This is a genomic window from Streptomyces qinglanensis, assembly GCF_900111245.1.
Taxonomy (GTDB): domain Bacteria; phylum Actinomycetota; class Actinomycetes; order Streptomycetales; family Streptomycetaceae; genus Streptomyces; species Streptomyces qinglanensis.
The window spans coordinates 228,701-341,269 of sequence record NZ_FOGO01000008.1 but is presented as its reverse complement, the minus strand read 5'-3'; the positions used below and the strand labels follow the sequence as shown (position 1 = coordinate 341,269).

Genomic DNA, 112,569 nt, shown 5'->3' with positions numbered 1-112,569 from the left:
GAGCCATTGGACGGTGAGCGTATGATGCGAGTCGGGCTGTACGGCGATGATTTCCGGTGAGGCCGCCTTCGTGTCCATCGGGCCGTCCTTGGTGATTTTCCAACCCTTGTCCGGGAGTGTTCTGCGGAGGTTGTCCATCGCTTCGTCGAAGGTGCCCTTCTTCAGCTCGAAGACACTCCAGGGATGGTTGACCACGTAGTACGTCTCGAAGTCGGGGTCAACTTTCCGGCAGACGTGGGCAGCTGCGCTTGGCTCGGTCACCTGTCCTCGCACCCCCATCCAGTCCAGCACACGGCTGGAGATCCCGTTGACCTCGCCCTCGGCCTTGGGCACGGCCTGTACCTCGGGCTCGTAGCCCAGGACATCCTTCGCCCGGTTCTGCTGTCGGCTCATGCTTGCCGCACCGGAGCCCGACCCTGATTCCTCCATGCTCACCCAGACTGTCGCCAACGCTATGAGGCCCACTATGGGCAAGGCCCACAAAGCTTCTCGCCGGATTCGGCTTCCTGTTGTTCGTGTCACTCGTTCTCCCCGAAGCGCGGCACCAGCAGATCGACGTTGTCATAGTGGCCGACCGCTACATTCGCCATGCTGTTCAGGCTCTTGGAGGGCTCTCCGCCCTGCTGGTCCCAGTAGCTGCTGTGGCCGAACAGCGATGAGGCGTGGTCGCCGGGGTCCATGCGGTTCGCGCCGAAGGGTGGATCATTGGGGATCTTGCCGCTGTCACCGAGGCCCATCAGTCGGCCTCCCTCGCGGACGGCGGTGTCGTCCACCGCAGGCGCGGCAACGGACCAGACGTGCTCGGGGCCGACTCCCAGCTCTTTTGCCTCCTTGACCTGCATACCGGGGCTGCCCTGGACCATGATGTCATCGGCTGGTAGGCCGCCGTGTTCCTTGGTGGCCTGACCGACGACGGTGCTGCCGTAGGAGTGCCCGGAAACGGTGGTGTGACTGGCGTCGGCACCGCCCTGGGCTGTTTCGGCGCCTTGCACGAATCTCTGGAGCGCTGGTGCCCCGTCTTCGGCCCATTTACTGGTGTTGCCGGTATTCGGCACGTATTGAGGAATATCGTCGGGTGGGTCGTAGTCGAACCACGTGATGGTTGACACCGACTGGTTGGGTTCTGCCTTGTGACTGGCTGCCCAGAGCGCGTCCATGCTGTTGAGCGTGCCGCCGATGTTTCCCATGTTCGTGGTGGTGCCGGGTACGTGTACCACGGTGTGCTTCGCCTCGTCGGGGTTGCCGTTGGCGAGGATGACTTTGCCGTCGCCTTCGCCCTTGGCGTCGAATCCCAGTAGGTACGCTTGGGGGAGCCCCTTTTTGCCGCTCTTGTCGAAGCGCGCCTGGATCGCGTCTATCCCTTTGAGCTCGTTGTTGAGCGCCTTTTTGCGGTCTCCGTACTTCTCGTTCCACTTCCGCCAGTCAGCGCTTGTGGTCCAGACGTCACCGACGCGAGTGTGTTTCTCGGGTTCCTTCGGGATGGCGGAAAGTTGGTTTTCAAGGGTGCCCTTTGTCTCGGCGAGCTTCATACGGTTCGCTTCGTCACGGGCATCGGATGGGAGGCCGTCCAGGGAGCCGACGGCATTGGGCCGCAGCGCGATGTAGCTGTCCTTGTCGTCCTGGCTCAGTCCGTCCCACCATGACTTGTTGTCCTTCGGGCTGCCGTCCTTCGGCGGGGACGGCAGGTCCGCGCCGATTTCGTCGGCGGCTTTCCGGGAGGCGGCCGTATCCTTCTTGGTATCGGCCCAGTCGGTGTTCGAGACGTTGAGATCATCGTCGGCCTTGAGCCTGCGCAGGACGGGTGCGTAAGTCTGGTCCGCTTTGGTGGCGGCGTGTACGGCGGCAGCGATGTCATCGGCTATTTCCTGGGCCTTGACGGCTTTGGGATTGTCCGAGTGGTACTTGGCCTGGCGGTCCAGGGCCTCCAACTGCTTATCGGCACTGCCGCTGAGCCCGGCTCCATGCGCGGACTTGCCGGTGGCGGTGCCTCCTTCGGGCCGCTTGCCGTCGCCATCCTTCTCTCCGGCGGCCGGGTAGGTGACCGACCCGTCCGGGTTGACCTTGACTCCCTCGGTCTCGGCACTGGCCAGGGCGTCCTTGAGTTTCTTCCTGGCGTCTTCCAGGGCTTCCTTGAGGAACTGGATATTGGTGCGGATCAGCCCGCACTGTGCCTGGGCGTAGTGGAAGTTTCCCGAGAGTTTGCCGACCTGGCGGGTGGCAGCCTGGGCCGCCGCGCCGCTGAGATACTCCCTCATCTTGAAGGCTACTTTGTCGTTGAGCTTGTCCTTGGCGTGGCTGCCCATGTCGGATGCAGCGCGGTAGCCGTCGACGAGCTTGTCCAGATCGGCGGGTTCGAGCGCGGCGAGCGTCTGGTACTTCACCGCTCGCTCCCTTTGTGGTCCTTCGGTCCGCGCCCCTCGGTGTCCTTGTATCTGTCGTTGAGTTTCGTGAAGGCGTCCCTGCGCGCCTGGTCGTTCTTGTAGTGGTCGCTGCCTGCCTTTGTCAGTCGATCGGCGAGCGTGTTGCAGCGCCCGCTGACCTTTCCGAGGTACTCCTTCCAGGAGGTGTGCAGGTCGCCGAGAACGGAGCCGCACTCGAAGTCGTCGGCCTCCAGACCCTTGCCAGGCGGGTGCATCTTGGAGCGTGCCTTGCCGATGCTCTCCTTGAGGGATGAGACGCCGCTCGAGGCGTTGTTCCAACTCTTCTTGTCGGACTTGATGCCCTCGCCGCCCCAGGGATCTTCCCCGCCGCCCGTGGAGGAGGCCAGTTGAAGACCGGTGTCGTCCGGTGAGGAGCGTGGCGCTCCGATGACGTCATAGATGCTGGAATGCGTGTGTGCCATGGCCCCTCCTGTTCTCCTGCCCCCGTGTGCACTGCGGCCCCTAAAATGAGTGCGTTGGGCCACAGAGTGAGTATATTTGAGAGGTTTCGTGCCAGAATCACAGCCCCGATCCGGAAGAAACTGACGCTGGGTTCCCACTCGGCATCTGTCAGATCGCCCGCGAGATGTCCACATCAACAGCCTGAGCGCGGAGCGGCCCCCGGTCGGGGCCAGGTTAGTTGCCGTCTCCCGCGCGGAACGGGAGGGTCAGCCAGGGGCTTTCGGGGTCGGTGGTCAGGACGCGGTGGGCGGTCAGCATCTCCTCGTACCACGACCCGAACTCCTCCTCGTCGAAGTGCAGGCAGCGGCCGAGGACGTACCCGGCGGAGAAGTCCTCCCAGGAGCGGTAGCCGACCGCGCTGACCCGTCCGGCGCGCAGGACGGCGTCCTCGGCCTCCGGCAGTGTGCAGAAGCGGGACGCCAGGCCGAAGCGGGCCATGTTGGCGGCGCGGCCGTAGTCCCAGGCCGCGGCCGAGCGCACGAAGCGCCCCTCGGGCAGCAGCCCGTCGGCGCGGAACCGGGACTCGTACCGGGTGATGCGGCCGATCAGCCGCTTCACCCCGTCGATCTGCCACTCCACCTCCTCCTCGCTGGGGCCCTCGGTCCGGGTCACCCCGTCCGGGGTCAGCTCGATGGTGGCTGTGGCGATCCGCTTGCGCAGCACCCGTTCCGCCGCCTGCCGCCAGTGCGCGGGCTCCACCTGCCCGCCGAAGTCCTGGGCCAGACTGTGCCGTAGACCGAGAGTGAACTCCCACACCGGGCTGCTCATCTCGTTGGTCAGCAGCTCCTCCTGGTACTGCTGCCACTTCTCCCGTGTGGTGACGCCCCACCAGCGGTCGAGCGCCCGCCGCTCGTCGGTGTAGCCGTGTCCGTGGCCGAGCGAGTTCCAGTAGACGCCGTTGTTCACCGACAGCAGGGCGCCGCAGGCGAGTCCGCGGGCGACGGGCCCGGAGCGCGGGCCGCCCAGCCACAGCGTGCGGAGCGTCCCGTGTGCGCAGACGTGGTCGACCCGGTCTGCGTGCTGCTTCCACAGTGCGCACAACGACCGGCTGGCCGGGAAGTACGCCTCGCAGGGCGAGCCGGGATTGACGGCCAGCCACTGCGGGTCCTGAGCCGACCAGTCGCGGGCGTAGTCGCCGAGGGTCTCGGAGATGAAGACCGGGTCCTCGACCGGCGCCGGGAGCATGGCCTCCGTGTACACGGCCGCACACCAGCTCTGCACCTCCGCGCGCCAGACCGGTTGCATCCGGGCCGGGAGGTGCCCGGGGTTGGCGTCCAGCCACGGCCGGGAAGCGAGCCGGTAGAGGTACTGGCCCGCCAGCACATCCAGATAGCCCGCCCAGTCGTGCCGGCACTTGGCCTCGTACAACCGCTGCTCCACCACGCTGGGAGCCTCCGGCCACGCGGGCGCCGCCGAGCCCGCTCCCGCCGCTGCTGCCGCGCTCGCTCCCGCTGCTCCCGCGGCCTCCTCGGCCGCCCCCCGCTTCCACATCTGTCGCCCTCGCACTCAGTTGTCGCCGTCGCCCGCGTCCTGTTCGCCGTCCCACCCTGCCCGACGGCTCAGCGGGGGTGGTCGAACGGCCGGCATCACCACGTAGGCGGACCAGCGGACTCCTCCACAGACGGTGACCCCCCTTCCCTGCCTTCCAAGGATGGTGGCGCCCGCCTGGCCTCCGGATACGCACCATGCGGATGGGGCGGCGGCAGGGGCACGGGCGGACCGCTGCGGCATGGGTGTGTGACCTCCGGCGACTCGCTGAACGAGGGGCTGTGCGCTCACTCGGACCGAGAACGACCGAAAGTGACCATCGAGTCAACACACGGTCAGATGATCAGGGTAGCGCTGCGTGCGGGAGCGCATGCGCCCAGGGCGCGGGACGTGCGTGTGACGGTAGTCTCCGCTGGTAGGACATCGCTTCTTGTAGCGGACTGCGGTGCGGGACCGTGAGCGATGCGGCGCAGCCGGATGCTCTGTCAGCGGGGCATGCGCCGTCCCAGCTCCTGTGCCTTCCCGCGGAGGCCCGCGGCCCAGGCTGTGCCTTCCCCGGGGGCGGACATCCCCGTCACGGTGGAGACCTGCACGTCTTCGAAGGGGGCTTCCGGGGCGGCTCCGTGCCGCGCCCAGTCCACCTTGATCGCGGCTCGTTCCGCCAGAACGAGCACTGCGGCAGTGAAGCCTTCGCAGAGCGCGAGCCAGATCGAATGGCTCGTCTTGCGATGCTGTGCCAGGAGGGCGTTGACGAAGGTCTCGAAGGTGTCGGGGCTGATCTGACACTCGTCGTTCACCATCGGCCCGATGCCCGACGGGAGTTCCAGTTCCGCTTCGAAGACCGCTACCTGGCGCTGGAACATGCGAGAGACCCCATTGGACGGATTCCACAGCGTCTCGTCGCCGATGTCGAAGTACTGACTCATCTCGGTGCCTTTCAGCCGGTGAGGACACGGCCCTCCCGACTCGACGGCTTGGCATCTCGACGGCTTGGTATTCCGTACCCGCCGATCCGCCGTGGTCGTGCTCCCGACGGGGCTCAGAACAGCAAGCGGACGACCGGTATCACCACGTAGACGAAGGCCAGCAGGCTTCCCACCGCTGCCGCGATCACCCGTCCCCGCGTGATCCTTCCCCTGCCTGCGCCCGCCGAGCGGGGCGGTGCCCAACCGGCCCCGGGATGGGCCCCGTATGGATTGGGCGGTGCGGCGGGGAGTCGCGGGGGCCGCTGGGCCATGGGGCGGTGACCTCCGGGGGGCTGGTGGGTCGGGAGGGACGCTGCTGCTGCGCTCGTCCGACCGACGGTGTGCACCGGGTGCCCCCGGTCGGCGGATCCGTCGGGCCGTCGGGTGCGTCGGCTCGGTCTGATCGCCAGGTCGCCAGGTCATCAGGCTGCCATGCGGTCGGATCTTCAGGATAGCGGTCTGCGCGGGCCCTTCGCGCTTCGGCCGCCGCACCACGAGGACGTTCCCGGTGCGTCGGCGTCGGCTGTCGCGGCCGGCCGCCCGGGCTCCCGGGCTCCCGGGCTCCCGGTACGGTCAGGCCGGGGCGTTCCGGGCGCGGAGGCGGCGGAGCATGCGCGGGTCGGTGAAGCCGACCTCGTGCGCGGCGGTGTCGGTGGTGGCTCCGTGGGCGAGGAGGTGCTCGGCGCGTTCGAGGCGCAGGGTCTGCTGGTAGCGCAGCGGGGTCAGGCCGCCGGTGGCGCGGGTGAACAGGCGGGTCAGGGTGCGGGCGCTGACCCCCGCGTCGGCGGCCAGCCGGTCCAGGGTGAGGGGTTCGGCGAACCGGGTGTCGATGAGGTCCTGAACGCGGTGCACGGTGTCGTCGAGGTGCGAGCGGTACCGCAGGACGGCGCTGGCCTGCGGCTCGTCGCCGTTGCGGCGGGCGTAGACAACCATGCTCCGCGCCACCTGCGCGGCGAGCGCGGGGCCGTGCCGTACGGACAGCAGGTGCAGGGACAGATCGATGCCGCTGGCGATCCCGGCCGAGGTGACGACCCGGTCGTCCGTGGTGAACAGGACGTCGCGGACCACCGTGGTGTGGGGGAAGCGGCGGGCGAGTTCGTCCTGGAGTTCGTGGTGCGTGGTGCAGCGGCGGCCGTCCAGCAGCCCCGCCTCGCCCAGCGCCTGCGCCCCGGAGCAGACGCTCGCCACGGTGCCGCCGCCTGCGTGGTGCGCGGCGATGCGGGCGAGCGTCCCGTCGCCGAAGGGAGGCGGGCCGCGGCGCGCGGAGTGCCAGCCCGGCACCACGAGCAGGTCGTCCCGGCCCAGGTCCGGGGGCCATGCGGTCTCGGCACCCAGCGGCAGGCCCTGCGCGCTGTGGATCAGCTCCCGTTCGCCGACGTAGTCGAGCCGGTAGGGCCGGCCGAGCCCCGCCGCGGTGCTGAAGACCTGGGCGGGGCCGGCGAGGTCGAGCAGGTGGACGCCCGGAGCGAGGAGGAGGACGACGCGGGTCACGCGGAGGATGCTGCCAGGTGTGCGGGGTCCCCCTCCACCGGACCGGCCGCCGCTCCGGTGCCCGGCCCTTCATCCGGTCCTTCATCCGGTCCGGCATCCGGTCCTGCATCCGTTCCGGCCGCGAGGCCGGTCTCCCGCTCGGCCTCCAGTTCGGCGACGGTGGTGATCCGCGCGAAGCGGTCGCGCAGTACCGCCACCGTCCGTTCGACGACGGCCTCGGCGCTCAGGCCGCCCACGGGGTTGGTGGTGGTGGCGTCCACGGCGAAGGAGACCCGGTAGCCGAGGTCGCTCGCGACCCGGGTGGTGGTCTCGACGCACTGTTCGGTGCGGATGCCGCAGACGACGAGCTCGGTGACGCCCGAGCTGGTCAGCACCTGCTGCAGCGGTGTGGTGGTGAACGCGTTGTGCGCGGTCTTGTGCAGTACGGGTTCGCCGGCGGACGGCTGGTCGAGTTCGGACATCAGCCGCACATGGCCCTGCTCCGGGTCGAAGACGTTGCCGCTGCCGGGTTCGGTGTGCAGTACCCAGATCACCTGGTCCCCGGCGGCGCGGGCGAGCCGGACGAGCCTGTTCACCGGCTCGGTGATGTCCGGATCGGCGAGGGTGGTCCAGATGGCGGTGCGGGCCCGGAAGGACTCCTGGACGTCGATGACAAGCAGCGCTCTGTTCATGCCGACAGTCTGGGCGGCGTCGGGACGCCGCTGACAGGCACGATCGGGGCCGGTGGCGGAACGATCCGGTCACCTCCCGGCCGCGGGTGCCTTCCCGTCTCCGGTTCTCCGCCTGCCGCTCCGCCTCCACTTCGCCCTGGCATTCCCGCCGTTGCCGGTCCGGACCTATTGCCCCCCGCGTATGCCCGCCCGTAGCCTCTCGCGCAGTTGTGCAGAGCGAAACGCACGTTGCACATGTTGCAACTCGGCATGCTTGGGGGTCTCGTCGTGACGGTCGTCAAGGGCAGACAGCACAGGAACGGGCGACGCCTTCTCGCCCCACTCATGGCACTCGGGATGGCGGCCGCGGCGGTCGCCGGATGCGCACCCGGCACCTCCGGCGGCGAGGGCGGCGGGGACGAGAAGAGCGGGACGGTCCGCGTCTGGCTCTTCCGCGAAGTCGGCAACAAGCCCAAGGAGAAGGTCGTCCGGAAGGTGGTCGACCGGTTCGAGAAGCAGCACGAGGGCGTGCGGGTCGCGGTGCAGTACATCCCCGTCGACAGCCGGGCGGAGAAGATCAAAGGCGCCTTCAACGACCCCGACTCGGCGCCGGACGTCATCGAGTACGGCAACACCGACACCGCCGGATACGTCGCCGACGGCGGACTGGCCGACATCAGTGCCGAGTTCGCGGAGTGGGACGCCGCCGACGACCTCGATCCGACCGCCGAGAAGTCCGTCACCGTGGAGGGCAAGCAGTACGGCGCGCCGCTCTTCGTCGGGGTCCGCGCCCTCTACTACCGCACCGACGTCTTCGAGGACCTGGGCCTGAAGCCGCCCCGCACGCTGGACGAACTGACCCGCACGGCGAAGAAGATCCACGCGGAGCGCGAGGACATGTACGGCATCGCCGTCGGCGGCGCCTACACCTACGGTGCCATGCCCTTCATCTGGGCGCACGGCGGCGCGCTGGCGAAGAAGGACGGCGAGGGGGAGTTCCGGGCGGCCGTCGACAGCCCCGAGGCGCGCAAGGGCATCGCCGCCTACGCCGCCCTCTTCGGCGACGGGAACTGCCCCGCGGCCAAGTGCGCCGCCATGGGCGGCAACGACACGGTGGAGGCGTTCGCGGGCGGCAAGGCCGCCATGGCCATCGGCGGCGACTTCAACCGGCAGGCCATGGAGGACGGCGCGGCCGCGGGGAAGTACGCCGTCGTCCCGCTGCCCGGCACCGAGAAGGGCAGCGTCGCGCCCGCCTTCGCCGGCGGCAACAACCTCGGCGTCCTCAAGAGCACCCGGCACCGCAGCCTCGCCGTCGACCTGACGGAGCAACTGGCGGGCAAGCGCACCCAGGAGCGGCTGTTCGACGCCATGGGCTTCCTGCCGACCTTCGCCGACACCCGCAAGAAGGTCGCGGCGCGGGAGCCGTTCGTCGGGCCGTTCGTGGCGACCCTGGAGGCCGGTACCGAGTTCGTGCCCGTCAGCCCGGCGTGGGGCAGGATCGACGCCTCGCAGATCCTGCCCGGGATGTTCCAGCGGATCGTCAGCGGCAAACAGGACGTCGCCGCCGCCGCGGCCGACGCGGCCGGGAAGATGGACGAGGCGTTCCACCGGTGAGCGTCCGGCACCGCACGTCCGCCCGCGCCCCCGCCCGGAACGGCGCACCCACCTCCGCCCGGGAACGCGCGCCCGCCCGGGATCGCGCTCCTGCCCGGGATCGCGCGCCCGCCCGCGTCCGGCCGCTGCGGCACCCCGGCTGGACGCCCTGGCTCTATCTCGCGCCCGCGCTCGTGGTGCTGGCCGGGCTGCTCGTCTACCCCGTCTACCAGCTCGGGCTGATCTCCGTACTGGAGTACACCCAGGCGCAGGTCAGCGGCGGGGAGCCGACCAGCTTCCAGGGGCTGGCGAACTACGCCGAACTGCTGGGCGACGCGCAGTTCTGGGACGTGCTGCTGGCCACGGTGGTGTTCGCGGGCTGCTGCGTGCTGGGCACCGTGGCGGTCGGCTGCGGGTTGGCCGTGCTGCTCACCCGGATCCGGGCGCTGCCCCGGCTGCTGCTGATGCTCGCGGCCCTCGGCGCCTGGGCCACCCCCGCGATCACCGGTTCCACCGTGTGGGTGTTCCTCTTCGACCCCGACTTCGGCCCCGTCAACCGGATGCTCGGACTGGGCGACCACTCCTGGACGTACGGGCGGTACAGCGCGTTCACGCTCGTCCTCCTGGAGGTCGTGTGGTGCTCGTTCCCGCTGGTGATGGTGGTGACGTACGCGGGCATCCGGGCCGTGCCCGGAGAGGTGCTGGAGGCCGCCGCACTGGACGGCGCCGGGGTGTGGCGGACCTGGCGCAGCGTGCTGGCGCCGATGCTGCGCCCGGTACTGATTGTGGTGACCATCCAGTCGGTCATCTGGGACTTCAAGGTCTTCACCCAGATCTATGTGATGACCGACGGAGGCGGTATCGCCGGGCAGAACCTGGTGCTGAACGTCTATGCCTACCAAAAGGCTTTCGCCTCGGCCGAGTACAGCCTCGGCTCGGCAATCGGCGTCGTCATGCTGCTGATTCTGCTCGCGGTCACGCTGGTCTATCTGAAGTTGCTCCGCAGGAACGGGGAGGAGATATGAGCACGAGACCGGGAGCACGCCCCCGGGTGCGGCGGCCGTGGCGTTCCGTGGCCGACGGCGCCGCCGTGCTCATCGCCGCCGCGGTCGCTTTCCCGCTGTACTGGATGGTGCTCTCCGCGTTCAAACCGGCCGGGGAGATCCGCTCCGACCGGCCCGTTCCCTGGACCCTCTCGCCATCCCTCGACGCGTTCCGCCGGGTCTTCGCACAGGAGGATTTCGGTCGCTATTTCCTCAACAGCCTGCTGGTGGCGGGCACGGTGGTGGTCGCCTCGGCCCTGCTCGCCTTCCTCGCCGCCACCGCCGTCGCCCGCTTCCGGTTCCGGCTCCGCACCACGCTGCTCATCCTCATCCTCACCGCGCAGATGGTGCCGGTCGAAGCGCTGACGATTCCGCTGTTCTTCCTCATGCGGGACATCGGAGCGCTCAACACCCTCCTCTCCCTCGTCCTCCCGCACCTGGCCTTCTCGCTGCCGTTCGCCATCTGGATGCTGCGCGGATTCGTGAAGGCCGTCCCCGAGGCCCTGGAGGAGCAGGCGTTCATCGACGGAGCCAGCCGGACGCGCTTTCTGTGGCAGATACTCTTCCCGCTCGTCCTGCCCGGACTGGTCGCCACGAGCGTCTTCTCCTTCATCTCCACCTGGAACGACTTCCTCTTCGCCAAGTCGTTCATCATCAGCGCGACGGAGAACTCCACCCTGCCGATGGCGCTGCTCGTCTTCTTCGACACCGAAACCCCCGACTGGGGCGGGGTGATGGCCGCCTCCACGGTGATGACCGTGCCCGTGCTCGTCTTTTTCGTCTGCGTGCACCGCCGCCTGGTCTCCGGGCTCGGCGGGGCTGTGAAATAGGGAGGACCGAACATGTCGGCCACAGGCTGGACGGGGCTCGTCCCGCGGGCGCGCGAGGTGCGGCAGGACGGCGGCCCGCCCTTCGTGTGGGGGAGCGGCACCGCGCTTGTCGCCGACCCCGGGGCGCGGGGCGCCGCCCGATGGCTGCGCGGCCTCGCCGCTCTCCCCTGGCGCGAGGGGCCCGGAACGCCGGAGGCCCCCGGGAACCCGGAGCACCCCGGGCACCCAGAGCACCCAGAGCACCCAGAGCACCCAGAGAACACTGTCGAGTTGCGCATCGATCCCGGGCGCGCCCCCGAGTCCTACCGGCTGCACGTCACCGCCGACCGGGTGCTCGTGGCGGGCGGGGACGCCGCCGGGGTGTTCCGCGGGGTGCAGACCCTGCGCCAACTGCTGCCGCCCGCGGCGTTCCGCCGGGCCGCGACCGCCGGTTCCTGGGAGGTGCCGGCCGGCGCGGCCGAGGACGCGCCGCGGTTCGGCTGGCGCGGGCTGCTGCTCGACACGGCCCGGCACTTCCTGCCCAAGGACGGCGTACTGCGCACCCTCGACCTGCTCGCCCTGCACAAACTGAACGTCCTGCACCTCCACCTGACCGACGACCAGGGCTGGCGGATGGAGATCCGCCGCCACCCCCGGCTGACCGAGGTCGGCGGCTGGCGCTCCCGCACCCGCGTCGGTCACCGCGCCTCCCCGCTGTGGGACGAACGCCCGCACGGCGGCCACTACACCCAGGACGACCTGCGCGAGATCGTCGCGTACGCGGCGGAGCGGCACATCACCGTCGTGCCCGAGATCGAACTGCCCGGACATTCGCAGGCCGCCATCGCGGCATACCCGGAACTCGGCTCGGCCGACGGCGGCGCGCAGGTGTGGACCGACTGGGGCGTCAGCCCGCACCTGCTGGCTCCCACGGACGAGGTGCTGCGCTTCTACGAACAGGTGCTGGAGGAGGTGCTGGAGGTCTTCCCGTCCCCGTTCGTGCACATCGGCGGGGACGAGACGCCCAAGGACCAGTGGCGGGATTCGGCCGTCGCGCAGGAGCGCATCGCCCGCGAGGGGCTGCGCGACGAGGACGCCCTGCAGGCGTGGATGGTGCGGCACTTCGACCGCTGGCTCGCCGAACGCGGCCGCCGGATGACCGGTTGGGACGAGATCCTCCAGGGCGGCACGCTGCAGGACGGGCTCACCCCGGGAGCGGTCGTCTCCTCCTGGCGGGGGTACGAGGGGGGCGTGGCCGCGGCGCGCGCCGGCCACGATGTGGTGATGTGCCCCGAGCGCGAGCTGTACCTCGACCGGAGGCAGGCGCCGGGGGAGGACGAGCCGGTGCCGCTGGGGTACGTGTCCACGCTGCGCGACGTGTACGAGGTGCAGCCGGTGCCCCCCGAACTGGAGCGGGAGGGGCATGCGGAGCGGGTGCTGGGAGTACAGGCCAACATGTGGACCGAGTGCGCCGAGAGCACCCAGCGGCTGGACTACCAGATGTTCCCGCGGCTCGCCGCCCTCGCCGAGCTCGCCTGGTCGGGACCGGGCCACCCCTACGAGGACTTCGCGGCGCGCCTGGCGGACGCGCACCTCGCCCGCCTCGACGCCTGCGGGGTCGCCTACCGGCCCGCCGCCGGGCCCCGGCCCTGGCAGCGGCGGCCGGGGATTCCGGGGCGTCCCCTGGAGTGAACAGGCCCCCCGGAGCCCCCCTTTCCCCGGCCATTCCCCGACTTTTCACCGGCAGCACGGGGCAAACGGTGCGAAAGGGCCCATCCCCGGCCCTCGTGTCAGGCGCGGGCCGAGATGTGCCAGAGTTGCCTCGTCCGGGCTGTGAGCACGTACCGTACGGCAGTGCAGCCGGGAGCCCGGTATGTCGGGGAAGGGGCAGCAGGTTGAGCACGCACGTACGGCATGCACCAGACGGCGAACGAGCCGCGCAGGCTGTGCCCCCTGCTGTCATGCTGCCCGCCACCCTGGAGGAGGCCGTCTCGGCGCTCTCCGCGGTACCCGCCGCCGTACCGGTCGCCGGGGGCACCGACCTGATGGCCGACGTCAACTCCGGCCACCTCCGCCCCGCCGCACTGGTCGGCCTCGGCCGGATCAGCGAGATCCGCGGCTGGTCCTACCAGGACGGCCACGCCGTGCTCGGTGCCGGACTCACCCACGCGCGCATGGGACGCCCCGACTTCGCCGCGCTCATCCCCGCGCTCGCCGCCGCGGCCCGGGCCGCCGGACCCCCGCAGATCCGGAACGCGGGGACGCTCGGCGGCAACATCGTCAGCGCCTCGCCCACCGGGGACGCGCTGCCCGTGCTGGCCGCGCTGGAGGCCACCCTCTCCATCGCGGGCCCGGACGGCGCACACCGCGAGCTGCCGGTCAGCCATCTGCTCGCCGGAATGGACATCCTCCGGCCCAGCGAGATCGTCGGCTATGTGAAGGTGCCGCTGCTGCACGCCCCGCAGACCTTCCTCAAGGCCACCAGCCGCACCGGACCGAGCCGCGCGCTGGCCTCCGTCGCCGTCGTCCTCGACCCGATGCGGCGCGGCGTGCGGTGCGCCGTGGGTGCCGTCGCACCGATGCCGCTGCGGCCGCTGGAGGCCGAGCAGTGGATCGCGACCCTCATCGACTGGGACGGCGACCGCTCGCTGGCCCCCGAGGCGCTGACCGCCTTCGGCGAGTACGTCGCGATGGCCTGCATCCCCGACCCGCTTCCGGCGGGCCCCGAGGAGAACCCGGGGCCGCCCCCCCAGCTTCCGCCCGCGGCGCTGCACTTGCGGCGTACCGTGGCGACACTGGCCCGGCGGGGACTCGGGAGGGCTCTCGCATGAGCGGCACACCACAGGCACCACACGGCAACGGGAACGGACACCGGAACGGGGGCGCGGGACCGCACGCGGGTGCGGAGCCGCACGGACATGTGAACGCGCACACGGACACGGACGAGTACGGCAACGGCGCGGGCGGCGCCGCACAGTACGGCGGCGATCCCTGGGCCGCGCAGGGCGCCGCACCCGACCCCTACGCCCAGCAGGCGGAAGACGGGCAGCACGTGCCCAGGAACTGGGGCGGCGGCGAGTACGACGCGGACGCCACCGCGTTCGTGCAGCTTCCCAGCGGCGGCTTCGGCGAACTCGCGGAGGGTGCGCCGCTGGCCGCACCCGGCACCGGGCAGGGCGGCTACACCCCGCCGCCCATCGACCCCTCGTACCACCCCGCGGACGGCGGAGCCCCGGACCCCGGCGCCGATCCGGCCGCCGGGGACCACTGGGTGCTGCCGTTCGCGCCCGGGAGCGGTGAGCCGGGCACCGCAGGACCGGGACCGCAGGGACCCGGCGGCGTCGACGGCCAGCAGCCCGCGCAGTACGCCCCCGCACCCGGGCCCGGCCCGGCCGGCGGGCCCGGCCCCTACCCGCAGGACGTGCCGCACCCGCCCGCGGCCGACGGCTCGGCGGGGCTCGGCCAGGGCGCGGCCGCCGCGCTCGCGGGCTCGCACGAGGCCCGTACCGGCCGCCGCCCCCTGGGCCCGGGCGTGACACCCGCCGCGGCGCCGGACGGCAACCCGGCGCCGACCGCGCCCGGTTCCCCGGACCCCGGTGCGTCCGCGCCCGGCCCGCACGCTCCCGCGGCCTCCGCGTCCGCGGCTCCGGAGGCACCCGCTCCCGCCTGGACGCCCTCCTCGCCGGCCTCGGCCCCGCGCTGGGACTCGGCGGCGCCCGCCCCCGGGCACGCGCCGCACCCGGACGTCCCCGGGCCGCCCCCCGCGCCCGAACCGGGCGGCGCCGACCGCCCCTTCCCGGGTGCGCCGGACGCTTCCGCGCCCGCCTACCGGTTCCCCAGCACCCCCACCGCGGACGGGGCCGCCGGGACGCCCGTCGCGGAGCCGCGGCACCCCGGCGACCCGGACGCCGCGGCACCCGCCCCGCCGGAGCACCCGCAGCAGCCCGAGGCGCAGCCCGGCACGGTCGGACAGCCTGCCGCCGACCCCGGGATCGTCGCCGCCGAACCGCCCGCACCGCCCGCCGCGCCGGAGCACCACGCGGACGCCGAGGTGACCTCGCTGGCCGAGGCCGCCCCGGCACCGGTGCCCGCGCAGCGGACCGCCGCCCCGCAACCGGCCGACGCCGATCCGGCGGACGCCGGGGACTCCGCCGCGGCCGCGGAGCCCTCGGGCACCGACCCGGCAGACGGCTCCGCAGGCGCCGCGTCCGACAGCGGCCCGGAACCGGTCCACCCGCCCGGGGCCAGCACCCAGGCGGCGCCAGGGGACAGCACTCCGCAGGCGCCCGGGGACGGCACCGCCCCCGTGGCCGGGGAGGAAGCGGCGCCGGTCCCCGAGACCGTCGAGACCGAGGACGAGCACCCGCACGTCTCGTACGAGCTGCGGGTCAACGGGGTCGACCGCCCCGTCGCCAGCGCCTGGATCGGCGAGTCGCTGCTGTACGTGCTGCGCGAGCGGCTGGGCCTCGCCGGAGCCAAGGACGGCTGCTCGCAAGGGGAGTGCGGAGCCTGCTCGGTGCAGGTGGACGGGCGGCTGGTGGCCGCCTGCCTGGTGCCCGCCGCCACCGCCGCCGGGAGCGAGGTCCGCACCGTCGAGGGGCTGTCGGTCGACGGCGCTCCGTCGGACGTGCAGTGCGCGCTCGCCGAGAGCGGCTCCGTGCAGTGCGGGTTCTGCGTACCCGGACTCGCGATGACGGTGCACGACCTGCTGGAGGGCAACCACGCGCCCACCGACCTGGAGACCCGCAAGGCGATCAGCGGCAATCTGTGCCGCTGCTCGGGGTACCGGGGCGTGGTGGACGCCGTCCGCACCGTCGTGGAGCAGCGCGCGGCCCAGGCCGAACACGAGGCTACGGAGGCGCATCCGGCCCCCGAGGCGCACCCGGCCACCGGCGGGCAGCCGCACGCCCCCGGCCCCGACCCGCAGGGCGGCTACGACGCCGCCGGGTACGGGCAGCAGCCCGGCACCTACGAGCAGGATGCCTGGGCGGGCGGCTACCAGCAGGGCGGCTACGAGCAGGGCGGCCACGAGCAGGGCGGCCACGGCCCCGAGGCACACCCGGCGCCCCCCGGCACCGAGGACTACGGCACCGACGGCTACGGCACCGCGGACTACGGCACCGCGGACTACGGCGCCGCGGGCTACGGCACCGACGGCTACAGCGGCGCGCCCGGCCACGGGGCCGACCCGGCAGCCCCCGCATACCCGGGCCCGCCCGAGACCCCCGGCACCCACGACAACGGCACGTGGGACGAGGGCGGCTACGGCACCCACATCCCGCACCAGAGCCGGTACCCCGGGAACGGCGGCGCGTCCTGATGCCCCCGGCCCCCGCGGCAGCGTCCCCCACACCCGGGTGCACCGCGTACGCACCCTGCACAGAAAGGCGGCGGCATGACGGAAACGGCTGACGGGCACACCGGCGCCGGAGGCGCCGCCCCGCTGCCGGGCGCCCGCGGTGAACCCGACCCGCACGGCCTGGGCGTCTCCGTTCTCCCCACCGACTCCTATGCCAAGGCGCAGGGCACCTTCCCCTACGCCGCGGACCTGTGGGCCGAGGGACTGCTGTGGGCCGCGGTGCACCGCTCGCCGCACCCGCACGCGCGGATCGTCTCCATCGACACCGCAGAAGCCGCCAAGATGCCCGGCGTGCTGGCCGTCATCACCCACGAGGACGTCCCCGGCGACTCCGCGCACGGACGCAGGATCGCCGACCAGCCCGCATTCGCCCGCGACGTGGTCCGCTACTTCGGCGAGCCGATCGCCGCCGTCGCCGCCGACCACCCGGACACGGCACGGCTGGCCGCCGCGGCCATCGCCGTCGAGTACGAGGTGCAGGAAGCCGTCACCGACCCGGAGAAGGCGTTCGAATCCGAACCGCTCCACCCCGACGGCAACCTGCTGCGGCACATCCCGCTGCGCTACGGCGACCCCGAAGCCACCGGCGACGTGGTCGTCGAGGGCCTCTACCGGATCGGCCGCCAGGACCCGGCGCCGATCGGGGCCGAGGCCGCGCTGGCCGTACCGCGCCCGGACGGCGGCGTGGAGATCTACACCGCCTCCACCGACCCGCACACCGACCGCGACCTGGCAGCCGCCTGCTTCGGACTCCCGCCCGAACAAGTCAAGATCGTCGTCACCGGGGTGCCCGGCTCCATGGGCGACCGCGAGGACGCGGCCCTCCAGATCCCGCTGGGACTGCTGGCGATGCGCACCGGCTGCCCCGTCAAGATCGCGCTCACCCGCGAGGAGTCCTTCCTCGGCCACGCCCACCGCCACCCCACCCTGCTGCGCTACCGCCACCACGCGGACAACGCGGGCAACCTGGTCAAGGTCGAGGCGCAGATCCTGCTGGACGGCGGCGCCTACGCGGACACCTCGTCCGACGCGCTGGCCGCCGCCGTCTCCTTCGCCTGCGGGCCCTACGTCGTCCCGCACGCCGTGATCGACGGCTGGGTCGTCCGCACCAACAACCCGCCCTCCGGCCATGTGCGCGGCGAAGGCGCCCTCCAGGTGTGCGCCGCCTACGAGGGCCAGATGGACAAACTCGCCGAACGGCTCGGCCTCGACCCCGTCGAGGTACGCAGGCGCAACGCCATGGCCACCGGCGACCTGCTGCCCACCGGCCAGACCGTCACCTGCCCGGCGCCCGTCGCCGAACTCCTCACCGCCGTCCACGAGGCGCCGCTGCCGCCGCTGCCCAAGGACGCCCCCGAAGAGGACTGGCTGCTGCCCGGCGGCCCCGAAGGCGCCGGCGACCCCTCGGCCGTGCGGCGCGGCGTGGGCTACGCGCTCGGCATGGTCCACATGCTCGGCGCCGAGGGCACCGACGAAGTCTCCACCGCCACCGTCAAAGTCAGCGGCCCCGTCGCCACCGTGATGTGCGCCGCCGTCGAATCCGGCCAGGGCTTCGACACCCTCGCCCGGCAGATCGTCCAGGAGACCCTCGGCATCGAAGAGGTGCACGTCGCCTCCGTCGACACCGACCAGCCGCCGTCCGGCGCCAGCGGCCGCGGCCGGCACACCTGGGTGTCCGGCGGCGCGGTGGAACGGGCCGCGAAAATGGTCCGCACCCAGCTCCTGCAGCCCCTCGCCGCGAAGTTCGGCATGTCCACCGAACTGCTCACCATCTCCGAGGGGAAGATCACCTCCTACGACGGCGTGCTCTCCACGACAGTCGCCGAAGCACTGGAGGGCAAGGAACTGTGGGCCACCGCGCAGTGCCGCCCCCACCCCACCGAGCCGCTCGACGAATGGGGCCAGGGCGACGCCTTCGTCGGACTGGCCTTCGCCGCCGTGCGCGCCGTCGTCGACGTCGACATCGAACTCGGCTCCGTACGCGTCGTCGAGGTCGCACTCGCCCAGGACGTCGGCGCGGTCCTCAACCCCCGCCAGCTACGGGCCCGCCTCGAAGCCGGCATCACCCAGGGCATCGGCACCGCCCTCACCGAACACCTGCGAGTCGCCAAAGGCGTCGTGCGGCACGCCGACTTCACCGCCTACGCCCTGCCGACGGCGCTGGACGCGCCGGACATCCGCATCGTCAAGCTCGTCGAGGAACGGGATGTGGTGGCGCCGTTCGGGGCGAAGGCCGCGTCGTCCGCGCCGGTCGTCACCACGCCGTCCGCGGTTGCGGCGGCGGTGCGGGCTGCGACGGGGCGGCCCGTCAATCGGATGCCGATCCGCCCGCAGGCCGCGGTCAGCTCCTCCTGACCCGGGCGCCCCCTTGCGGGGGCGCCGCCTCCTCCCCCCTTCGCTGGGTGCCCCCATCTGTTGTTCGCCTCGGTGCGGCTTCGTTGTCGGGGGCTTCGCCCCCGAGCCCCCGTTGTCCTCGCCGGACGGGCGTTGGGGCGGCTCCGCCCCCCAACAGCCCCCCGCTAGTGGGCTTCGCCCCCTAGGACCCCCAGCCGCATCCATGTGAGCCCCTTGCGGACCTTGCTCCGGGTCTTTTCTTTGGTCCGTTGGGTGCGGGAAGTGTCCTGATGCCGTCCGTCACAGCACAAGAGCGCTCCCGCAGTCGAGAGTCCTCCGGCGGTTGCCGGATGCGGGAGGGGGAGGGAGAAGTGTTGGTGCCTGGGGGTTTCTAAGGGGGCGGAGCCCACTTAGCGGGGGGCCGTTGGGGGGCAGCGCCCCCCGACACGACCGCTCGGCGGCAGCCGGGAACGACGGGGGCGTGCCCCCACAACGCAACGCACCCCGCGAAGGGGATAGCCGAAAACGCCAGGAGGCGTGCCCCCCACAAGCACCGCACCCCGCGGAGGGGTACTGCCCCCGCGAAGACGCCCCCCGCGGAGGGAGTCGTAGGGGGGTCAGGTGGTGAGGAGGACGCCGCCGTAGGACGCACCGGCGACGACGACCCAGGCGCAGAGTCCGAGCCCGGCGACTCGGGCTCCGGTGCGGGTCAGCGACGGCAGATGCACCGCACTGCCGAGTCCGAACAGCGCGGCGGCCAGCAGGATCTCCTGCGCGGTGGCGGCGCCGTCGAGCACGGCGCCGGGCAGCCACGCAGTGGTCCGCAGGGCCACCATGCCCAGAAAGCCCAGCACGAACAGCGGCACCAGGGGAGGGCGCCGGCCCTGCGGTGGGCGGTCGGCTCCGTGGCGTTGTCGTACGGCGAGGACCATGGCCGCGACGAGGGGCGCCAGCATCAGCACGCGGAGGAGTTTGACGAGGACGGCCTCGTTCAGGGCCTGCGGGCCGCCGGTCTGGGCGGTGGCGACGACCTGGCCGACGTCGTGGACACCGGCGCCGACCCAGCGTCCGAACTGCGCGGCGTCCAGCCCCAGGGGCCCGTGGAGGAGGGGCAGCACGAGGATGGCGAGGGTGCCGCACAGGGTGACCAGCGCGACCGAGGTGGCGACGTCCTCCTCCTCGCTGCCCCGCACCTCGCTGACGGCCCCGATCGCGGAGGCCCCGCAGATGGAGTAGCCGGTGGCGACGAGTACGGGCTGGTCGCCGGGGAGTCCGAGCCTGCGCCCGAGCCAGACGGTGCCGAAGAAGGTGGCGACGACGACGCAGGCGACCATCGCGACGGTGGCCCAGCCCAATTCGAGCACGTCGCCGAGCGCGAGTTTGAGCCCGAGCAGCACGATGCCCAGCCGCATCAGCCGCTTGCCGGCCAGGGTCAGTCCGGGGCGGGCGGCTCCGCGTACCAGGGTGCGCACTCCCGGCAGGTGCGCGGCGGCGATGCCGAGCACGACCGCGGCCGTCAGCATCGGAACGGCGGGCACCAGGAGGTGCACGGCGGATGCCGCGGCCACGCCGAGCGCGGCCAACGCGAGCCCGGGCAGCGGGCTCGGCTTCCGCGTGGGCGCGGTGGTCCCGGCCGCCGTGGGCCGGTCCGCGGTGGTCTCCCGCGCGCGGCTCCCGAGGAGTGCCATCAGGCGTCGGCCGGAAGGTCGTACACCCGGCGGACGCTGCTGCCCAGCCGCGAGATGTCCGCTCCGTAGATGTGCAGGGAGACGGCCAGGCCCTCGCAGCCGTTCCACACCCGGTGGATGTCGCCGGGCGGGGCGAACCCGCAGACGGCTCCCTGCGGGTTGACCACGTCCTCGGTGGCGACGAGGCGCGCGCTGCCGCCTGCGGCTTCGGCGGGCAGCAGCCGGTAGCGGCGTTCGTGCTCCTCGCCCTGGTGTACGCCGGTCACGCACCAGGAGACGTGGTCGTGGATCGAGGTGCCCTGTCCGGGCAGCCACACCAGGGCGACGACGGAGAAGCTGCCGTCGCTCTCCGCGTGCAGCACGTGCTGGCGGTAGCGTTCGGGGTCGGGTGCGCACTGGGCGTCGGTCAGCAGATCGTCGGCGCCCAGGTGCGGTGCCAGCTTCTCGCCGACCAGGTACGCGGTCACGTCCGGCGGCAGCCCTCGGCCGACGGCCTCGCGCACGTCCTCGACGAGGGCGTGCAGCCGCCCGGCCGTCCGGGCGGCGGATGGGGTGGTCGTCGTCGCAGTCATACGGGCAGCGTCGCGGCGGGCAGGTATCACGTCCAACGACGGTTCCTTGGCCCCTCCCTCGCATCTGCTTATGGGAGGGCGGTCCGGTCGGCTCACGGCAGCCGGGTCCGTTCGATGCGGAGGAGCCCGTCGCACTCCGCCCATGGGCGCGGCCCCGCGACGTGGGGGAGGCGCCACAGGCGGCCTCCGCGGCAGCGGTCAGCAGCCGACGCGGCGTTCCGCGACCGTGCGCAGCGCCGCCAGTACGCGTGCTGTGGCGGGTATCTCCAGGTGCTCGCGCAGCAGGTACGCGGAGACCTGGCGGCGCGAGGCGGGGTCGAGTGCGCGGCCGGTGACCTTCCGGTGGACGAGGAAGGAGAGCACCAGTCCGGGCACCATGGCGACGCCGAGCCCTTCGGCGACCAGGCTCTGCACCACCAGGTTGTCGTCGGTGGTGAAGGCGATCTCGGGCGCGAAGCCCAGTTCGGCGCATTCGTGCAGGAAGTTGGCGCGGCAGCGCAGGCAGCCGGCGATCCAGCGTTCGCCGGCCAGCTCGCGCAGTTGCACGGCGCGGCGCCGGGCCATGGGGTGGCCGGTGGGCAGCAGGACGGTGAGCTGGTCCTCCAGCAGCGGGATCTCCACCAGTTCCTCGGGTACCTGTTCGCGCAGTCCGGGGTAGGTGAAGGCGAGGGTGATGTCGCACTCGCCGCGTACGACCCGGCGCAGCGATTCGGGCGGCTCGTCCTCCTGGAGTTCGACACGTATGCCGGGGTGTGCGGCGGCGAGTTCGGCGAGGGCCTCGGGCACCAGGGTGGCGCCCGCGCTGGGGAAGGCGCAGACGGTGACCTTGCCGGCCCGCAGCCTGGTGAGGGACTCCATCTGCTGCCGGGCGGTGCTGATGCTCTCCAGGATCACCGCGGAGTGCCGGGCGAGCGCCTCTCCCGCCTCGGTGAGCCGCATCCGGCGGCCGACGCGGACGAACAGCGGGGTGCCCACGGACCGCTCCAGCGCCTTCATCTGCTGGGTGATCGCGGGCTGGGTGTAGCCCAGCGCCCGGGCCGCCGCGGAGTAGGAACCCGCGCGCACCACTTCGTGGAAGGTCTTGATGTGTCGCGAGTCGAACATGGCAGAACCATAAGCAGATTTTGGGTCGGTGCGGGAGGCGGGGTTCTCCGCTTCTGGATCACTCCGTCGGCACTGCCGCCTCGGTGGGCTCCTGCGTCCCTTCCGTAACGGACGTCCGGCGCTTTGCCGGGTCCCCGGCGGGGGGTTCAGGTCGCAGCCGTCGGGCCACCGCGACGCCGGCGAGGGCGACGACGGCCGAGACGGCGTACACGGCCGCGAACGCTGCCGGCTGCGCGGCGTCCGGGCCGCCCGCGCCCGCGGCGCCCTCGCCGCCGGTACCGGTGACGGTGACCGCGCCGCCGCCCAGTGCGGCGAACAGGGCGCCGGTCAGCGCGAGCAGCAGCACGTTGGAGAGCCCGTCGCACAACTGGAGCGCGGCGGAGTTGCGTCCGGCCGCCTGCGGTGCCGAGAGCCGCAGCAGCAGGACGCTCAGGGAGGAGATGGTCAGGCCCATGCCGAAGCAGCCGATGCCCATGGCCAGGGCGAGACACCAGACGGGTACCGACTCCACCAGCACCAGCGGCGTGCAGCCGACGGCGACGGTGACCAGGGACATACCGAGGACGACGAGCCGTTCGCGGTGCGGTTCCAGCCGGGGCCGCGACTGGGCGAAGGAGCCCAGCGCCCACAGTGCGCCTCCCGCGGCGAGGGTGAGCCCCGCCAGGGTGACCGACAGCCCGCGCTGGGTCACCAGCATCAGCGGGACGAAGCTCTCCGCGACGATGAAGGAACCGGCCGCCATTCCGCGCAGCAGCACGACGGAGGGCAGTCCGCGGGCCGCGCGCAGGGTCCCGCGGGGGAGCAGCACCCGCAGCGACCGGGCCAGCAGGGCGAGCCCCGCCGCGGCGGGCAGCAGCGCGCTCCAGCGCAGGTCCTGACCGGCGTACTGGAGCAGTCCGGCGCCGAGCGCGGCGGCGGCCGCGAGCCGGATCCGCCGCCCGCCCTCGTGCCGGTCGCCGCTCCCGTCCCCGGGGGGACCGGAGGCCGGGGGCGGTCCGGAGGCCCGGCGCCTCAGCGGCGGCAGCATCACCAGCAGCGGCAGCGCCACCAGTGCCGGGATGCCCAGGAACACCCAGCGCCAGCCCAGTTGCTCGGCGACCGTGCCGGAGATCAGCGGCCCCACGACGGAGGGCACCACCCAGGAGGCGGCGAACGCGGCCATCACGGTGGGCCGCAGATGCTCGGGGAAGGCGCGGCTGACGGTGACGTACAGCGCCACGATCACCAGCCCGCCGCCCACTCCCTGCACGGCGCGGCCGAGGATGAACAGCCACATGCTCCCGGCGGTCCCGGACAGCAGGAGGCCGCCCGCGAAGAGCGCGATGCCGGTGGTCAGCGGAGGCAGTGGACCTCGGTGGTCGCACCACTGCCCCGAGGCGACCATGCCGACCACGGACGTGGTGAAGAAGGCGGAGAAGGCGTACGCGTAGAGCGGGATGCCGTCCAGTTCGTCGGCCGCCAGCGGCATGGCCGTACCGACGGCGGTCGCCTCGAAGGCGATGAGCAGCACGACGGAGACGATGCCGAAGGTCAGCGGCCGGTGGGCGCTGCTGAACACGGTCTCCCGGCGGCGTGTGGCGGGGTCGTCCGGCGGTACGGCCGCGGGTCCGGGCTCGGGCGCTGACATGCCCACCACGGTAAGCGCCGCCCGGGGAGGGGGACACCTACCGTGGTGGGAGTTGCCACTCGGTCGCCGGTCCTGGTCCCGGCCCCGGCGCCGGTCCGGTGCCGTTCGCGGTTCCGGCCTGGGGCCGCTCGTGTGCGGTCTGCGAGCGGCCGTCGCGTCAGCCCTTGACCAGCTTCATGTACCGGTCCCAGTCCCAGTGCTTCCCGGGGTCGCTGTGGTCGTTGCCGGGGGCCTCGCTGTGGCCGATGATGTGCTCGCGGTCGAGCGGGATGCCGTGCGCGTCCGCGAGATGGCGGGTCAGCGCGGCGGAGGAGCGGTACATCGCGTCGGTGAACCAGGACGGGTCGTCGACGTACCCCTCGTGCTCGATGCCCAGCGCGGAGGAGTTGGCGCTCCTGGCGTGGTAGGCGGTGTCCGCGTCGCGCACCGTCTGGGTGACCGCGCCGTCCGAGGAGCGCACCACGTAGTGGGCGCTGACCTTGGCCTCGGGGTTCTGGAACCAGCTTATGGTGCCCGCGTAGGAGCCCTGGGTCACATGGATGACGATCGTGTCGAGCGCCGCGCTGCGGCCCTTGGCGTAGTTGGCCGGATCGGCCGGAACCCATGCGGCGTCCGGGTAGTCGGCGCTGCGGGTGGCGGGCCCGGACCCGGCGGCGTCCCGGGCGGGGTGGACGTCGCGGGCCGCGACGGACACCCGCTCGCCGTCCGGGGCGCGGCCCCGGACGCCCTGGCGCAGGATCCGGTAGACGTTGTCGGCGTACAGCCGCGCGGCGGTGCCGCGGGCGCCGCTGTAGCGGACGACGACCGGGTACCACGCGTCCGCGTCGGCGCGTTCCGCCGCGTCGAGCCCGAGGGCGTCGGCGTAGCCGCGCAGCACGGCCGCTCCGCCGCGGATGTTGGCGTCGGTGTCGGTGCGCAGCCGGGCCGTGGACTTCCCGGTGAGCTCGGCCGCGCGTTCGAGGGTGTGCCGGGCGGGGTTGCTGACCAGGTGCATCACACCGAAGCCGTGCGCCTGGCTGGGGGCGCCGTCGTGGCCGTCGAAGTGGGTCTCGCCGTAGCCGACGGCGGCCAGGACGTCGCGGGGTATCCCGTACTTCTCGGCGGCCGAGGCGAAGGAGGCGTTCATCGAGGGGGTTCGGTCGCTCGGTCCGGCCGTCGCGGACTGGACGCCGGTGAGCAGTGCGGCGCAGCCCAGAGCGGTGCCGAGGGCGACGGTGACGCGGGTGCGCGGCCTGCGGGCATGCGGATGTGCGGGCATGACGTGCTCCTGTGGTGGGGGGATGGAGCTCAGGCGCCTGGGGCGTCACAGTACTCATGTGACTCATGCATGACAACGAATTCGATGGTGTTCGCGCATCCGATTCCCGGCTCCAACCCGTCGCCGCTGCACGCGAGTTGGGCCTTCCGACGCGACGGCGCCGGTGCCGCGGCCCCCACCGCGGCACCGGCGCCGTCCCGCAGGGCCGGCGGGTTCCGCCGGCCACTCGCCGGATCAGCGGGCGAAGCCGGCGCCCAGGTGGGAGCCCGCCTCCGGGGCGCCCAGGGTCTTGGGCCCGTAGGAGACGACGCCGTCGGCCGTCAGCCCGCGCGTGGTGCCCCGCAGCACCCACACCGCGCCCGCGTCGACCGCGTTGCTGCCGCCGTCCTCGGTGGGCGCGCCGACAGCCAGGTCGTCCCGGCCGTCCCGGTCGGTGTCGGTCATGGTCAGGGCCGCACCGAAGCGGTCCCCGGCCTCGACCACGCCGGGCACACCCGCGCTGCCCTGGTCCCAGTTCTTCGCGCCCGCCCCGGTCAGCCCGTTCTTGCCGCCGAGGAGTTGGACGACGGCCCCGGCGTCCTTGCCCGAGGCGCCGCTGCCGATGTCCTCGCCCGGCACGCCGACCGCGATGTCGGCATACCCGTCGCCGTTGACGTCGCCCGCCGCGAGCGCCTTGCCGAACTCGTCGCCCTTCTCGTTGACGCCCGGCACACCCGTGCTGTTCTGGGTCAGCGTGCTCGTGCGGTGCGCGCCCGGTCCGTCGGCCGAGCCGTAGAGCACCTTGAGGGTGCCGTGGTCGTGGGGCAGGTCCTCCACGACGCCACCCGGAACGGTGCGGACCACCAGGTCGCCGAAGCCGTCCTTGTCCACGTCGGCGATGACGCCGGTCTCGGCGTCGGTCACGTGCTCGGAGGAGGTGGCCAGCCCGTCGGTCGAGCCCTGGAAGAACTCGCTGCTCTCGGACATCTCCTCGAAGGCGTGCGTGGTGACCAGGTCGTCGACACCGTCGCCGGTGACGTCGCCCGCCGTCAGCGACGTCGGCCCGAACAGATGGCCGGTCTCGCGGCTGTCGCTCCTGGCGGCCTTGCCGTCCCGGCCGAAGCCGCCGTACAGCACCGTCAGTCCCTGGTCGAAGTCGCCGGTGCCCACGGCCAGGTCGGGCTTCTTGTCGCCGTCGAAGTCGCCCGCGACGAGGCGGGTGACGTTCTCGACGCCCGAGACCTGCGTGGCGCTCGTGAGGCCCTTGCCCTTCTCGCCCCACAGGATGACGACGCCCTTGTTGCCGCTGACGGCCAGGTCGCCGACGCCGTCCCCGTCGAAGTCACGGGCCGCGGTGTCGCGGCCGAACGCCCCGTAGGTCTCCGCGCTCCCGGGCACCCCCGCCGAGTTGGCGCTGAAGAGCTGGCGGCGCGAGACGTCCGCGCCCTTCGCCGAGCCGTAGGTCACGGTGAGGAACCCCGCGTACGACTTGCCGGAGACGGTTGCCGTGGGAGCCGCCGCGACGGTCTCGGCGTATCCGTCGCCGTCGAAGTCGGCCTTGGGCGCGGCGGCACTCCTGGCCGCCGTGGTGGCGCCGGGCGCGGCGGCGCTCTTCGCCGGTGCCGCCACCGACGGTGTGGCGCAGAGGAGACCGGCGGCCAGTGCGGCCGTCACGCCGACGGCGCGGGCGGCCACGGCGGTGGCACTTGCTGTTGCTGTGCGAGCGGGTGTGGTGCGGGGGGTGGCACGGTCGTGGTGACGCACTCGTCCTCCTGAGTCGTTGTGCTCCGGATTCCAGCGGCAGGAAGAGCAAAAGGAGTTGAGCCTGCGGGGGCGGACCGGGACCGGGGCTTTGGTCAGTCGTCCGTGAGACCCGCGAGGCGCGTGAAGGGTTGCCCCGCGTCGGCCGGTTCGTTGCCGGAAAGCACACCGGACGGCCACCGGACGGCCGCTGTCCGGCCACCGGGAGGCCACCTTGCGCAGCCGGCCGGCTGCCGTGCGGCGGCCCCGGCCGGCCGCCGTGCGGGATCCGCGTGCGCCGGGCTGCCGCGGCCCCCACCGTCACCGGCGGCTCCTGCACGGTGCAGGGCGTCGGGGCACGCTGCTCCGGAACCGTCAGCCGCGGCCTGCGGCTCGACGGAAGCTGCCGGGGCAGGGCGATGACCGGCCGGGCGGTGCTCGGCGACGGGGGCCGCAGCCTCGCGCTCGACTGGGACAACGGCAGGCCGGACCACTTCTCCCGGGCCCTGCCCCGGTGATCCGGCGAGTGGCCGGGCGCAGCGACCCCGGCGCCGCTCCGGCCGCCCGGCACCCCCGGTAGGGTTGGCGCGGCTGTGCCGGCAGGCCGCCGCCGTACCTGATCCCGTCGTCATCCCGTCGCCCCGGAGACCGTGACTACCACCCCCACCACCCCCAGCAACAACCACCATCTGTCGCCCGCCTTTCCCGGCCGCGCCCCCTGGGGCACGGCCAGCAAGCTGCGGGCCTGGCAGCAGGCGGCGATGGACGCGTACCTGGAGCGGCAGCCGCGCGACTTCCTGGCCGTCGCGACGCCGGGCGCCGGCAAGACGACGTTCGCGCTCACCCTGGCCTCGTGGCTGCTGCACCATCACGTCGTGCAGCAGGTCACCGTCGTCGCGCCGACCGAGCATCTGAAGAAGCAGTGGGCCGAGGCCGCGGCACGGGTGGGCATCAAGCTGGATCCGGAGTACAGCGCGGGTCCCCTGAGCAAGGAGTACCAGGGGGTCGCGATCACCTACGCGGGCGTGGGTGTGCGGCCGATGCTGCACCGCAACCGCGTCGAGCAGCGCAAGACCCTCGTCATCCTCGACGAGATCCACCACGCCGGGGACAGCCGCTCCTGGGGCGAGGCGTGCCAGGAGGCGTTCGAGCCGGCCACCCGGCGGCTCGCGCTGACCGGCACGCCCTTCCGCTCGGACACCAACCCGATCCCGTTCGTGGAGTACGCCGAGGACGGCGAGGGCATCCGCAGGTCGGTCGCGGACTACACCTACGGGTACGGCGACGCGCTCGCCAACGGCGTCGTGCGGCCCGTCATCTTCCTCTCCTACAGCGGCAACATGCGCTGGCGGACCAAGGCCGGGGACGAGATCGAGGCCCGGCTCGGCGAGCCGATGACCAAGGACGCCATCTCCCAGGCGTGGCGTACGGCGCTGGCGCCGCGCGGCGAGTGGATGCCCGCCGTGCTGCGCGCGGCCGACCACCGGCTGACGGAGGTGCGCAAGGCAGTGCCCGACGCGGGCGGCCTGGTCATCGCCTCCGACCAGGACTCGGCCCGCGCCTACGCCAAGCTGCTCCGCGAGATCACCGGTACCGGTCCGACCGTGGTGCTCTCCGACGACACCGGCGCCTCGCAGCGCATCGAGGACTTCCGGACCTCGGAGAATCCTGCCGACCGCTGGATGGTCGCCGTCCGCATGGTCTCCGAGGGCGTGGACGTGCCGCGGCTGGCCGTCGGGGTGTACGCGACCACCGTCTCCACCCCGCTCTTCTTCGCGCAGGCCGTCGGCCGCTTCGTCCGCTCCAGGCGGCGCGGCGAGACGGCGTCGGTCTTCCTGCCGACGATCCCCACGCTGCTGACCTTCGCCAACGAGATGGAGGTCGAGCGCGACCACGTCCTCGACAAGCCGAAGAAGGGCGGCGAGGACGATCCGTACGCGGAGGAGGCCGACCTGCTCAAGGAGGCGGAGCGGGAGCAGGACGAGGAGGGCGCCGACGGGGACCAGTTGCCCTTCGAGGCACTGGAGTCGGACGCGGTCTTCGACCGGGTGATGTACGACGGCGCCGAGTTCGGCATGCAGGCCCACCCGGGCAGCGAGGAGGAGCAGGACTACCTCGGCATCCCGGGGCTGCTGGAGCCCGACCAGGTGCAGATGCTGCTCCAGAAGCGGCAGGCCCGGCAGATCGCGCACAGCAGGAAGCGGCCGGACAGCGAGGCCGATCTGCTGGAGACGCCCGCCGACAAGCGGCCCGTGGTCACCCACAAGGAGCTGCTGGAGAAGCGCCGCACGCTGAACAACCTGGTGGGCGCCTATGTGCACCAGAGCGGGAAGCCGCACGGAGTCGTCCACACCGAGCTGCGGCGGGTGTGCGGCGGGCCGCCCAGCGCGGAGGCGACCGCGAACCAGATCGAGGACCGCATCGCCAAGGTGCGGGAGTGGGCCACTCGGATGAGCTGACCGGGCCCCGGCTGCGGGCGGCCCTCCCGGGTGTGGACGGCCGGTGGTCGGGAGTCCGGGCTCGGGTGCCACAGGGCCCGCCGGCGGCGGCTTCCCCGGCGGCCGGCGGGCGGACTCCGGTGTGCACCGCCGTTCGCGGAGTCCCCGGAGAATCCGTTCGGCCGGTCGACCGTCCGGTGATCGGGCCGAAAACCAGGAATTCGTTCGGCAACCGTTCGGAAATTCCACGGAAATTCGCCCGGAAGGCGCTCCGGACTGCAGGAGGCGTTCCGAAAAGAATACGAGTCCGTACCTTCGGGACGTTTGCGGTGAAGGCGGTCAGGCGGCGCCCGGATTCTGGACAGACTCTTCCGGTCAGCGGTGCTGCTCGCTAAATTTCCCGGACACACAGCCCGTGGCGAGGTGCCGCGGGCGGCCGGTTATCCCGTTGACACTCAGTTCGCCCAGTTCGCTGGGCAACAGCTCTTTCCAGTGCCACCGCGACCGGCGGCCTCCAGCGCTGCGCTCGGGGTGCCGACCCAGGCCGGGGCCGGGGGAGGTGGCTCTCGATACGCGTCCGCCCTCGCGGCTGCCGTCACTCACCCGAGGGAGGGGGGCGTCGTGACAGCGGAAACCTCTCAGACGCTCGACCGAGGGCTGCGTGTCCTCAAATTGCTGGCCGACACCGATCACGGCCTCACCGTCACCGAGCTGTCCAACAAGCTCGGCGTCAACCGCACCGTGGTCTACCGGTTGCTGGCCACTCTGGAGCAGCACGCCCTCGTCCGCCGCGACCTCGGCGGCCGGGCACGGGTCGGGCTCGGGGTGCTGCGCCTGGGGCGGCAGGTGCATCCGCTGGTCCGGGAGGCGGCGCTGCCCGCGCTGCGCTCGCTGGCCGAGGACGTGGGCGCCACCGCGCACCTCACCCTCGTCGACGGCACCGAGGCACTGGCCGTCGCGGTGGTCGAGCCGAGCTGGACGGACTACCACGTCGCGTACCGCACGGGGTTCCGCCATCCCCTCGACAAGGGTGCCGCGGGCCGCGCGATACTCGCCGGGCGCGGTCCCGACAGCGAGCGCGGTCCCGGCTTCGTGCTCACCCACGGAGAGCTGGAGGCGGGCGCCAGCGGTGCCGCGGCGCCGGTGCTGGGCGTGAACGGGATCGAGGGCAGCGTGGGCGTGGTGATGCTGTCCGAGACGGTGCCCGAACAGGTCGGCCACCGCGTGGTCCGGGCCGCCGACGAGGCGGCCGCCGCGCTGCGCTGAGCGGACCGGCGCGGGCGGCAGGGGCCGGTACGGGGACCCGGCACGGGGACCCGGCACGGGGTCTGCGTACCGGCCCGCTTCCCGGTCGGTAGATTGCGGGGGTGTCCGCATCCAGCACCCGCGCCCCGGGGACCGAAGGCCCGCGCCGTACCCGCCGCCGCACGCTCGCGCTCTGCGTGCTGCCCGTCGTCCTGCTGTTCGTCGTGGCGCTGGCCGCCCCGCTGCCCTTCTCGCTCGCCCAGCCCGGCGAGACCGCGAACGTGCTCGGCCGCAGCAACGGCAAGCCCGTGATCACCGTCGAGGGCGCCGAGACGCACGGGAGCGACAAGGGGCGGCTGCTGTCGGTCACCATCGCCGCGACCCGGCCCGAGGCCACCGTGCGGCTGCCCGACCTGGTGCGGTCCTGGTTCCGCAGGGACCGGGCCGTGATGCCCCGCGACGCCGTCTACCCGGGTGGCGGGGACACCGAGGACGCCGAGAAGCGCATCTCGGCGGAGATGAAGGACTCGCAGCGCAATGCCGTCACCGCGGCGCTGCGCCAACTGCACCGCTCCCCGGAGAAGGTGCGGGTGAAGCTGCGGCTGGGCGATGTCGGCGGCCCGAGCGCGGGGCTGTTCTTCGCGCTCGGCATCGTCGACAAGCTGGACGGGGACGGCGCCGGCGCCGGGCTGACCGGCGGCCGCACCGTGGCCGGTACCGGCACCATCGACGCGGACGGGAAGGTGGGTCCCGTCGGCGGCGTCCCGCTCAAGACGCAGGCGGCCCGGCGCGACGGGGCGACCTGGTTCCTCGTCCCCGAGGAGCAGTGCGACGACGCCGGTGCGCGGCTGCCCTCGGGGCTGCGGCTGGTGCCGGTCGGCTCGCTCCAGGGGGCGCTGGACGCGTTGGAGGAGATCCGTACCGACGGCAAGGTGCCCGCCTGCTGACCGCGGGCCGCTGCCGGGTCCCGTGCGGTGTCACTGCCCGGCGGAGTCCTGTGCGGCCTGCCGCACCAGCGGCACGATGCGCAGCGGCACCGGGTTCTCCATGACGATGGCCGTGGAGGCGCGGACGATGCCCTCGATGCCCACGACCCGGTCGATCACCCGCTGGAGGTCGGCGTTGGAGCGCGCGACCAGGCGGCAGAGCATGTCGCCGCTGCCGGTGGTGGTGTGCAGCTCCAGCACCTCGGGGACGGTGGCCAGATGCGCCCGTACCTCCGCGCCCTGGCCCTGCCTGATCTCCAGCGTCGCGAAGGCCGTGACGGGGTAGCCGAGTGCCGCCGGGTCGACCTGCGGGCCGAAGCCGCGGATGGCGCCGCCCGAGGTGAGCCGGTCCAGCCGGGCCTGCGCCGTGCCGCGTGCGACGCCGAGCCGCCGGGACAGCTCCAGCACGCCGATCCGGGGCTCCTCGGCGAGCAGTTCGAGCAGCCGTCCGTCCAATCGGTCGATGCCCATGGGTTGCCTCTCCGTGAGTGTCGGCGTAGTGCGCTGAGGTGCTGCACACATTGCACACATCGTCCGCCCAGTCCCGTGTTCCACTGAACAATCTGCCCAGCCGAAACGCAAACTATTGCGCACCTTGTGGCCCAGCGGGACGCTGCCGCCATGACTGCTGCATCCGGAAAGACCACCGACCCGGCAACCCCCGAGACCGCACGGCAGGCAGATCCCTTCCCGGTCAAGGGCATGGACGCGGTCGTCTTCGCCGTCGGCAACGCGAAGCAGGCAGCGCACTACTACTCCACGGCCTTCGGCATGCGGGCCGTCGCCTACGCCGGTCCGGAGAACGGCAGCCGGGAGACGGCCAGTTACGTACTGGAGTCCGGCTCGGCGCGGTTCGTGTTCACCTCGGTCATCCGCCCCACCACCGAACGGGGCCGCTTCCTGGCCGACCACGTCGCCGCGCACGGCGACGGCGTCGTCGACCTGGCCATCGAGGTCCCGGACGCGCGCGCCGCCTACGCGTACGCCGTCGAACACGGCGCCCGCGGCCTCGAGGAGCCCTACGAGACCAAGGACGAGCACGGCGTCGTGGTCCGGGCCGCCATCGCCACCTACGGCGAGACCCGGCACACCCTGGTCGAACGCACCGGGTACGACGGCCCCTACCTGCCCGGCTTCGCCGCCATGGACCCGATCGTCGAACCCCCGGAGCGGCGCTGCTTCCAGGCCATCGACCACTGCGTCGGCAACGTCGAACTCGGCCGGATGAACGAGTGGGTCGAGTTCTACAACCGGGTCATGGGCTTCACCAACATGAAGGAGTTCGTCGGCGACGACATCGCCACCGAGTACTCCGCACTCATGTCCAAGGTCGTGGCCGACGGCACGCTCAAGGTGAAGTTCCCGATCAACGAGCCCGCCGTCGCCCAGAAGAAGTCCCAGATCGACGAGTACCTGGAGTTCTACGGCGGCTCCGGCGTCCAGCACATCGCCCTGGCCACCAACGACATCGTCTCCGCCGTGCGGACCATGCGCGCGGCCGGTGTGCGGTTCCTCGACACCCCCGACACCTACTACGACACGCTGGGGGAGTGGGCGGGCGAGACCCGGGTGCCGGTCGAGACGCTGCGCGAGCTGAAGATCCTCGTCGACCGCGACGAGGACGGCTACCTGCTGCAGATCTTCACCAAGCCGGTCCAGGACCGGCCCACCGTCTTCTTCGAGATCATCGAGCGGCACGGCTCGATGGGCTTCGGCAAGGGCAACTTCAAGGCGCTCTTCGAGGCCATCGAGAGGGAGCAGGAACGCCGCGGCAACCTGTAGCCCCCCGTGCGGGCGCCGGGTGGGCGGGGAAGCCCCCAGCACAGGGGGCTGCGGGGCTTCCCCGGGCGCAAGTGCGCTGCCACGCTGAGGGGATGAGCGAGCTCATCGAACAGCTCCGGGCCGCGCTCCCCGCCGACGCGGTGCGGACCGACCCCGACGTCCTGCGCTCGTACGCCGCCGACACGGCCGGCTTCTGCCCCGCCGGCCGCCCGGCAGCCCTCGTGCTGCCGCGCACCGTGGAGCAGGTGCAGCACGTGCTGCGCACCGCGCACGCCCGGCAGGTCCCGGTGGTGCCGCAGGGCGCCAGAACGGGGCTCTCCGGGGCCGCCAACGCGGTGGAGGGCTGTCTGCTGCTCTCCCTCGTCCGGATGGACCGCATCCTGGAGATCGACCCCGTCGACCGGATCGCCGTGGTGGAGCCGGGCGTCGTCAACGCCCGGCTCTCCCGCGCGGTGGCCGAGCACGGCCTGAGCTACCCGCCGGACCCCTCCAGCTGGGAGACGTGCACCATCGGCGGCAACATCGGCACCGGCTCCGGCGGCCTGTGCTGCGTCAAGTACGGCGTCACCGCCGAGTACGTGCTCGGCCTCGACGTGGTGCTCGCCGACGGGAGGTTGCTGTCCACCGGCCGCCGCACCGCCAAGGGCGTGGCCGGCTACGACCTCACCAGGCTGATCGTCGGCTCCGAGGGCAGCCTGGGCATCGTCGTCCGCGCCGTCCTCGGACTCCGCGCCCAGCCGCCCCGGCAGCTCGCCCTGGCGGCGGAGTTCCCCTCGGCCGCCGCGGCCTGCGACGCGGTGTGCCGGATCATGGCGGCGGGCCACACACCCGCGCTGCTGGAGCTGATGGACCGCACCACGCTGCGCGCCGTCAACGAGATGACGAAGATGGGGCTCCCCGAGACCACCGAGGCGCTGCTGCTCGCCGCCTTCGACACCCCCGACCCGGTCCCGGAACTGCGCGCCGTGGAGGACCTGTGCACGGCAGCGGGCGCGAGCGGGGTGGTACCGGCCGCCGATCCCGCCGAGTCCGAACTGCTGCTGCAGGCCCGGCGGGCCGCGCTGACCGCGCTGGAGGCGGTCAAGGGCACCTCGATGATCGACGACGTGTGCGTACCGCGCAGCCGGCTGGCCGACATGCTGGAGGGGACCGCGGAGATCGCCGAACGGTACGGACTGACCATCGGCGTCTGCGCGCACGCCGGAGACGGCAACACCCACCCCACCGTCTGCTTCGACGCCGCCGACGAGGACGAGGCCCGCCGGGCACGGGAGTCCTTCGACGCGATCATGGAACTGGGCCTGCGGCTGGGCGGCACGATCACCGGCGAGCACGGCGTCGGACTGCTGAAGAAGGAGTGGCTGGCGCGCGAGTTGGGCGAGGTGAGCCTGGAACTCCACCGGGCGGTCAAGGCCGCCTTCGACCCCACCGGGATCCTGAACCCGGGAAAGCTGTTCTGAGAACCGGGCAGTCCGGCTGCCGCGCCGACGGTCCGGAGCCCCGCACGGGCACGCCGCGGTCCGGCACCGCCGGATCCGGGCACGCCGCAGCCGCCCGCCCGCGCGGAACACCCGCCGGGCGGGCGGCAGCCGCCGCGCCGGTCACCCCGGCAGCCGGGTCACTGCTCCAGCAGGCCGGTCAACTGTTCGTCCAGGCCCAGGGCCTCCGACTCGCTGCCCGGCGGCACCGCTCGCAGCACCCGCTCCAGCCAGTCGGCCACCACCTGGGACGGCGCCTCCAGCAGCGCGTCCCCGTTGGGCGAACTCAGCGCCAGGCAGAGCACGTCGCGGTCCGCCACGGAGGTCGGCCACACCCGTACGTCGCCGTCCCCGCAGGGCTGCGCCACCCCCTCGACCAGCAGCTCGCGGGCGAACGTCCAGCGGACGGGGGTGTCGGAGTGGATGTGGAAGGTCATGTGGACGGCGTAGGGGTCGTCCGTGCGGTAGCTGAGCCGGGCCGGTACGGCCACGCTCAGCTCCGGCGCGAGGACGAGCCTCATCTCCACTTCGCGTTCGACGACGGTGTGCATACTGTGCGCCCTTTCGTGTGCTCCCCGGATCCCCGGATCCCCGGGTGCGGGCCGCCGGAAAGAGGCCCGCACCGGAGAAGAGGCGGCAGGGCGCGGTTTCTTACACGGGTTCGCGGAAGTTTTTCGCCGGGCACCCCGCGCGGGTGACCTCCCGGCGGCCGCCGAGGGCGCTCCGGTGAGCTGACCGGGCGCGATTCCGCCTGGTCGGGCCGCGGGCGGCGGGGTGTCGGCGGGTCCCTCGAAGGCGGGCCACCCGGCGACTGCTTCCGCCCCGCGCGGTCTTCTTCGTTACTGTCCTCCTTACCGTCCTTCCCGGACGGTGAGGAGGAGCCCGCCGCACCGCGAGCGGCGGGCCGTGCGGCCGCACCACCGCGGCCCGGTCGAATGCTTCGTGCGTGAGGGGAGTTGGGGGCTGTGGGACCCTCCGGTACTCAGGGTGAGGTGCCCCGTGCTGGGTACTATCCGGATCCGTCCATCCCCGGATACATCCGCTACTGGAACGGCTCGTCCTGGGTGCCCGGGACCAGCCGCCCCGAGCCACGTGAGGGTGAACCCATGCCCGCGCCGCCGCCGGTGGCGTCCTCGCCCGCGGCGGCTCCCGCCCCGCCCGCCACCGGCGGTCAGGAGGGCCCTGCGGGACCGCCGAGCCCGCGCCGTTCGACGGCGGACGAGACCGGCCCGGTCTTCCTGGACGAGGGCGGCGACGGGGACGGGCCCGGTCCGCAGCAGCCGCTGCCGGGCGCGCAGCCCGCGGCGGCCGGCGGAACGCCCGGACCGGCCCCGGCCCGGCCGCAGTCCGGCCCGGCGCGTTCCGGTCCGCCGCAGGGCGGCTTCGGGCCGCCCGCTGCCGACCCCCGGGGCGACTGGGGCGGCGACGCGCGGGCGTCCGAGCGCCCCGAACCCGAACCGGGCCCGGCCCCCGGACCACCGCAGCCGGGTGGCCGGGAGAAGACGGTCGGCCTGCGCCGCTCCGAGGTCCTCCGGACCGGTGACCGGGCTCCGCAGGCCGGGGCGCCCGCCCGCTCGACCCCGGCAGCGGACGCCGCCGCACCCGGTGGCCCGCCGACAGCGCCGACCGCCGACGCAACGGCGGAGGGCGGGGCGTCCGGCACCGGTCCGGGCGCGGACCCGAACCGTCCGGTACCGACGGCCGTGAACCTGCCCGAGCAGTCCGCCCCCGCCGCGGCGTCCGCACCGCCCGGCGGTGCGGCGGCGATCCCGGCGCAGAGCCAGGCACCGGCGAACGGCCGCCCGACGCCGGGCGGATCCGTCCCGGACCGGGGCGAGCCGAACCTGCCCGGTGCCGGCGGCGGTACCCCCGCGTCCGACCCCGGCCAGGCATCCGGGTCCGGCCAACCGGCCCCCGCGCAGGGGGCGGCCGGGGCCGTGGCCGAGCGGCCGGGTCAGCAGACGGCGCTCGGCGCGGGCCCGGTCGCGCTCCCCGCGCAGCAGGGACCACCCGGGGGACTCGCTCCGGCGCCCGGACCCGGGCAGGACCAGTCCGCACGCCCGCCCGCCGCCCAGCAGTCCGGTCGGCCACCGGAGCCGGCCGCTCCCTCCTGGTCGCAGCCGGTGGGGTCGCCGGCCCAGCCGCAGTCCGCAGGGCAGGACGCCGTCACCCCGTGGCGGCCGCCCGCCGACGACCCGTTCGCGCGGGCCGCGCAGCAGGAGGCGCGGCCCGGGTCGCTGGGCATGCGGCTCGGTGCGCGCCTGGTCGACCTCGTGCTGACGCTCGGGGTGGCCGCGGGAGCCGCGTTCCCGTTCGTGGACCGGACGATCGACCACATCGACGCCAAGGTGGAGGCCGTGGAGCGGGCGGGCGTCACCCAGCGGGTGTGGCTCGTCGACGGCACGACAGGCGGCTATCTGGCGCTGGTCGTGGGGGTCGTGCTGGTCTTCGGGCTGGTCTACGAGGTGCTGCCGACCGCCCGGTGGGGCCGCACGCTGGGCAAGAAGCTGTTCGGGCTCTCGGTGGTGAACATCGAGGGCTACGGAAAGCCCTCGTTCGGCAAGGCCGTGCTGCGCTGGCTGGTGCACGGGGTGCTGGGGCTGCTGGTGGTCGGGGTGGTCAACGCCGCGTGGTGCCTGTTCGACCGGCCCTGGCGGCAGTGCTGGCACGACAAGGCGGCCGGTACGTTCGTCGCCAAGGGACGCGCGGGCGGCGGCGAGCTGAGGCTGTGACCGCCGGGGTGCCGGACCCGCGCCGGGGCGTGCCGGTGCGGGGATCCGCCTCGCGCGGCACCTCCTGAGGTACGTACACGCTCTGGAGTACGTACACGCTCTGGGGTGCGGCGCCCTCTGGGGTACGGCCTCCCGCGGGGTGCGGCGCCTCGGGGACCGGAGGCGGACGGACCTCCCCGTCCCCCGAACAGCCCGCCCCGGATGCGGTGGGCACCCGGGGGCGGTGCACTCGGGCCATGAGTACGGACCAGCCGGAGAACGATCCGTTCCGGAAGCCGCAGGAGCCGGGGCAGGAGCCGCAGCGCCCCGCCGCGGGCGGGCAGCCGCCAGGGCAGGAGCCGCCCGGCCCCGGGTCTCCGCCGCCAGGCGGGCCGGGCACGCCGTACGGCAATCCGCCGCCGCCTCCCGCGGGCGGCGGTCCTGGAGACGGCTACGGCGGTGGCTACGGCGGTGGTCCGGGCGGCGCCGGTGGGCCGGGCAGCGGCGGGGGCCCCTACGACAACCCGTACGGGGGACCGGAGGGTGCCGCGGACCCGCTGGCGGGGATGGCACCGCTGGCGTCCCGGGGCAAGCGCCTGGTGGCCCGGATCATCGACGCGCTGCTGGTGGCCATCCCGATCGGCATCATCGCGGGTGTGGTCGAGGGCGGCTACTCGACCGACACCGGCATCGACTACTGGCCTCAGCTCAGCTACACCCTCGTCTACTTCCTCTACGAGGGGCTGATGCTGACGAACTCGGGGCAGACGGTCGGCAAGAAGCTGATGCGCGTCCGGGTCGCGATGCTGCAGAACGGTGCTGTACCGGCGGGTAGTCCGGGGTGGCTGCGGGCGGCCGTCTACCAGATCCCTCCGCTGGTGCCCTGTGCGGGTTCGCTGTTCTGGCTGGTGAACGTACTCTTCTGCACCTGGGACAAGCCCTATCAGCAGTGCCTGCACGACAAGGCGGCGCGCACGGTGGTGGTCGCGGCGGACTGACGGCTCTGCGGTCCGGGCGTACTCCGCGGTCCGGGTGCGCTCCGCGGTCCGGCCCGGGGCCTTTGCGGTCCGGCCCGGGGGATCTGCGGTCCGGGAGCCCCCGGCGCGGTGGCCGGGGGAGTCCGGGAGCGGGTGGCGGGCACGGTCAGTTGCGGGCTCCCAGCCCCGCTGTCGCGGCGGGAGCCGGTGCGGCGGCCGTCCGCGCGGCGGGCGCGGGGCCGGGCAGCGCCGCCGGAGCGTGGGGGCCCACGCCGGCGGGGCCGCGGGCAACGGTCCGGCGTCGCCGCAGCGTTGGTCCGGCGGCGGGGACGGTCACTGCCACCAGCAGGCCAAGTGCGAGGGACGCGAGAGCGATCACGGCGATCCAGGCGCCGGAACGCGTCTCGAAGAGCAGCAGCATGGCGAGCGTGGCGCAGATGACGGTGGCCGAGCCGTAGACGAGTTGGGCGGGGTGCGGACGCGGCATGGCGGATCCGTCCTCGGGGGTGTGGGCACGGTCTGAACGGGTGAACAGGTCGATGTGCGCTACGGGTTGCCTCGGTACAAACGGGGCGCCATCGAACGACTCTACGGTCCGGCATGCCCCTGCGGAAAGCACGGCAAGCGTGAGCTGACCCACGCCGTAGTTGCACGGGGGGCGCACTGGCGCACGGGGTTCCGGTTGTCCCAACTGGCGGACGGCGGAGGGGTCTTGCGAGGGTCGCACGCTCCCTGCGTCCGGCGCGTCCGGCGGAGGGCGGTTCGGCGCGCGGTGCGTGCTCCCGCACCAGTGTTCGCACCCGCTATCTGATGGGGAGTTGAGGATTCCGCTTAGTCGGGCGTCCGGGTCGGGTTTCCTCGTTGCCAGCGGTCGGGCCAATGGCGACGCGAAAAGTAGTAGCCCCTTCAACCAGCCGCGACAAAGCACGTAAAATGGTGCAAAACAGTCAACAAGATGGCACAGTTACGCACGGTCAGGGGGGTCTGAAGATCTACGAACGGGTTGCCGGGTACAGGTGATCGACGGCTGTGCAACCCAGGTATGAATTTGTTTGCATCGTTGCAGGTCAAAACATGATCATCCGTTACCCCCTGGCGATCGGCGCTCGATCGCGTTTAGATGCATGGTGGGGATGCCTCAGGGCGACCCCGTATCGACCGACCCGAACGAGTCTCACGGGGGAGATGGTGATCATGTCAGGAGGCGGATTCGTCAGGCTTCCGGACGGCAGCGTGATCGTCGCGCTGACCCTTCCGGTGCCGCGCGAGCCGCACAGTGCCGCCGCCGGTGCCGCCGCGCCGGGCGCGCGGAGCGGGAGTGGAAGCGGAGCCCATCGCTCCGCCGTCGCTCCCGCCCCGGGGCGCTCCGGGCTGCTGCCGGCCTCGCGGCGCTGGTCGGCGTTCGCGGACGAACCGCACACGGTGCGTGAGGCCACGGTGCGCAGATCCGGCGAGGAGCAGCGTGTCCGGGTGCTGGTGCACGCCGGGAACCGCGCCCGCGCCCTGACCAGGCTGCGGAACCTCGGCCTGCGGGCGATCTACCTGCGGGGCAACGCGGAACCGCCCACCGCGGACGAGGTCACGGCGGTGCTGCACCACCCCGAGGGGCTGGTCTGGCGTGCCGTCCCGGACGACGACCGCAACTCCTGGCGCCCCATCGCGGCGCTGCTGCGCGTCACCCCGGCGTGACCCTGCGTCTGCCGACGCCCCTGCCTCCGGCCCTTCGCGGGCCGGAGGCAGGCGTGTGACGGCGGTTCTTCGCGGGCCGCGCACGGATCGCGGGCGGACTCCCCGGTCGGCGGCGGGCGCACGGCCGGGTCCGTGGGCTCGGGCCGCTCCGCACGCTGCGCACCCGGGACCCGGGCGGGGAGCGCTCACCGGCCCCCGGCCCGCACGAGCGGCTCTAGGCGGAGGCGACCACGGGCTTGCCGGTCAGCTCCACGCCCTCCTCGCGCAGCTCGTCCAGCGCCCGCTGGACGGTCTCCTCGGCGACGCCCGCGGTCAGGTCGAGCAGCACCTGGGTGCGGAAGCCCTCGCGGGCGGCGTCCAGCGCCGTCTCGCGTACGCAGTGGTCCGTGGCGATGCCGACGATGTCCACCTCGGTCACCCGCCGCTCGCGCAGCCAGTCCGCCAGCGTGACACCGTTCTCGTCGGCGCCCTCGAAGCCGCTGTAGGCGGCGGTGTGGGCGCCCTTGTCGAAGACCGCCTCGATGGCGCCGGACGCGACGGCGGGCGTGAAGTTCGGGTGGAAGCCCACGCCCTCGGTGCCCGCCACGCAGTGCGGCGGCCAGGAGTGCCGGTAGTCGGGGTCGGCGGAGAAGTGGTCGCCGGGGTCGATGTGCGCGTCCCGGGTCGCGACGACGTGGCGGTAACCGGCGGAGGCGTCCCCGACCAGGTCGGTGATGGCGGCCGCGACGTCGGCGCCGCCCGCGACGGCGAGACTGCCGCCTTCGCAGAAGTCGTTCTGGACGTCCACGACGATCAGTGCCCGGTGCATGGTGCACACCTTTCGGCTGGTGGGTCGGCTGGGAGGGGCGGGCCGGGGAGCGGCGGGCGGGTGCGCCCTCGGCGGACATGAGGGGAGCCGCCGCCCGTCACCTCCGAGACTAGACACTCGCGGGGCCCGGCGGCAGTGTGCGGACGCCGCCGCGGCGGTTCACCGTACCGGGGGTTACACGTGCTCGACGGGGAGTACCGGTTCGCCGCGGGAGAGCTGGGTCGCGGACATCGGCAGCCGCGCGCGGGCCGCCCGGTGGCGCTCGCGGGCGGCGTCCAGGGGCTCGCGGCCGACGACGGTGCCCCGGTCGACCAGCTTCACCTGGACGAGGTGCTCGGCCAGCTCGGGGGGCACCTCGCCGGTGCCCACGATCTCCGCCGTGGCGACTCCCTCCGCGTCCACCGGCCGGGCGGCCCACTTGGCGCCGCCGATGGAGGTCTTGCCACCGGTCGAACGCTTGGCGACCGGGCGCAGCGGTGCCCCGGGGTCGTCGGAGTCGGCGCGGGCCACCAGTTTGTAGACCATCGAGCAGGTCGGGTGGCCGCTGCCGGTGACCAACTGGGTGCCCACGCCGTAGGCGTCCACCGGGGCCGCGGCCAGCGAGGCGATGGCGTACTCGTCCAGGTCGCTGGTGACCACGATCCGGGTCCGGTCCGCGCCCAGCTCGTCGAGCTGCTGGCGCACCCGGTGGGCCACCAGCAGCAGGTCCCCGGAGTCGATCCGGACGGCGCCCAGGTCCGGGCCGGCGACCTCGACCGCGGTGCGCACCGCCTCGGCCACGTCGTAGGTGTCCACCAGCAGCGTCGTGCCGCTGCCCAGGGAGTCGACCTGAGCGGTGAAGGCGTCCCGCTCGGTGTCGTGCAGCAGCGTGAAGGCGTGGGCGCTGGTGCCGACGGTGGGGATGCGGTAGCGGAAGCCTGCGGCCAGGTCGGAGGTGGTGTCGAAGCCGCCGACGTAGGCCGCCCGGGCGGCGGCCACGGCGCCGAGTTCGTGGGTGCGGCGGGCGCCCATCTCGATCAGCGGGCGGTCGGCCGCGGCCACCGCCATCCGGGAGGCCGCGGCGGCCACGGCGGAGTCGTGGTTGAGGATCGAGAGGATCACCGTCTCCAGCAGCACGCACTCGGCGAACGTGCCCTCCACCCGCAGGATGGGGGAGCCGGGGAAGTAGACCTCGCCCTCCGGGTAGCCCAGGATGTCGCCGCCGAAGCGGTAGTCGGCCAGCCGTTCGAGGGTCGGTTCGTCCACCACCCGGGTCTCGCGCAGGAAGTCGAGGAGCCGGCCGTCGAACCGGAAGTTCTCCACCGCGTCCAGCACCCGTCCGGTACCCGCGACGACACCGTAGCGGCGGCCCTCGGGCAGCCGGCGGGTGAAGACCTCGAAGGCGGAGCGGCGTTCGGCCGTCCCGGCGCGCAGCGCGGCCTGCAGCATGGTCAGCTCGTACTGGTCGGTGAAGAGCGCGGTGGACGGCACCTCCACCGGCAGCCCCGTCTCCATCCGCCGGGCGTGTTCCTGCCGGGAGTCGTGCGGGGGCTGCCCCCCTGGGGAATCCAGCACTGCTGCCTCACCTCGCGTGTTCGGGCCGGTCGCTGCGAGCGTACCCCGGATCTCGTCAGCCTGACGATATACGGACCTCGGGGGAGCTGTTTGGGCGCCCCCGGCTGCCGAGTGGCAGCATGGGACCCGTGAGTGTCGCCCCCACGGAGATCGAGCGCCCGGAGACCACCGAGGAACCCGTAGAGGTTCCCGAGCCGGATGTGCCCTGGGTGACCGTCGTGCACAACGACCCGGTCAACCTCATGAGCTACGTGACGTACGTGTTCCAGGCGTACTTCGGCTATTCGAAGGAGAAGGCGAAGAAACTGATGCTCGACGTCCACCACAAGGGGCGCGCCATCGTCTCCAGCGGGACCCGCGAGGAGATGGAGCGCGACGTGCAGGCCATGCACGGCTACGGCCTGTGGGCCACGCTCACCCAGGACCGCTGATGGCCGGGCACTTCGAGCCGACCGGGGACGGCGGCGCCGCCATCGCGCTGGACGAGGTGGAGATCTCGATCCTGCGCAGCCTCGCGGTGCAGCTCCTGGAGCTGATCGGCCCGGGCAGCGAACCCGCCGACCCGCCGCAGCCCCCGCAGGACGCCGGGTCCTCCGGCACGGAGGGCGGCGCGAGCATGGAGGAGGAGCTGGCGGGCATCGAGGCGGTCTCCTGGCCGCCGTTCTCCGAGGGGCCCAGCGAGCCGCCCGCCGACCCGGTGCTGGCCCGGCTCTTCCCCGACGCCTACGGTCCCGGGCCGGACGCCGCGCCTGCCGAGGGTCTCGAGCCCGGCAGCGACGAGGCCGCGCGGGCCAAGCAGGACCGGGCCGCCTCCGCGGAGTTCCGCCGCTACACCGAGAACGACCTGCGGGCCCACAAGCGGGAGGCCGGGCTCGCGATGGTGCGGGCGCTGGACGGGCTGACGCCGGGGGAGCGGGGCGCCGTGCTCACCCTGACCCCGGAGCAGTCCCAGCAGTGGCTGGGCGCGCTCAACGACCTGCGGCTGGCCATCGGCACCCGGCTGGAGGTGAGCGACGACAGTGACGACGAGCTCTACCGGCTGCCCGACACCGACGAGCGCAAGCCCATGGTGATGGCCTACCTGTGGCTGGGCGGTCTGCAGGAGACCCTGGTGGAGACGCTGCTGCCGGGCACCGGCGACTGAGCCGCCGCCTGCGAGGCCGAACCGGCCGTCGAGCGGCATGGCATGGCCATGATGCGTACGCCTGCGTGTCCGCGCCGTTCACCCGGTCGGGTATTCGTGCACGGCGCCGTACGGCCGCTGCGGTGCGCCCTCCGGGGCGGCGGCCGGGGCGGTCCGCCGTGCCGCCTCCCGCGCCGCCGCCGGGCCCGCCGCCCCCGCGCCGTGTGCCCTGCGTCGCCGAGCGCTCCGCGTGGTACGTCTCCACCCGTCCGGCTGCGGCCCCGGGTGCCGCCACTGCCGCACAGCGGCGCACCGCGGGCCGGCCGCCTGTCCGGACGACTCCGGCCGGGGATCGGGCGCGATCCGGAGCGGGCCGGACCGGCACGGCGAAAGGCGCACCAGATGACCTCCGAGGTCGAGGACCACGATCCGGTACCGGACCCGGCGTCCGGCACCGCGGCGGAAGGCGCCGACGGCGCGGCCCCCGGCAGCGGCTCGCCCGAGGGCTACCGGCGGGGGCTGGGCGGCCGGCAGATCCAGATGATCGCCATCGGCGGCGCCATCGGGACCGGGCTCTTCCTGGGGGCGGGCAAGTCCATCCACAAGGCCGGACCCAGCATCATCCTGGCGTACCTCGTCGCGGGCGCCGTCATCTACGTGATCATGCGCGCGCTGGGCGAACTGCTGATGTACCGCCCGGTCTCCGGCTCGTTCTCCGAGTACGCGCGCGAACTGCTCGGGCCCTACTGGGGGTTCGTGACGGGGTGGACCTACTGGCTCTTCTGGGTGGTCACCGGCATCACCGAGGTGACGGCCGCCGCGACCTATGTGAACTACTGGTGGAACGTCCAGCCGTGGATCTCCGCACTGGTGTTCACCGTCGCCCTCTACGGCATCAATCTGATCTCCGTGAAGCTCTTCGGGGAGCTGGAGTTCTGGTTCTCGATGATCAAGGTGACCGCGATCGTCGGCATGATCCTGATCGGCCTCGGGGTGCTCACGCTGGGCTTCTCGCAGGCCGGTGACACCGCGTCGGTCGGCAATCTCTACCAGCACGACGGGATCTTCCCCAACGGCGTCGGCAGCACCCTGATGACGCTGCAGATCGTGATGTTCTCGTTCCTCGCCGTCGAACTGGTCGGCGTCACCGCGGGCGAGGCCGCGGACCCGGCCACGGTGCTGCCCCGGGCGATCCGCACCGTGCCCTGGCGGATCGCGCTGTTCTACATCGGCTCGCTGGTCGTCATCCTCTCGGTCGTCTCCTGGACCGCGTTCGAGCCTGGCACCAGCCCGTTCGTCGCCGCGTTCCAGCGCATCGGGCTGCCCGCGGGCGCGGCCGTCGTCAACTTCGTGGTGCTGACCGCGGCGCTCTCCTCCTGCAACTCGGGGATGTACTCCACCGGCCGGATGCTGCGCGACCTGGCGCTCAACGGCCAGGGCCCGGGGCTCTTCACCCGGCTCTCCGGCACCGGCCTGCCGTTCGTCGGGACCACCGCCTCGGCCGCGCTGATGTCGGCCGGCGTGTGGATCAACTACGAGTGGCCGTCCAAGGCGTTCGACTACGTCGTCTCCTTCGCCACCATCTCCGGCATGTGGGCCTGGATCATGATCCTCTGCTCGCAGCTCCGCTACCGGGCCAGGGCCGACCGGGGCGAGCTGCGCCGCTCGGACTTCCGGATGCCCGGCGCGCCCTGGACCGGCATCGCGGCCCTGGCCTTCATCTTCCTGGTGATCGCACTGATGGGCTTCGACCCGGACGCCCGGGTCTCGCTGTACGCCGCACCGATCTGGGCGCTGCTGCTGACCGTCTCGTACTTCGTGGTCAAGGCCCGCACCCCGCACGTCTTCGCCCGGCCGACGCCGCCCGCGCCCCCGCCCCCGGCCGAGCAGCCGGAGCAGCCCTGAGCCGCCCCGGCGCCGGACGCCACCGCTGACCGCCCGCGCCGGCACCGCTGCCGCGTCCGCCCGTGCCTCCGGCCCGTCCGGGCGGTACCGACCGGACGGCCCTCTCCGGCGGGCGGTGCCGGGCCCGTGCTTATCCTTGCCCCCATGCTGACCATCACCCAGGAGCTGCACGACCGGATCGTCGCCCACGCCCGCGCGGACCACCCGGACGAGGCGTGCGGAGTGATCGCCGGACCGGTCGGCAAGGGCCGTCCGGAGCGCTTCATCCCGATGCTGAACGCCGCGCGCTCGCCGACCTTCTACGAGTTCGACTCCGCGGACCTGCTCAAGCTCTACCGCGAGATGGACGACCGGGACGAGGAACCGGTCGTGATCTACCACTCGCACACCGCGACCGAGGCGTACCCCTCCCGGACGGACATCTCCTACGCCAACGAGCCCGGTGCGCACTACGTGCTCGTCTCCACCGCCGAGTGCGGCAACGACGAGGGGCCCTTCTCCTTCCGCTCGTTCCGCATCGTGGACGGCGAGGTGACCGAGGAAGAGGTCACGGTCGTCGAGAGCTACTGAGCACCTGCTCAGCGCCCCGTCACCCATCATTCTGAGACGGTTCCGTCCGCATCATGAAACCGGTATCCGATTTCCCGTCCGGGAATCGTTACGATGAGCCCATGGTTGTCCCCGACGTGAGCGCATTCGAGAAGGCCCCGGGCAGTGTGCTCGTGGCGCGCCTGCACGTCGATCTGTGCCGCCTCGCCAGCGCGATCTGTCCGCTGTCCTGACGTGCGCGCCCATGGGTGCCGCAGTGCGCGCCCGGGCCCCGTCAGTCCCCCTGCCCGCGGTACGGGGCATGCGCGCGCAGCCCGCCCGCCGAACAGCCAGCCCTCTTTCCTCTCCGACGGGAGCTCTCTCATGGCCATCGAGGTCCGCATTCCGACCATCCTCCGCACCTACACCGGCGACCAGAAGGTCGTCGAGGGCACGGGCGCCACCATCGGTGAGCTCTTCACCGATCTGGAGAGCCGCCACACCGGCATCCAGGCGCGCCTGGTGGACGGCGGCGAGCTGCGCCGGTTCGTGAACGTCTACCTCAACGACGAGGACGTGCGCTTCCTCGACGGCATCTCGACCCGGCTCGGGGACGGCGACAGCGTCACGATCCTCCCGGCCGTCGCCGGGGGCTCCGGTGCGCGGCCGGCCGGCCGGCGCCTGGGCATGCGCTGATGCGCTACGACTCCCCGCTCGAGGCGGTCGGCAACACGCCTCTGGTGCGGCTGGCCCGGCTCTCGCTCTCCGACGAGGTGCGGATCTGGGCGAAGCTGGAGGACCGCAACCCGACGGGTTCCATCAAGGACCGTCCGGCGCTGCACATGGTCGAACAGGCCGAGAAGGACGGCCGGTTGCGGCCCGGCTGCACCATCCTGGAGCCGACCTCCGGGAACACCGGCATCTCCCTGGCCATGGCGGCCCGGCTCAAGGGCTACCGCATCGTCTGCGTGATGCCGGAGAACACCAGCGAGGAGCGCCGCCAACTGCTGGCCATGTGGGGCGCCGAGATCGTCTCCTCGCCCGCGGCGGGCGGCTCCAACACGGCGGTCCGGGTGGCCAAGGAACTGGCGGCCGAGCACCCGGACTGGGTGATGCTCTACCAGTACGGGAACCCGGACAACGCGGGTGCGCACTACGCCACCACCGGTCCCGAGATCCTCGCCGACCTGCCGTCCGTCACCCACTTCGTGGCGGGTCTCGGCACCACCGGCACCCTGATGGGCGCCGGCCGCTATCTGCGCGAGCACCGTCCGGACGTGAAGATCGTCGCCGCCGAGCCGCGCTACGACGACCTGGTGTACGGGCTGCGCAACCTGGACGAGGGCTTCGTGCCCGAACTCTACGACGAGTCGGTGCTCACCACGCGCTTCTCGGTCGGCTCCGCGGACGCGGTGACCCGCACCAGGGAACTCCTCGCGCAGGAGGGCATCTTCGCCGGTGTCTCCACCGGCGCGGCGCTGCACGCCGCGATCGGGGTGGGGCGCCGGGCCGTGAAGGCGGGGGAGAGCGCCGACATCGTCTTCCTGGTGGCGGACGGCGGCTGGAAGTACCTGTCGACCGGCCTGTACACCGCCGAGTCCGACGAGGACGCGGTCGCCGCCGTCCAGGGCCAGCTCTGGGCGTAGCGGCCCGGCCCCCGGCGCCCGGGTGCCGGTCCCGGGCCCGGTCCCGGCACCCGGTCAGTCGGCCAGGTGCCGGACCCGCTCCCAGGTGTCCGGGTCGACCTCGCCGCAGCAGTTGAGGAGCCGGCCGAGTCCGGCCTCGGCCAGGGTCTCCGGCTCCAGATAGGCGGGACCGGCCGCGGCGTCCTCCGGGAGGACGGGAAGCGCGGTGGGCTCCCGGGTGAGCCGGGCCAGCCGGGCGCCGTCCGTGCGCACCGCCAGGACGAGGAAGAGCGGCTCGCTGCCGTCCGGCAGGCTGGTCCGCCAGATCTCCCCGGGCCGGGGGCGCGGTGCCGCCCGCCCGGCCCGTGCCTTCCTGCTCCCGCCCGGTCTGCTCGGACCGCCCGGGGCCGCGGGGCGGCGGGGTCCCAGCCGGCCCCGGCCGTCCACGAGCGCTGCCACGAACGCGAGCAGCACGACGCCGCCGAGCGCCAGCCACCACGTGGTGTCCATGTCTGTTCCGTCCGTTCCGCCTCCGCCACGCCTGCGAGGTGTCCGGGGTGTCCCTCCCGACACGATGCGGCGTTTGGGCGGGGACCGCCCGGGGAACGACGCTACCCCGGGCTGGTGATTCCGCCCACACCACCGCTGCATCGAGGAGCCGACCTGACCCGCGCGGCTTACGCTCGGAAGTCCCCTCGTCAACCAGATGGGGACTTCTCCCGCAGCCGTCAACGGAGGTTCCCGCTCCATGAAGCTCACCGTCGTCGGCTGTTCCGGGTCGTTCCCGTCCACGGAATCGCCCTGTTCGAGCTATCTCGTCGAGGCCGACGGCTTCCGGCTGCTCCTGGACATGGGCAACGGCGCGCTCGGTGAGCTGCAGCGCCACTGCGGACTCTACGATCTCGACGCGATCGCGCTCAGCCATCTGCACGCGGACCACTGCATCGACATGTGCGGCTACTTCGTGGCCCGCTACTACCGCCACGAGGGCGGCCGTTGCGGTCCCGTCCCGGTGTACGGCCCGCCCGGCACCGAGCAGCGGCTCACCACCGCCTACGCCGACACCCCGTCCGAGTCCTCGATGAGCGAGGTCTTCACCTTCCGCACGCTCACGCCCGGCGGCAGCTTCGAGGCGGGCCCCTTCCGGGTGCGCACGGAGCGGGTCGAGCATCCGGTGGAGGCGTACGCGTTCCGCGTCGAGCACAAGGAGAGCGGGCGGGTCCTCACGTATTCGGGTGACACCGGGCCCTGTCCGGCGCTCGAACTGGTGGCGCGGGACGCCGATCTGTTCCTGTGCGAGGCGTCGTTCACGGACGGCAAGGAGCAGATCCCCGGTCTCCATCTGAACGGGCGGGAGGCCGGGGAGGTCGCGGCACGGGCCGGCGCCGCGCGGCTGGTGCTCACCCATGTACCGCCGTGGACGGATCCGCAGATCAACCTGCGGGACGCGAAGGCGGTCTTCGCCGGTCCGGTGGAGATGGCGCGGGCCGGCGCAGTGTACGAGGTCTGAAGAGCGGCCGGCGTGCCGCGGCGGCGGAGACCGCGCGGCACGCCGGCGCTTGTCACTTGGTCAGGTCCTCGACCTCGTCGTCCGGTTCGCGGCCCGGGGTCTTGATGTCCAGCTTCACGATCAGGAAGCGGAAGATCACGTAGTAGACCGCCGCGAAGCACAGCCCGATCGGGATGATCAGCCAGGGTCTGGTGGCCAGGCTCCAGTTGATGGCGTAGTCGATGAAGCCTGCGGAGAAGCTGAAGCCGTCGTGCACCCCCAGCGTCCAGGTCACCGCCATCGAGACGGCCGTGAGCACCGCGTGCACCACATACAGCACCGGTGCGATGAACATGAAGGTGAACTCGATCGGTTCGGTGATGCCGGTGACGAACGAGGTCAGGGCGAGCGAGACCATCATGCCGGTCACGGCCTTGCGGCGGTGCGGCTTGGCGCAGTGCGCGATGGCCAGCGCGGCGGCTGGCAGCCCGAACATCATGATCGGGAAGAAGCCGGACATGAACTGGCCCGCGCTCGGGTCGCCCGCGAAGAACCGGGCGATGTCGCCGTGCACGACGTCCCCGGAGGCGTTCGTGAAGTCACCGAGCTGGAACCAGGCGACCGTGTTGAGGAACTGGTGCATGCCCACCGGGATCAGCGCCCGGTTGATCAGACCGAAGATGCCCGCGCCGGTGGCGCCCAGTCCGGTCATCCACTCGCCGAACGCGGTGATGGCGTCCCCGATCGGTCCCCAGACCAGGGTGAAGGCCACGCCGACGACGAGGCCGACGAAGGCCATGATGATCGGCACCAGCCGGCGGCCGTTGAAGAAGCCCAGCCAGTCCACCAGTTTGGTGCGGTGGTAGCGCTGCCAGACGACCGCGGCTATCAGTCCCATCAGGACGCCGCCGAGCACTCCCGGGTCGTTGTAGACGGCCGGGGTGTCCTCGCCCGCCTTGACCACGGCCTCGTGGACGGGGAACGCCTCCAGGACATTCTTGTAGACGAGGAAGCCGACGAGCGCGGCGAGCGCCGTGGAGCCGTCGGACTTCTTGGCGAAGCCGATGGCGACGCCGATGCAGAACAGCAGCGGCAGGTTGTCGAAGATGGCGCCGCCCGCACCGGCGAACGCGGCGGCGACGTCGTGCCACTTCAGCCCCTCGTCGCCGAAGACGTCGGGCTGGCCGAGCCGGTTGAGGATACCGGCGGCGGGGAGGACGGCGATGGGTAGCTGCAGGCTGCGTCCGACCTTCTGCAGTCCTTGGAACAGTCCGGAGCCCCGCTTCTTCGCGGGAGCAGCGGTGTCCGTGCTCATGGGGGTGTTCCTCCAGGTGGAGCGGGTGCTGCACAGGGAGGAGGCAGCCCGCTGGTGGTCTAGTCCACGTAGTGGTGTAGACCATTAGTAGCACGGCCCCCGCGCACGGCGGAACGGTCTCTTCCGGGTGATCTGGGCAACGTTCGGCTGCTGCCCGCGGCCGCCGGAGCCGGCGCCGCTCGGCCCCGCTCCCGGCGCCGCTCCCGGCGGCTCGCCGGGTCTCGTCACCGGCGCCCGGTGCTGTGCCCTGCCCAGGTGGTGAGCCGGACGTCTCCCGGCGTCCGGGCGGGCGCACCGGCCGGCTCGCCCGCTACGGGGTCAACGCCCTGCCGCTCCGGAGCCGCCGCCCCCGCGGGTGCCGCTCCGCGCGGAGCGCCGCTACCGGGTGATGTCCTTCTCGATCTCCTCCGCGATCTCCTCCGGCTCCCGCCCGGGAGTCTTGAGGTCGAAGACAGAGATCACCACACGGAAGATCACGTAGTAGACCACCGCGAAGCACAGCCCGATCGGGATGATCAGCCAGGGTTTGGTGGCCAGGCTCCAGTTGATGACGTAGTCGATCAGCCCCGCGGAGAAGCTGAAGCCGTCGTGCACGCCGAGCCCCCAGGTGAGGGCCATCGAGACGCCCGTCAGCAGGACGTGGATGACGTACAGCACCGGGGCCACGAAGAGGAAGGAGAACTCGATCGGCTCGGTCACCCCGGTGACGAACGAGGTCAGTGCCGTCGAGAGCATCAGGCCGCCGACCACCTTGCGGCGCTCCGGCCGGGCCGCGTGCGTGATGGCCAGCGCGGCGGCGGGCAGCGCGAACATCATGATCGGGAAGAACCCGGTGAGGAACTGCCCGGCGTCCGGGTCGCCGGCCAGGAAGCGGTTGATGTCGCCGTGCACGATCTCGCCGTCCGGCTTCTTGTAGCTGCCGAACTGGAACCACATGAAGGTGTTCAGGAACTGGTGCATCCCGATCGGGATCAGCGCCCGGTTGGCGATGCCGAAGATCCCCGCACCCCAGGCGCCCAGGTCCGACATCCACTTCGAGAAGCTGGTGAGCCCGTCGCCGACGGGCGGCCACACCCACTGGCACAGCACCGCGAAGACCAGCGCGACGAAGGCCATGATGATCGGCACCAGTCGGCGGCCGTTGAAGAAGCCCAGCCAGTCCACGAGCTTCACCCGGTGGAAGCGCTGCCAGAACCATGCGGTCAGCAGCCCGACGATGATGCCGCCGAACACTCCCGGGTTCTGGAAGGAGGCGGCACCGGCGGCGGTGCTGTCCTTGGCCAGGCAGGTGCCCAGCTCGGCGTCGTAGCTGGTGCCGGAGGGGCAGTCGGGGAACTGCTGGAGGATGTTGTAGTAGACGAGGAAGCCGGCGACGGCGGCCAGCGCGGTCGAGCCGTCCGCCTTCTTGGCCATGCCGATGGCCACGCCCACGCAGAACAGCAGCGGCAGCCCCAGCGCCGAGTCCAGCAGTGCGCTCCCCGCGCCGAGGAAGACCTTGGCCACGTCGGTCCAGCCCAGCCCGTCGTCGCCGAAGATGTCCGGCTGGCCGAGCCGGTTGAGGATGCCCGCGGCCGGGAGCACGGCGATGGGGAGCTGGAGGCTGCGGCCCATCTTCTGCAGGCCCTGGAAGAACCCGGAGGTCCACTTCCTCCCCGGCCCGGCTGCGGCGTTGGCGCTCACGGCCCCTCCTGACTGGTCGGCCGCTCGTCCGCCGACCGGGCGACTGACGCATACTGGTGTAGACCACTACTGGTGCGAGGAGTCCGCCGTACGGCGGCGGGTGCCCTCGCGGCACCAGTAAGCGTCATCATTCGCCAGACAGTGCACCGGCGCGCGCAAAGCTGGGCTGATCGTGGGCTAACGTGACAAAAGATCCACCGATGCCAGCAACGCCACAGCGTCCACCGGGCGGGAACACAGGAGAAGGACATGGCCAGCAAGGCTGAGAAGATCGTCGCCGGACTCGGCGGGCTCCAGAACATCGAAGAGGTGGAGGGCTGCATCACCCGCCTCCGCACCGAGGTCGGCGACCCCTCCCTCGTCGACGAGGCCGCGCTCAAGAGTGCGGGCGCCCACGGTGTGGTCAAGATGGGGACCGCGATCCAGGTCGTCATCGGCACCGACGCGGACCCCATCGCAGCGGAGATCGAAGACATGATGTGAGCCGCCCCCCCGGCCGGGCCCGTCCGCCGTCCGGCGGCCCGGGGCCGCGTTCGGCCCCCGCCCCCGGCCGGGGATACGCTCGCCCCCATGTCACGTATCGACGGCCGTACGGCCGAGGAGCTGCGACCCGTCACGATCGAGCGCGGTTGGAGCAAGCACGCCGAAGGCTCCGTCCTGGTCTCCTTCGGGGACACCCGGGTGCTGTGCACCGCCAGCCTCACCGAGGGGGTGCCCCGCTGGCGCAAGGGCAGCGGCGAGGGCTGGGTCACCGCGGAGTACGCCATGCTGCCGCGCGCCACCAACACGCGTGGCGACCGCGAGTCCGTGCGGGGCCGGATCGGCGGCCGCACCCATGAGATCTCCCGCCTCGTCGGCCGCTCGCTGCGTGCCGTCGTGGACTACAAGGCGCTGGGCGAGAACACCATCGTGCTCGACTGCGACGTCCTCCAGGCGGACGGCGGCACCCGCACCGCGGCCATCACCGGCGCCTACGTCGCACTGGCCGACGCGGTGGCCTGGGCGCAGGAGCGCAAGCTCGTCAAGGCCAAGGCGAAGCCGCTGACCGGCACCGTCGCCGCCGTGAGCGTCGGCATCGTCGACGGTGTGCCGATGCTCGACCTGCGCTACGAGGAGGACGTGCGCGCCGAGACCGACATGAATGTCGTCTGCACCGGCGACGGCCGCTTCGTCGAGGTGCAGGGCACCGCCGAGGGCGAGCCCTTCGCGCGCGAGGAGCTCAATGGGCTGCTCGACCTCGCAGTCGCCGGCTGTGCCCAGCTCGACGGCGCGCAGCGCACGGCGCTGGGGCACTGAACCGGACGGGACGCGGCCCGGGAATCCGGGCGACCCGGGGAACTTTGCCCCCGCTTTACGCGTCTGACGGGGTGCGGGCCGCACGTGTCGAACCGTGCGGCCCGACCAGTCTCGGGGAGGGGACGCTGAGGTGTCACGCAGGAGGACTGCTCTGACAGCGGCTGCCGTCACGGCCGTCGTGCTGACCGTACCGGCGGTGGCGAGCTGCTCGGCCGTCGACCGGACGCTGGACTGCGCCGGTACGGCGGTGACCGTCGCCCGCTCCGTGGACGACCTCCGGCAGGCCGTCTCCGACGCGGGCGAGGACCCGGCCCAGGCGAAGCAGGCCCTGGACCGGATCGACAAGAATCTCGCCGCGATATCCGAGGAGACGGACGACGGCGACATCGCCGAGTCCGTCTCCCGGCTGCAGAAGGCGGCCGACAGCGTCCGCTCCGACGTGGAGGCCGGGCGCACCCCGCGGACCGGGCCGGTGACCGACGCGGCCGACGAGCTGACACAGGTCTGCACCCCCGGCTGAACCGCACCCCGGACGGGGAGATACTGGGTGGCCATGAGCACCCAGCGCCTGATCCTCGCCACCCGCAACGCCCACAAGGTCGTCGAGCTGAAGGCGATCCTCGCCGACGCGGGCCTCGAACCGGACCTGGTGGGCGCGGACGCCTTCCCCGAGGTGCCCGACGTCAAGGAGACGGGGGTGACGTTCGCGGAGAACGCGCTCCTCAAGGCGCACGCCCTCGCGCGGGCCACCGGGCTGCCCGCCGTCGCGGACGACTCGGGACTCTGCGTGGACGTACTCGGCGGAGCACCCGGCATCTTCTCGGCGCGCTGGGCCGGCCGGCACGGGGACGACGCCGCCAATCTGGACCTGCTGCTGGCCCAGCTCGCCGACATCGACACCGCACACCGCGCCGCCCACTTCGAGTGCGCGGCGGCCCTCGCCCTGCCCGACGGCACCGAACGGGTCGTCAGCGGGCGACTGCGCGGCACCCTGCGGCACGCCCCCGCGGGCGCCGGCGGCTTCGGCTACGACCCGATCCTGCAGCCCGAGGGCGAGGGCCGGACCTGCGCGGAACTCGACCCGGAGGAGAAGAACGCGATCAGCCACCGAGGCGAGGCGTTCCGCGCACTGGCCCCCGCCGTGCGTGAGTTGCTCGGGTCGGACTGAGGTTCCCTCAGGGTGCGCGAGGGGGGACTCGAACCCCCACGTCCGAAGACACCGGCACCTAAAGCCGTCCCGTCTACCAATTCCGGCACTCGCGCGCGCACGTATCGTACTGCGCCGGTGCGCCCGCGCACCGGGGCGGGGGCGGGCGCACCGGAGCGGGGCCGGACGGGGCCGTCGCCTGCCGGCGCGCCGGGCCCGGCGCGGTGGGTCAGAACGTGGGCTCGTGGCTCTCGGCCCGGGCCAGCGCGCGGGCCTCCTCCGGAGTGCTGACCGAGGGCGGTGAGCCGGCCAGCGGACGCCGGGCCGTCTCCTTCATCAGGGCCACCGCGATGATGCCGAGCAGCGCCGCGCCGGAGGCGTAGTAGGCCGGGGCCAGGTTGTCCCCCGTGCTGTCCACCAGGTAGGTCATCACGCCGGGAGCCGTGCCGCCGAAGAGCGAGGTCGCCACGTTGTAGCCGATGGAGAGCGAGCCGTAGCGCACATCGGTGGGGAAGAGCGCGGGCAGGGTCGCCGACATCGTGCCCAGCAGGCACACCAGGCAGGCGCCGAGCGCCAGCAGTCCGACCAGCACTGCGGCGAAGCTGCCCTGCTGGAAGAGGGCGAAGACCGGGACGGTCAGCACGAAGAAGCCGACCATGCCCGCCATCAGCACGGGCTTGCGGCCGAAGCGGTCGTTGAGGTGGCCGACCCGCTGGATGACCGCGGCCATCGCCACCATCGTGATGATGGCCGCGACCAGCTCCATCGAGTTCTCGTACCCGAGGGAGTCGGTCAGATAGGCCGGCATGTACGAGAGCAGCATGTAGTCGGTGACGTTGTAGGCGGCCACCAGGCAGATGCACAGCAGGAGCGTGCGCCACTGCTCGGCGAAGATGGACTTCAGCTCCTTCTGCGGCATGTTCTCCGAGAGCTTCGGCTCGCTCGCTTCCGCCGCGCCCGCCTCGGGCGCGGGCGCGAACTGCTCGACGCGCTTCCGGAAGGCCGGGGTCTCGTCCAGCTTCATCCGCAGATACAGGCCGACGACCCCGATCGGCCCGCCCACCAGGAACGGGATGCGCCAGCCCCACTGCAGCATCGCGTCGTCGCCCAGCGCGGTGTTCAGCACCAGCACCAGCGCTGCGGCGCCGGTGTAGCCGGTGAGGGTGCCCAGTTCCAGGAAGCTGCCGAAGTAGCCGCGCCGTCTGTCCGGCGCGTACTCCGCGATGAAGGTGGCGGCGCCGCCGTACTCGCCGCCGGTGGAGAAGCCCTGCACCAGCCGGCACAGCAGCAGCAGTACCGGCGAGGCGAGGCCGATGGAGGAGTAGGAGGGGATCAGCCCGATGCAGAAGGTGCCCGCCGCCATCAGCACCATCGTCAGGGCCAGCACCTTCTTGCGCCCGATGCGGTCGCCGAGCGGACCGAAGAACAGTCCGCCCAGCGGCCGCACCAGGAAGGAGGCCGCGAAGGCGGTGAACGAGGCCAGCAGTTGGGTGCTGCCGCCGCCGGGGAAGAAGACCTTGCCGATGGTGACCGCGAGATAGGCGTAGATCCCGAAGTCGAACCACTCCATGGCATTACCGACAGCGGCGGCCTTGGTGGCACGTTTGACCGTCGGTTCGTCCGTCACGGTGATGTCGCTGAGGCGGACTTTCGGATCCCGTCTACGGCGTACGGCGCGGAAGAGGTACCGGTGCCGCTTGAGCGCGGCCGGATCCGGGGACTGGTCCTCGTGCTTCATCCCCCATGGGTACCACCCGCTCCACCTCCCTATACGGACCGATTCCGGAGGCGGCGCACGATCACTCCGAAGCCAGTCCCAGGTCCCTGAGCAGCTTGGCGACGTGCCCGGTGGCCTTCACGTTGTACAGCGCCCGCTCGACCCGGCCCTCCTCGTCCAGGACGACGGTGGAGCGGATGACGCCGGTGACGGTCTTGCCGTAGAGCTTCTTCTCGCCGAAGGCGCCGTACGCCTCCATCGTCTCCTTGCCCGGGTCGCCGACGAGAGTGACCTTCAGCGACTCCTGCTCCCGGAACTTCGCCAGCTTCTCCGGCTTGTCCGGGGAGACGCCGATGACGTCGTAGCCCTGACCGGCCAGCAGTTCGAGGTTGTCGGTGAAGTCGCACGCCTGCTTGGTGCAGCCGGGGGTCAGCGCCGCGGGGTAGAAGTAGACGATCACCTTGCGGCCCCGGTGGTCGGCCAGCGAGACCTCCTTGCCGTCGGCGTCCGGCAGCGTGAAGGCGGGGGCGGTGTCGCCGGGCTCGAGTCGTGCGCTCATCGGGGCTCCTTCGTCTCCTGTGGGTTTCCTCCGGCGGCCGCCGCGGTACTCACCTGCACATGCGGTGCGTCTCCGCGGTGGCGGCGGGGCCGACCCTGCCCGAGCGTAGCCGGAGGCCGCCGATCGGGGGTGCCGTGGGGCGGCGGCCCCGGCGAGCTGACAGGATGGCCGCTGACACACGGTAGGACGCAGGACTGACAGCGACGGAGGCAGCTCGGTGCCGGAAGCCAGGACCCCCGCGGACATCGAGGCGGACATCATCCGCAGGCGGCAGGAACTCGCCGTCGCGCTGGACGAGATCGCCGTACGCGTTCACCCGAAGACCATCGTCGGCGACGCCAAGGCGCGGGCCGCCGCCGCGGTGGACCGCACCGCGGGCCGTGCGTATGTGGTCGCCAACCGTGCGGTGTCCGACGTGCGGGCCCAGTTCGTCAGCGAGGACGGCGCCCCGCGGCTGGAGCGGGTCGTACCGGCCGCGGTGCTGACCGCCGTTCTGGTGGGGGGCGCCCTCACCCTCTCCTCGCGGCGCAGGCCCGGCGGGCGGCGGGCTCGCCGCCACCGCAAGTGAGGCGCTGAGATACGGTCTCCCGGTGAGCCCACAGACCTCCGCCTCCGCGCACGACGACAAGCTGCCGATCCGGATGCTGCACGACCGCGTGCTCGTCCGGACCGACACCGGCGAGGGCGAGCGCCGCTCCTCCGGCGGCATCGTGATCCCCGCCACCGCAGCAGTGGGACGCAAGCTGGACTGGGCCGAGGTCGTCGCCGTCGGCCAGCACGTGCGCACGGTGGAGCCCGGGGACCGGGTGCTCTACGACCCGGAGGACCGCGCCGAGGTCGAGGTGCGGGGAGTCGCCTACGTCCTGATGCGCGAACGCGATCTGCACGCCGTGGCCGCCGAACGCCTCCAGGACACCGACGACTCCACTGGTCTGTACCTCTAGGACCGCCGGTCTGTCCCTCCAGGGCCGCCGGGGCCGCCGTCGGCCCCGGTCAGTGGCCCGAGGTCGCCTTGAGGCCGACCACCGCCACCAGCAGCAGCGCGATGAAGAAGACGCGCGCCGCGGTCACCGGCTCGCCCAGCACCAGCATGCCCACGACGGCGGCGCCCGCCGCGCCGATGCCGACCCAGACGCCGTAGGCGGTACCGATCGGCAGGGTCTTCACGGCGAGGGCCAGCAGCACCATGCTGGTGGCGAACCCGGCGGCGGTCAGGACGCTGGGCCACAGCCGGGTGAAGCCCTCGGTGAAAGTGAGGCCGACCGCCCAGGCGACCTCGACGAGGCCGGCGACGACGAGCAGGATCCAGGCCATGACGGCACCTCCGTGAGTTCGACTGCGGGGGTGCGTCGTCTTTCCGGGCCCGGTACGGCGCGTCTCGTCGGGACCGGCCCGCGAACCGGACCGGTCCTGGAACCGTAGCAAACCGGGCGTCCCGGGGGCGGTGGCCCGGCTCACCCGCGGTGGCCGGCGGAGCGGCCGGGCACCGCGGCAACGGGTCACCGCCGTCCGTCACGGGGCGGCGGGCCCGGAGGCCGGTGCGCGGCGCGGCGCGCAAGAGCCCCTCCCGGGGGCGCCGTCTCAGAGGCCGCCGGGGTCTCCGGAGGCGCCGTCGCCCCCGGGGCCGCCGTTCCCGTTCCCGCCGACGATGCCGTCCCCGCCGCCGGGGTCGCCGCTGCCGCCGCTGTCGGCACCGCCGGTGGCCGGGGGGCTCTGGGGCGGGCTGGACGGCGGCCGGGAGGGCGGGGTCGACGGTGTCGACGGCCGGTCGCTCGGCTCCTCGGGCTGCGAGGGCTTGTCGCTCGGGCGGTCCGACGGCGCCTGGCTCGACGGGTCCGTGCTGAACGGCGGCCGGCTGGGCGACACGTTCCCCTTGCCTGCCGTGTCCAGGTCGAAGTCCTTGGCCGGGCGGCCCTCCAGGGCCTTCTTGGTGTAGGCGGCCCAGATCTGGGTCGGGAAGCCGCCGCCGTTGACCCGGGGCCGGCCGCCCGTTCCGTAGAGCGGTTCCTGGACGTTCGTCTTCGGGTTCTGCCCCATCACCGAGACGACGGTGGACAGGTCCGGGGTGTAGCCCGCGAACCAGGCCGCCTTGTCCTCCTCGGCGGTGCCGGTCTTGCCCGCGGCCGGGCGCCCCGCGGCCTGGGCCGCGGTACCGGTGCCGCCCTGGACGACGCTGCGCAGCGTGGCCGTCGTGGAGTCGGCGGCCTCCCGGGGGACGGCGTGCACGGGGTCGGGGTCGGGCAGGCTGATGACCTCACCGCCGCGGGTGGCCTTCTCCACCATGCTGTAGTGGCCGTGCTTGCCGTGGTTGGCCAGCGTGGCGTACGCCTCCGCCATGTCGAGCACCGAGGCCGTGGTGACGCCGAGCGCGATGGAGCCGTTCTCGTTCAGGTTGGGCGCGTCCTCGGGGATGCCCAGGTCGATCGCGGTCTCCTTGACGTTCTTGGGGCCGACGTCGATACCCATCTGGGCGAAGACGCTGTTGACCGACTTGTCCATCGCGGTCGAGACCGGGATCTTCCCGTAGGAGCGCTGGTCCTCGTTGGCGGGCGCGTATCCCGTACCGCGTCCGTCGCTCACCACCTCGCGCTTGTTGGTGCCGTCGTAGACGGTGTCGGCCCGGATGAGCCGGCCGTCCTGGGTGGTGGACCGGTTCTGGACGGCCGAGGTGAACAGGAACGGCTTGAACGTGGAGCCCACCTGGTAGTCCCGGCGGGTCGCGTTGTTCGTGTACTGCTTCGTGTAGCCGATGCCGCCGTACATCGCCACGACCTTGCCGCTCTTCGGGTCGACCGAGGCGCCGCCCGCGCGGACGTAGCTGTCGACCTTGCGGTTCTTCCGGTCCAGCTTCGCCATCAGCTCGTCGTCGACCGCGTCCCGCATGGCCTTCTGCTTCTTCGGCTGGAACGTGGTGGTGATCCGGAAGCCGCCGGCCGCCAGCCGCTGCTCGTCGATGATCTCGTTGCCGATCAGGTAGTTCTTGACCGCGTCCACGAGGTAGCCGCGCTCGCCGGACAGGTTCCGGGGCGGCTTGACCTTGTGCGGTTCGGGGAACTTCATGCCCGTGCGGTCGCTCTTGCTCAGCCAGCCCTCCTTGACCATGCCGTCCAGCACGTAGTTCCAGCGGGCGACGGCGCGGTCCTTGCTCTCCGGGTGGGCGCGGGTGTCGTAGGCGTTGGGCGAGTTGACCAGCGCGGCCAGGTAGGCGCCCTCGCCGGCGGTCAGCTCGCTGACGTCCTTGCCGTAGTAGGCGTGCGCGGCCGACTGGATGCCGTAGGCGTTCCGGCCGAAGTAGCTGGTGTTGAGGTAGCCCTGCAGGATGTCGTTCTTGCTGACCTCGTTGTCCAGCTTCAGCGCGATGAAGAACTCCTTGGCCTTGCGGGTGACCGTCTGGTCCTGGCTCAGGTAGTAGTTCTTCACGTACTGCTGGGTGATCGTCGAGCCGGACTGCCGCTCGCCGCCGGTGACCATGTTCCAGCCCGCGCGGGCCATCGCCTGCGGGTCGACGGCGGACTCGTGGTAGAAGTCGCGGTCCTCGGCGGCCAGCACCGCGTGCTGCGTCGTCTTCGGCACCTTGCCGAGAGTGACGTTCTCCCGGTTGACGTCGCCGTCCCGGGCGATCTGGCTGCCGTCCGCGTACAGGTAGACGTTGGTCTGCGCCGCGGCGGCGTCGTTCGGGGCGGGAATGCTCACCAGCAGGTACCCGGCCACGAGCGCGCCGGACACCGCCAGGACGACCAGCAGGAAGCCGCCCAGCACCATCCGCCAGGTGGGCAGCAGCCTGCGCCAGCCGGTACGGCGGCGCTTCTGCTTCTTCATGGCCTTCTTGGCCTTCTTGGCGGCCTTGCCCTGCTCCGCCTCGGGGGTGTTCGCCATGAGACTGCCGCTCTCCTCGGATGCGGGACCGTCCCCGGACGGGCCCTGCCCCAGGGGAACGGCGGCAGTCGCGGCCGGGTCGGCCGGTGACGGCGGTGCGGACTTCTCGGGCGGGTCGGACGCCTCCGCCGGGTCGGACCGCCCGTCCGGTGCGGACCGCCCGTCCGGTTCCGGCTCCCGGGGCGACGCGGGCGCCTCGGAGGTCGCGGGCTGTGCGGAGCGGGCGGACTGCTCGGCCGCGGATATGGAGCGCTCCGGCGCCCCGGCCGGCTCCTCGTCCGTGGCGCCCGGCTCCGCGCGCTGCGCGCCCGGCTTTCCGTCCGTGCTGCCCGGCTCCGCGCGCTGCGCGCCCGGCGTCTCCGCGGGTGCCTCCGGCTCCCCGTCCGGGGAGCCCGGCTGCTCGCCTCGCGCTTCCGGCTCCGGCGCCGCGGCATGCGGAGCGGTGCCCTCAGCGGGCTGCCCCGGGCGCGCGTCGGCCGCCGGGCGCTCCGGCGGGGTCCCCGCACTCCCCTCGGCAGCCGCGGCGCTCTCGGCCTCGGCCGGATCCGGCTGCTGCCGGGGGGTCTGTGCTGGCGGGCCGTCCGACTCCGGGCCCCGGCCGTCGGCGTCGCGGTTCGGCTCGTCACTCATGTCTGCAGGGACTCCTCGTCCAATGGCGGGCGATGCTCGTACGCCCCGTAGAACACTTTCGCACCCGCCGTACCGGAGAACGGCCGCGGGGCCGTAGCCCGGCCCGGTGGATATTCGATGGTCGTCCACCCAGCCCGTGGACTAGGCTCGACGGCTTCGTCCACGCGCGGTCACGCGCGGTGTTTCGCACGGCAGTGCTATGGAAGAGACGGTGGAGGGGCCAGAAAGGATGCATCTGCTCCGTCTCCATTTCGCCGTGGCCCTGAGCGGCTTCCGTCGCTATGCCACCTACCGCGTCGCCACGGCGGCCGGAGTCTTCACCAACACCGTCTTCGGCTTCATTCTCGCCTATACGTTCCTGGCCCTGTGGCACGAGCGCCCCCACCTCGGCGGATACGACCAGAGCCAGGCGCTGACCTTCGTCTGGACCGGGCAGGCGCTGCTGGCCGCCGCCGCGCTGATGGGCGGCGGTTTCCAGGACGAGTTCCAGGAGCGGATCAGGAACGGGGACGTCGCCATCGACCTCTACCGGCCGGTCGACCTGCAGACCTGGTGGCTCGCCGCCGACCTGGGGCGGGCCCTCTTCCAACTGCTCGGCCGCGGCGTGCTGCCGCTGGCGCTCGGCTCCCTCGTCTTCGATCTGGCGCTGCCCGCCTCTCCGGGGACGTGGCTGTGCTTCCTGGCCGCCGTGCTGCTGGCGATCGTGGTCAGCTTCGCGGTCCGCTACCTGTTCGCGCTGTGCGGGTTCTGGCTGCTGGACGCGACCGGGCTCGGCGCGCTGTCCGGGCTGCTGAGCGTCTTCTTCTCCGGGATGCTGCTGCCGCTGTCCGTCTTCCCGGGCGGATTCGGTGACACGGCGCGGCTGCTGCCGTGGTCGGCGATGCTCCAGGTGCCCGCCGACGTACTGCTGGGCACCCACCCCGGCGGCGCGGCGGCCGGGCTCGCCTTCCAGGCCGGGTGGGCGGTGGTGCTGCTGGCCGCGGGACGCCTCCTGCAGGCTGTCGCGACCCGCAAGGTGGTGGTCCAGGGTGGCTGAGGCCGACCGGCGGCCGCTCGTCGCCGGGCCCGACGGCGGGGCGTTCGGTGCCGTGCTGGGCCGCGCGATCTGGGCGGTGCGGGCCTACTGCTTCATCGCCGCGATGTGGGTGCGCTCGACGATGGCGTACCGCACCTCGTTCGCGATCATGCTGGCGGCCAACTTCGCGACGACCGCTCTCGACTTCGCCGCCATCATGATCATGTTCGGCCAGGTGGACGCGCTGGGCGGCTTCACGCTGCCCGAGGTCGCCTTCCTCTACGGCACCTCCGCCGTCGCCTTCGGCCTGTCGGACCTGCTGCTGGGTTCGGCGGAGCGGGTCGGCCGCCGGGTGCGCGACGGCACCATGGACGTGCTGCTGACCCGGCCGGTGCCCGTCCTCAGCCAGCTCGCCGCCGACCGGTTCGCGCTGCGCCGGCTGGGCCGGATCGTCCAGGGCTCCCTGGTGCTGGGCTGGGCGGTCTCCCGGCTGGAGCTGGAGTGGACCGCGGGCAGGGTCGCGCTGCTGGCCTCCATGGTGCTGTGCGGCACCGTCATCTTCGGCTGCGTGTTCGTCGTCGGCGGCGCCTTCCAGTTCTGGGCGCAGGACGCCTCCGAGGTGCAGAACGCCTTCACCTACGGCGGTACGACGCTGCTCCAGTACCCGCCCACCGTCTTCGGCCGGGAACTGGTGCGCGGCGTGACGTTCGTGGTGCCGCTGGCCTTCGTCAACTGGCTGCCGGCGCTGCGGGTGCTGGGCCGGGACGACCCCCTGGGCCTGCCGGACGGGCTCGACCTGGCGGCACCCGCCGTCGCGCTCCTGTGCTGCGCCGTGGCGGGTGCGGCGTGGCGGGCGGGGCTGCGTTCCTACCGCAGCACGGGAAGCTGACCGGGCCCCGGAACCCCCGGAGCCCCGGAGCATCGACGATCAGGAGGGACGCGAGAGCAGTGAGCGATGCGAGAGCCGTGGGTGACGAGGAGGACGCGAGCGGCCCGGACGGCGCGTGTGGCGTGGACACGGCGGGAGCCGCGGCTGACGCGGACGCCGGGTTCATCGACGTACGGGAGCTGACCAAGACGTTCACGGTGCGCCGCCGCAGTGGCCTGCTGCGCCGCACGGCCACCTCGGTACGGGCCGTGGACGGCATCTCCTTCGCGCTCCGCCGCGGGGAGATGGTCGGCTTCATCGGGCCCAACGGCGCCGGGAAGTCGACCACCATCAAGATGCTCACCGGCATCCTCACCCCTTCCACCGGCAGGCTGCGGGTCGCCGGGGTGGACCCGTGGCAGGAGCGCACCCGGCTGGTGCGGCGCATCGGCGTCGTCTTCGGACAGCGCACCACCCTGTGGTGGGACCTGCCGCTGCGCGACTCCTACGCGCTGGTCCGCCGGATGTACCGGATCCCGCGCGCCCGCTTCGAGGAGAACCTGGCGCGCTGTGTGGAACTCCTGGAACTGGGCGACCTGCTGGACGTGCCGGTCCGGCAGCTCTCGCTGGGCCAGCGGATGCGCGGCGACATCACCGCCGCGCTGCTGCACGACCCCGATGTGCTCTACCTGGACGAGCCCACCATCGGCCTGGACGTCGTCAGCAAGGCCCGGGTGCGCCGGTTCCTGACCACGCTCAACGCGGAGCTGGGCACCACCGTGCTGCTGACCACGCACGACCTGAGCGACATCGAGCACCTGTGCGAGCGGGTGGTGGTCATCGACCAGGGCCGCCTGCTGTACGACGGCTCGCTCGGCGGCCTCCAGGAGGCCGGCCGCGGCGAGCGCACCCTGGTCGTCGACCTGGAGTACGAGATGCCGCCGATAGCGGGCCTGGAGGGAGCCCGCACCGTGCGCACCGAGGGCCCGCGCCAGTGGCTGGCCTTTCCCGCCGCCGCCAGTGCCGCGCCGCTGGTCTCCCGGCTCGCGGCGGAGTACCCGCTGGTGGACCTCTCCCTCCGCGAACCGGCCATCGAGGACGTGATCGCGCGGATGTACGGGGGCTGACCCGGCTCTCTCCCGGCGGGCCGCCGCCCGCCGGCCCTCACAGCTTCGCGGGCCGCGACCCCTTCAGACCCTGCAGGTCCATCGCCTGGGCCATGGCCTGGTACCCGTTGTCGCTCGGGTGCAGATGGTCGCCCGAGTCGTACGCCGCGCGCAGCCGTTCGGGGTGGGCCGGGTCGCGCAGGGCCGCGTCGAAGTCGACCACGGCGTCGAACACCTTCCCCTTCCGGATCTCGGCGTTGACGCCCTGCCGTACGGCCTCCATGCGCGGGTTGTAGCCGCGGTGCCCGCCGAAGGGGGTGAGCGTGGCGCCGACGACCCGCAGCCCGCGGGTGTGCGCCTGGCGCACCAGGTCCCGCAGACCGTTCACGATCCGCTGCGGATCGCGCTGTCGCGGCGGCTTGATGATGTCGTTGAGCCCCATCTCGACGACGACGACCTTCAGCCCGGTACGGGAGAGCACGTCGCGGCTCATCCGCGTCAGCCCGCTCGGCCCGTTGTTGGGCGAGTACTTGCTGCCGTCGACCAGTACCCGGTTCCCGCTGATGCCCGCGTTCAGGACGCTCAGCCGGGGCGCGTCGCGCTCCGTGCGCAGCCGCTCGGCCAGGAAGTCGGTCCAGCGCCGGTTGGCGCCGGGGCTGGAGGTGATGCCGTCGGTGATCGAGTCGCCCAGCACCGCGACGGCGCCCTGCGTCTCGGAGCTCCACACGTCCACCCCGGTGAGATAACGCCAGTACGGGCTCTGCTGGTTGAAGGCCGTGCCCGAGGTGTCCTCGGCCCGGTCGCCCGTGGCCACATAGCTGGTCTGCCGTGCGTAGGGGTGGTAGGTGACCGGCCCGGAGGGGGTGGGGGAGTAGGTGGTGACCAGCAGGTCCGCCGCGTGCGGCACGTTCAGCCGCACCGCGTCGCTGGTCACCTCGCCGCCCGCCGGGATGGTGACCGAGGTCTTGTTGCCGAACCGGAGCCGGCGCATGCTGCCCGCCGCGGCCGTGGGGTTGCTGGGGGCCGCGGCCAGCGCGACGCTCGCGTGCGTGATGGTCAGCGGCCGGTTGCCGAACAGGTTGGAGAGCCGGACCCGGGCGCCCGTGCCGCCGACCGAGGTGTGCACGACGTTGCGGATCGACATGTGGGCGAAGCCGTCCCGGCTGCGCGGTTCGGCCGCGGCGGGCGCCGCCGACCAGGTGCCGACCCAGTTCCCGGAGGAGGCGGGTGCGGCCGAGTTGCGTGCCCGCGGCGAGTCCTGGCCCCGTCCGTTGTCCCGGTTGCCGGCGCCGATGAATATCGCGGTCGACACGAGGACCACGAGCGCCGCCAGTCCGGCGAGCAGGGCATAGCCCATGTTCCTGGTCACGCGCGCTCGTTCTCCTCGGGCTGCACGGAGCTCGCGGCTCCGGTCGGTCTGCGGTGCCATGATCCCACGATCGGGGTGCGGCGCCCTGCCGGGGGCCGTACGCCGGACGGGCCCTCGACGGCCGGCTCCCCCCGGCACCACTTGCTGGTTCCTGATGTTCTGCACTGCCGCCCACACAGACGCGGGAGAGCCTCGCTTCGTTCCACGCGCGGCCGGGAGAGGGAGAATGTCCCTCCCCGCACCGGGCGGTGATCCGGTGCGCGGACGGTACCGAGGGTTCCCCGGTGTTCCGCCGGTATGCGGGGCGTGGCCAGGGACGATCCAGGGGGAGGGCGGAGCGGATGGAGCGGGCGACCGAGGGCGAGCAGCCCGAACATGAGGAGGCCCACGTGAGAGCGATCACACGCGGCCGGCCCGCCGCGCGCGGCGCCTCGGGAACCGGGGACGCGGCGCTGGGCCACTCGGGTGGCGCTCCGCACGCTCCTGGCGCCCGGGGTGCCGCGGGCGCGCCGGGCCCGCGGGGGCCGGGCGGGGCCGCGGGACTCACTCCGGCCGACGAGGAGCGCCGCCGCGGGGTGCGGCGGATGAAGACCATCGCCACCGGGGCGCTGCTGCTGATGGCCGCGGTCTTCGCCGCGGCCACCTGGGCGGAGCACGCCGGAGCCGGCCCCTGGAGCGGCTATGTCGCGGCGGCCGCCGAGGCCGGGATGGTGGGCGCGCTCGCCGACTGGTTCGCGGTCACGGCGCTCTTCCGGCATCCGATGGGGCTGCCCATCCCGCACACCGCGATCATTCCGACCAAGAAGGACCAACTCGGCCGCAGCCTGGGCGACTTCGTGGGGGAGAACTTCCTCTCCGCCGACGTCGTGCGCGAGCGGCTGCACGCGGTCGGGATCAGCGGCCGGTTCGGCGCCTGGCTGGCCCGCCCCGAGCACGCCGACCGGGTGACGGCCGAGCTGGCCACCGCCCTGCGCGGGGCGCTCACCGTGCTGCGGGACGCGGACGTGCAGGCCGTCGTCAGCGAGGCGATCACCCGCCGCGCCACCGCCAAGGAGGTGGCGCCGGGGCTCGGCGCGATGCTGGAGCGGATCGTCGCGGACGGCGGCCACCGCCGCGTCGTCGACCTGGTGTGCACCCGGGCGGCCGAGTGGCTGCAGGAGCACGGCGACTCCGTGATGGGCGCGGTCGCGGGAGGCGCGCCCGGCTGGACGCCGAAGTTCGTGGACCGGCGGGTGGGCGAGCGGGTCTACCGCGAACTGCTGCGCTTCGTCACGGAGATGCGGGACATGCCCGACCATCCCGCGCGGGGCGCTGTCGACCGCTTCCTGCGGGACTTCGCCACCGATCTGCAGACCGACCCGGACACCCGCGCCCGGGTGGAACGGCTGAAGAACGAGACGCTGGCCCGTGCCGAGGTGCAGGACCTGATCGCCTCGGTGTGGGGTGCGGTGCGGGCGATGCTGGTGGCCGCCGCCGAGGACGAGCGCAGCGAACTGCGCGTCCGGGCCCGGGCGGCACTGCTGTCGCTGGGCGGCCGGCTGGCGGCCGACGACCGGCTGCGCTCCAAGGTGGACGGCTGGATCGAGGGTGCCGCCGCGCATCTGGTGACCACCTACCGGGACGAGATCACCTCGCTGATCTCGGAGACGGTCGCGAGCTGGGACGCCGAGCACACCTCACGGAAGATCGAGGCCCACATCGGCCGGGACCTGCAGTTCATCCGGATCAACGGCACGGTGGTCGGCTCGCTGGCCGGGCTGGCCATCCACACCGTGGCCCGGCTGGCGGGGGCGTAGGTCCGCGCCCTCTCCGGGGCGCGTCGTCCGTGCGGCGCGGAACGCGGGCTGCCGGGACACCAGCATGCCGAAATACCGGATTCGGTGCCACGAAACGCCAGGTTACTTCCGCATTACGGATGCTACGGTCCAGTACGTGAACTCTCTCTTGTGGTTCTGAACGCCCTCCTGGACGATCTGCTGATTCGCCTGGGAGGGAGAGCGACGTGAAACTGCTCCGCGTCGGACCTGCGGGAGCCGAGCGCCCCGCGCTGCTGGACGAGGACGGAACCCTGCGCGACCTGTCGGGGGTCGTCCCCGACATCGACCCCGAACTGCTCGCGGACCCCGCCGCGCTCGACCGGGTGCGCGCGGCGGCCGCCGCCGGGAAGCTGCCCGGAGCGGTGGCGGACACCGCGCCCGAGGGGCCGCGCATCGGGCCGCCGCTGGCCCGCATCGGCAAGATCGTGTGCATCGGGCTGAACTTCCACGACCACGCGCGGGAGACCGGCGCCCCGGTGCCGGAAGAGCCCATCGTCTTCATGAAGGCGCCCGACACGGTCGTCGGCCCGCACGACCCGGTGCTGATCCCGCGCGGCAGCCGGAAGACCGACTGGGAGGTCGAACTGGTCGTCGTCGTCGGCCGCACCGCCCGCTATCTGGAAACCGACCAGGAGGCGCTGGCCTGCGTCGCCGGGTACGCGGTCGGCAACGACGTGTCCGAACGCGCCTTCCAACTCGAACGCGGCGGGCAGTGGGACAAGGGCAAGAACTGCGAGACCTTCAACCCGCTGGGCCCCTGGCTGGTCACAGCCGACGAGGTACCCGACCCGCAGGCGCTGGCGATGCGCCTGTGGGTGAACGGCACGCTGCGCCAGGACGGCAGCACCGCCGACCAGATCTTCCCCGTCGCCGAAGTGCTGCGCCACCTCAGCCACTTCATGACGCTGCACCCCGGCGACATCGTCTCCACCGGTACCCCGGCGGGCGTCGCGATGGGGACGCCGGAGCCCAAGCCCTACCTGCGCGACGGCGACGTCGTCGAACTGGAGATCGCGGGCCTGGGCCGGCAGCGCCAGGTCATGACGTCGGCCTAGCCGCGCCGCGCCCGGGACGGCCCCGAGCCCCCCGGGGCCGTCCCGGGCGCCCGGATCGTGCGACCGCCCGGACCGTCCGGCCGGGACCGTCCGGACGCCCGGTCCGCGACCTGGTTGCGACCCGAACACGACCTCGTGCAGGGCCCGTTGCGTGAAATCATGCCCACGTCCGGAACGCAGGGCACGGGGGACGGGGGCAGGACAGTGACAGAGTCGTTCGGGATGGGTGTGTTCGCGCTCAGTGGTGAGCTGCGCCGACTCGGGCCCTACCGACTGCTGGGCCAGTTGGCCACCGGCGGTATGGGGGTGATCTACCTCGGCCGGCACCCCGGCACGGGCCGGATCGTCGCCGTCAAGACGCTGCTGGCCCCGGGCGGGGTGAGCGAGGAGGCCCGCAAGCGCTTCGGCCGCGAGACCAGGCTGGCCCGCCGCGTGCGGAGCACGTACACCGCCCGGGTGCTCGACTCCGACATCGCGGCCGAGCGGCCCTGGATGGCCATGGAGTACGTGCCGGCGCCCTCGCTCGAAGCACTCGTGGTGCAGCGGGGGCCGCTCGGGGACGAGGACGCGGTGCGCCGGATCGCCCCCGGCATCCTGCGGGCGCTCGCGGAGCTGCACGGCAAGGGCATCGTGCACCGGGACGTGAAGCCGCTCAACATCCTGCTGACCGCGAAGGGGCCGAGGGTCATCGACTTCGGCATCTCGCACGCAGGCGACCTCACCAGCACCCGGCTCACTCTCGGCACCATCGCCTTCGCCGCGCCGGAACAGGCCGAGGGGCAGCCCAGCACGTTCGCCTCCGACATCTACGCGCTCGGCGTCACCCTCCACTACGTGGCCTGCGGCCGGCTGCCGTACCCGGAGACCCAGGAGCCGCTGCAGCAGCTCAACCACGTACGGCGGGCGGCGATCGACCTCGACGGCCTGCCCGCGGGCCTCACCGGGGTGGTCGGCGACTGCCTCGCGGTGCGGCCCGAGGACCGGCCGACGGCCGAACAGCTCATCCGGCGCTTCGCCCGGCGAGGCTCCCGCGCCCTGCCGAGCGGCTGGACCTCGCTGATCGACCAGTACGCCGAAGAGGGCAGCCGCCTCCAGCGAGCCGCCGACCAGGCGGAGGCGGAGACCGTCACCCGCAGTTGGACCTCGGACGTTCCGGGGCACACCAGGCGCATGGCCGGGGAAGGGCGGTCCGGGGGCCGACGGCAGGCCGCAGGCGCGCGGGCGAACGAACCGGGGAACAACCGGCCGCCCACTCCCGGGCGCAACCAGAGCCCGGGCAGCGCCCCGATCAGGAACCCGGGCTCGGGCGGCTCGACACCGGGCCGCACCCTGGGGGGCATCGCCGCCGCCATCGGCGCCGTGGTCCTCGCGGCGCTGCTGCTGTCCGACCAGGACAAGCCCTCCGACGCGGACGCGCTCTCCGACGCGCGGCCCACCGTTTCCGCGAGCCGGCTGCTGACCGACCACGACGCGACGCCGGACCGCCTCACCTCCGGGACGACCGGTGGCACGGACCCCGCCGACACCAGTCCGACCCGCACGCCGACCTACAGCAGGCCGACCGACGACGACCCGCCGGAGACCGAAGCCGCCTCCCGTCCGACGGACAACGCTCCGGCTCCCGCACCCGAACCGACCTCCGCCCCGCCCCGGAACTACTACGGGGCCATCGCGGTGGGACATGACGGCAGCAACGGCAGGTCCTGGGACCACAGTTCCCGCAGCGCCGCCGAGCGGGGCGCGATGTCCCACTGTTCCGGCCCCGGCTGCAAGGTCCTCGTCTCCTTCGCCAACGGCTGCGGCGCAGTCGCCTACAACCCGAACAACCACCGCTACTGGGGCGGCCACGGCCGGACGCGAGCCGCAGCCGAGCAGGCGGCGCTGGGACGCGCGGGCGGCGGCCGCACGCTCGCCTGGGCGTGCACCCGGCACTGACGAACCGGGCGGCACAGCCGCTCCGCACCCTGCCCGCGGGGCCCCGACGGCCCGCCCGGCCCGCGGGTCGCGTCCTAGCCGCCCCGCGCGAAGGACCGCGCGGTCTCCAGCACCTGGAGGGCCGCGGCCGCCTCGTGGGCGGTCACCGGCGGCGGTGTGCCCTCGCGCAGCGCACCGGCGACCGCGTCGTAGAAGGCCGGGTAGTCGCCGTCCAGCGTCGGCACGGTGCGCAGGGCGCCGGGCGGGTCCTGTGCACCCAGCGTGCCCCAGGCGTCCTCCGGCTCCACCCCCCACGGCGCTCCCTCGACCGGGCGTCCACCCCCGCGCAGCGCGCTCTCCTGCGGATCGAGGCCGTACTTCACATACGCGGCCCGGCTGCCCAGCACCCGGAAGCGGGGCCCGAGCTGGGCCGCCGTGGCGCTCATCCACAGGTGGGAGCGGACGCCGCTCTCGTGGGTGATGGCGATGAAGGTGTCGTCGTCCGCCGCGGCGCCCGCCCGCCGCACGTCCGACTCCGCGTAGACGGAGGCGGCCGGACCGAAGAGGGTCAGTGCCTGGTCGACGACGTGGCTGCCCAGGTCGTAGAGCAGCCCGCCGACCTCCTCCGGGTCGCCCGACTCCCGCCAGCCGCCCTTGAGCCGGGGCCGCCAGCGCTCGAACCGCGACTCGAAGCGGAACACCTCGCCCAGCGCGTCCTCGGCCAGCAGCGAGCGCAGGGTGAGGAAGTCGTTGTCCCAGCGGCGGTTCTGGAACGGCGCCAGCAGCAGCCCCCGGGACTCGGCCTTCGCCGCCAGCTCGCGGGCCTCGGCACCGGTGGGTGCCAACGGCTTGTCCACCACGACCGGCAGTCCCGCGTCCAGGGCGCGGTGCGTCAGCGGCACATGGGTGCGGTTCGGGGTGGCGACCACCACCAGGTCGAGCCGGTCCGCGTCCGCGAACAGCTCGTCCGCCGAGGCGACCGTCCGCACCTCGCCGCCCGGAGCGCCCGCCTCCCGGGCGCGCTTGCGGCGCTCCGGGTCGGAGGTGACGACGGTGTCCAGCACGAGCCCCGGCGTGCCGGCGATCAGCGGGGCGTGAAAGACCGATCCGGCCAGCCCGAAGCCGAGCAGTCCGACGCGGAGCGGCGTGGCGGTGGTGTCCATGCGGTTCATGCCCCCACCCTCGCAAAGCCCGCGGCCCGGAGCACGCACCCGGCCGCCCGCTTCCGCGGCCCGCGGGCGCGCTCCGGCGCTTTCCGGCACCGGAGCGCCTGCGCCCCGGCTGACCTGCACCGGCCGCTGCCGCTACGCTGAGCGCGGCGGCCGGTTCCGTGCCTCGGCGTACCCGGGCACGCTCCTCCGCCGGCCGGACCACCACGACCTGGCAGGAGTCCATCCGTGGCAGAGCGCAAGCCCATCGAGTCCTGGCTCACCGATATGGACGGTGTGCTGATGCACGAGGGGATCCCCGTCCCCGGCGCCGACTCGTTCATCAAGCGGCTCAGGGAGTCGGGGCGGCCGTTCCTGGTGCTCACCAACAACTCGATGTACACACCCCGGGACCTGCACGCCCGGCTGGCCCGCATCGGGCTGACCGTGCCGACGGAGAACATCTGGACCTCCGCGCTGGCCACCGCGCAGTTCCTGGACGACCAGCGTCCCGGAGGCACCGCCTACGTCATAGGGGAGGCCGGGCTGACGACGGCCCTGCACGACATCGGCTACGTCCTCTCCGACGCCGACCCGGACTACGTCGTCCTGGGCGAGACCCGCACCTACAGCTTCGAGGCGCTGACCCGGGCCATCCGGCTGATCAACGACGGCGCCCGCTTCATCGCCACCAACCCCGACGAGACCGGCCCCTCCGCGGAGGGCGCGCTGCCCGCCACCGGGTCGGTCGCCGCGCTGATCACCAAGGCCACCGGCCAGCACCCCTACTTCGTGGGCAAGCCCAATCCGCTGATGATGCGCGCCGGTCTCAACGCGATCGGCGCCCACTCCGAGACCAGCGCCATGATCGGCGACCGGATGGACACCGACGTCCGCGCCGGGATGGAGGCCGGGCTGGAGACCTTCCTGGTGCTGACCGGGCTGACCCGGCCCGACGAGGTGGAGCGCTACCCCTACCGCCCCTCCAGCGTCGTCGACTCCATCGCGGACCTCGTCGACCGGATCTGACCGCCGGCCGTCCGGCTGCCGCACGCACCGTCGCGCCGCGGGGCAGCCGCCCGGCTCCCGCGCCCGCGGAGCGGTCCCGCCCAGGTGCCGGAGCACGGCCGTGCGAGGCGTCTTCTGTGACACGATGGGCCGACGCTGCGGCCGGTCCGCGGCCCGCCTCGCGGCGGTTCGCGGCGGTTCGGCGACCCGGCCGACGCCCGCAGCACAGCCGAGGGGGAGTGGATGCACGGCAGCGCCCGGACTCGCGCGCGCGCCCGAGGGGCCGCGGGGAGCACACTGGCGGGAGCCCTGCTGCTGGCCGGTTGTTCCGCGCCGGACGCCCAGGACGGCGCCGGCCCCGGGGCGGGTTCCGAGGTGCGGCAGCGCCCCAGGTCCGTCGTCCCCTACTGGGTCGACCCGCGGGGGAACGCCGCGCGGCAGGCCCGCACCGACGCCGCGGACGGCGACTCCGCGCGGGCCCGCGAGCTGCGGAAGATCGCCGGGCAGCCGGTGGCCGACTGGCTCGGCCCCGACGACCCGCGCGGTCATGCGGCCCGCGTCACCGAGTCCGCCACCGCAGCGGACCGGGAGGCGCTGCTGGTCCTCTACAACGTGCCGCACCGCGACTGCGGGCAGTACAGCAAGGGCGGAGCCGAGAGCGCCGCGGCGTACCGCGGGTGGCTGGACGAGGTCGCGAAGGGCATCGGCAGCCGGGCCGCCACGGTGATCGTGGAACCGGACGCCCTCGCGCACACCGTGTCGGGCGCGTGCGCCGCACCGAAGCTGCGCGCGGAGCGCTATCGGCTGCTGGCCGACGCCGTCGCCCGGCTCAAGCGGCTGCCCTCCACGACGGTCTATCTGGACGCCGGCAACCCGGACTGGGTGCGCGACCCGGGGGCGCTGGCCGAGCCCCTCACCCGTGCCGGGATCGACAAGGCCGACGGCTTCGCGCTGAACGTCTCCAACTTCCAGACCACCGCCTCCAACGTCGCCCACGGCAAGCGGCTGTCGGCGAAGGTCGGGGGCAAGCACTTCGTCGTGGACACCAGCCGGAACGGCAACGGGCCGCTGCACGGCGGCGAGGAGAGCTGGTGCAACCCGCCCGGACGGGCCCTGGGCGAAGCGCCCACCACCCGGACGGGGCACGACCTGGTGGACGCCTACCTGTGGATCAAGCGCCCGGGGGAGTCGGACGGCGAGTGCCGCGGCGGCCCGAAGGCCGGTACCTGGTGGCCGGAGTACGCCCTGGAGCTGGCCCGCAACGCCGACGGGCAGGACGGGCAGGACGGGCAGCGGTCGTAGGCGGGTCGTAGGCGGCCGGCGCTCCGCGGTCCCGGGGGAGTGCCGCGGGGGCGCGGAGCCGACCGGGCGGCAGGGGTCTACTCCGGGTCGCCCGTGGTCACCGTGGTGTGCGAGGCGTCCGGGTCGATGCCCACCTTCACCCACTGGGCCTTGGAGGGCACGCCCTCCGCGTCCACCCCGAAGACCATCCACCAGCCGGGGGTGACCAGCGACGGGTCGTCCGGGATGGTCGTGGTCACCTTTCCGTCCCGGGACGTGTTCATCTTCAGGGCCACCGACGACTGCTCCACGTTCGTCACGTGGGTGAACGAACCGGGCCGCACCATCCGCAGCCGCTTGAAGGAGGCCGCGTCCTTGCTGCGGAAGGAGACGCGGTCGCCCGGCGCGAGGTTCTCGGCGGCGTCCGCGTCGGCAGTGCGCAACTGCGGCTGCTCCTTGCCCTGGTGCAGATAGGGCGGGGTGTAGATCTCGATGCGCTGGTCGAATTCGCCCGGCTTGGTGTTGGCCTTGTCCGCGTACAGCGAGTCCGAGCCGAAGGTCATCACCCGGCCGTCCGGCAGCAGCAGCCCGCCGGAGTGGTAGTTGCGGCCGACCAGCGGGGCGGCGGCCTCCTTGAACTTGTTGGTCTTCGGGTTGTAGATCGCGGCCTTCAGCACGTTGCTGTCGCTCTTGCCCCGGTACCGGCCCGAACCGTTCGTGGTCAGCACGGTGTCGTTCGGCAGGATCACGCTGCTGGGGTAGCGGACCTTGTCGTAGAGGTCGGGCCCGTCGCGGAACCGCGGGGTGTCGGACGAGAGGTCCACGATCCGCGTCTTGTCCGTCGTCCTGTCCGACTCGCCGACGCCGCCCCCGCCCTCGACGATGAACTTCCGCGACTGGGTGGGAGGCAGCGGTACGGACATCGCCGTCTCCAGCACGTCCGGGTCGCTCATGCCGGGGATCTCGGTGAACTTGTTGGTCTCCAGGTTCCAGATGCCGGGCGTGCGGCCCTTGTCGGCCGGGCCGTAGCCGGCGGTGGTGCCGCTGAAGAAGACCCGGTTCTGGCCGACCAGGTGCAGCCCCGGGTAGGTGGGGAAGAACCGCGTCTTGGGCAGGTAGTGCCACTTCTTCGTCTTCGGGTCGAAGATCTCGTTCTTGCCGGGGACGACCTGGCCGATGTCGTCCAGCCCGGAGACGGTCAGCACCCTGCCGTCCTGGAGGGTGAGCTGGGTGGGGTACCAGCGGGCCTCGTTCATCGGGTCGACCGTGATGTAGCGCTCGGCCACCGGGTCGAACTCGTAGGCGTCCTTGATGCCTTGGAAGTCCTTCTTGTCGAAGGACATCTTCTGGGCCACTCCGTAGACGTTCCGCTTCCAGGCCCCCTCCAGGCCGTGCACCCGGTACTGGTCCTCGGTGCCGGTCTGGTACTTCCGGCCCTTCTTCGCCGCCTCGGCGTAGACCCGGGTGACGCTGTGGACGGTCTCGACCTTCCCGGTCTCCGGGTCCTTCCGCTTCTTGGCCCGCGGGAGGAGCACGGTGTGCTGGGCGACGAAGGTCTTGCCGCTCTTCCGGCCCGTGAAGCGGGTGCCCTTCTTGATCGTCTTCCCGCTGTCGGGGTTCTCGTTGTAGAGGAACATCAGCCCACCGGCCTTCTCCACGTCGCCCTCCAGCGTCTCGTACCGCTGAGTGCCGCCCGCGACCAGGAGCTTGCCGTCGGGGAGCTGGTTGTGCCCCGAGCAGAACAGGTCGTTGGGGGTGGGGATGTTCTTGAAGGTGTTGCGCACCGGGTCCCACAGGACCGTGCGGAAGCTCTTGGCCTTGAAGTTCTTCGCATCGTTGCCCGAGCCCGCCACCAGCAGCACCTTGCCGGTGTGCAGCAGCGCCGCGTGGATCGTGTTGATCCGGAACTTCTCGGGGATGTCGACGATCTGCCAGTGGCCCTTCGCGGCCTTGTACTCGGGCTGGTTGATCTCGTAGTCGTGGTACTTGGCCGAGGCGAAGCTGTAGAGCGCCGGCCCGTTGAACCCGGCGACGAGCAGCACGACGGCCGTGCCGATGGCTATGCGCCGGGCCCGCCGCTTCCCGGCGCCCGCGGCGCGGCGGCGGCTCCGTCGGTTCGTCATCGTTCCTGTCCCCCAAGCGCGGTGCGGTGCGGATGCTGGTCGTAGGTGGGCGTGGGCGCGGAAGCGGTCTCAGGATCCGCGGTCCGGGTTCCGGAGGCGTGCCGGCGGGCCCTGCGCGCCCTGCGGCGCTTCTCGGTGCGGACGGTCGACCGCCAGCCGACGATCGGTGCCGCCGTGATGAGCAGCGCGAGCGCGGCCCAGGTGAGCATCGCCGGGTGGTCGTGCCCCAGGAAGAGGGAGCCGACGAGGGAGCCCCCGAAGACGGCGATGAAGAACAGGTGCACCCGGAACGTGCCGAACAGCGTGTCGGGGCTGGCCGAGTCGCCCTTCGGCGTGACCACGAACTTGCTCTTGCGGCGCAGCACCGTGTCGAAGAGGGAGCGTGCGTAGATCGGCGCGGACAGCGCGGACATCAGCATCCCGGCCAGCCCGCCGGAGCCCTCCGGCTCGTGCGGGGAGACGTTGTGCCGCCGGTTCCAGATGTAGAGCCCGATCTGCAGCGCGGTGGCGTTGCCGTACAGCGCCATCCAGATGGCGGGGTCGATCTGCACACCGGAGGCGCCCAGGCCCAGGAAGAGGGCGCAGGAGAGCGCGGCCAGGATCCAGTTCAGCGCCGAGGCCGGGTAGAACAGCATCAGCAGCGTGTAGTTGAACATCTTGCCCGGCGGCATGCTGCCCAGGCCGCGCCAGTACTGCTTGAGGATCGTCTCGTAGGTGCCGCGGGACCAGCGGAGCTGCTGGGTGAAGAAGTCCGTCCAGGCGTTGGGGCCCTCGCCGACGGCGAGCACGTCCGGGGTGTAGACGGAGCGCCAGGTGTTGCCGGTGGCCGGGTTGCGGTGGCGGTGCATCTCGAAGCCGGTGGCCATGTCCTCCGTGATGGAGTCGTAGAGACCGCCGACGGCCTTGAGGGCCCGGATGCGGACGGCGTTGCTGGTGCCGACGAACATCGGCGACCGGTAGCGGTTGCCGGCGCGCTGGATGAGCGCGTGGAAGAGGAACTGCTGGCTCTCGGCGGCCTTGGTGACGAAGTTGTCGTAGTTGCCGTAGACCTGCGGGCCGATGACGAAGCCGACGTCCGGGTCACGGAAGTAGCCCAGCATCCGCTCCAGGTAGTTGGGCAGCGGAACGTGGTCGGTGTCGACCCCGGCGAAGAAGTCGTAGTCGTCGCCGTGCGCGTCGAGCCAGGCGTTGTAGTTGCCGTGCTTGGTCTTGGCACGGAAGGCACCCTTGGCGGTGTTCCACCGCGGGGTGCCCTTGCGGGAGAAGTGGTGCACTCTCAGTCGGCGGCAGACCTCCTTGACCTCCGGGTCGTCGCCCTCGTCGAGCAGCCAGACGTGCAGGGTGCCGCGGTGCCGCACCCGCATGGCCGCCTCCAGGGTCCTGGTGACCATCCCGATCGGCTCCTTGCCGGGCACGAACGAGGTGAGGAAGGCGACGCGGGTACCGGCCTCGGGCACCACGGGTATCGGGTCCCGGGCCACCAGGGTGGCGTGCGCGTTGGAGAGGACGTTGAGGGTGCGGAACAGTTCGATCAGCCCGATCGAGACGAGCATGACCACATCGAGCTTGAGGACGAGATCGGAGACCTCGCCCTGGTCGCGGCGCGTCCAGTGGTCCGGCTGCATCAGCCAGACCAGGAGCGCGGCCGACAGCAGCGGTGCCAGGCACAGCAGGAACCCGGCGCGGAACCGGTGCGGTTCGTCGGCCAGCAGGCTGCGGTAGCGCACCCGGTGGGGCACGGCCGGATCGGGTTGCCGCAGTGGACCCGCCAGTCGGCTGTAGTGCTCGTAGTCGTAGCGGGGCGCGGCACGCTCCCAGGGGTGCGGAGAGGGCCGGCGCGCGCGGGTCCGGGACGGTGCGGGCGCGTGCTGCGCCGCGGGGTCCCCGGTCCGGGCGGCCGGCCGGGGTATGCGCAGTTGCGCCGTGCGCGTCGGATCCTGGTCGTCGTGCTCCGGCGGCTGCGGATGCCGGGCGCCCTCGGGTGGCGTGCTCATGTGTCGTTCCCCCGCACGCCCCGGCAGGGGCGTGCTCTCGTGCCGATGCCGCGCCCTGGCCCCCGCCCCGCGGCGCGCGGTGTCGCTCGGTCTCCGTGTCTCCGTGTCCCCGTGCACGGTACGGACCGCTCGATGAATGCACGTCAGGTTCTACAACTCGGCACACGAACGCAAGGGCGGCACGGGCGGTTTCGTGCCGTTGGGGTGTTATGGGGCCACCGAATGTGACGGAAGCGTCATCGATCCGTGGTCATCGTGGGGAGGTGGCGCCGGGCAGGGCAGGGGCGGTGAAGGTGACCGTGTGCGGGCCCGGGCGGCCGTCGGTGGCGAACGCCAGCAGCCGCTGCCCCTCCTCGGTCAGCGCCTGCTCCGCCTCCTCGTCCAGGTGCTCGAAGGGGGTGAGCGTGAGGCGGGCGGCCTTGCGCGAGGTGTCCGCCTTCCACATGCCCCGCACCCGGCCGTCCACCAGGAAGGCGGCGGGCACCTGCCCGTTCCGGCTGGCCATGGCGCGGCGGGCGGGCTCGTCCAGCAGGCGGGAGCGGTCGGCGTGCGAGAGGACGATGTTGTCGTATTCGGCCAGGAAGCGGACCGGCAGCGGCAGTTCGGGATCGGGCCGCGGCGCGTCGGGCAGGTCGAACAGCTCCCGGCCCGCCTCGTCCCGGAAGGCCCGCAGTTGCGGCCGCAGCCGCTCCAGCACCTCGCCGAGCCGGGTCAGTCCGGACCAGGTCTGCGCGTCCCGCGCGGAGGCCGGGCCGAAGGCGCCGAGGTAGCGCAGCACCATCGTCTCCACACCGGGTTCGGCGGCCGGCGGCCGCCCCAGCCACCGCTCGACGGTGTCCAGCACCGGCTGTCCGGAACGCCCCCACAGCCCGCGCGGCGGCAACTGCACCAGCGGCAGCAGATAGCGGGCCGTCATCCACAGCGGGCGGGCCTCCAGGTGGGGCCAGCGCTCCTGGAGCCGGCTGCCCAGCTCGCTGCCGGTCAGCGGGCGCTTGGCGAGCAGCTCCCGGGCGGCCTCCGCCACCTGCCAGGGGTCCTCGCCGCCGAGCTGTTTGGCGAAGTTCGTGCGTACCGCGCTCTCGTGCAGCGGCTGGGTGAGCGCCCGCAACTCCAGCGCGTCGCGGTCGCTGACCAGGTGGACGGTGCCGCGCATGGTGCTCAGCCGGACCAGCCCGCGGCCCTCCAGTTGCAGCGACAGTTCCTGCGGGTCGAAGTCCGCCAGCCTGCTCCACAGGGCGAAGTACGGCGGTCTGGGCGCCTGGGCCTGGATGCCGACCAGGTGCTCGACGGCGTCGCGCACCGGCATCCGGGCGCGTTCGACCAGGAGTTGGCGTGCGAGGAGGGCGCGGCTCAGGGCCGGCCGCGTCAGGAGAGCGGGCATGGCGTCGAGTCTCGCCGATGGCGCGGCGCCGCGCCACGCAGTGCGGGACGCGGCGCGCCCGGAGACCCAACGCGGGGGAACGAACCGGGTCATGCGGTATGGATGGAGACAACTACTCAAGAGAGCACCCATAGGGGAATGAGTCCATGTACAATGCCACCCCCGGCGCCGGAGGCCGCAGCGCACTCTCTCCCGGCACGTTCGTGCTCGTGGTCGGTGTCCTCCTGGTCCAACTGGGCTTTCTCGTCTCCTACATCGGTGCCTTCCACCATCCCCGGCCGCAGGGCATCCCGGTCGCCGTCGTCGCGCCCGCGCAGGCCGCCGAACGGCTCGACCGGCTCCCCGGGGACCCGCTGTCCGTCACCGCCGTCGAGGACGAGCGCGCCGCCCGCGCGCGCATCCTGGACCGGAAGGCGGAGGGCGCCTACCTGATGGACCCGCGCGGCGGCACGGACACCCTGCTGGTGGCCTCCGGCGCGGGCGGGCCGCAGGCCAAGGCGCTGCGCAGGGTCGGCGAGGGGGTGGCAGACGACCAGGGCCGGCGGCTGAAGGTGGTGGACATCGCACCGTCCGGACCGCAGGACTACGAGAGCCTGACCGCCTTCTACCTCATCGTCGGCTGGCTCGTCGGGGGCTATCTGCTGGCCTCGCTGATGGGGGTGGCGGCCGGCACCCGTCCCGCGCGGCCGGGGCTCGGCGCGCTGCGGCTGGCCGGGACGGCGGTGTACGCCGTCCTCTCCGGGCTCGGCGGTGCGATCGTCGTCGACCCGGTGCTGCACGCGCTGCCGGGGCACTTCCTGGCCCTGTGGTGGGTCGGTGCGCTGCTGGTCTTCGGTACGGCGGCGTGCACCCTGGCGCTGGAGGCGTTCCTGGGGGTGGTCGGCATCGGTGTCGCGGTGCTCGTCTTCGTCGTGCTCGGCAACCCGAGCGCCGGCGGCGCCTTCCAGCGGCATCTGATCCCGCCCTTCTGGCGGGCCGTCGGCGAGTGGATCCCGACCGGTGCCGGGACGAGCGCGGTACGCGACATCGTGTACTTCTCCGGTCACGCACTGGGCACTCCGCTGCTGGTCATGGCGGTCTGGGCGGCGGCGGGCGCGGTGTTGCTGATGGCGGGGTCGGTGCGGCGCCGGGAGCCGGGCCTGTCCCTCCCGCTCTGACGCCGCGCCCGGGGCCGCGCGCGGCAGCCCCCGCCGGGGAGCTGGTCATCAGCACCCCTGGGGAGGGGGTAGTATTTCTTCTGTCGGCCGGAAACGGCGACGGGCGCCGCTAGCTCAGTTGGTTAGAGCAGCTGACTCTTAATCAGCGGGTCCGGGGTTCGAGTCCCTGGCGGCGTACAGATCGGCTGCGGCTCCTCGGTTGACGGGGAGCCGCAGCCTTTTCGTGCGTCCGGCGCTGTGGCAGGGCGCGGGTCGGTCCGGAGGCGTCCGGGGTGGTCAGATCGCCAGCGACAGCATCACCGGCGCGGCCCGCTGGCTCAGCATCTCGGCGGCTCTGCGCAGCCGGTGCGCCTGGGCTACCGGCAGCGAGAGCGCCAGGCAGCTCACCGCGGAGCCCGCGGTCACCGGTACCGCGGCGCAGACCGTGCCCACGGCGTAATCCTGGAGATCGAGCACCGGGACGGTCGAGGGCTGCCGGTCCAGCGCGGTCAGCAACAGCCGCTCGTCGGTGATCGTCCGTGAGGTGAGCCGCGGGGTCCGGTGGCGGGAGAGGTGGTCCAGCCGGCGATCGTGGTCGAGCTGGCTGAGCAGGCACTTGCCGAGCGCGGTCGCGTGCGCGGCCGAGCGGAAGTCCACCCACTGGTTGACCGCCGGGGTGGTGGGGCCGTCGGCGACCTGGGCGCTCTCCAGCTCTCCGTCCCGGTAGCGGCCGAAGTAGACGGCGGCGCCGACCGTGTCCCGCAACTCGTCCAGGGTGCTCTGGAGCCGCGCCCGGAGCGCGTGGCTCCGGTCCATGCCGGAGCCCAGCAGCATCAGTGCCTCGCCGACGACGTAGGAGCCGTCCTCCAGCCGGGTCAGATAGCCCTCGCGGCACAGCATCCGCAGGAGCTGGTCGAGCCGGTCGGCGGGCAACTCGGCGCGGCGGGCGATCACCTCCTCGGTGACACCGTTGCGGTGCCGGGAGACGGTCTCCAGCACCCGCAGCGCGTGCTGTACCGAGCCGAGGGGTGTGACCGGCTCCCGTCCCGACTCCTCGGGCGGGCCTCCGGGTGGTTGGAGCAGTGACACGGTGTCCCCCTGGAGGTTGTGACCGTTTGTACCGTTACCACTTCGTGTGGTCACGGCTTCATATCCCACGATAGCGGCCAACGTGGCGCGGGCACGGGTGCGTTGCCGCGATCGGCATATGCCGCACGGCTGGATGCGCCCCCTCATGCGCCCCCTCGCGCGCCCTCGCGCTGCGCCGGCGGCGGCGCCCCGGCGACTCGCGCCGTCCTGCCCTCCCGGCTACCGGCGGCCCTTCGGGGCTCCACGGCAGCCGAGCCCGCGCCGCAGGCGGCGCGGGCTCGGTCAGGACGGCGGGTGCTCCGTGCGGAGCGGAGCGCCGGTGGTGCTCACAGGACGGCGCTGAGGAACTCCCTCGTGCGCTCGTGCTCGGGGTCGGTGAAGATCTTCTCCGGCGCACCGGACTCGATGACCCGGCCCGCGTCGAACATCAGCACGTCGTCGGAGATGTCGCGCGCGAAGTTCATCTCGTGCGTGACGCAGAGCATGGTGATGTCGGTGGAGTGCGCGATGTCCCGCAGCACGTCCAGCACCCCGGCCACCAGCTCCGGGTCGAGGGCCGAGGTGACCTCGTCCAGCAGCAGCACCTGCGGGCGCATCGCCAGTGCGCGGGCGATGGCCACCCGCTGCTGCTGACCGCCGGAGAGCTGGGTGGGGTACTTGTCGATGTGGTCGGTCAGACCGACCATCTCCAGCAGCTCGCGGGCGCGCTGCTCGGCCTCGTCCTTGCCCAGCCCCAGCACGTGCACCGGCGCCTCGGTGATGTTCCGCAGCACCTTCATGTTGGGGAAGAGGTTGAACTGCTGGAAGACCATGCCGATGTTCTTGCGGACCTCGCGCGAGTGCTTCTCGCCCGCCGGCACCAGCTTGCCGTTCCGCTCCTCGTGCGAGAGGTACTCGCCCGCCACCTTGATGGTGCCCTCGTCCGGCTTCACCAGGGTCATCAGCAGCCGCAGGATCGTGGTCTTGCCCGAGCCGGAGGGGCCGATGAGGGTGACGTGCTTGCCGGGCGACACGTCGAAGCAGAGGTTGTCCAGCACCACGTTGCTGCCGTAGCGCTTGGTGACGTTGTCGAACTTGATCAGCTCACTGCCCTCGGCAGCGGCGTTCGTACCGCCGTTCGCGGCCGTGCTCGGGTTCTTCTCAGCGGACAAGGCGACGCTCCAGGGCTCTCGTAAGCAGGGATGCCGGGTAGGCGATGACGATGAAGGCGATACCGACCACGGTGATCGGCTCGGTCGGCAGGAAGGTGATGGAGGTGAACTGCCGTGCCTGACCGAGCATTTCGAGCGCACCGATCACCGCGATCATCGGCGAGTCCTTCAGCATCGCGATCACGTAGTTGCCCAGCGCGGGCACCACGCGGCGGATCGCCTGCGGCAGGATGACGGCGCTCCAGGTGCGGCCGCGCGGCATGCTCAGCGCGGTGCACGCCTCCCACTGGCCCACCGGGACGCCGTCGATGCCGGCCCGGTAGACCTCGGCGGTGTAGGTCGAGTAGTGCAGCCCGAGGCCGACGATGCCGGTGGTGAGCGCGGAGAGCGTGAGCCCCCACTCCGGCAGCACGTAGAACAGGAAGAAGAGCTGCACCAGCAGCGGGGTGTTGCGGATGAACTCGGTGACCACCATCACCGGCCAGCGCACCGCCTTCAGCGGGGAGCGCTGGGCCATCGCCCAGACGAGCCCGAGGGCGAAGGCTATGAGCGAACCGAGCACCAGCGCCTGGAGGGTGACGAGCACGCCGTCCCAGAAGCGCGGCATGAAGTCACCGACAGCCGACCAGTCCCACTTCATCAGGCACCTCCCGCGCTCTTGGACAGGTCGCTCGAGGGCGCGTCCGCCTGCCGGGGGATGGTGAGCTTGCGCAGCACTCCTTGGCCCTTCTGCGGGGCCTGGCCGATGCCCGCCTTGGCCTTCCGCTCCACCGCGCGCATCACACGGGTCAGCAGGAAGGCCAGGATGAAGTACATGACCAGGATGATCGTGTAGACCGGGGCGCTCTCGCCGAGTGCGTTGCGCACCAGTGCGGCCCCGAAGGTGATGTCGCCGACGCCCAGCACGGACACCAGCGCGGTGCCCTTGAGCAGCTCGATCAGCAGGTTGTTGGCGGGCGGGACCATCTCGGGCCACGCCTGCGGAAGCTGGATCTTCACCAGCCGCTGCCAGGGCGAGAAGCTCAGCGCGATCCCGGCCTCCTGCTGGGCCGGTGCCACCGCGGCGAGCGCGCCGCGGACGATCTCCGAGCCGTAGGCGCCGTACGACAGGCCGAGCGCGAGCACGGCCGCCCACATCGGCACCAACTGCCAGCCGAACGCGACCGGCAGCACGAAGAACATCCAGAACATCAGGACCAGGGCGGAGGTGCCCCGGAAGATCTCCATGTAGAGGCCGGAGAGGAACCGGACGATCCACAGCCGGTTGGTCCTGGCCACGCCCACGACGAAGGCGACGAACGCGCCCAGCGCCGCGCTGAAGACGGTGAGCTGGACGGTGACCCAGACGCCCTTGAAGAGCAGCTCCCACAGCCCTGCGGTGAGGTCCGTCATGCGCAGCGCTCCTTCGCGGTCATGTCGGTCATCTCTTCCTCGATGAAGCCGAAGCCCTTCATGATCCGGAAGAGCTCGCCGCTCTTCTTCATCTTGTGCAGTTCGCGGTTGAAGGCGTCACGCAGCTTCGTCTCGACCGAACGGAACGCGAACGCGCCGGTGCCCAGGTCGGGCTTTCCGTCCAGCTTCGGGGTGAAGGCCGCGGTGAACTCGGCCTTCTTGCTCTTGGTCTGCCTGACCACATTCCGCACGGTGACCGCCGTACCGGTGAATACATCGGCCCGCCCCTGTTCCACGGCAAGGAGTCCTGCCAGTTGGTCCGGAAGCAGCAGAATTTCCGACTCCTTGATGCCGACCTCCGCGGCGTAGCCGATTTCGGCATAGCCGGTCCCGGTCGCCAGCTTGGCGCCGCTCTTCTTGACGTCCTCGTAGTTGTGCAGGTTCTTCGGGTTCCCTTTGCGCACGATGAACGCGTCCCGCATCTCGTACTCGGGATCCGCGAACAGGACCTGTTTGCATCGATCGGGCGTTATGTACATACCGGCCGCGACCACGTCGAACTGCTGCGAGTTGAGACCCGGGATCAGCGAGTTGAACTCGGTCGGGAAGGGCTGGACCTTCGGGACGCCCAGCCGCTTGAAGATGGTCCTGGCGATCTCGGGCGAGGTGCCCGTCAACTCGCCGTCCTTGTCGATGTAGCTGTAGGGCTGTTCGCCGGCGAGGCCCAGTTTCACCGTTCCCTGGGCCTTCAGCCGCTCCAGAAGATCTCCCCCGTCCCCGGCGTCCGCACTGGACACCCGACTGCATGCGGTCGTTGCGCCGAGCATGCTCACCGCACCCAAGGACGCCGCGCCGCCGAGCAGCGATCGACGGCTCAAACGTCTCCCGGCACCTGCCGTGTTGTTCCTCTGTGGTGGAGCCATGGGCGCGCGCATACCCAACCTGGCTGAAGATATGCGGATAATTTCAAGCCGTTATGGGGTCGCGCTGAAGCTGGTGTCTGAGTCACCATTGGCAGGTAAATGACCACCCTTGTGCGGAGGCACGATGGCTGAGCGCTTCATTGAAGTGTCGTTGGACAAGCGGGGAGTGAGCTGCACGGCAAAGCTGCTCGACGACCGCGCACCCCTCACTTGCGCGGCGGTGTGGGACGCGCTGCCGCTGGGCGGCGACGTCTACCACGCGAAGTACGCACGCAATGAGATCTACGCCCTTATTCCCCCGTTCGCCCCCCAGGAGCCGCCGCTGGAGAATCCGACCATTACCCCCATCCCCGGTGACCTCTGCTATTTCACCTTCTCCAACACCCAGTTGGCGACCCCCGGATACGGATACGAGGCCGCGGCGGAACAGCAGGGCACCGAGGCCGCACACGCCGGCCGGGCCACCGTCATCGACCTCGCGCTGTTCTACGAGCGCAACAACCTGCTGATCAACGGCGACGCCGGCTGGGTGCCCGGCATCGTCTGGGGCCAGATCGTCGAGGGCCTCGACTCCATGGCCGAGGCATGCCAGGACCTCTGGCGCTCGGGCGCCGTCGGCGAGACCCTCAACTTCCGCCGAGCCTGAGGAACACACCCGTTGGGGGGCGCAACCCCCCAACGGGACCAGCCGACTGCGCTCAGCCCAGCGCGGAGGGGACCCCGGCCGCGACCCCCGCCTCGTACAGGGCGTGCGAGGCACCCAGCACGAGCGCGTCGGAGTGCCGCGGACCGACGAGCTGCACACCCACCGGCAGCCCTGCCCCGTCCGTCCCGCACGGCACCGAAGCGGCCGGCTGCTGCGTCATGTTGAACGGGTAGGAGAAGGGCGTCCACCCGGTCCACCGGGTCAGCGAGGAGCCGCGCGGCACCTCCACCCCCGCCTCGAACGCGGTGAGCGGCATGGTCGGCGTCACCAGCAGGTCGTACCGCTCGTGGAAGGCCCCCATCCGGCGGCCCAGATCCATCCGCTCGTCCACGGCCGCGAGGTAGTCCAGCGCGCTGCGGGCGGCCCCGTCCGCGCAGATCTCCTGCAGGCCCGGGTCCAGGCTCTCCCGCTGATCATGGCTGAATCCCTGGGTGACGCGTGCGGCACCGCTGAACCACAGCGTGTGGAAGGACTCGACCGGGTCGGCGAAGCCGGGGTCGGCCTCCTCCACCACCGCGCCCAGCTCCTCCAGCAGCGCCACCGCACCCCGTACCGCCGCGGCGACCTCCGGATCGACCTGCACCCGGCCGCCGAAGTCGGGCGAGAAGGCCACCCGCAGCCCGCGCACCCCCTCCTCGCCCGCGGCCAGCGCGCCGCGGAAGCTGTGCGGCACCGGACCCAGGTGCGACCAGTCCCGCGGGTCGGGCGCGCTGATCACGTCCATCAGCAGCGCGGCGTCCTCCGCGTCCCGGGTCATCGGGCCCACGTGCGCGAGGGTCCCGAAGGCGCTCGCCGGGTAGATCGGTACCCGCCCGTAGGTGGGCTTCAGCGCGAAGATGCCGCAGAACGAGGCGGGGATCCGCACCGACCCGCCGCCGTCCGTACCCAGCGACAGCGGTCCGGCGCCCGTCGCGACGGCCGCCGCGCTGCCCCCGCTGGAGCCGCCCGCGGTGCGGTCAGGTGCGTACGGGTTGCCGGTGACCCCGTGCCGAGGGCTGTCGGTGACGCCCTTCCAGCCGAACTCGGGCGTCGTCGTCTTGCCCAGGAAGACGGCGCCGCTCTGCCGCAGCCGCGCCACCGACGGGGCGTCCTCGTCCCCTGGCCCGCCCTCACCGGTGGCCCAGGAGCCCTTGAAGGTGGGTGCGCCGCGCTGGAGCAGGATGTCCTTCACCGTCACCGGCACCCCGTCCACCGGTCCGGCCGGCTCGCCGCGCTCCCAGCGCCCGGCGGACTCCTCGGCCTGCCGCAGCGCGGCCTCGCCGTCGATGCGGACGAACGCGTTGACGCGCTCCTGGGTCACCTCTGCGCGCTCCAGCGCCGCCCGGGTGACCTCCACGGGGGTGAAGTCCCCCGTTTCGTACCCCGCCACGAGCTGGGTCGCGGTCAGAGCGTTGAGATCGGACATGACGAAACCTCCCGAGGGACCGGGCGGCCCGCGCACGGCGGACCGCCAGGACGACGAGCCCCGGGCCCGCACCGCACCCGAGGCGTGAAGAAACGACCCGGTGACACGTGACCGGTCACCGGTGACGGAGGAGAAGGAGAAGAAACGCCCCGGTGGTGCGGAGCGCAGCACGCTCCGGTGGAGCGGTTCCGGCGGGCACGGGACGCCGGGGCGCCCCGTGCCCGGCCGGTCAGTCCGTCCGTGCCGCGGGGGCCGACGGAACGTAGCCGAGGTCCTTGTCGACCACGTTCAGCAGCGGCTCGCCCGCCTCCCAGCGGTCGAAGTTGTCCAGGAACTGCTCCGCCAGATCGTTCCGCCAGCCGATCGTGTCGCCGCTCATGTGCGGCGAGACGAGCAGTCCGGGCACGTCCCAGAGCCTGCTGTCGGCAGGCAGCGGCTCCTCGGCGAACACGTCCAGCGCGGCGCCCCGGATGCGGTGCCGGAGCAGCGCGTCCACCAGGTCGTCCTCGACCACGTGCGCCCCCCGCCCGACGTTCACGAAGTGCGCTTCGGGCTTCATCCGCGCAAACATCTCGGCGTCGAACATGCCCGTCGACTCCTGGGTCAGCGGTGCGACGCACACGACCCAGTCGGAGTCGCCGAGCAGGCCGGGCAGCGCGTCCGTGCTGTGCACCCGCCCGAATTCGGGGTCGCCGTCCCGCGCGGTCCGGCCGACGAGGTCCACTTTGACACCGAGTGCCAGCAGCGCGCGCCCGATTTCCCGGCCGATTGGGCCGGAACCGACGACCGTCGCCCGACTTCCGCCGACGCGGAATGTCTCTCGGTGCCGCCACCGGCGCTGTCGTTGCAATTCCCAGGTGCCACGGAAGTCTTTGGCCATGGCCAGCACGAGGCCGAGGACGTATTCGGCAATCGGGCGGTCGAACACGCCCCGTGCATTCGTGATGACGGTCTCGCGGCCGTCCGCGAGCTCCGGCAGCAGCCGGTCCACCCCCGCGCTCGGGGTGTGGACCCAGCGTGGCCGGGGACCGTCGCCCGGCCAGGCATCGCGTACCGCGTCGGAGAGGAAGTCCCAGACCAACAGGACATCGGCCTCGGGAAGTTGGCCGGCGAGTGTCTTCTCGTCGGCATGCACGACGCGTGCGCGTCCCGCGAGTCGGTCGAGCCGGGGAAGCGGCTCGGCGTCGAGGACAAGAACACAGGTTTCGGACATAGGCAGGAAACCGTTTCGAAACGCAGGGACGGTTGGCTGAAGGGGTGAGCCGGGAGGGACGGGAACCAGCCTCAGATGGCGGGATTGACCACGGTAGGGAGCAGAAACTACCTTCGTCAACAAAGACATCTGTCCCGGCGTCCCGGCTTCTGACCGGCTTTGCTTTTCCTCTGACTTCCCTTGACTCAGGGGCCTTCTGGCCATGAGCCTTCCCCTCCGTTCTTTTGGGGTCCGAAATGGACGTCTCCTTCCTCGGCGGACCGTTGCCGCAGCGCGGCGTGGGAATCGTCGCTCCCTTCGACTTCGCACTGGACCGTGAGCTCTGGCGCTGGGTGCCGGACGACGTGTCCCTGCACCTGACCCGCACCCCCTTCGTCCCCGTAGAGGTCAGCCTCGACCTCGCACGCCTGGTCAGCGAGCACGAGACGCTGCGCGAGGCGACCCGCGCGCTGTGCGCCGTGGCCCCGGAAGTCGTGGCCTACGCCTGCACATCGGGCAGTTTCGTGGGCGGCACGGCCGGTGAACGCGCCATGGCCACCGCCATGGCGGACGCCGGTGAGATGCCGGCCCTGACCACCTCGGGTGCGATGCTGGACGCGCTGCGTGAGATCGACGCACGGCGCATCGCGATCGTCACCCCCTACACCAAGTCGGTCACCGACTCCCTGGAGGACTACCTGGACGAGGCCGGAATCGGCATCACCGGGCGCTGCTACATGGGGCTCACCCGGGAGATCTGGCGGGTGGCCTACCGGGACGTGGTCGACATGGCCCGGGAAGCGGTGGTGGACGCGCCCGACGCGCTGTTCATCTCCTGCACCAACCTCCCGACCTACGACGTCATCCCGCAGTTGGAGGCCGAGCTGCGGATGCCGGTGCTCTCCGCGAACCAGGTCACCATGTGGGCGGCCCTGCGCGCGGTCGGCAAACAGGCCGTCGGCCCCTACCAGGCGCTCCTCGACCCGGTCGCGCGGCGTGGCCCGGCCGCCATGACGTCCACCACCGGCACCCAGCCGGTGGCGCACGAGGCGGACGGACTCGTCGAGCCCGAGGAGCAGCAGGTCGGCCCCGAGCCGGAGGCGGCGCTGGCGGGAGCGGGCACCGAGCCCGGCGACCCGCTGGAGGGCGCCCCCGACCTCGGCTACGGGCATCCCGGACTCCCGGAGGAATGGGGCAGCGGCCCCCAGCCCCCGGCCTGACCCTTCCCCGTCCGTAACCGCCCGTACGGCCTCCCGTACGGGCTCTCCCTCCGTACGGCCCGCCGTGCGGATCCCCTCCGTACGGCCCGCCGTGCGGACCCCCTCCGTACGGCCCGCCGTACGACTCAACCGCCGTACCGCCACCAGCAGTACGGCGGTCCCGCACGCATGCGAGCACTCGTACCGCACCCACCACACCGCACCACACCGCACCACACCTTTGAGCACGCACAGGAGGCGTAGATGGCACAGGCGGCATCGGCACCGGCGGTCGGATTCCTCTACCCCGGCCACTCGGCCGAGGACGACTACCCGAGGCTGGAGCGGATCCTCGCCGAGGCGGGCGCCGAAGTACGGCTGCCGCTCGTGCACACCGACATCGGCGAGGACGCCCACCGGGTGGACGCCCTGCTGGAGATGGGCTCCGCGGCCCGGCTCGCCGCGAAGGTCGAGGAGGTCAAGGGCCAGGACATCCAGGCCGTCGTGTGGGCCTGCACCAGCGCCAGCTTCGTCTTCGGCTGGGACGGCGCCCACGAGCAGGTCCGGGAGCTGGGGGAGACGGCGGGACTCCCCGCCTCCAGCACCTCCTTCGCTTTCGCGCACGCGGTCCGCGACCTCGGTGTCGAACGCGTCAGCATCGCGGCGACCTATCCGGAGGACGTCGCCGAGCTGTTCACCGGCTTCCTCAAGGCCGCGGGTGCCGAGGTGGTCGCCATGCGCGGCAGCGGCATCATCACCGCGGCCGAGGTCGGCACCTGGGGCGAGGAGGAGGTGCTGGCGCTGGCCCGCGGCGGCGACCACCCCGACGCGCAGGCCGTGCTGCTGCCGGACACCGCCCTGCACACCGCCGCCTACATCCCCGCCCTGGAGGCCGAGCTGGGCAAGCCCGTCCTCACGGCCAACCAGGTCACCGCCAAGGAGGGGCTGCGGCTGCTGGACCGCAAGGTGCACTGCCCGGCGCTGGGCGCGCTCTTCTCCTGACGGCGCGGCCCCGCCCGCGCTTCCGGTCCCCGGCGCCGGAACGGCCGCCGGGGACCGGGGCGCCGCGGGCCGGGCGCCCCGGCTCCCGGCAGACCGTCCGCCGGTCCCACGCGGGACCGGCGGACGGTCTGCCGCACCCGGGAAGACAGCGGCCTCCCGGCGCGTTGTACCGGCTCGTGGCCCGCGGACCCCCACCAAGGGGCGCGCGGGCCCGTGCACCGGAACGCAGGAGGAAGGCGAAGCCACCGTGAGCCAGCCAGGCGAGGACGCACAGCACCAGGATCCGAGGACCGGTATCCGCGGGGAGGCGCGGGGCGAGGCTCCCGTACCCCTCTCCGTCCTCGACCTGGTCAACGTGGGCGAGGGATACACGGCGCGGGAGGCGCTGGAGACCTCCACCCGGATGGCGGCCCTCGCCGACGCCCGTGGCTTCACCCGCTACTGGGTGGCCGAGCACCACTCCATGCCGGGCGTCGCCAGCTCCTCGCCCGCGGTCATCCTGGCCCATCTGGCCTCCCACACCCGCCGTGTCCGGCTGGGCTCGGGCGGTGTGATGCTGCCCAACCACGCGCCGCTGGTGATCGCCGAGCAGTTCGGCACGCTGGAAGCGCTGGCGCCGGGCCGGATCGACCTGGGCCTGGGCCGGGCGCCGGGCACCGACGGCGCGACGGCCGCCGCACTGCGGCGCACCGAGAAGCTGCGCGAGGGCGCGGACGACTTCCCGCAGCAGCTCGCCGAACTGGTCCGGTTCCTGGACGACGACTTCCCCGACGGCCACCGCTACGCCCGCATCCACGCCGTGCCCGGACCCGTGCAGACCCGCGGCACCGGGGCGGAGGGCGCCGCGCACCGGCCGCCGGTGTGGCTGCTGGGCTCCTCCGGGTTCAGCGCCCAGCTCGCGGGGCAACTGGGGCTCCCGTTCGCCTTCGCGCACCACTTCTCCGCCGCCAACACGCTCCCGGCCCTGGAGCTCTACCGTGAGACGTTCCGCCCCTCGGCGGTGCTGGCCGAGCCGTACGCGCTGATCGGCGCCGCCGCGCTGGCCGCCGAGGACGAGAAGGAGGCCCGCCGCCAGGTGCTGACGGGGGCCCTGTCCATGGTGCGGCTGCGGACCGGACGGCCCGGACTGATCCCCACCCCGGAGGAGGCCGAGGCGTACCCGTTCAGCCCCGTGGAGCGCGACTTCGTGGAGAGCTGGCTGGGCAACGTCACCCACGGCACCCCCGACGCGGTGCGGGCCGGTCTCGACGCGCTGGTCGAGCGGACCGGCGCCGACGAGCTGATGCTCACCGCCAACGCGCACACCCCCGAGGCCCGTGCCCGGTCGCTGGAACTGATAGCCGACGCCTACCGGCTCCCCTGACCGCGCCACCGGCTCCCCTGACCGGCTGCGGCGGCGGTTCCCCAGGGGCCGCCCCCGGTTCCGGGCGGGGTTCTCCCGGAACCGGGCTCCGGAGGACTACGCGCTGCCCGCCTCCGGGGGCGACCATGCCAGCAGCTCGGCGATCCGGTCGGCCGCCATGGGTTTGGCGTAGTGCCAGCCCTGGCCGGTGTCGCAGCCGATCCGGCGGAGGCGCTCGGCCTGCGCCGGGCCCTCCACGCACTCGGCGGTGACGGTCAGGCCCAGCTTGTGCGCGAGCTGGACCAGGGCCGTCACGATCGTCTCGTCCGCGGGGTTCTGGTGCCGTGCCGTGCGGAAGCCGCGCACGAAGGTGCCGTCCAGCTTGAGCGCGCGCACCGGGAGGCGGCTGAGGTAGGCCAGGTTGGAGTAGCCGGTGCCGAAGTCGTCGATGGCGATGCGCACCCCCGTCTCCGAGAGCGCCTGCAGCGCCTGGAGGGGGCGCCCGGCGGACCCCATCACCGCCGACTCGGTCAGCTCCAGTTGGAGCAGCCCGGCGGGCAGCCCGGTCTCCTCCAGGATGTCGGCCACGTCCCGCACCAAGTCGGAGTCCCACACCTGGCGTACCGCCACGTTGACGCTCACGTACAGCGGCGGTCCCGCGTGCTCCCGCATCCAGCGCCGCGCCTGCCGGCAGGACTCCTCCAGCACCCAGCGGCCCAGCGGCACGATGGCGCCGTTCTCCTCCGCGAGGCCGATGAACCGGTCCGGGCTGAGCATTCCGAACTGCGGATGCTGCCAGCGCACCAGGGCCTCGACACCGCGCAGCCGGTCGTCGGCGAAGCCCACGATCGGCTGGTACTCCAGCACGAACTCGCCCCGCTCCACGGCCCGGCGCAGGGTGGAGGAGAGGGACTGCCGGGTCATCCGGTGGGCGTTGCGCTCCGGGTCGAAGAGCGTCCAGCGGGCCTTGCCGTCGGCCTTGGCCCAGTACAGCGTGGTGTCGGCCGCCTGCATCAGCTCGGTGGGTGTGGTGCCCGCCGTCTCCCGTTCGACGACCCCGATGCTGGCCGAGACCGACAGCCGCTGCCCGGCCAGGTCGAACGGCCGCTGGAGGGTGGTCAGGACGGACTGGGCGAGCTGGGTGAGCTGCTCGGTGCCGGTGGAGGACTCGACCAGCAGCGCGAACTCGTCGCCGCCCAGCCGGGCCACCAGGTGGCCGCCGCCGTCCTCCCCGCCCGCCTCGGCGCACAGGGTCAGCCGCTGCGCCACCGCGTCCAGCAGGCTGTCGCCGATCCGGTGGCCGAGGGTGTCGTTGACGGCCTTGAAGCCGTCCAGGTCGAGGTAGCACAGCCCGGTCCGGCCCGTCGCCGAGTCGGCCAGCGCTCCGGCCAGCCGCTCGAAGAAGAGGGTGCGGTTGGGCAGCCTGGTGACCGGGTCGTGCATCTGCAGATGCCGCAGCCGCTCCTGGAGGTCGCGGCGCTCGCTGATGTCCGCGATGGACAGCAGCGCCTCGCCGCCGCGCGCGGTGGGGGTCACCGTGATCTCGGCCCAGAGGGTGTGGCCGTCGGCGTGCTTGAGCCTGCGGGTGCAGGACATCCGGTCGGTACGGCCCTGCAGCGCCTCGTGGTAGGCGCTGCGCACCCGTCCGTCCAGGCCGAGCCCGGCCAACTCGGCGATGGGCCGTGCGGTCAGCCGGTGCGGCTCGGCGCCCAGCAGGATTCCCAGCGCCCGGTTGGCCGTCAGCACCCGGCCGTTGGGGTCGACGATGGCCATCGGCAACTGCGCCGCGTGGAAGGCGGCCCGGAAGTCGCTCTCGTTGTGCCCGTGGTGTGCGCGCCGTCGCCAGCGCTTGTGGCTACTTTCCGTGATGGTCTGGGGTTGGGTTACGAGGGCTTCGCCGGAGTCTTTGCCCGGTCCTTCGAGGGGTCCGTTCACCGATCGCTCCGCGGGGGGCTCGTCTCGTGCGGATCGGTCGGCCGGCTGCCCGTGGGCCGCCCAGGGGAGGATCCGCGCTGGAAATGTGCCGATCATAGAGGTTGGCGCAAGAGCGGAGCCAGTGTCTCCGCTCGGGCTTCCGGTCGGTCGGGTGGCCGGGAGAGGGGCGTGGGCGCACGGGTGACCGTTTCCGTATCGGTCCTGAGTGTGCCCCGACCACTATCGACCGCCCATTACGAAGAGTAGTCATACTGCAGTTGACTCGTCCGGTCTATCGAAACAGCGCATCACCGGACATACGGCGCGAATCTGAGGAGGGTCCATCTGTCCTCTTCCGGTGAGGTCCTCGCGTGGCGCATGCGTCTGTACCCGACGGAGTGGCTCCGCGCCGTCCCGGGCGCGGCGCGGACTCCCTGGGTCCCGGTGCCCGGCACCGGGTGGGAGCGGTGCTCATGGCGCTGACCGCCTTCATGGGGGTCGGCCTGGTGGCCGGTCCCGTGCAGGCCGTCGCGGCGGGCATGCCGTGCGCCCTGCCGCGCACCGATGCGCACCACTCGCTGGGTCTGGACACCTGGAACGCCTCCTATCCGCGTCCCGAGGGGACGCTCGACGCCGCCCTTCTCTTTCTCTCTTTCCCCGATGCGACCCCGATGGCCACCCCTCGCGAGCTTGTGAATGACCATTTCCCGGCTACATCAGACTTTTTCAAGCGGGCGAGTTACGGAAAGTTCCGCTTGCGACCGCGTCCGATCGACCGCTGGATCCGGATGCCCCGCCCCGCCGCGGAGTACGACATACAGCGCGACTGGGACGCTGACCTGCGCAATTCCTACCTGCGCGACGCTGTCGCCGCCGCCGATCCGCGGGTGGACTTCGGTCGCTACGACGTCGTCTACCTGATCGCAGACCCGGACGCCCCGGGGGTGGATCCCGATGCGACAAAAGTCGTCAACCTCAATGAGCCGCTGCATGCGGACGGGGTGGAGCTCGACCGCATCGTCACCGTGTTCGAACAGAGTCCACCCGACCGCAATGTCCTGGCCCACGAGACCGGGCATCTCTTCGACCTGCCCGATCTCTACCAGCGCCCTTCCGACGGCAAGGCGGACTGGGACACCAGGGTCGGGGACTGGGACCTGATGGGCAGCCAGTTCGGGCTCGCACCCGAGCCGCTCGGCTGGCACAAGTGGAAGCTCGGCTGGCTGGGGCGGTCCAACGTGGCCTGCATCCCGACGACCGGGGACGCGGCCCGGCAGCAGGCGCACGCGGAATCGCCCCGCACCCGCTACACCCTGCGGCCCCTCACCGCCCCCGCGCACCGGGCGCAGCCCCGCCGCGAGGTGCGGCGCCCGGTCGCGGCCGGGCCGCCGCCCGCGCCCGCGCGCGAGACCCCGGAGGCGGGCGCGGACGGAGTCCGGCTCCTCGTCCTGCGGACCGGCGCGCACCGGGCCCTGGTCATGGAGATCCGCGAACGCGCGGGCAACGATGTGGGGGCCTGCTCCGAAGGACTGCTGATCTACCGGGTGAGCAGCGACACACCCTCCACGCACGGCCCCGTGGAGGTCGTCGACGGCCATCCGGGGACCTCCCGCTGCCGCGAGACCTCCGTGCACAGCCAGCTCGCCGACGCGCCGCTCGGCGTGGGTGAGAGCTGGTCCGACCCCCGCGACGCCTTCCGCGTCGAGGTCACCGGACGCACCCCGGACGGCGACTGGACACTGCGCGTGGTCAGAAGCTGACGAGCGCCGCGCGGCGGGCGGCCCGGGGCCGGTGGGCGGGGAGCGGGCGGCGCGGGGCCGGGCGGGGGCGCCCGGGGCGCCGGGTGCCGGAGGTCAGTCGCACAGCTCGGCCGACCGGTGCGCCTGGGCGAGGCGGCGCAGCGCGGCCAGCAGCGCGTCGCCCAGGATGTTGCCCAGGACCACCGCCTCGGCCATGGCGTCCGCGTCCGGGCGCTTCCGGACGATCTCCAGATCGGTGGCGGCCACGGCGTCCGCGGCGCGTGCGTAGCTGTCGAGCTGATCGGCGAAGTCGTCCTGGCCCAGTCCGCGCAGCGCCCCCAGGACCCGCGCTGCGGCGGCCAGCGCGGGAGCGTGCTCCTCGACCTGCCAGCCGTGGCGTGCGACAAGGGCCCGGATCTCGGCGAGGGCCTCGCGCTGTCCCGGCTCCTCGGGGTGGGCCGGCCCCGTCCGGGCGGCGGGGACGGTCTGCCGGGCGGCGCCCCGCACCTTGCGGCTGCCGGTCTGCGGGCTGTCGAGCGCGGCGACGACGTCGCGGGCGGCGGCGACCGAGAGTCCGCCCACCTCCAGCAGGGCGCGGATCAGGCGCAGCCTGGTCACGTGCTGCTCGTCGTACCGGGCCTGGTTGCGACCGGTGCGCTCGCCGGGCGCCAGCAGCGACTCCCGTACGTAGTACTTGATCGTCGGTGCGGGCACTCCGCTGAGTCGACTCAGCTCCGCAATGCGCATCGGTTTCCCTTCTCCGCTCTGCACGAGGCCATGTGCACCTTCTCCCAACCGTGATAGATAGTCCAACTATCGGGAGTGGGACTGCTCGCTGTCCACGGTGTCGGGACCCGGACCCGCGGTGACCGGTCCAGGGGTGGCCGCACACACGACGAAGGCCCCCCGCTTCCGCGAGGGGCCTTCGACTGTCTGTGCGCCGCCAGGGACTCGAACCCCGGACCCGCTGATTAAGAGTCAGCTGCTCTAACCAACTGAGCTAGCGGCGCCTGCTGACGTCGTAGACCTTAGCACCACGATCCGGTGAAGCGAAAATCGATATTCCGCACGCCCCCTCCCCGACCTGCGGCGCCGGGACGGAGGCCGGGGGACGGAGGGGTGTGCGGCCCGGGAAGCCGGCCGCCCGGGAGTACCGCCACCCCCGGCCCCCGACGCCCCGCCGACGGCCCCGCCGAACCCCGGCACGCCGCCGGGGAGACTCACTGCCGACCGGGCGGCCGGGTGCCCGGCACCCGGTCCCGCAGCAGATCCTGGCCGAACTGGATCATCTTGCGGGCATACTCCTCGCTCCAGCCGCCCCGGTCCGCGATCGCCTCGTCCGGCAGCTTGTCGAACCGCTTGGGATCGGCGAGCTGCGCGGCCGCCGACGCCTGGTACTCCTGCGCCCGGTCGGCGGCCGCACGGAACGCGTGCACCAGCTCCGTCGCCCGGTCCAGCAGCTCCTTGGGATCGGTGAGCGACTCCAGGCCGAAGAAGTGCTCGTCGTCGGGGGCCGCCTCGGCCGGCTCGAACAGCAGCGGTGCCGGTCGGCGGTACAGCGGGCCGCCCCCGCTTCCCCCGCCGGACGAGCGCGAGGGATCCGGAGCCGAGTGCGGCTCAGCCATGTACATACCTCCAAGGTGGTGGGCCGCCCTCCATTGTGCGCTCCGCACCCCCGTCCCCGCACGGCCCGCGGAAGCGGCCGCTCTCCGGACGCCGGGCCCGCGCCGTCACTCCTCCCGCACCCGGTGCCCGGCCAGGTGTGCCAGCACCGCCTGATGGGCCTCCCAGCCGTCCGGAGCCGGTGCCGCGGCGCCGAGCTGCACCGGCTCGGTCGCCGGATGGTCGTCCAGCAGCTCGGAGACGCCCGCCCGGCACACCACCACGCACGCGTGCCGATGCCGCGACGCCAGCACGCACAGCCGCCCCGTCTCCAGATGGAAGTCGGTCGCGTCCGGCCGCCCGGACAGCGGGTGCAGCACGACGGTGACGTCGAACTCCCGCCCCTGGAGCCGGTTGGCCGTGTCGACGGTGACCCGCGCGGCGACGTCGCCCCCGGCCCCTTCCGGCCCGGCCAGCGCCGCCCGGACCGCCGCCGCCTGGTCCCGGTGCGCCGTGCCCACCGCGATCCGGTCGGCGGACAGCGGCGAGCTCGGGTCGCCGTCGCCGTGCTTCTCGCCGCGGGTGCGGCCCTCCCGCTCCAGCATCCGGTGCACCAGCCGCGCGACCGCCGCGACGGCCTCCGGGTCCGTCCGGGGCGTACGGGCCGCGGGCAGCTCCAACAGGCCCCAACCGGCCCCGGCGGCCTCGTCCAGCACCGCGTCCAGCGGCGAGCCGTCGGCCGGCTCGGTGAAGGCGAGCTGCCGCTCGCCGGGTCCGGTCCCGCTGCGGAACGGCGTGTACGGGTAGAACGCGTCCGACACCAGCGCGGCCGCCGAAGCGGGCAGCCGCCAGGAGACCGGCAGCCGGTGCTGCGGCAGCCCGGGATTGTGCGCCAGCAGCGTGCCGACCGCGCCGGCGGAGGGATCGTGCGCCTGGCCCGCCCACTGCTCGACCCCGACCTGGCTGAACGGATCGAGCTGCCCCGGATCGCCCACGAACAGCGCCCGCTCGAACAGCCCGGCCACCGCCAGCAGCGCGTCCGAGCGCATCTGGTACGCCTCGTCGACGATCGCGTACCGCCACGGCTGCTCCGGCGCCACCCACGCCCACTTCGCCGCGGTGGAGACCACCACCTCCAGCCCCGCCAGGTCGGCGGGCTTCGCGGAAGGCCGCACCGACGGGTGCCGGTCCAGCATCGGGTCGTAGGGCCTGGGCTCACTGCTGTGCAGCCGGCCCACCGGCAGCTCCGGGTCGGCCGTCGCCAGCCGGTCCACCAGGTCGTCCACCTGCGCATTCGTCTGCGCGACGACCATCAGCGGATGCCCGGCTGCGGCCAGCTCACGCGCGGCCCGCACCACGAGGGTGGACTTGCCCGCGCCGGGCGGCGAGTTCACCACCACACCCCGGTGCGCGCCCCCCAGCGTGTCGGCCAGGATCGCCTCGGTGGCCGCGGCGGCGGCCCGGCCCGGGTCGGCCGCGCCCTCCGCGTCCGGGGCCGCCGCCCCTGCGCTGCCCGCCCGCCGCGGGCTCCCCGGCTGCTCCACCAGCGCCGTCACAGCACGTCCTCCGCGGTCACCGGGTCGGGCCGCTCCGCGACCCGGTCGCCCGGCGGGCCCCCGTGCGTCCAGGGCGTCTCCTCCGGCTCCGGCAGTCCGGGCCCGCCCCGCGGCGCGTGCTCGAACACCGTCCAGCACATCAGCTCGCCCTTCTCCGGCACCGTGCCCGGCGCCGGCTCCTTGCCCCGGCCCATCCCGCTGACCAGCCGCAGCACGTACTCCCCGGGGCCCGCCAGCTCCGCCAGCTCGGCCTGCTGCTGCGCCCCGGCGGGCAGCCGGCGGTGCAGCTTGTCCCCGTCGGACAGCAGCGGCACGTCCTGGGTGTGCACCGTGACCAGCGGGCGGGGCGAGGGCCGCTTGCCGTCCGAGTACGCCATCTCGACCTCCAGCACCTCCGCCAGGAACGCCTCGCCCGCCAGCCGACGCGCGGCCATCACCAGCGGGTCGTCCAGCGCCTCCTGCGCGTCCAGCTCCGCCTGCCGCTGCTCGCGCATGGCGAGCTTGCGGGCGGCCGTCACCGCGTCGTCCCGGCGCGGCTGCGGCGGCTCGCCCGCTCGCAGCCGGTCCCGGTGGTGGGTGTAGGACTGCCGGTCGCGGCGCCATCTGTCGGGCAGATGCGCGGCCCCGGGCAGCGTGCGCAGCAGGTCGACGCCCTGCCACATGGCCTCCCAGGTGGGGCTGAGCTGCTCCGCGACCAGGTCGTGCACCTCCTGGGCGGCGCCCGGCACTCCGCGGTCGTGCCGCGCGAGCGCCGGGGCCAGCAGCTCGTTGTCGAACGCCGGGTCGGTCGCGGGCCCGGCGGGCGGCACCAGGAGCTGCCCGCGCTCGTCCCGGCCCAGCTCGGCCCGGAGCGCCGCTTCGGCCCCGCCGAGCCCGTCCGGCGGCGCCAGCCAGGCCAGCAGCGCGCCCAGGTGCTGGTCCTCCAACTGGCTCTGCCCGGTGGCCCAGTGCCGGGACAGCAGCCCCGTCATCGGCAGCAGCAACGAGGAACCCGGCACCCGGGCGCGCTCGCCGTAGTGCGTCAGCCAGCGGCCCAGCAGCGGCACCCGGGGCGGCGCCGGATGCTCGGCTTCCGGATCCTCCTCCGCGGTGCGCCGGAACCGCATCGAGCGCCCCAGCAGCCGCACGAAGTCCACACCGGGACCGGTGGGCACCAGCACCTGCGGCGCGTCGGTGCACAGCTCCGCCTCGACGGTGACCCGCTTCCCGGTCTCCGGGTCGGCCTCCTTGCGCTCGACCAGCTCCACCTCGTCCTGGCAGGACTCCAGGTGCGGCAGCACCGCCTCCGCCAGCCGTCGCAGGAAGGCGAACCGCAGATCGCGGTCGCGCGGCTGCGCCACGGTGAACACCTCGGGCGCCGCCCGCTCGGTGCCCAGCATCACCCCCAGCGGGGCACCGTTCTCCCCGGCGGTCGTCAACGGGACAAGTACGAGGGGGCGTTCGGCCAGGTGGCGATGGCGTACGGTCGCCACCGGCCGCGCGTGGTCGCTCGCGGCGGCCTCCATCCGCGCCAGCGCGCTCAGCAGCGACATCAGCGCGCCTCCGTCCGCGGTGCGGCGGCCGCGGCTGCCGCACCGCCGGGGCCGGCAGCCCCCTCACCGCCGCCGCACGCCTCGGACGCGCCTGCCGACTGCGCGGCCGACAGCGCCTCGGCCCGCAGCGCCGCCGCCCTGCGCAGCAGCGCCGCCGCCGGATCCGGCGCGGGGTCGGCCGGGTCGCCGGAGGCCGCCGAGAGCACCTCGGCCACCGTCCCCAGGCCGCCCAGTTCGCCCCGCACCGAGCGGCCCAGTGCGACCACTTCGCCGTTCCGGCGGGCCCGGTCGCGGCAGTGGAACGCCAGTTCGCAGGTGGACAGGCACTCGGGTGCGTAGGCGGCGGGCACCGCCTCGACGGCCGCCGCCAGCGCGCCCGGCTCCTGAGCAGGGGCGAAGTGGGCGCCTGCGGGCAGTTCGGCGGCGATCTCCTCCAGCCCGGTCAGCCGCCTCAGCCGGCGCCGGGTGGCGGCGATCTGCTTGCGCAGTTGCAGCAGGCCGCCGGTGGGCAGGTTGGAGAAGTCCTTCGGGCACACCAGCAGCGCCTCTTCGCGCACCGTGCGCAGGCCCTCCAGCGCGAGTGCGTAGACCGCTGCCTGCCGGGCCGCGGCTCCCGCCTTCACCGGATCGGCCGCTCCGTCCAGGATCGGGAAGGACTTGATCTCGATGATCGACACCGTGCCGTCCGGGTGGACGGCCAGCGCGTCCGGCTCCAGATAGGCCGTGGAGCCCGCCACCTGCAGCGAGAGCAGCGGATGGTCCAGCAGCGTCCAGCACCCGTCCGCCGCCGCGGAGAGCGCCTCGCGGGTGCGGAAGGCGCGGGAGGCCGGTCCGTCGGCGGCCAGCTCCGGCACGGTGATCTCGGCCGGATCCGGTCGGTCCGCACCGGTGTGGCTGCACAGCAGTTCGAGCAGGACCTGCCCGCCGTCCGCCTTCACCTGTGCTTCGAACGCGTTGCCGCGGATCAGCGCGAACTGCGACTGCCCGAACGGCGCGGGTGCGCCGAGGGCCTGGGCCACCGCGCTCTTGTCCACCCCCGCGCCGTCCAGCAGTGCACGGCGCCGGCAGCCGGGGTTGGCGGCGAGCGCGGACAGCGCCCGCGCGTCCAGAGGGCGCTGCGGCACGTCGGGCCCGCCGCGCAGTTCGGCGAGCCGCTGCGGCGTGGCCTGCCGGCCCGTCGGTCCGGCGCCCGGCGGCGGGGTCTGCTTCGGTGGCGAGGAGCGAGTCATCGGTGTGGCCTCGGGGGAGGGTGCGGTACCCGGCGAAGTCTCGCATCCTGCGCCGACAACGCGCCCCCGCCCGGTCGTTTCCGCGCGAGCTGAGTGAAGATGGAGGGGTGGTTTCCGGACAGACCGGAGCACCGAGAAGCACGTCCGAGAGGTCTCCATGGCAGCGCGCATCCTCCTCGTCCGGCACGGTCAGACCGCATGGTCGGTGTCCGGGCAGCACACCGGCCGCACGGACGTCCCGCTGCTGGACGAGGGGCGCCGGATGGCGAAGCTGCTGGGCGAGCGGCTGCACCGGGCACCCTGGAACGGGCTGCCCGATGCCGAGGTGCGCACCAGCCCGCTGGTCCGCGCGAGCGAGACCTGCGAACTGGCGGGCTTCCCGCAGGCACAGCCGTGGGACGCGCTGATGGAGTGGGACTACGGCGACTACGAGGGCCTCACCCCGCAGCAGATCCGGGAGCGCGCCGGGGACGACTGGTTCATCTGGCGGGACGGCGTGACCGGCGGCGAGACGCTGGCCGAGGTCGCGGCCCGCGCCGACGAGGTGGTGCGCTGGGCGCGCTCGGCCGACCGCGACGTGCTGGTCTTCGCGCACGGCCACATCCTGCGTGTGCTGGGGGCCCGCTGGCTGGGCTACGACCCGTCGTTCGCGGCCCGCCTGAAGCTGGACCCCGCCTCGCTCTCCGTCCTCGGCTGGGCCTACGGGGACCCCGCCGTCGAGCGCTGGAACGACACCGGGCACCTGGACTGACCGGCCCGCTGCGCCTGCCGTCCTTCTCCCGGTTCCCCGGGCCCCGCGGGAGCGGCCCGTGCCCGGGGCCCCGGCGTGCGGCGGGGGAGCGGGGCGGTGTTCCGTACGGTGCGCGGGTACCGGCGGTGTGCGGTTCCGGGCGGTACAGGGCGGTACAGGGCGGTACAGGACACCGGCGGCGCGGCGCGCACCGCCCGGGTGCCGGGCCGTCAGACCGTCGCCGCCCGGCGGTCGAGGAAGGCGGCGACCGCGGGCTCCCCGCGGAAGGCGGTGAGCCGTTCGGCTGCCGCCTCCAGCATGGCGCTGATCCGGGTGGACTGGACGGGGCCGAGGAAGTCCAGTGCCTGCGACCCGGCGGCCGCCGCCTCCTCCGCTTGGCCCAGCGCGGCCAGATCGCCCGCGAGTTCGGCGGTGAACAGCGCGCGGTTGCGGGTGAAGTGCGGGTCCTGGAGCTGTACGGCCCGGGCGGCGTGCTCCGCGGCGCGGTCCCACATGCCCAGTGCCGACCAGCACTGCGCCTCCAGCCCCTCCAACTCCGCCTCTCCGAAGAAGGTCATCCATTCGGGGTCGTTCTCGCAGGTGCCCTTGGCGAACAGGCGGCGGGCCCGGGCCAGCGCCTGTCGGCAGCCCGCCCGGTCGCCCAGGCCGGACCAGCCCCCGGCCTCGCGCAGCGCGAGCAGCGACAGCAGATGGTGCGAGCCGAGGCTCTCGGCGGCCTGCCGGCCCGCCTGCGCGGCGCGTACGGCCTCCCGGGGGCGGCCCGCGTCCCGGGCGAGGAAGGCGGTGTTGCAGAACGCGTGCGCCTCCAGTGCCGGGTCCTGGGCGACCCGCGCGGTGGCCAGCGCCTCACCGTAGTGCGAGCGGGCGTCGCTGTAGCGGCCGGAGTCGTGGGCCAGCCAGCCCACGGAGATGGCCAGTTCGCCCGCCCCGGCGTGCAGTCTGTCGGTGATCGACTGGCGGTGACTGCCCGCGTCCAGCATGCCGTACGCGGCCTGCAGCGAGCCGATGGCCCGGCGGTAGAGCCGGGCGCCGCCGTGCCGGTCGTCGAGCAGCCGGATCCGGCGCACGGCGTCCTCGACGGCACCGGCCTCGGCGTCCCCCACGTGTGCGTGAGCGGGGACCGCCGGGGGTGCGGGACGGTCGGCCCAGGCGCTGGGCGCGGTACCGCCCAGGGAGGTGGCGGTTAGGGCGGCGGGACCGCCGGTCATGAAAGCGCGACGTAGCACGTCGCTCTCCTCGTCGTACTCGGGACAGTTGGGGAATACGGTGAAACCAGGGCTGTCGGAACGGATGGTGAAAGGGGGGAGTGGCGAGTGGGTGGAATCGTTGCGGCGCATGGTGGATTGCAGGGGCGCACGCTCATCGGTCTGCGCCCTGCGAGTACGCGCTGCACGACCGCGCACCGCCTCGCGGGGTGCGAAGCCCATGTCCGTCAGCGAACAGCCCGGGAACATGTGCCGGAACACCCGCTCGTAGGCGTAGTTGGGGCATCTGATCTCCCCGGACTCCACGCGGCCGACGTAGCGCGCGTCGCAGGAGACCTGTTCGCCGATCTCGCGGGCCGAGCGGCGCACGGCCGCCGCGAACTCCCCCGGGGAGAGATGCCCCCTCAGCGCCCGGAAAGCGGTGTTGGGGCGATGCTGCGGTGCTGGTGACGTTGAGGGTGGCGACGCCATGGCTGAAACGTACCGGCTGTGACGGGGCAGGCACCCAGTGTTTGGCTACAAACGGGATATCTCACCCTGCTTCTGCCATGAAGTGCCATCCAATGCGCTGGTTCGCCGCCGTAGCCGTTGACAAAGACAGCCGTTGAACGTGGCACAACGACCGCGAGGAGGCGTCTGAGTTGTTGGACACTGGCGTAGGCAGCGACGCGCGGGCGGCCCGGTGCGTTCCCGGCCCCTGCGACCTGGTGACCGTGCCGGCCCGGCACGGCCTCGAGGCCGTGGACATCCTCAGGCTCCGTGACGGTGTCGGCCCGGTGCTGCACGACCGGGCCGGGGACACTCTCGGCTTCCTCGTCCCGCCCGGCACCGCGGACTGCTGGGACCTGCCGGGAAGCGCCTGCACCCAGACCGCCGTCCCGGGGGTCGAGGGGTACGGGCCCGGGGCGCGCGGCACGTCGGGCGAGCCTCCGGTGGCCGGCACCGGCTGGCTGGTGCCCCCGGAGGGCGCCTACGCGCACGCCACCGAGCCGGCTGAACTCCGCGCCGCCCTCGGTGAGGCGGCCCGCACCATCGCCGCCGCCGGGCGCGGGTAGCGACGCGATCGCCGCCGCCGGGCGCGGGTGGCGACGCGCCGAAAGGGCTGCCCAGCGCCCCGCCCCGGAACGCTCGGCAGCCCAGTGTGCTCCCGCGGGTTCAGCGCCCGTAGGCGCCGCCGCGCAGTGCCCGGGTACCGGCCGGGCAGACCAGCGTCACGCGCTTGCTGCCCGACAGGACGGGCGTGACGTAGCGGACCCGGTTCGAGCAGTCGACGAAGACCCGGTACGCCGAACCGGAGCAGGAGATCGCGAAGACCCGCCCGGAGAGGTAGGGACTCCAGCAGCGCAGGGAGGCCCGTGCCGGCGGCAGGGACTGTCCGAACCGGCCGGCCGGCGTTGCCTTGCCGGTCCGGGCGGCGCCGGTCTTGAGGTCCTTGCTCGCATAGTCCGCGGTCGCCGCCACCCCGGGTGCCGGGGCACCGGCGGCGGCCGCACCGGGTGCGGTGGTGCCGGGTGCTGCGGCTGCCGCCGCGGGAGCCACCGCGCCGCCGATTCCGAGCGCGAGTACCGCGCTCATGCCCAGTGCTGCCAGGGAATTCCGAACTTTCATTCCTTTCCTCTTTTCTCAGTCGCACGGCCGACAGAGCCGGTCGCTCGATTTCGGAGCGACAAAAGAGAGAATCAAGGACGGTCAAAGGCGAAAGCAAGAATTCCGCACTTTTCGTATTGTAGTCACCGGCCCGGAGTTGAACCGCCGGACCCTACGGGACGAGGGGGAACGATCCCGAGCAGGCGCGCAGCGCAGCCCGGAAACCGCCCGTGTGGGTTACCTGGGAAGAGTGTCGGACAATGGGCGCATGGCACGGGGTACGGCACGGCGGCACGCCGACGAGCGGGACAGGGTGAGCGGCAAGGGGCGTGCCGGACAGCGCTCCGGACAGCACTCCGAACCGCGGGGCAGGGGGCGGGACCGGAGCGTCGTCCGCGCGCAGGTGGACGGCGGTGCGGCCGCGCTGGTGCCCGATCCCGACCGGCCGCACGCCTGGTCCCTGCTGCTGGACGAGGCCCCGCAGTCGTACGTCGATCTCGCCGACCCCACCCACCTCGGCTTCGAGTACCAGCGGAGACTCGGGCACGTGGTGGACCTCCTCGCGCCGCCCGGCCGCCCGGTCCAGGTCCTGCACCTGGGCGGCGGTGCGCTCACGCTCGCGCGGTACGTGGCTGCCACCCGGCCGCGCTCCACGCAGCAGGCGGTGGAGGTGGACGAGACGCTGACCCGGCTGGTGCGCGAGCACCTCCCGCTGGAGCCGGGCCGGCGCATCCGGGTGCGGAGCGGCGACGCGCGCGCGGCACTGGCACGGCTGCCCGAGGCGTGGGCGGATCTCGTCATCGCCGACGTCTTCGGCGGCGCCCGCACCCCGGCGCACCTCACCAGCGTGGAATTCCTGCACGAGGTCCGGCGGGTACTGCGCCCCGCCGGGTGGTACGCGGCGAACATCGTGGACGGTGCGCCGCTGCGCCATCTGCGGGCCCAGACCGCCACGGCGGGCGCCGTCTTCCCGGAGCGCTGCCTGCTCGCCGACCCCGCGGTGCTGCGCGGCCGCAGGTTCGGCAACGGCGTGCTGCTGGCCGCCGCGGGCGAACTGCCTGTCGCCGAACTGACCCGGCGCACGGCCGGCGATCCGCATCCCGGCCGGGTGGCGGCCGGGCGCTCCCTGGACGCGTTCACGGCCGGCGCCGCGGTGGTGACGGACGCGACGGCCACGGCGTCCCCGCCACCGCCGGAGGGCACATTCGGATAGCCGACAGCCGACAGCCGGAAAACGCGGATCACCGAAATCGCGGATCCCCGAAAGGTGAACCCTCGGCCGCACCCGAAAAGCGAAATGCCGAATTCCGGTATTCCCGGTCCCGGGGCGGTTCCGGGACGCGGCGCTGCCGCGGGCGGTCAGCCGGCGAAGGTCTCCACGCGGGGTGCCGTGTTGTCCCAGCGGCAGAAGACCGAGGAGGACGAGGCGCCGTCGGTGAACGTCACCCGGATGTAGCCGGGTGCGTGCCAGACCCTCATCTGCCAGCCGGGATCCGGTGTCGCGGACACCAGCGTCCCGGTGCCGCCGCTGAGGTCGAAGACGGCTCTGCCGCCGCGCACGGTCACGCCTCTGACCTGGCCGGCGGGGCGCCTGCTCGGGCTGCGCGGGCCGTCGTCCGGGCGGGAGGCGGAGGCGGCGGGGGTGCTCGGCTGCTTCCGCGCGGGGGTCCGGGAAGGGGTGGGCGACGCGGACGAGGGGCGCGGTTCGGGCCGGTGGGTGGAGGAGGCCCGGGGTGAGGCGCGGTCGGTGGTCCCGTCGGAGACGGGCAGGGCCCCGGGGCTGTCATAGGCGGTGTTGTCCAGCACCGCGTGGACACCGAACCAGGAGAGCGCGGTGGCGGCGCCGGTGGCCAGGATCCAGGCACCCACGGGCAGCCAGCGTGATCCGGTACGTCGACTCAGGCGCTGCATCCCCGTCAGGGTAGAGCCAGTCGGAATGTCGTACGGTTCCGCCCATGGCAAGTGTGCTCGTGGTCGAGGACGACCAGTTCGTGCGCTCCGCCCTCATCCGGCACCTCACCGAGGCCGCGCACGCGGTCCGCAGCGTGGGGACGGCGCTGGAGGCCCTGCGTGAGGTGGCGCAGGTCGGTTTCGACGTGGTCGTCCTGGATCTCGGACTGCCGGACCTGGACGGCGCGGAGGCCCTGAAGATGCTGCGCGGCATCACCGACGTGCCCGTGATCATCGCCACCGCACGGGACGACGAGGCAGAGATCGTCCGGCTGCTGCACGCGGGCGCGGACGACTACTTGGTCAAGCCGTTCTCGGTGGCCCACCTCTCGGCCCGGATGGCGGCCGTGCTGCGCCGCACCCGTGCGGGGGAGTTCGGCGGCGGCAGCGGGGAGGGCGCCGGGGACGGCGTGCTGCGGGTGGGCGGGCTCGTGGTCGATCCGCTGCGCAGGATGGCCCAGTTGGACGGGACGGTACTCGCCCTCACCCGCCGGGAGTTCGACCTGCTCGCCTTCCTGGCGGGCCGGCCCGGAGTCGTCGTCCCGCGCAAGGAGCTGCTGGCCGAGGTGTGGCAGCAGTCCTACGGGGACGACCAGACGATCGACGTGCACCTCTCCTGGCTGCGGCGGAAGTTGGGGGAGACGGCGGCCCGGCCGCGCTATCTGCACACGCTGCGCGGTGTCGGCGTCAAGCTGGAACCGCCGCAGGGCGGGGGCGGGCCCGGGTGAGCGGCGGACCCGCGTGAGATGGGCGTTGGTGAAGGTCTGCCTCGCCGTGACGGTGATGGTGGTGGTGGCCTTCGCGGTGCCGCTGGCGCTGGTGGTCGAGGAGACCGCCCGCGACCGCGCCTTCGCGGGCGCCGAGCGGCAGGCGTCGGCGGTCGGTCCGGTGCTGGCCCTCACCCGCGACCGCCGCGCACTTCAGCGCGCCGTCGCCATCACCCAGGCGGGAGCCGAGGGCCGGATCGCGGTGCACGTACCGGCCGGGACGGCCGGGTCCGATGCCGCGGACGGTGCCGCCGAGGACGGCGGTGCCGTCCGCGGCGGGGAGGCGCTGCGCGTGGGGCGCAGTCGTGCGCCGCAGGACCGGCTGGCCGCCGCGCGGCGGCTCGGCAGCGCCTCCACCGTCGAGGTCGAGGGCGGGTACGCGCTGCTGCGGCCCATCGCCGTGGCGGGCGGGGAGGTCGCGGTCGTCGAGGTGTTCGTCCCTGATGCCGAGGTCACCCGGGGCGTGGCCACCTCCTGGATGATGCTCGCCGGGGTCGGCATCGCGCTGGTGCTCGGTTCGGTCGCGGTCGCCGACCGGCTCGGCACCCGGATGGTGCGGCCCGCCGAGCGGCTCGCCGGAGCCGCGCACGACCTGGGCGAGGGTGCGCTGGACGTGCGGGTGCCCGAGGAGGGGCCGACCGAACTGCGGTCGGCTGCGGCGGCGTTCAACTCCATGGCCGACCAGGTCGTGCAACTGCTGGCCAACGAACGCGAGTTGGCTGCCGATCTCTCTCACCGGCTGCGTACTCCGTTGACCGTGCTGCGGCTCAACGCCGCTTCGCTCGGCGAGGGCGACACCGCCGACCAGACGCGGGCCGCCGTCGCGCAGTTGGAGGCGGAGGTCGACCGGATCATCGGGGCGGCCCGCGAACAGCGCGCCCAGTCGCCGGGCACGCCGCACGCGGTCGCCTCGGACGCGGCCGAGGTGATCCGCGAACGGATGGCCTTCTGGTCGGCACTGGCCGAGGACGAGGGGCGCGAGGCGCGCGTCGCGGGGGCCGAGCGCCCGGTGCGGGTGCCGGTGGCCCGTGCCGAACTCGCCGCGGCCGTGGACGCGCTGCTGGGCAACGTCTTCCGGCACACCGCCGAGGGGACCGCCTTCTCCGTCGACCTGCACAGCGGCGGCCCCGGCAGCGAGGCCGTCATCGTGCTGGTCTCCGACGCCGGTCCCGGCATCCCCGACCCGGAGGCCGCGCTGCGCCGCGGCCACGGCGACGGCAGCCCCGGCTCGACGGGGCTCGGCCTGGACATCGTGCGCCGCGTCGCGGAGTCCACCGGTGGCGATGTACGGCTGGGCCGCTCGGTGCTCGGCGGTACCGAGGTGCGGATGTGGCTCGCGTTGCGCAGTGGCGCCGGGCAGCGCTCTCGCGCGAGCCGCCGGGTGCGCCGTCGGCTCCGGCGCCCGGCCCGCCGCTGAGCCGGGCGTGCGCCGGAGTCGCCGCCCGCGGGTGCCGACGCCCGCGGCAGCCGGGGAGCGCGGGTGCCGGCCCCGGTGTGTGCCGAGCGCGAGAACACGTACGCGGAGTCCGAACCGCGCGTGCGCGAGGCGGGGCGCGGCGCGCGCCCTGTTGCGGTGCGCGGGTGGTGGAGTACCCCGCTCCTGTGCGCCGCCGGGGCGGAGCGCGGGGAGCGCGGGAGGGTGGGGGCCGCACCGCATCCGCCGGAAGGAGAGCTGGACCCCATGAGCAGTGACGCACTCGCCGAAGGGCCCACCGAGGACCCCGCTGTCAACGCCTACCTGGCCGCCTTCGCCGACCGCGACGTGGACCGGCTGCTGGGGCTGGTGGCCCAGGAGGCCGTCTGGACCATTCCGGGTGACGCGCAGATCGTGCCCTGGGTGGGGACGCACCGCGGGCGGGAGACGCTGCGGTACGGGTACTACGCCCCGCTGTTCGAGGCCGTCGAGCCGCTGGCGTTCGACGTGCTGCACAGCCACGCGTCCGCCGGCGCGGTCTTCGTCAACGGCCGCTTCACCTTCCGGTTCCACCCCTCGGAAGAGGTGCTGGAGGACGAGCTCGTCGTCCGGTTCACGATCGCGGACGGGCTGATCACCTCGTTCCGCATCTACGAGGACTCCCTCGCTGTCGCCCGCGCCTACACCGGTGACCCCGGTCTGGGCCTGGTCTGACCCGGTCGCCCGGGGGCCGGAGACGGCGGACGCCGCCGGGTCCAGGACCCGTGGGGTCCGGACCCGGCGGCGCTGTGTGTCCGCCGTCGCTTACTTAGCGATGCACTTGTTGCCCAGGGCCGGGTTCAGCAGGCCGATGACGTTGACGGAGTTGCCACACACCTGGACGGGGATGTGGACCGGGACCTGGACGACGTTGCCGCTGAGCAGGCCCGGCGAGTTGGCGGCGCCGCCCTGGGCGCCGGCGTCGGCGGCCGCGGCGGAGGCCCCGCCCAGGACGAGGGCGGCGGCGCAGGCGGCGGTGGTCACGTGACGAAGCATGGTGTTCTTCCTCCAGGAGACAGACAACTTGCGCACTATCCAGACACAGCGACGCGGGCCAGGTCGTTGTGACTTTCCGACCAGCGCCCCACCGTCACTCCACGGAGTGGTGGAACCGTGCGGCGAATGGAGCAACCGGCGGAGCCGAGGTCCGTGCCGCCCGCCTCCCGCGACCGCGGCGCGCCCCTTAACGGGGCCCTTTCCGCTGCCTTAAGAGCGCCCTAAGGACTCCGGCAGATGTCTGCAAGGCGGCATTTGCCCGATTCGACGTCAGTAACGTGCTGCTCGCTCCATCCCGCAGATCCCCCCACGGAACGAGGCAGCAACGCGATGACGAACACAGCAGGCCACCGCCGCCGCACGAGCCGGGCAGCCAGGACGGCCATGGGCGCCGCCGCCGTGGCGCTCGTGGCGGGCGGCGGCTTCCTGCTCGCGGGCAACGCGACGGCGGGTGAGGAGGCGTCGGCGGCCGACGCGTCCGGCACGCCCTTCGCGCCGTACGTCGACACCTCGCTGCAGCCCTCCTACGACCTCGTGGCGAGCGCCGGACGGACCGGCGTGCAGGAGTACAACCTCGCCTTCGTCACCAGCGGCGGCGGCTGCGTCCCGAAGTGGGGCGGCGGTCAGGAACTCGAGGACGATCCCGTCGCCCGGCAGATCCCCGACCTGCGGGCCGAGGGCGGCGACGTGCGCGTCTCGTTCGGCGGCGCCAATGGCACCGAGCTGGGTACGGCCTGCGACTCGGCGGACGAGCTCGCCGCGGCGTACGGCAAGGTCGTCGACACCTTCGATCTCACGAAGATCGACCTGGACATCGAGGGCGCGGCCCTGCCCGACACCCGGGCCAACGAGCGACGCGCCAAGGCGGTCGCCGCGCTCCAGAGGAGCCACCAGGACCTGGACGTCTCCTACACCCTGCCGGTGATGCCCGAGGGGCTCACCGCACCCGGCGTGAAGCTGCTGGAGAACGCCGAGGCCAACGGTGTGCGGGTGTCGGCGGTCAACATCATGGCGATGGACTACGGCTCCTCCTACGACGGCGACATGGGCACATACGCCACCCAGGCGGCCACCGCGGCCCACGAGCAGGTCGCCGCCGCCCTCGGGCTGGACGACGAAGCCGCCTGGAAGGCACTGGCCGTCACCCCGATGATCGGCGTCAACGACGTCAATGTGGAGGTCTTCACGCCCGAGGACGCCGCACAGGTCCGCGCGTTCGCCGACGAGCACGGGATGGGCCGGCTCTCCATGTGGTCCGGCACCCGGGACAAGCCGTGCCTCGGCGGCCCCAAGGACCAGGCCGACCCGACCTGTTCCAGCATCGAGCAGAGCCCCGACGACTTCAGCAAGGCGTTCGCCGGCTGACTCCGACTCCCCCCACGGCCACCCCCCACGGCCACCCCCCACGGCCACCCCCCACGGCCACCCCCCACGGCACGGGGCGCGACGGCACCCACCCCCCCCACACCGCTGTCGCGCCCCGTCCTTCCGCCGTCCTTCCGCCGTCCTTCCGCCCGCACCCCTCCTGCTGCCGGGGGCGGTTGTAGTTGAATGTTCTCCTCGCCCGGGTCCCGCGGGGCCGGGGCCCGCGGCAGGGGGAGGGCACCATGGCAGCAGTACGCAGCGGACGGGCCCGCAGGACCGCACGGTCCGGGCCGACCCTGGAGGAGGTCGCCCGTCGCGCCGGAGTGGGCCGCGGCACCGTCTCCCGGGTCGTCAACGGCTCCGCCCGAGTCAGCGACCGCACCCGCGCCGCGGTCGAGGACGCGGTCGCCGAACTGGGCTACGTACCCGACCGGGTGGCCCGCGCCCTCGCGGCGGGCAGCGCGGACACCGTCGCGCTGGTGGTGCCCGAACCGGAGTCCCGGTTCTTCACCGAGCCCTACTTCGCGGCCGTCGTGCGCGGCATCAGCGCCGAACTCGCCCGCGCGGACATGCAACTGCTGCTCACCCTGCTGCACGGCCCGAAGGAGCGGGACCGCTTCGCGCAGTACGCCGCCTCCCACCACATCGACGGGGTGCTGCTGGTCTCCGTGCACGCCGACCACACCCTGCCCGACCTGCTGGCCCGGTCCGAGATCCCCGCCGTGCTGGGCGGCCGGCGACGGGCCGCGGAGCCGGTGCCGTACGTCGACTGCGACAACACCGGCGGTGCCCGCTCCGCCGTCACCCATCTGCTGGCACGGGGGCGCGGCACGATCGCCACGGTCACCGGGCCCGGCGACGTGTACGCCGCCCGCTGCCGCACCGACGGCTACCGCGAGGCGCTGCGTGCTGCGGACCGCCCGCTGGACGAGTCCCTGCTGGCCTGCGGCGACTTCACCGACGAGGGCGGGGAGCTGGCGATGCGGCAGCTCCTGGAGCGCGCCCCCGGGCTCGACGCCGTCTTCTGCGCCTCGGACGTGATGGCCGCGGGCGCCCGCCGCGCACTGCGCGCCGCGGGCCGGTCGGTGCCGGACGACGTCGCGCTGGTCGGATTCGACGACTCGGTCGTCGCCCGCCACACGGATCCGCCGCTGACCACCGTCCGCC

The 112,569-nt window shown here is 72.8% G+C and carries 97 protein-coding genes, 3 tRNA genes, 2 pseudogenes and 1 riboswitch (2 of these 103 only partly in view); of the genes and pseudogenes, 53 read left to right on the top strand and 49 right to left on the bottom strand.

What is annotated here, in order from left to right:
- The 7 genes and pseudogenes from BMX65_RS19250 to BMX65_RS19220 all read right to left on the bottom strand — a co-directional run.
- Positions 1 to 429 carry the 5' portion of a hypothetical protein gene (locus BMX65_RS19250; protein ID WP_107437520.1) on the bottom strand. 96 nt of this gene lie to the left of the window's left edge, so only the first 429 of its 525 coding nucleotides appear in the window; its start codon is at positions 427 to 429; its stop codon lies beyond the left edge, outside the window.
- An 89-nt stretch (positions 430 to 518) separates the two neighbouring features.
- Positions 519 to 2,381 (bottom strand): alpha/beta hydrolase, encoded by a 1,863-nt coding sequence (locus tag BMX65_RS19245; RefSeq protein ID WP_075001555.1) that lies wholly within the window; start codon positions 2,379 to 2,381, stop codon positions 519 to 521.
- Complete coding sequence (locus tag BMX65_RS19240) at positions 2,378 to 2,842, bottom strand: hypothetical protein (RefSeq protein WP_075001554.1); 465 nt, start codon at positions 2,840 to 2,842, stop codon at positions 2,378 to 2,380. Before BMX65_RS19240 ends, BMX65_RS19245 begins: the two co-directional genes overlap by 4 nt.
- 214 nt (positions 2,843 to 3,056) lie before the next feature.
- Complete coding sequence (locus BMX65_RS19235; protein ID WP_075001553.1) at positions 3,057 to 4,373, bottom strand: DUF1266 domain-containing protein; 1,317 nt, start codon at positions 4,371 to 4,373, stop codon at positions 3,057 to 3,059.
- Between the two features lie 482 nt (positions 4,374 to 4,855).
- Positions 4,856 to 5,296, bottom strand: coding sequence for a DUF6086 family protein (locus BMX65_RS19230; protein WP_075001552.1), 441 nt, complete (start codon positions 5,294 to 5,296; stop codon positions 4,856 to 4,858).
- A gap of 612 nt (positions 5,297 to 5,908) precedes the next feature.
- A complete protein-coding gene (locus tag BMX65_RS19225) occupies positions 5,909 to 6,826 on the bottom strand; it encodes a GlxA family transcriptional regulator (RefSeq protein WP_075001551.1) in 918 nt (305 codons plus the stop codon).
- 113 nt (positions 6,827 to 6,939) lie between these two features.
- A pseudogene (locus BMX65_RS19220) lies at positions 6,940 to 7,497 on the bottom strand (cysteine hydrolase family protein); the annotation flags it as partial.
- Between the two features lie 324 nt (positions 7,498 to 7,821).
- On the opposite strand from BMX65_RS19220, the gene BMX65_RS19215 reads away from it, so the two are divergent.
- From BMX65_RS19215 to BMX65_RS19185, 7 genes are all read left to right on the top strand, one after another.
- On the top strand, positions 7,822 to 9,090 hold the full coding sequence (locus BMX65_RS19215; RefSeq protein ID WP_075001549.1) for an extracellular solute-binding protein: 1,269 nt from the start codon (positions 7,822 to 7,824) through the stop codon (positions 9,088 to 9,090).
- Complete coding sequence (locus BMX65_RS19210) at positions 9,087 to 10,094, top strand: carbohydrate ABC transporter permease (RefSeq protein WP_075001548.1); 1,008 nt, start codon at positions 9,087 to 9,089, stop codon at positions 10,092 to 10,094. Before BMX65_RS19215 ends, BMX65_RS19210 begins: the two co-directional genes overlap by 4 nt.
- The gene (locus BMX65_RS19205) at positions 10,091 to 10,942 is read left to right on the top strand and encodes a carbohydrate ABC transporter permease (protein ID WP_075001547.1); all 852 of its coding nucleotides are present in this window, start codon (positions 10,091 to 10,093) and stop codon (positions 10,940 to 10,942) included. Before BMX65_RS19210 ends, BMX65_RS19205 begins: the two co-directional genes overlap by 4 nt.
- Before the next feature lie 12 nt (positions 10,943 to 10,954).
- Entirely contained in the window at positions 10,955 to 12,613 is a 1,659-nt protein-coding gene (locus BMX65_RS19200; RefSeq protein WP_075001546.1) for a beta-N-acetylhexosaminidase, read from the top strand.
- A 269-nt stretch (positions 12,614 to 12,882) separates the two neighbouring features.
- Positions 12,883 to 13,752 carry an FAD binding domain-containing protein gene (locus tag BMX65_RS19195; protein WP_239502267.1) on the top strand — a complete coding sequence of 290 codons (870 nt, stop codon included), beginning with the start codon at positions 12,883 to 12,885 and terminating at the stop codon, positions 13,750 to 13,752.
- Entirely contained in the window at positions 13,749 to 16,241 is a 2,493-nt protein-coding gene (locus tag BMX65_RS33620; protein ID WP_079171976.1) for a (2Fe-2S)-binding protein, read from the top strand. Before BMX65_RS19195 ends, BMX65_RS33620 begins: the two co-directional genes overlap by 4 nt.
- 75 nt (positions 16,242 to 16,316) lie before the next feature.
- Complete coding sequence (locus BMX65_RS19185; RefSeq protein ID WP_075001543.1) at positions 16,317 to 18,635, top strand: molybdopterin cofactor-binding domain-containing protein; 2,319 nt, start codon at positions 16,317 to 16,319, stop codon at positions 18,633 to 18,635.
- Between the two features lie 596 nt (positions 18,636 to 19,231).
- Here BMX65_RS19185 and BMX65_RS19180 read toward each other — a convergent pair.
- From BMX65_RS19180 to BMX65_RS19155, 6 genes and pseudogenes are all read right to left on the bottom strand, one after another.
- The gene (locus tag BMX65_RS19180; RefSeq protein ID WP_075001542.1) at positions 19,232 to 20,302 is read right to left on the bottom strand and encodes a YeiH family protein; all 1,071 of its coding nucleotides are present in this window, start codon (positions 20,300 to 20,302) and stop codon (positions 19,232 to 19,234) included.
- Complete coding sequence (locus BMX65_RS19175; protein ID WP_075001541.1) at positions 20,302 to 20,874, bottom strand: cysteine dioxygenase family protein; 573 nt, start codon at positions 20,872 to 20,874, stop codon at positions 20,302 to 20,304. Before BMX65_RS19175 ends, BMX65_RS19180 begins: the two co-directional genes overlap by 1 nt.
- Before the next feature lie 198 nt (positions 20,875 to 21,072).
- Entirely contained in the window at positions 21,073 to 21,978 is a 906-nt protein-coding gene (locus BMX65_RS19170; protein WP_075001540.1) for a LysR family transcriptional regulator, read from the bottom strand.
- A gap of 58 nt (positions 21,979 to 22,036) precedes the next feature.
- Positions 22,037 to 23,605, bottom strand: a complete 1,569-nt coding sequence (locus BMX65_RS19165; protein WP_075001595.1) for an MFS transporter — start codon at positions 23,603 to 23,605, stop codon at positions 22,037 to 22,039.
- Positions 23,606 to 23,765: 160 nt separating this feature from the next.
- Positions 23,766 to 24,863 (bottom strand): annotated as a pseudogene (locus BMX65_RS19160) (N-acetylmuramoyl-L-alanine amidase); the annotation flags it as partial.
- Between the two features lie 234 nt (positions 24,864 to 25,097).
- Positions 25,098 to 26,606, bottom strand: a complete 1,509-nt coding sequence (locus BMX65_RS19155) for an FG-GAP and VCBS repeat-containing protein (protein WP_338068964.1) — start codon at positions 26,604 to 26,606, stop codon at positions 25,098 to 25,100.
- A gap of 269 nt (positions 26,607 to 26,875) precedes the next feature.
- Between BMX65_RS19155 and BMX65_RS19150 the strand changes: the two genes are divergently transcribed.
- From BMX65_RS19150 to BMX65_RS19135, 4 genes are all read left to right on the top strand, one after another.
- Positions 26,876 to 27,100 (top strand): hypothetical protein, encoded by a 225-nt coding sequence (locus tag BMX65_RS19150; RefSeq protein ID WP_075001537.1) that lies wholly within the window; start codon positions 26,876 to 26,878, stop codon positions 27,098 to 27,100.
- A gap of 132 nt (positions 27,101 to 27,232) precedes the next feature.
- A complete protein-coding gene (locus BMX65_RS19145) occupies positions 27,233 to 29,041 on the top strand; it encodes a DEAD/DEAH box helicase (protein ID WP_075001536.1) in 1,809 nt (602 codons plus the stop codon).
- A gap of 600 nt (positions 29,042 to 29,641) precedes the next feature.
- Entirely contained in the window at positions 29,642 to 30,286 is a 645-nt protein-coding gene (locus BMX65_RS19140) for an IclR family transcriptional regulator (RefSeq protein WP_075001535.1), read from the top strand.
- A 101-nt stretch (positions 30,287 to 30,387) separates the two neighbouring features.
- On the top strand, positions 30,388 to 31,212 hold the full coding sequence (locus tag BMX65_RS19135) for a S16 family serine protease (RefSeq protein ID WP_075001534.1): 825 nt from the start codon (positions 30,388 to 30,390) through the stop codon (positions 31,210 to 31,212).
- A 30-nt stretch (positions 31,213 to 31,242) separates the two neighbouring features.
- Here the strand turns inward: BMX65_RS19135 and BMX65_RS19130 are convergent, their stop codons facing one another.
- A complete protein-coding gene (locus BMX65_RS19130) occupies positions 31,243 to 31,722 on the bottom strand; it encodes an Lrp/AsnC family transcriptional regulator (protein ID WP_075001533.1) in 480 nt (159 codons plus the stop codon).
- Between the two features lie 150 nt (positions 31,723 to 31,872).
- On the opposite strand from BMX65_RS19130, the gene hppD reads away from it, so the two are divergent.
- Positions 31,873 to 33,033: a 4-hydroxyphenylpyruvate dioxygenase gene (hppD, locus tag BMX65_RS19125; RefSeq protein WP_075001532.1), complete on the top strand. Its 1,161-nt coding sequence runs from the start codon at positions 31,873 to 31,875 to the stop codon at positions 33,031 to 33,033.
- Between the two features lie 92 nt (positions 33,034 to 33,125).
- A complete protein-coding gene (locus BMX65_RS19120) occupies positions 33,126 to 34,493 on the top strand; it encodes an FAD-binding oxidoreductase (protein WP_075001531.1) in 1,368 nt (455 codons plus the stop codon).
- A 158-nt stretch (positions 34,494 to 34,651) separates the two neighbouring features.
- Here BMX65_RS19120 and BMX65_RS19115 read toward each other — a convergent pair whose 3' ends face one another.
- On the bottom strand, positions 34,652 to 35,062 hold the full coding sequence (locus tag BMX65_RS19115) for an SsgA family sporulation/cell division regulator (protein WP_075001530.1): 411 nt from the start codon (positions 35,060 to 35,062) through the stop codon (positions 34,652 to 34,654).
- Between the two features lie 441 nt (positions 35,063 to 35,503).
- Here BMX65_RS19115 and BMX65_RS19110 point away from each other — a divergent pair, with 441 nt between their 5' ends.
- Positions 35,504 to 37,243, top strand: coding sequence for an RDD family protein (locus BMX65_RS19110; RefSeq protein WP_244905673.1), 1,740 nt, complete (start codon positions 35,504 to 35,506; stop codon positions 37,241 to 37,243).
- 236 nt (positions 37,244 to 37,479) lie between these two features.
- Complete coding sequence (locus BMX65_RS19105) at positions 37,480 to 38,220, top strand: RDD family protein (RefSeq protein WP_075001528.1); 741 nt, start codon at positions 37,480 to 37,482, stop codon at positions 38,218 to 38,220.
- A 145-nt stretch (positions 38,221 to 38,365) separates the two neighbouring features.
- Here BMX65_RS19105 and BMX65_RS19100 read toward each other — a convergent pair whose 3' ends face one another.
- Positions 38,366 to 38,686, bottom strand: a complete 321-nt coding sequence (locus BMX65_RS19100) for a hypothetical protein (RefSeq protein ID WP_075001527.1) — start codon at positions 38,684 to 38,686, stop codon at positions 38,366 to 38,368.
- A gap of 935 nt (positions 38,687 to 39,621) precedes the next feature.
- Here BMX65_RS19100 and BMX65_RS33615 point away from each other — a divergent pair.
- Positions 39,622 to 39,888 carry a hypothetical protein gene (locus BMX65_RS33615; RefSeq protein WP_075001594.1) on the top strand — a complete coding sequence of 89 codons (267 nt, stop codon included), beginning with the start codon at positions 39,622 to 39,624 and terminating at the stop codon, positions 39,886 to 39,888.
- A gap of 214 nt (positions 39,889 to 40,102) precedes the next feature.
- On the opposite strand, the gene BMX65_RS19090 is transcribed toward BMX65_RS33615, so the two are convergent.
- Together BMX65_RS19090 and BMX65_RS19085 are read right to left on the bottom strand one after the other, a co-directional pair.
- Positions 40,103 to 40,696, bottom strand: coding sequence for an isochorismatase family protein (locus BMX65_RS19090; protein WP_075001526.1), 594 nt, complete (start codon positions 40,694 to 40,696; stop codon positions 40,103 to 40,105).
- Positions 40,697 to 40,870: 174 nt separating this feature from the next.
- The gene (locus tag BMX65_RS19085) at positions 40,871 to 42,190 is read right to left on the bottom strand and encodes a nicotinate phosphoribosyltransferase (protein WP_075001525.1); all 1,320 of its coding nucleotides are present in this window, start codon (positions 42,188 to 42,190) and stop codon (positions 40,871 to 40,873) included.
- A gap of 179 nt (positions 42,191 to 42,369) precedes the next feature.
- On the opposite strand from BMX65_RS19085, the gene clpS reads away from it, so the two are divergent.
- The 7 genes from clpS to BMX65_RS19055 all read left to right on the top strand — a co-directional run bounded on the left by clpS (position 42,370) and on the right by BMX65_RS19055 (position 47,452).
- On the top strand, positions 42,370 to 42,681 hold the full coding sequence (gene clpS / locus BMX65_RS19080; RefSeq protein WP_019357017.1) for an ATP-dependent Clp protease adapter ClpS: 312 nt from the start codon (positions 42,370 to 42,372) through the stop codon (positions 42,679 to 42,681).
- On the top strand, positions 42,681 to 43,394 hold the full coding sequence (locus tag BMX65_RS19075) for a DUF2017 domain-containing protein (protein WP_075001524.1): 714 nt from the start codon (positions 42,681 to 42,683) through the stop codon (positions 43,392 to 43,394). The genes clpS and BMX65_RS19075 overlap by 1 nt, the downstream gene beginning before the upstream one ends.
- Before the next feature lie 381 nt (positions 43,395 to 43,775).
- Complete coding sequence (locus tag BMX65_RS19070; protein ID WP_075001523.1) at positions 43,776 to 45,278, top strand: amino acid permease; 1,503 nt, start codon at positions 43,776 to 43,778, stop codon at positions 45,276 to 45,278.
- A gap of 144 nt (positions 45,279 to 45,422) precedes the next feature.
- Positions 45,423 to 45,848: a M67 family metallopeptidase gene (locus tag BMX65_RS19065; protein ID WP_075001522.1), complete on the top strand. Its 426-nt coding sequence runs from the start codon at positions 45,423 to 45,425 to the stop codon at positions 45,846 to 45,848.
- A 101-nt stretch (positions 45,849 to 45,949) separates the two neighbouring features.
- Positions 45,950 to 46,060 carry a putative leader peptide gene (locus BMX65_RS34170; protein WP_019357021.1) on the top strand — a complete coding sequence of 37 codons (111 nt, stop codon included), beginning with the start codon at positions 45,950 to 45,952 and terminating at the stop codon, positions 46,058 to 46,060.
- A gap of 130 nt (positions 46,061 to 46,190) precedes the next feature.
- Positions 46,191 to 46,502 carry a MoaD/ThiS family protein gene (locus tag BMX65_RS19060; RefSeq protein ID WP_019357022.1) on the top strand — a complete coding sequence of 104 codons (312 nt, stop codon included), beginning with the start codon at positions 46,191 to 46,193 and terminating at the stop codon, positions 46,500 to 46,502.
- Positions 46,502 to 47,452, top strand: a complete 951-nt coding sequence (locus BMX65_RS19055; protein WP_075001521.1) for a PLP-dependent cysteine synthase family protein — start codon at positions 46,502 to 46,504, stop codon at positions 47,450 to 47,452. Before BMX65_RS19060 ends, BMX65_RS19055 begins: the two co-directional genes overlap by 1 nt.
- A gap of 54 nt (positions 47,453 to 47,506) precedes the next feature.
- On the opposite strand, the gene BMX65_RS19050 is transcribed toward BMX65_RS19055, so the two are convergent.
- Entirely contained in the window at positions 47,507 to 47,941 is a 435-nt protein-coding gene (locus BMX65_RS19050) for a hypothetical protein (protein ID WP_075001520.1), read from the bottom strand.
- A 238-nt stretch (positions 47,942 to 48,179) separates the two neighbouring features.
- Between BMX65_RS19050 and BMX65_RS19045 the strand changes: the two genes are divergently transcribed.
- Positions 48,180 to 48,941, top strand: coding sequence for an MBL fold metallo-hydrolase (locus BMX65_RS19045; protein ID WP_075001519.1), 762 nt, complete (start codon positions 48,180 to 48,182; stop codon positions 48,939 to 48,941).
- Between the two features lie 52 nt (positions 48,942 to 48,993).
- On the opposite strand, the gene BMX65_RS19040 is transcribed toward BMX65_RS19045, so the two are convergent.
- Positions 48,994 to 50,235, bottom strand: a complete 1,242-nt coding sequence (locus BMX65_RS19040) for a PTS transporter subunit EIIC (protein WP_075001518.1) — start codon at positions 50,233 to 50,235, stop codon at positions 48,994 to 48,996.
- Between the two features lie 378 nt (positions 50,236 to 50,613).
- Positions 50,614 to 51,915, bottom strand: coding sequence for a PTS transporter subunit EIIC (locus tag BMX65_RS19035; protein WP_075001517.1), 1,302 nt, complete (start codon positions 51,913 to 51,915; stop codon positions 50,614 to 50,616).
- A 192-nt stretch (positions 51,916 to 52,107) separates the two neighbouring features.
- Between BMX65_RS19035 and BMX65_RS19030 the strand changes: the two genes are divergently transcribed.
- The 4 genes from BMX65_RS19030 (at position 52,108) to rdgB (ending at position 54,379) form a co-directional block, all read left to right on the top strand.
- Positions 52,108 to 52,398: a PTS sugar transporter subunit IIB gene (locus BMX65_RS19030; protein WP_275435019.1), complete on the top strand. Its 291-nt coding sequence runs from the start codon at positions 52,108 to 52,110 to the stop codon at positions 52,396 to 52,398.
- A gap of 87 nt (positions 52,399 to 52,485) precedes the next feature.
- On the top strand, positions 52,486 to 53,211 hold the full coding sequence (gene rph / locus BMX65_RS19025) for a ribonuclease PH (protein WP_019357029.1): 726 nt from the start codon (positions 52,486 to 52,488) through the stop codon (positions 53,209 to 53,211).
- Positions 53,212 to 53,341: 130 nt separating this feature from the next.
- A complete protein-coding gene (locus tag BMX65_RS19020) occupies positions 53,342 to 53,731 on the top strand; it encodes a hypothetical protein (protein WP_075001515.1) in 390 nt (129 codons plus the stop codon).
- 33 nt (positions 53,732 to 53,764) lie between these two features.
- Positions 53,765 to 54,379 carry an RdgB/HAM1 family non-canonical purine NTP pyrophosphatase gene (rdgB, locus tag BMX65_RS19015; protein WP_075001514.1) on the top strand — a complete coding sequence of 205 codons (615 nt, stop codon included), beginning with the start codon at positions 53,765 to 53,767 and terminating at the stop codon, positions 54,377 to 54,379.
- Between the two features lie 13 nt (positions 54,380 to 54,392).
- Here the strand turns inward: rdgB and BMX65_RS19010 are convergent.
- The 3 genes from BMX65_RS19010 to bcp all read right to left on the bottom strand — a co-directional run bounded on the left by BMX65_RS19010 (position 54,393) and on the right by bcp (position 56,634).
- Positions 54,393 to 54,474: transfer RNA gene (locus BMX65_RS19010), tRNA-Leu, on the bottom strand.
- Positions 54,475 to 54,587: 113 nt separating this feature from the next.
- Complete coding sequence (locus BMX65_RS19005) at positions 54,588 to 56,096, bottom strand: MFS transporter (RefSeq protein ID WP_075001513.1); 1,509 nt, start codon at positions 56,094 to 56,096, stop codon at positions 54,588 to 54,590.
- 61 nt (positions 56,097 to 56,157) lie between these two features.
- Entirely contained in the window at positions 56,158 to 56,634 is a 477-nt protein-coding gene (bcp, locus tag BMX65_RS19000; protein WP_075001512.1) for a thioredoxin-dependent thiol peroxidase, read from the bottom strand.
- Positions 56,635 to 56,851: 217 nt separating this feature from the next.
- Between bcp and BMX65_RS18995 the strand changes: the two genes are divergently transcribed.
- Both BMX65_RS18995 and BMX65_RS18990 read left to right on the top strand, forming a co-directional pair.
- A complete protein-coding gene (locus tag BMX65_RS18995) occupies positions 56,852 to 57,202 on the top strand; it encodes a DUF3618 domain-containing protein (protein ID WP_075001511.1) in 351 nt (116 codons plus the stop codon).
- A gap of 73 nt (positions 57,203 to 57,275) precedes the next feature.
- Positions 57,276 to 57,578: a GroES family chaperonin gene (locus BMX65_RS18990; protein ID WP_051271644.1), complete on the top strand. Its 303-nt coding sequence runs from the start codon at positions 57,276 to 57,278 to the stop codon at positions 57,576 to 57,578.
- A gap of 49 nt (positions 57,579 to 57,627) precedes the next feature.
- Here BMX65_RS18990 and BMX65_RS18985 read toward each other — a convergent pair whose 3' ends face one another.
- Positions 57,628 to 57,948, bottom strand: coding sequence for a DMT family transporter (locus BMX65_RS18985; RefSeq protein WP_075001510.1), 321 nt, complete (start codon positions 57,946 to 57,948; stop codon positions 57,628 to 57,630).
- Positions 57,949 to 57,977: 29 nt separating this feature from the next.
- Positions 57,978 to 58,044, bottom strand: a riboswitch (guanidine-III (ykkC-III) riboswitch).
- A gap of 171 nt (positions 58,045 to 58,215) precedes the next feature.
- Positions 58,216 to 61,140: a transglycosylase domain-containing protein gene (locus BMX65_RS18980; RefSeq protein WP_075001509.1), complete on the bottom strand. Its 2,925-nt coding sequence runs from the start codon at positions 61,138 to 61,140 to the stop codon at positions 58,216 to 58,218.
- A gap of 229 nt (positions 61,141 to 61,369) precedes the next feature.
- Between BMX65_RS18980 and BMX65_RS18975 the strand changes: the two genes are divergently transcribed.
- The 3 genes from BMX65_RS18975 to BMX65_RS18965 all read left to right on the top strand — a co-directional run bounded on the left by BMX65_RS18975 (position 61,370) and on the right by BMX65_RS18965 (position 64,150).
- The gene (locus BMX65_RS18975; RefSeq protein WP_075001508.1) at positions 61,370 to 62,176 is read left to right on the top strand and encodes an ABC transporter permease; all 807 of its coding nucleotides are present in this window, start codon (positions 61,370 to 61,372) and stop codon (positions 62,174 to 62,176) included.
- The gene (locus tag BMX65_RS18970) at positions 62,169 to 63,044 is read left to right on the top strand and encodes an ABC transporter permease (RefSeq protein ID WP_075001507.1); all 876 of its coding nucleotides are present in this window, start codon (positions 62,169 to 62,171) and stop codon (positions 63,042 to 63,044) included. Before BMX65_RS18975 ends, BMX65_RS18970 begins: the two co-directional genes overlap by 8 nt.
- Positions 63,045 to 63,208: 164 nt before the next feature.
- Positions 63,209 to 64,150 carry an ABC transporter ATP-binding protein gene (locus tag BMX65_RS18965; protein WP_398759119.1) on the top strand — a complete coding sequence of 314 codons (942 nt, stop codon included), beginning with the start codon at positions 63,209 to 63,211 and terminating at the stop codon, positions 64,148 to 64,150.
- 37 nt (positions 64,151 to 64,187) lie between these two features.
- On the opposite strand, the gene BMX65_RS18960 is transcribed toward BMX65_RS18965, so the two are convergent.
- Positions 64,188 to 65,486, bottom strand: a complete 1,299-nt coding sequence (locus BMX65_RS18960) for an SGNH/GDSL hydrolase family protein (protein ID WP_075001506.1) — start codon at positions 65,484 to 65,486, stop codon at positions 64,188 to 64,190.
- Positions 65,487 to 65,839: 353 nt separating this feature from the next.
- Between BMX65_RS18960 and BMX65_RS18955 the strand changes: the two genes are divergently transcribed.
- The 3 genes from BMX65_RS18955 to BMX65_RS18945 all read left to right on the top strand — a co-directional run bounded on the left by BMX65_RS18955 (position 65,840) and on the right by BMX65_RS18945 (position 70,305).
- Complete coding sequence (locus BMX65_RS18955) at positions 65,840 to 67,294, top strand: DUF445 domain-containing protein (RefSeq protein ID WP_079171972.1); 1,455 nt, start codon at positions 65,840 to 65,842, stop codon at positions 67,292 to 67,294.
- Positions 67,295 to 67,500: 206 nt separating this feature from the next.
- Positions 67,501 to 68,370: a fumarylacetoacetate hydrolase family protein gene (locus tag BMX65_RS18950; RefSeq protein WP_075001505.1), complete on the top strand. Its 870-nt coding sequence runs from the start codon at positions 67,501 to 67,503 to the stop codon at positions 68,368 to 68,370.
- Positions 68,371 to 68,574: 204 nt separating this feature from the next.
- Complete coding sequence (locus BMX65_RS18945; protein ID WP_162637620.1) at positions 68,575 to 70,305, top strand: protein kinase domain-containing protein; 1,731 nt, start codon at positions 68,575 to 68,577, stop codon at positions 70,303 to 70,305.
- 74 nt (positions 70,306 to 70,379) lie between these two features.
- Here the strand turns inward: BMX65_RS18945 and BMX65_RS18940 are convergent, their stop codons facing one another.
- Complete coding sequence (locus BMX65_RS18940; RefSeq protein ID WP_075001503.1) at positions 70,380 to 71,456, bottom strand: Gfo/Idh/MocA family protein; 1,077 nt, start codon at positions 71,454 to 71,456, stop codon at positions 70,380 to 70,382.
- 225 nt (positions 71,457 to 71,681) lie between these two features.
- Between BMX65_RS18940 and BMX65_RS18935 the strand changes: the two genes are divergently transcribed.
- Positions 71,682 to 72,461: an HAD-IIA family hydrolase gene (locus BMX65_RS18935; RefSeq protein ID WP_075001502.1), complete on the top strand. Its 780-nt coding sequence runs from the start codon at positions 71,682 to 71,684 to the stop codon at positions 72,459 to 72,461.
- Between the two features lie 222 nt (positions 72,462 to 72,683).
- Positions 72,684 to 73,742, top strand: coding sequence for a glycoside hydrolase family 6 protein (locus tag BMX65_RS18930; RefSeq protein ID WP_075001501.1), 1,059 nt, complete (start codon positions 72,684 to 72,686; stop codon positions 73,740 to 73,742).
- Between the two features lie 77 nt (positions 73,743 to 73,819).
- Here BMX65_RS18930 and glxA read toward each other — a convergent pair whose 3' ends face one another.
- The 3 genes from glxA to BMX65_RS18915 form a co-directional block, all read right to left on the bottom strand.
- The gene (glxA, locus tag BMX65_RS18925; protein ID WP_075001500.1) at positions 73,820 to 75,844 is read right to left on the bottom strand and encodes a radical copper oxidase GlxA; all 2,025 of its coding nucleotides are present in this window, start codon (positions 75,842 to 75,844) and stop codon (positions 73,820 to 73,822) included.
- Positions 75,841 to 77,838: a glycosyltransferase family 2 protein gene (locus BMX65_RS18920; RefSeq protein ID WP_075001499.1), complete on the bottom strand. Its 1,998-nt coding sequence runs from the start codon at positions 77,836 to 77,838 to the stop codon at positions 75,841 to 75,843. Before BMX65_RS18920 ends, glxA begins: the two co-directional genes overlap by 4 nt.
- Positions 77,839 to 78,088: 250 nt before the next feature.
- Positions 78,089 to 79,219 (bottom strand): winged helix DNA-binding domain-containing protein, encoded by a 1,131-nt coding sequence (locus tag BMX65_RS18915; protein WP_075001498.1) that lies wholly within the window; start codon positions 79,217 to 79,219, stop codon positions 78,089 to 78,091.
- Positions 79,220 to 79,365: 146 nt separating this feature from the next.
- On the opposite strand from BMX65_RS18915, the gene BMX65_RS18910 reads away from it, so the two are divergent.
- Positions 79,366 to 80,376: an ABC-2 transporter permease gene (locus BMX65_RS18910; RefSeq protein WP_075001497.1), complete on the top strand. Its 1,011-nt coding sequence runs from the start codon at positions 79,366 to 79,368 to the stop codon at positions 80,374 to 80,376.
- 103 nt (positions 80,377 to 80,479) lie between these two features.
- Positions 80,480 to 80,553 (top strand) — tRNA-Lys (locus BMX65_RS18905).
- Between the two features lie 99 nt (positions 80,554 to 80,652).
- Here the strand turns inward: BMX65_RS18905 and BMX65_RS18900 are convergent.
- From BMX65_RS18900 to ehuB, 5 genes are all read right to left on the bottom strand, one after another.
- Entirely contained in the window at positions 80,653 to 81,444 is a 792-nt protein-coding gene (locus BMX65_RS18900) for an IclR family transcriptional regulator (RefSeq protein ID WP_079171970.1), read from the bottom strand.
- 326 nt (positions 81,445 to 81,770) lie between these two features.
- Positions 81,771 to 82,595 carry an ectoine/hydroxyectoine ABC transporter ATP-binding protein EhuA gene (ehuA, locus tag BMX65_RS18895; protein WP_075001496.1) on the bottom strand — a complete coding sequence of 275 codons (825 nt, stop codon included), beginning with the start codon at positions 82,593 to 82,595 and terminating at the stop codon, positions 81,771 to 81,773.
- Positions 82,585 to 83,235 (bottom strand): ectoine/hydroxyectoine ABC transporter permease subunit EhuD, encoded by a 651-nt coding sequence (gene ehuD / locus BMX65_RS18890; protein WP_075001495.1) that lies wholly within the window; start codon positions 83,233 to 83,235, stop codon positions 82,585 to 82,587. Before ehuD ends, ehuA begins: the two co-directional genes overlap by 11 nt.
- Positions 83,235 to 83,987, bottom strand: a complete 753-nt coding sequence (ehuC, locus tag BMX65_RS18885) for an ectoine/hydroxyectoine ABC transporter permease subunit EhuC (protein ID WP_075001494.1) — start codon at positions 83,985 to 83,987, stop codon at positions 83,235 to 83,237. The genes ehuD and ehuC overlap by 1 nt, the downstream gene beginning before the upstream one ends.
- Positions 83,984 to 84,910, bottom strand: a complete 927-nt coding sequence (ehuB, locus tag BMX65_RS18880) for an ectoine/hydroxyectoine ABC transporter substrate-binding protein EhuB (RefSeq protein ID WP_075001590.1) — start codon at positions 84,908 to 84,910, stop codon at positions 83,984 to 83,986. Before ehuB ends, ehuC begins: the two co-directional genes overlap by 4 nt.
- Positions 84,911 to 85,034: 124 nt before the next feature.
- Between ehuB and BMX65_RS18875 the strand changes: the two genes are divergently transcribed.
- The gene (locus BMX65_RS18875) at positions 85,035 to 85,556 is read left to right on the top strand and encodes a DUF3830 family protein (protein WP_075001493.1); all 522 of its coding nucleotides are present in this window, start codon (positions 85,035 to 85,037) and stop codon (positions 85,554 to 85,556) included.
- A gap of 52 nt (positions 85,557 to 85,608) precedes the next feature.
- Here BMX65_RS18875 and BMX65_RS18870 read toward each other — a convergent pair whose 3' ends face one another.
- The gene (locus BMX65_RS18870; RefSeq protein WP_107437519.1) at positions 85,609 to 87,021 is read right to left on the bottom strand and encodes an amidase; all 1,413 of its coding nucleotides are present in this window, start codon (positions 87,019 to 87,021) and stop codon (positions 85,609 to 85,611) included.
- A 229-nt stretch (positions 87,022 to 87,250) separates the two neighbouring features.
- Positions 87,251 to 88,234 (bottom strand): D-2-hydroxyacid dehydrogenase, encoded by a 984-nt coding sequence (locus BMX65_RS18865; RefSeq protein WP_075001492.1) that lies wholly within the window; start codon positions 88,232 to 88,234, stop codon positions 87,251 to 87,253.
- A 236-nt stretch (positions 88,235 to 88,470) separates the two neighbouring features.
- On the opposite strand from BMX65_RS18865, the gene BMX65_RS18860 reads away from it, so the two are divergent.
- The 3 genes from BMX65_RS18860 to BMX65_RS18850 all read left to right on the top strand — a co-directional run bounded on the left by BMX65_RS18860 (position 88,471) and on the right by BMX65_RS18850 (position 91,777).
- Positions 88,471 to 89,433, top strand: coding sequence for a maleate cis-trans isomerase family protein (locus BMX65_RS18860; RefSeq protein ID WP_075001491.1), 963 nt, complete (start codon positions 88,471 to 88,473; stop codon positions 89,431 to 89,433).
- Positions 89,434 to 89,676: 243 nt separating this feature from the next.
- Positions 89,677 to 90,414 carry a maleate cis-trans isomerase family protein gene (locus BMX65_RS18855; protein ID WP_075001490.1) on the top strand — a complete coding sequence of 246 codons (738 nt, stop codon included), beginning with the start codon at positions 89,677 to 89,679 and terminating at the stop codon, positions 90,412 to 90,414.
- 247 nt (positions 90,415 to 90,661) lie between these two features.
- The gene (locus BMX65_RS18850; protein ID WP_075001489.1) at positions 90,662 to 91,777 is read left to right on the top strand and encodes an LLM class flavin-dependent oxidoreductase; all 1,116 of its coding nucleotides are present in this window, start codon (positions 90,662 to 90,664) and stop codon (positions 91,775 to 91,777) included.
- A 96-nt stretch (positions 91,778 to 91,873) separates the two neighbouring features.
- Here the strand turns inward: BMX65_RS18850 and BMX65_RS18845 are convergent, their stop codons facing one another.
- A complete protein-coding gene (locus tag BMX65_RS18845) occupies positions 91,874 to 93,691 on the bottom strand; it encodes a putative bifunctional diguanylate cyclase/phosphodiesterase (protein WP_177214296.1) in 1,818 nt (605 codons plus the stop codon).
- Between the two features lie 452 nt (positions 93,692 to 94,143).
- Between BMX65_RS18845 and BMX65_RS18840 the strand changes: the two genes are divergently transcribed.
- The gene (locus BMX65_RS18840; RefSeq protein WP_075001587.1) at positions 94,144 to 95,430 is read left to right on the top strand and encodes a M6 family metalloprotease domain-containing protein; all 1,287 of its coding nucleotides are present in this window, start codon (positions 94,144 to 94,146) and stop codon (positions 95,428 to 95,430) included.
- 93 nt (positions 95,431 to 95,523) lie between these two features.
- Here the strand turns inward: BMX65_RS18840 and BMX65_RS33975 are convergent, their stop codons facing one another.
- From BMX65_RS33975 to BMX65_RS18810, 6 genes are all read right to left on the bottom strand, one after another.
- A complete protein-coding gene (locus tag BMX65_RS33975; protein WP_075001488.1) occupies positions 95,524 to 96,156 on the bottom strand; it encodes a MerR family transcriptional regulator in 633 nt (210 codons plus the stop codon).
- Positions 96,157 to 96,345: 189 nt separating this feature from the next.
- Positions 96,346 to 96,419: transfer RNA gene (locus BMX65_RS18830), tRNA-Lys, on the bottom strand.
- 210 nt (positions 96,420 to 96,629) lie between these two features.
- Complete coding sequence (locus tag BMX65_RS18825) at positions 96,630 to 97,034, bottom strand: hypothetical protein (RefSeq protein WP_075001586.1); 405 nt, start codon at positions 97,032 to 97,034, stop codon at positions 96,630 to 96,632.
- A gap of 105 nt (positions 97,035 to 97,139) precedes the next feature.
- The gene (locus BMX65_RS18820; RefSeq protein ID WP_107437518.1) at positions 97,140 to 98,567 is read right to left on the bottom strand and encodes an AAA domain-containing protein; all 1,428 of its coding nucleotides are present in this window, start codon (positions 98,565 to 98,567) and stop codon (positions 97,140 to 97,142) included.
- Positions 98,564 to 100,099, bottom strand: a complete 1,536-nt coding sequence (locus BMX65_RS18815; RefSeq protein WP_075001487.1) for a hypothetical protein — start codon at positions 100,097 to 100,099, stop codon at positions 98,564 to 98,566. Before BMX65_RS18815 ends, BMX65_RS18820 begins: the two co-directional genes overlap by 4 nt.
- Positions 100,099 to 101,328 (bottom strand): hypothetical protein, encoded by a 1,230-nt coding sequence (locus BMX65_RS18810; protein WP_075001486.1) that lies wholly within the window; start codon positions 101,326 to 101,328, stop codon positions 100,099 to 100,101. Before BMX65_RS18810 ends, BMX65_RS18815 begins: the two co-directional genes overlap by 1 nt.
- Before the next feature lie 157 nt (positions 101,329 to 101,485).
- Between BMX65_RS18810 and BMX65_RS18805 the strand changes: the two genes are divergently transcribed.
- Positions 101,486 to 102,079 (top strand): histidine phosphatase family protein, encoded by a 594-nt coding sequence (locus tag BMX65_RS18805; protein WP_075001485.1) that lies wholly within the window; start codon positions 101,486 to 101,488, stop codon positions 102,077 to 102,079.
- 209 nt (positions 102,080 to 102,288) lie between these two features.
- On the opposite strand, the gene BMX65_RS18800 is transcribed toward BMX65_RS18805, so the two are convergent.
- Positions 102,289 to 103,755 (bottom strand): NsdA family TPR-like regulatory protein, encoded by a 1,467-nt coding sequence (locus BMX65_RS18800; protein ID WP_075001484.1) that lies wholly within the window; start codon positions 103,753 to 103,755, stop codon positions 102,289 to 102,291.
- A gap of 170 nt (positions 103,756 to 103,925) precedes the next feature.
- Between BMX65_RS18800 and BMX65_RS18795 the strand changes: the two genes are divergently transcribed.
- Positions 103,926 to 104,339, top strand: a complete 414-nt coding sequence (locus BMX65_RS18795) for a hypothetical protein (RefSeq protein ID WP_398758582.1) — start codon at positions 103,926 to 103,928, stop codon at positions 104,337 to 104,339.
- A gap of 100 nt (positions 104,340 to 104,439) precedes the next feature.
- Here BMX65_RS18795 and BMX65_RS18790 read toward each other — a convergent pair whose 3' ends face one another.
- On the bottom strand, positions 104,440 to 104,892 hold the full coding sequence (locus tag BMX65_RS18790; protein ID WP_239501832.1) for a hypothetical protein: 453 nt from the start codon (positions 104,890 to 104,892) through the stop codon (positions 104,440 to 104,442).
- Between the two features lie 247 nt (positions 104,893 to 105,139).
- Here BMX65_RS18790 and BMX65_RS18785 point away from each other — a divergent pair, with 247 nt between their 5' ends.
- On the top strand, positions 105,140 to 106,084 hold the full coding sequence (locus BMX65_RS18785) for a spermidine synthase (RefSeq protein WP_075001481.1): 945 nt from the start codon (positions 105,140 to 105,142) through the stop codon (positions 106,082 to 106,084).
- A 146-nt stretch (positions 106,085 to 106,230) separates the two neighbouring features.
- Here the strand turns inward: BMX65_RS18785 and BMX65_RS18780 are convergent, their stop codons facing one another.
- Positions 106,231 to 106,782 (bottom strand): hypothetical protein, encoded by a 552-nt coding sequence (locus BMX65_RS18780; protein WP_079171967.1) that lies wholly within the window; start codon positions 106,780 to 106,782, stop codon positions 106,231 to 106,233.
- Between the two features lie 44 nt (positions 106,783 to 106,826).
- Between BMX65_RS18780 and BMX65_RS18775 the strand changes: the two genes are divergently transcribed.
- The 3 genes from BMX65_RS18775 to BMX65_RS18765 all read left to right on the top strand — a co-directional run bounded on the left by BMX65_RS18775 (position 106,827) and on the right by BMX65_RS18765 (position 109,716).
- Entirely contained in the window at positions 106,827 to 107,549 is a 723-nt protein-coding gene (locus tag BMX65_RS18775) for a response regulator transcription factor (RefSeq protein ID WP_075001479.1), read from the top strand.
- Positions 107,550 to 107,562: 13 nt separating this feature from the next.
- Positions 107,563 to 109,005, top strand: a complete 1,443-nt coding sequence (locus tag BMX65_RS18770; RefSeq protein ID WP_075001478.1) for a sensor histidine kinase — start codon at positions 107,563 to 107,565, stop codon at positions 109,003 to 109,005.
- A 264-nt stretch (positions 109,006 to 109,269) separates the two neighbouring features.
- Entirely contained in the window at positions 109,270 to 109,716 is a 447-nt protein-coding gene (locus BMX65_RS18765; RefSeq protein ID WP_075001477.1) for a nuclear transport factor 2 family protein, read from the top strand.
- A gap of 90 nt (positions 109,717 to 109,806) precedes the next feature.
- On the opposite strand, the gene BMX65_RS18760 is transcribed toward BMX65_RS18765, so the two are convergent.
- A complete protein-coding gene (locus tag BMX65_RS18760; RefSeq protein WP_075001476.1) occupies positions 109,807 to 110,037 on the bottom strand; it encodes a chaplin in 231 nt (76 codons plus the stop codon).
- A gap of 330 nt (positions 110,038 to 110,367) precedes the next feature.
- Between BMX65_RS18760 and BMX65_RS18755 the strand changes: the two genes are divergently transcribed.
- Positions 110,368 to 111,402, top strand: a complete 1,035-nt coding sequence (locus tag BMX65_RS18755; RefSeq protein WP_075001475.1) for a glycoside hydrolase family 18 protein — start codon at positions 110,368 to 110,370, stop codon at positions 111,400 to 111,402.
- 242 nt (positions 111,403 to 111,644) lie between these two features.
- Positions 111,645 to 112,569: the 5' portion of a LacI family DNA-binding transcriptional regulator gene (locus BMX65_RS18750; protein WP_075001474.1), read on the top strand. The gene runs 185 nt beyond the window's last position; the window shows 925 of its 1,110 coding nt (coding positions 1-925); its start codon is at positions 111,645 to 111,647; its stop codon lies off the right edge, out of view.

Excerpts from the sequence above, each read along its gene's own strand:
- BMX65_RS19240 (WP_075001554.1), bottom strand. The coding sequence starts at position 2,842 with ATGGCACACACGCATTCCAGCATCTATGACGTCATCGGAGCGCCACGC.
- BMX65_RS19235 (WP_075001553.1), bottom strand. The coding sequence starts at position 4,373 with ATGTGGAAGCGGGGGGCGGCCGAGGAGGCCGCGGGAGCAGCGGGAGCG.
- BMX65_RS19230 (WP_075001552.1), bottom strand. The coding sequence starts at position 5,296 with ATGAGTCAGTACTTCGACATCGGCGACGAGACGCTGTGGAATCCGTCC.
- BMX65_RS19215 (WP_075001549.1), top strand. The coding sequence starts at position 7,822 with ATGGCACTCGGGATGGCGGCCGCGGCGGTCGCCGGATGCGCACCCGGC.
- BMX65_RS19205 (WP_075001547.1), top strand. The coding sequence starts at position 10,091 with ATGAGCACGAGACCGGGAGCACGCCCCCGGGTGCGGCGGCCGTGGCGT.
- BMX65_RS19200 (WP_075001546.1), top strand. The coding sequence starts at position 10,955 with ATGTCGGCCACAGGCTGGACGGGGCTCGTCCCGCGGGCGCGCGAGGTG.
- BMX65_RS19195 (WP_239502267.1), top strand. The coding sequence starts at position 12,883 with ATGCTGCCCGCCACCCTGGAGGAGGCCGTCTCGGCGCTCTCCGCGGTA.
- BMX65_RS33620 (WP_079171976.1), top strand. The coding sequence starts at position 13,749 with ATGAGCGGCACACCACAGGCACCACACGGCAACGGGAACGGACACCGG.
- BMX65_RS19185 (WP_075001543.1), top strand. The coding sequence starts at position 16,317 with ATGACGGAAACGGCTGACGGGCACACCGGCGCCGGAGGCGCCGCCCCG.
- BMX65_RS19180 (WP_075001542.1), bottom strand. The coding sequence starts at position 20,302 with ATGGCACTCCTCGGGAGCCGCGCGCGGGAGACCACCGCGGACCGGCCC.
- BMX65_RS19175 (WP_075001541.1), bottom strand. The coding sequence starts at position 20,874 with ATGACTGCGACGACGACCACCCCATCCGCCGCCCGGACGGCCGGGCGG.
- BMX65_RS19170 (WP_075001540.1), bottom strand. The coding sequence starts at position 21,978 with ATGTTCGACTCGCGACACATCAAGACCTTCCACGAAGTGGTGCGCGCG.
- BMX65_RS19165 (WP_075001595.1), bottom strand. The coding sequence starts at position 23,605 with ATGTCAGCGCCCGAGCCCGGACCCGCGGCCGTACCGCCGGACGACCCC.
- BMX65_RS19130 (WP_075001533.1), bottom strand. The coding sequence starts at position 31,722 with ATGGGCATCGACCGATTGGACGGACGGCTGCTCGAACTGCTCGCCGAG.
- hppD (WP_075001532.1), top strand. The coding sequence starts at position 31,873 with ATGACTGCTGCATCCGGAAAGACCACCGACCCGGCAACCCCCGAGACC.
- BMX65_RS19120 (WP_075001531.1), top strand. The coding sequence starts at position 33,126 with ATGAGCGAGCTCATCGAACAGCTCCGGGCCGCGCTCCCCGCCGACGCG.
- BMX65_RS19115 (WP_075001530.1), bottom strand. The coding sequence starts at position 35,062 with ATGCACACCGTCGTCGAACGCGAAGTGGAGATGAGGCTCGTCCTCGCG.
- BMX65_RS19105 (WP_075001528.1), top strand. The coding sequence starts at position 37,480 with ATGAGTACGGACCAGCCGGAGAACGATCCGTTCCGGAAGCCGCAGGAG.
- BMX65_RS19100 (WP_075001527.1), bottom strand. The coding sequence starts at position 38,686 with ATGCCGCGTCCGCACCCCGCCCAACTCGTCTACGGCTCGGCCACCGTC.
- BMX65_RS19090 (WP_075001526.1), bottom strand. The coding sequence starts at position 40,696 with ATGCACCGGGCACTGATCGTCGTGGACGTCCAGAACGACTTCTGCGAA.
- BMX65_RS19085 (WP_075001525.1), bottom strand. The coding sequence starts at position 42,190 with ATGGAGACGGGGCTGCCGGTGGAGGTGCCGTCCACCGCGCTCTTCACC.
- clpS (WP_019357017.1), top strand. The coding sequence starts at position 42,370 with ATGGGACCCGTGAGTGTCGCCCCCACGGAGATCGAGCGCCCGGAGACC.
- BMX65_RS19075 (WP_075001524.1), top strand. The coding sequence starts at position 42,681 with ATGGCCGGGCACTTCGAGCCGACCGGGGACGGCGGCGCCGCCATCGCG.
- BMX65_RS19070 (WP_075001523.1), top strand. The coding sequence starts at position 43,776 with ATGACCTCCGAGGTCGAGGACCACGATCCGGTACCGGACCCGGCGTCC.
- BMX65_RS19065 (WP_075001522.1), top strand. The coding sequence starts at position 45,423 with ATGCTGACCATCACCCAGGAGCTGCACGACCGGATCGTCGCCCACGCC.
- BMX65_RS34170 (WP_019357021.1), top strand. The coding sequence starts at position 45,950 with ATGGTTGTCCCCGACGTGAGCGCATTCGAGAAGGCCCCGGGCAGTGTG.
- BMX65_RS19060 (WP_019357022.1), top strand. The coding sequence starts at position 46,191 with ATGGCCATCGAGGTCCGCATTCCGACCATCCTCCGCACCTACACCGGC.
- BMX65_RS19055 (WP_075001521.1), top strand. The coding sequence starts at position 46,502 with ATGCGCTACGACTCCCCGCTCGAGGCGGTCGGCAACACGCCTCTGGTG.
- BMX65_RS19050 (WP_075001520.1), bottom strand. The coding sequence starts at position 47,941 with ATGGACACCACGTGGTGGCTGGCGCTCGGCGGCGTCGTGCTGCTCGCG.
- BMX65_RS19045 (WP_075001519.1), top strand. The coding sequence starts at position 48,180 with ATGAAGCTCACCGTCGTCGGCTGTTCCGGGTCGTTCCCGTCCACGGAA.
- BMX65_RS19040 (WP_075001518.1), bottom strand. The coding sequence starts at position 50,235 with ATGAGCACGGACACCGCTGCTCCCGCGAAGAAGCGGGGCTCCGGACTG.
- rph (WP_019357029.1), top strand. The coding sequence starts at position 52,486 with ATGTCACGTATCGACGGCCGTACGGCCGAGGAGCTGCGACCCGTCACG.
- rdgB (WP_075001514.1), top strand. The coding sequence starts at position 53,765 with ATGAGCACCCAGCGCCTGATCCTCGCCACCCGCAACGCCCACAAGGTC.
- BMX65_RS19005 (WP_075001513.1), bottom strand. The coding sequence starts at position 56,096 with ATGAAGCACGAGGACCAGTCCCCGGATCCGGCCGCGCTCAAGCGGCAC.
- bcp (WP_075001512.1), bottom strand. The coding sequence starts at position 56,634 with ATGAGCGCACGACTCGAGCCCGGCGACACCGCCCCCGCCTTCACGCTG.
- BMX65_RS18990 (WP_051271644.1), top strand. The coding sequence starts at position 57,276 with ATGCTGCACGACCGCGTGCTCGTCCGGACCGACACCGGCGAGGGCGAG.
- BMX65_RS18985 (WP_075001510.1), bottom strand. The coding sequence starts at position 57,948 with ATGGCCTGGATCCTGCTCGTCGTCGCCGGCCTCGTCGAGGTCGCCTGG.
- BMX65_RS18980 (WP_075001509.1), bottom strand. The coding sequence starts at position 61,140 with ATGAGTGACGAGCCGAACCGCGACGCCGACGGCCGGGGCCCGGAGTCG.
- BMX65_RS18975 (WP_075001508.1), top strand. The coding sequence starts at position 61,370 with ATGCATCTGCTCCGTCTCCATTTCGCCGTGGCCCTGAGCGGCTTCCGT.
- BMX65_RS18960 (WP_075001506.1), bottom strand. The coding sequence starts at position 65,486 with ATGGGCTATGCCCTGCTCGCCGGACTGGCGGCGCTCGTGGTCCTCGTG.
- BMX65_RS18955 (WP_079171972.1), top strand. The coding sequence starts at position 65,840 with ATGGAGCGGGCGACCGAGGGCGAGCAGCCCGAACATGAGGAGGCCCAC.
- BMX65_RS18940 (WP_075001503.1), bottom strand. The coding sequence starts at position 71,456 with ATGAACCGCATGGACACCACCGCCACGCCGCTCCGCGTCGGACTGCTC.
- BMX65_RS18930 (WP_075001501.1), top strand. The coding sequence starts at position 72,684 with ATGCACGGCAGCGCCCGGACTCGCGCGCGCGCCCGAGGGGCCGCGGGG.
- glxA (WP_075001500.1), bottom strand. The coding sequence starts at position 75,844 with ATGACGAACCGACGGAGCCGCCGCCGCGCCGCGGGCGCCGGGAAGCGG.
- BMX65_RS18920 (WP_075001499.1), bottom strand. The coding sequence starts at position 77,838 with ATGAGCACGCCACCCGAGGGCGCCCGGCATCCGCAGCCGCCGGAGCAC.
- BMX65_RS18915 (WP_075001498.1), bottom strand. The coding sequence starts at position 79,219 with ATGCCCGCTCTCCTGACGCGGCCGGCCCTGAGCCGCGCCCTCCTCGCA.
- BMX65_RS18910 (WP_075001497.1), top strand. The coding sequence starts at position 79,366 with ATGTACAATGCCACCCCCGGCGCCGGAGGCCGCAGCGCACTCTCTCCC.
- ehuD (WP_075001495.1), bottom strand. The coding sequence starts at position 83,235 with ATGAAGTGGGACTGGTCGGCTGTCGGTGACTTCATGCCGCGCTTCTGG.
- ehuC (WP_075001494.1), bottom strand. The coding sequence starts at position 83,987 with ATGACGGACCTCACCGCAGGGCTGTGGGAGCTGCTCTTCAAGGGCGTC.
- ehuB (WP_075001590.1), bottom strand. The coding sequence starts at position 84,910 with ATGGCTCCACCACAGAGGAACAACACGGCAGGTGCCGGGAGACGTTTG.
- BMX65_RS18875 (WP_075001493.1), top strand. The coding sequence starts at position 85,035 with ATGGCTGAGCGCTTCATTGAAGTGTCGTTGGACAAGCGGGGAGTGAGC.
- BMX65_RS18870 (WP_107437519.1), bottom strand. The coding sequence starts at position 87,021 with ATGTCCGATCTCAACGCTCTGACCGCGACCCAGCTCGTGGCGGGGTAC.
- BMX65_RS18865 (WP_075001492.1), bottom strand. The coding sequence starts at position 88,234 with ATGTCCGAAACCTGTGTTCTTGTCCTCGACGCCGAGCCGCTTCCCCGG.
- BMX65_RS18860 (WP_075001491.1), top strand. The coding sequence starts at position 88,471 with ATGGACGTCTCCTTCCTCGGCGGACCGTTGCCGCAGCGCGGCGTGGGA.
- BMX65_RS18855 (WP_075001490.1), top strand. The coding sequence starts at position 89,677 with ATGGCACAGGCGGCATCGGCACCGGCGGTCGGATTCCTCTACCCCGGC.
- BMX65_RS18840 (WP_075001587.1), top strand. The coding sequence starts at position 94,144 with ATGGCGCTGACCGCCTTCATGGGGGTCGGCCTGGTGGCCGGTCCCGTG.
- BMX65_RS33975 (WP_075001488.1), bottom strand. The coding sequence starts at position 96,156 with ATGCGCATTGCGGAGCTGAGTCGACTCAGCGGAGTGCCCGCACCGACG.
- BMX65_RS18825 (WP_075001586.1), bottom strand. The coding sequence starts at position 97,034 with ATGGCTGAGCCGCACTCGGCTCCGGATCCCTCGCGCTCGTCCGGCGGG.
- BMX65_RS18815 (WP_075001487.1), bottom strand. The coding sequence starts at position 100,099 with ATGTCGCTGCTGAGCGCGCTGGCGCGGATGGAGGCCGCCGCGAGCGAC.
- BMX65_RS18810 (WP_075001486.1), bottom strand. The coding sequence starts at position 101,328 with ATGACTCGCTCCTCGCCACCGAAGCAGACCCCGCCGCCGGGCGCCGGA.
- BMX65_RS18805 (WP_075001485.1), top strand. The coding sequence starts at position 101,486 with ATGGCAGCGCGCATCCTCCTCGTCCGGCACGGTCAGACCGCATGGTCG.
- BMX65_RS18800 (WP_075001484.1), bottom strand. The coding sequence starts at position 103,755 with ATGGCGTCGCCACCCTCAACGTCACCAGCACCGCAGCATCGCCCCAAC.
- BMX65_RS18790 (WP_239501832.1), bottom strand. The coding sequence starts at position 104,892 with ATGAAAGTTCGGAATTCCCTGGCAGCACTGGGCATGAGCGCGGTACTC.
- BMX65_RS18785 (WP_075001481.1), top strand. The coding sequence starts at position 105,140 with ATGGCACGGGGTACGGCACGGCGGCACGCCGACGAGCGGGACAGGGTG.
- BMX65_RS18780 (WP_079171967.1), bottom strand. The coding sequence starts at position 106,782 with ATGCAGCGCCTGAGTCGACGTACCGGATCACGCTGGCTGCCCGTGGGT.
- BMX65_RS18775 (WP_075001479.1), top strand. The coding sequence starts at position 106,827 with ATGGCAAGTGTGCTCGTGGTCGAGGACGACCAGTTCGTGCGCTCCGCC.
- BMX65_RS18765 (WP_075001477.1), top strand. The coding sequence starts at position 109,270 with ATGAGCAGTGACGCACTCGCCGAAGGGCCCACCGAGGACCCCGCTGTC.
- BMX65_RS18760 (WP_075001476.1), bottom strand. The coding sequence starts at position 110,037 with ATGCTTCGTCACGTGACCACCGCCGCCTGCGCCGCCGCCCTCGTCCTG.
- BMX65_RS18755 (WP_075001475.1), top strand. The coding sequence starts at position 110,368 with ATGACGAACACAGCAGGCCACCGCCGCCGCACGAGCCGGGCAGCCAGG.